The organism is Ramlibacter sp. G4-7, assembly GCF_057784995.1.
In genome coordinates this window covers 1-108,732 of record NZ_JBYNTT010000014.1, presented here as the reverse complement: position 1 = coordinate 108,732, position 108,732 = coordinate 1, and the positions used below count along the sequence as shown (strand labels likewise).

At 68.9% G+C, this 108,732-nt stretch carries 121 protein-coding genes and 2 tRNA genes (1 of these 123 only partly in view); 46 read left to right on the top strand and 77 right to left on the bottom strand.

All coding sequences use genetic code 11. From position 1 onward, the window contains the following. Window positions 1–703, top strand: partial view of a FecR family protein gene (locus AC3EGR_RS19210; protein WP_488548119.1) — the 3' portion only. 1,262 nt of this gene lie to the left of the window's left edge; the window shows 703 of its 1,965 coding nt (coding positions 1,263–1,965); the start codon falls outside the window, past its left edge; it ends in the stop codon at window positions 701–703. Here AC3EGR_RS19210 and AC3EGR_RS19205 read toward each other — a convergent pair. Further along, entirely contained in the window at window positions 696–956 is a 261-nt protein-coding gene (locus AC3EGR_RS19205; RefSeq protein ID WP_488548118.1) for a hypothetical protein, read from the bottom strand. The two genes, AC3EGR_RS19210 and AC3EGR_RS19205, sit on opposite strands and share 8 nt — an antisense overlap. A 175-nt stretch (window positions 957–1,131) precedes the next feature. Between AC3EGR_RS19205 and AC3EGR_RS19200 the strand changes: the two genes are divergently transcribed. After that, complete coding sequence (locus tag AC3EGR_RS19200; protein WP_488548117.1) at window positions 1,132–2,625, top strand: AMP nucleosidase; 1,494 nt, start codon at window positions 1,132–1,134, stop codon at window positions 2,623–2,625. 25 nt (window positions 2,626–2,650) lie between these two features. Here the strand turns inward: AC3EGR_RS19200 and AC3EGR_RS19195 are convergent, their stop codons facing one another. Both AC3EGR_RS19195 and asd read right to left on the bottom strand, forming a co-directional pair. Then, window positions 2,651–3,019, bottom strand: a complete 369-nt coding sequence (locus AC3EGR_RS19195; RefSeq protein WP_488548116.1) for a hypothetical protein — start codon at window positions 3,017–3,019, stop codon at window positions 2,651–2,653. Between the two features lie 96 nt (window positions 3,020–3,115). Further along, window positions 3,116–3,979, bottom strand: coding sequence for an archaetidylserine decarboxylase (gene asd / locus AC3EGR_RS19190; protein WP_488548115.1), 864 nt, complete (start codon window positions 3,977–3,979; stop codon window positions 3,116–3,118). 89 nt (window positions 3,980–4,068) lie between these two features. Here asd and AC3EGR_RS19185 point away from each other — a divergent pair, with 89 nt between their 5' ends. The 6 genes from AC3EGR_RS19185 to AC3EGR_RS19160 all read left to right on the top strand — a co-directional run bounded on the left by AC3EGR_RS19185 (window position 4,069) and on the right by AC3EGR_RS19160 (window position 8,707). Beyond that, entirely contained in the window at window positions 4,069–4,995 is a 927-nt protein-coding gene (locus AC3EGR_RS19185; RefSeq protein ID WP_488548114.1) for an ATP-binding cassette domain-containing protein, read from the top strand. After that, window positions 4,996–5,799: an ABC transporter permease gene (locus tag AC3EGR_RS19180; protein ID WP_488548113.1), complete on the top strand. Its 804-nt coding sequence runs from the start codon at window positions 4,996–4,998 to the stop codon at window positions 5,797–5,799. A 46-nt stretch (window positions 5,800–5,845) separates the two neighbouring features. Beyond that, window positions 5,846–6,655: a crotonase/enoyl-CoA hydratase family protein gene (locus AC3EGR_RS19175; protein WP_488548112.1), complete on the top strand. Its 810-nt coding sequence runs from the start codon at window positions 5,846–5,848 to the stop codon at window positions 6,653–6,655. 118 nt (window positions 6,656–6,773) lie between these two features. Then, a complete protein-coding gene (locus tag AC3EGR_RS19170) occupies window positions 6,774–7,223 on the top strand; it encodes a MarR family winged helix-turn-helix transcriptional regulator (RefSeq protein ID WP_488548111.1) in 450 nt (149 codons plus the stop codon). Between the two features lie 34 nt (window positions 7,224–7,257). Then, a complete protein-coding gene (locus AC3EGR_RS19165) occupies window positions 7,258–7,677 on the top strand; it encodes an organic hydroperoxide resistance protein (RefSeq protein ID WP_488548110.1) in 420 nt (139 codons plus the stop codon). Window positions 7,678–7,699: 22 nt separating this feature from the next. Further along, window positions 7,700–8,707: a serine/threonine protein kinase gene (locus AC3EGR_RS19160; protein WP_488548109.1), complete on the top strand. Its 1,008-nt coding sequence runs from the start codon at window positions 7,700–7,702 to the stop codon at window positions 8,705–8,707. 46 nt (window positions 8,708–8,753) lie between these two features. Here the strand turns inward: AC3EGR_RS19160 and AC3EGR_RS19155 are convergent, their stop codons facing one another. Next, on the bottom strand, window positions 8,754–9,629 hold the full coding sequence (locus tag AC3EGR_RS19155; protein WP_488548108.1) for a fumarylacetoacetate hydrolase family protein: 876 nt from the start codon (window positions 9,627–9,629) through the stop codon (window positions 8,754–8,756). A gap of 73 nt (window positions 9,630–9,702) precedes the next feature. Between AC3EGR_RS19155 and AC3EGR_RS19150 the strand changes: the two genes are divergently transcribed. From AC3EGR_RS19150 to AC3EGR_RS19140, 3 genes are read left to right on the top strand one after another with little or no spacing between them, the layout of a single operon-like run. Continuing rightward, window positions 9,703–10,665, top strand: coding sequence for a tripartite tricarboxylate transporter substrate binding protein (locus tag AC3EGR_RS19150; protein ID WP_488548107.1), 963 nt, complete (start codon window positions 9,703–9,705; stop codon window positions 10,663–10,665). A 14-nt stretch (window positions 10,666–10,679) separates the two neighbouring features. Further along, on the top strand, window positions 10,680–11,660 hold the full coding sequence (locus AC3EGR_RS19145; protein WP_488548106.1) for a tripartite tricarboxylate transporter substrate binding protein: 981 nt from the start codon (window positions 10,680–10,682) through the stop codon (window positions 11,658–11,660). Window position 11,661: 1 nt separating this feature from the next. Next, on the top strand, window positions 11,662–12,357 hold the full coding sequence (locus AC3EGR_RS19140; RefSeq protein ID WP_488548105.1) for a molybdate ABC transporter substrate-binding protein: 696 nt from the start codon (window positions 11,662–11,664) through the stop codon (window positions 12,355–12,357). Window positions 12,358–12,399: 42 nt separating this feature from the next. On the opposite strand, the gene htpG is transcribed toward AC3EGR_RS19140, so the two are convergent. Then, entirely contained in the window at window positions 12,400–14,310 is a 1,911-nt protein-coding gene (htpG, locus tag AC3EGR_RS19135; RefSeq protein ID WP_488548104.1) for a molecular chaperone HtpG, read from the bottom strand. Between the two features lie 154 nt (window positions 14,311–14,464). Here htpG and AC3EGR_RS19130 point away from each other — a divergent pair, with 154 nt between their 5' ends. Then, the gene (locus AC3EGR_RS19130) at window positions 14,465–14,668 is read left to right on the top strand and encodes a hypothetical protein (protein WP_488548103.1); all 204 of its coding nucleotides are present in this window, start codon (window positions 14,465–14,467) and stop codon (window positions 14,666–14,668) included. 76 nt (window positions 14,669–14,744) lie between these two features. On the opposite strand, the gene AC3EGR_RS19125 is transcribed toward AC3EGR_RS19130, so the two are convergent. The 3 genes from AC3EGR_RS19125 to AC3EGR_RS19115 all read right to left on the bottom strand — a co-directional run bounded on the left by AC3EGR_RS19125 (window position 14,745) and on the right by AC3EGR_RS19115 (window position 17,203). Beyond that, on the bottom strand, window positions 14,745–15,044 hold the full coding sequence (locus AC3EGR_RS19125) for a DUF4148 domain-containing protein (RefSeq protein ID WP_488548102.1): 300 nt from the start codon (window positions 15,042–15,044) through the stop codon (window positions 14,745–14,747). 123 nt (window positions 15,045–15,167) lie between these two features. Further along, a complete protein-coding gene (locus AC3EGR_RS19120; protein WP_488548101.1) occupies window positions 15,168–16,526 on the bottom strand; it encodes a sensor histidine kinase in 1,359 nt (452 codons plus the stop codon). Then, a complete protein-coding gene (locus AC3EGR_RS19115; RefSeq protein ID WP_488548100.1) occupies window positions 16,523–17,203 on the bottom strand; it encodes a response regulator in 681 nt (226 codons plus the stop codon). The genes AC3EGR_RS19120 and AC3EGR_RS19115 overlap by 4 nt, the downstream gene beginning before the upstream one ends. Before the next feature lie 273 nt (window positions 17,204–17,476). Here AC3EGR_RS19115 and AC3EGR_RS19110 point away from each other — a divergent pair, with 273 nt between their 5' ends. From AC3EGR_RS19110 to AC3EGR_RS19080, 7 genes are all read left to right on the top strand, one after another. Beyond that, complete coding sequence (locus AC3EGR_RS19110) at window positions 17,477–17,947, top strand: spore coat protein U domain-containing protein (protein WP_488548099.1); 471 nt, start codon at window positions 17,477–17,479, stop codon at window positions 17,945–17,947. A 7-nt stretch (window positions 17,948–17,954) separates the two neighbouring features. After that, window positions 17,955–18,680: a fimbrial biogenesis chaperone gene (locus AC3EGR_RS19105; protein WP_488548098.1), complete on the top strand. Its 726-nt coding sequence runs from the start codon at window positions 17,955–17,957 to the stop codon at window positions 18,678–18,680. A 120-nt stretch (window positions 18,681–18,800) separates the two neighbouring features. Beyond that, window positions 18,801–19,244, top strand: coding sequence for a spore coat protein U domain-containing protein (locus AC3EGR_RS19100; RefSeq protein ID WP_488548097.1), 444 nt, complete (start codon window positions 18,801–18,803; stop codon window positions 19,242–19,244). Window positions 19,245–19,258: 14 nt separating this feature from the next. Next, the gene (locus AC3EGR_RS19095; protein WP_488548096.1) at window positions 19,259–19,624 is read left to right on the top strand and encodes a hypothetical protein; all 366 of its coding nucleotides are present in this window, start codon (window positions 19,259–19,261) and stop codon (window positions 19,622–19,624) included. A 34-nt stretch (window positions 19,625–19,658) separates the two neighbouring features. Next, window positions 19,659–20,369 carry a fimbrial biogenesis chaperone gene (locus tag AC3EGR_RS19090; RefSeq protein WP_488548095.1) on the top strand — a complete coding sequence of 237 codons (711 nt, stop codon included), beginning with the start codon at window positions 19,659–19,661 and terminating at the stop codon, window positions 20,367–20,369. 7 nt (window positions 20,370–20,376) lie between these two features. After that, on the top strand, window positions 20,377–22,731 hold the full coding sequence (locus AC3EGR_RS19085; protein WP_488548094.1) for a fimbria/pilus outer membrane usher protein: 2,355 nt from the start codon (window positions 20,377–20,379) through the stop codon (window positions 22,729–22,731). Further along, window positions 22,728–23,588: a spore coat protein U domain-containing protein gene (locus AC3EGR_RS19080; RefSeq protein ID WP_488548093.1), complete on the top strand. Its 861-nt coding sequence runs from the start codon at window positions 22,728–22,730 to the stop codon at window positions 23,586–23,588. The genes AC3EGR_RS19085 and AC3EGR_RS19080 overlap by 4 nt, the downstream gene beginning before the upstream one ends. 138 nt (window positions 23,589–23,726) lie before the next feature. Here AC3EGR_RS19080 and AC3EGR_RS19075 read toward each other — a convergent pair whose 3' ends face one another. The 26 genes from AC3EGR_RS19075 to AC3EGR_RS18950 form a co-directional block, all read right to left on the bottom strand. Beyond that, on the bottom strand, window positions 23,727–24,101 hold the full coding sequence (locus AC3EGR_RS19075) for a DUF805 domain-containing protein (RefSeq protein WP_488548092.1): 375 nt from the start codon (window positions 24,099–24,101) through the stop codon (window positions 23,727–23,729). Between the two features lie 72 nt (window positions 24,102–24,173). After that, window positions 24,174–24,932 (bottom strand): sigma-70 family RNA polymerase sigma factor, encoded by a 759-nt coding sequence (locus tag AC3EGR_RS19070; RefSeq protein ID WP_488548091.1) that lies wholly within the window; start codon window positions 24,930–24,932, stop codon window positions 24,174–24,176. Between the two features lie 4 nt (window positions 24,933–24,936). Continuing rightward, window positions 24,937–25,677, bottom strand: a complete 741-nt coding sequence (gene fliP, locus AC3EGR_RS19065; RefSeq protein ID WP_488548090.1) for a flagellar type III secretion system pore protein FliP — start codon at window positions 25,675–25,677, stop codon at window positions 24,937–24,939. Continuing rightward, complete coding sequence (locus AC3EGR_RS19060; RefSeq protein ID WP_488548089.1) at window positions 25,674–26,108, bottom strand: flagellar biosynthetic protein FliO; 435 nt, start codon at window positions 26,106–26,108, stop codon at window positions 25,674–25,676. Before AC3EGR_RS19060 ends, fliP begins: the two co-directional genes overlap by 4 nt. Before the next feature lies 1 nt (window position 26,109). Continuing rightward, on the bottom strand, window positions 26,110–26,466 hold the full coding sequence (locus AC3EGR_RS19055) for a FliM/FliN family flagellar motor switch protein (protein WP_488548088.1): 357 nt from the start codon (window positions 26,464–26,466) through the stop codon (window positions 26,110–26,112). Next, window positions 26,463–27,266 (bottom strand): FliM/FliN family flagellar motor C-terminal domain-containing protein, encoded by an 804-nt coding sequence (locus tag AC3EGR_RS19050; RefSeq protein ID WP_488548087.1) that lies wholly within the window; start codon window positions 27,264–27,266, stop codon window positions 26,463–26,465. The genes AC3EGR_RS19055 and AC3EGR_RS19050 overlap by 4 nt, the downstream gene beginning before the upstream one ends. Next, window positions 27,263–28,441: a flagellar hook protein FlgE gene (locus tag AC3EGR_RS19045; protein ID WP_488548086.1), complete on the bottom strand. Its 1,179-nt coding sequence runs from the start codon at window positions 28,439–28,441 to the stop codon at window positions 27,263–27,265. Before AC3EGR_RS19045 ends, AC3EGR_RS19050 begins: the two co-directional genes overlap by 4 nt. Before the next feature lie 15 nt (window positions 28,442–28,456). After that, window positions 28,457–28,858, bottom strand: coding sequence for a flagellar hook assembly protein FlgD (locus AC3EGR_RS19040; protein WP_488548085.1), 402 nt, complete (start codon window positions 28,856–28,858; stop codon window positions 28,457–28,459). After that, window positions 28,855–29,493, bottom strand: a complete 639-nt coding sequence (locus AC3EGR_RS19035) for a hypothetical protein (protein WP_488548084.1) — start codon at window positions 29,491–29,493, stop codon at window positions 28,855–28,857. Before AC3EGR_RS19035 ends, AC3EGR_RS19040 begins: the two co-directional genes overlap by 4 nt. Next, a complete protein-coding gene (locus AC3EGR_RS19030; RefSeq protein WP_488548083.1) occupies window positions 29,490–29,993 on the bottom strand; it encodes a hypothetical protein in 504 nt (167 codons plus the stop codon). Before AC3EGR_RS19030 ends, AC3EGR_RS19035 begins: the two co-directional genes overlap by 4 nt. Beyond that, a complete protein-coding gene (locus AC3EGR_RS19025; RefSeq protein ID WP_488548136.1) occupies window positions 29,990–31,309 on the bottom strand; it encodes a FliI/YscN family ATPase in 1,320 nt (439 codons plus the stop codon). Before AC3EGR_RS19025 ends, AC3EGR_RS19030 begins: the two co-directional genes overlap by 4 nt. A 5-nt stretch (window positions 31,310–31,314) precedes the next feature. After that, window positions 31,315–32,001 carry a FliH/SctL family protein gene (locus tag AC3EGR_RS19020; protein WP_488548082.1) on the bottom strand — a complete coding sequence of 229 codons (687 nt, stop codon included), beginning with the start codon at window positions 31,999–32,001 and terminating at the stop codon, window positions 31,315–31,317. Further along, window positions 31,998–32,543, bottom strand: coding sequence for a hypothetical protein (locus AC3EGR_RS19015; RefSeq protein ID WP_488548081.1), 546 nt, complete (start codon window positions 32,541–32,543; stop codon window positions 31,998–32,000). Before AC3EGR_RS19015 ends, AC3EGR_RS19020 begins: the two co-directional genes overlap by 4 nt. Next, window positions 32,540–33,967, bottom strand: coding sequence for a flagellar basal-body MS-ring/collar protein FliF (gene fliF, locus AC3EGR_RS19010; protein WP_488548080.1), 1,428 nt, complete (start codon window positions 33,965–33,967; stop codon window positions 32,540–32,542). Before fliF ends, AC3EGR_RS19015 begins: the two co-directional genes overlap by 4 nt. A gap of 15 nt (window positions 33,968–33,982) precedes the next feature. Further along, complete coding sequence (fliE, locus tag AC3EGR_RS19005; RefSeq protein ID WP_488548079.1) at window positions 33,983–34,285, bottom strand: flagellar hook-basal body complex protein FliE; 303 nt, start codon at window positions 34,283–34,285, stop codon at window positions 33,983–33,985. After that, window positions 34,282–34,710, bottom strand: coding sequence for a flagellar basal body rod protein FlgC (gene flgC / locus AC3EGR_RS19000; protein WP_488548078.1), 429 nt, complete (start codon window positions 34,708–34,710; stop codon window positions 34,282–34,284). The genes fliE and flgC overlap by 4 nt, the downstream gene beginning before the upstream one ends. Before the next feature lie 2 nt (window positions 34,711–34,712). Further along, window positions 34,713–35,087 carry a flagellar basal body rod protein FlgB gene (locus tag AC3EGR_RS18995; RefSeq protein ID WP_488548077.1) on the bottom strand — a complete coding sequence of 125 codons (375 nt, stop codon included), beginning with the start codon at window positions 35,085–35,087 and terminating at the stop codon, window positions 34,713–34,715. A gap of 10 nt (window positions 35,088–35,097) precedes the next feature. Further along, window positions 35,098–36,213 (bottom strand): flagellar basal body P-ring protein FlgI, encoded by a 1,116-nt coding sequence (gene flgI / locus AC3EGR_RS18990; protein WP_488548076.1) that lies wholly within the window; start codon window positions 36,211–36,213, stop codon window positions 35,098–35,100. A gap of 1 nt (window position 36,214) precedes the next feature. Next, window positions 36,215–36,781: a flagellar basal body L-ring protein FlgH gene (locus tag AC3EGR_RS18985; protein ID WP_488548075.1), complete on the bottom strand. Its 567-nt coding sequence runs from the start codon at window positions 36,779–36,781 to the stop codon at window positions 36,215–36,217. Next, complete coding sequence (locus tag AC3EGR_RS18980; protein WP_488548074.1) at window positions 36,778–37,626, bottom strand: hypothetical protein; 849 nt, start codon at window positions 37,624–37,626, stop codon at window positions 36,778–36,780. The genes AC3EGR_RS18985 and AC3EGR_RS18980 overlap by 4 nt, the downstream gene beginning before the upstream one ends. A 2-nt stretch (window positions 37,627–37,628) precedes the next feature. Next, window positions 37,629–38,417: a flagellar basal-body rod protein FlgG gene (flgG, locus tag AC3EGR_RS18975; RefSeq protein WP_488548073.1), complete on the bottom strand. Its 789-nt coding sequence runs from the start codon at window positions 38,415–38,417 to the stop codon at window positions 37,629–37,631. A 33-nt stretch (window positions 38,418–38,450) separates the two neighbouring features. Continuing rightward, window positions 38,451–39,173: a flagellar hook-basal body protein gene (locus AC3EGR_RS18970; protein ID WP_488548072.1), complete on the bottom strand. Its 723-nt coding sequence runs from the start codon at window positions 39,171–39,173 to the stop codon at window positions 38,451–38,453. A 9-nt stretch (window positions 39,174–39,182) separates the two neighbouring features. After that, complete coding sequence (locus tag AC3EGR_RS18965; protein ID WP_488548071.1) at window positions 39,183–41,225, bottom strand: flagellar biosynthesis protein FlhA; 2,043 nt, start codon at window positions 41,223–41,225, stop codon at window positions 39,183–39,185. Then, window positions 41,222–42,301: an EscU/YscU/HrcU family type III secretion system export apparatus switch protein gene (locus tag AC3EGR_RS18960; RefSeq protein ID WP_488548070.1), complete on the bottom strand. Its 1,080-nt coding sequence runs from the start codon at window positions 42,299–42,301 to the stop codon at window positions 41,222–41,224. The genes AC3EGR_RS18965 and AC3EGR_RS18960 overlap by 4 nt, the downstream gene beginning before the upstream one ends. Beyond that, window positions 42,301–43,092, bottom strand: a complete 792-nt coding sequence (locus AC3EGR_RS18955; RefSeq protein WP_488548069.1) for a flagellar biosynthetic protein FliR — start codon at window positions 43,090–43,092, stop codon at window positions 42,301–42,303. Before AC3EGR_RS18955 ends, AC3EGR_RS18960 begins: the two co-directional genes overlap by 1 nt. 8 nt (window positions 43,093–43,100) lie before the next feature. Further along, window positions 43,101–43,367, bottom strand: a complete 267-nt coding sequence (locus AC3EGR_RS18950) for a flagellar biosynthetic protein FliQ (RefSeq protein ID WP_488548068.1) — start codon at window positions 43,365–43,367, stop codon at window positions 43,101–43,103. Between the two features lie 213 nt (window positions 43,368–43,580). Here AC3EGR_RS18950 and AC3EGR_RS18945 point away from each other — a divergent pair, with 213 nt between their 5' ends. From AC3EGR_RS18945 to AC3EGR_RS18910, 8 genes are all read left to right on the top strand, one after another. Beyond that, on the top strand, window positions 43,581–44,048 hold the full coding sequence (locus AC3EGR_RS18945) for a hypothetical protein (protein WP_488548067.1): 468 nt from the start codon (window positions 43,581–43,583) through the stop codon (window positions 44,046–44,048). 170 nt (window positions 44,049–44,218) lie between these two features. Then, the gene (locus AC3EGR_RS18940; protein WP_488548066.1) at window positions 44,219–45,097 is read left to right on the top strand and encodes a hypothetical protein; all 879 of its coding nucleotides are present in this window, start codon (window positions 44,219–44,221) and stop codon (window positions 45,095–45,097) included. Window positions 45,098–45,192: 95 nt separating this feature from the next. After that, entirely contained in the window at window positions 45,193–45,762 is a 570-nt protein-coding gene (locus AC3EGR_RS18935) for a glycine zipper 2TM domain-containing protein (RefSeq protein WP_488548065.1), read from the top strand. Between the two features lie 24 nt (window positions 45,763–45,786). Next, window positions 45,787–46,026 (top strand): PepSY domain-containing protein, encoded by a 240-nt coding sequence (locus AC3EGR_RS18930; RefSeq protein WP_488548064.1) that lies wholly within the window; start codon window positions 45,787–45,789, stop codon window positions 46,024–46,026. A 1-nt stretch (window position 46,027) separates the two neighbouring features. Beyond that, on the top strand, window positions 46,028–46,699 hold the full coding sequence (locus tag AC3EGR_RS18925; protein WP_488548063.1) for a response regulator transcription factor: 672 nt from the start codon (window positions 46,028–46,030) through the stop codon (window positions 46,697–46,699). After that, a complete protein-coding gene (locus tag AC3EGR_RS18920; RefSeq protein ID WP_488548062.1) occupies window positions 46,696–48,030 on the top strand; it encodes an ATP-binding protein in 1,335 nt (444 codons plus the stop codon). The genes AC3EGR_RS18925 and AC3EGR_RS18920 overlap by 4 nt, the downstream gene beginning before the upstream one ends. Before the next feature lie 119 nt (window positions 48,031–48,149). Beyond that, complete coding sequence (locus AC3EGR_RS18915; protein ID WP_488548061.1) at window positions 48,150–48,461, top strand: hypothetical protein; 312 nt, start codon at window positions 48,150–48,152, stop codon at window positions 48,459–48,461. A 255-nt stretch (window positions 48,462–48,716) separates the two neighbouring features. Continuing rightward, the gene (locus AC3EGR_RS18910) at window positions 48,717–49,034 is read left to right on the top strand and encodes a hypothetical protein (RefSeq protein WP_488548060.1); all 318 of its coding nucleotides are present in this window, start codon (window positions 48,717–48,719) and stop codon (window positions 49,032–49,034) included. A gap of 51 nt (window positions 49,035–49,085) precedes the next feature. Here the strand turns inward: AC3EGR_RS18910 and AC3EGR_RS18905 are convergent, their stop codons facing one another. Next, entirely contained in the window at window positions 49,086–49,691 is a 606-nt protein-coding gene (locus AC3EGR_RS18905; protein WP_488548059.1) for a DUF6151 family protein, read from the bottom strand. Between the two features lie 53 nt (window positions 49,692–49,744). On the opposite strand from AC3EGR_RS18905, the gene AC3EGR_RS18900 reads away from it, so the two are divergent. After that, entirely contained in the window at window positions 49,745–50,230 is a 486-nt protein-coding gene (locus tag AC3EGR_RS18900; protein WP_488548058.1) for a HugZ family pyridoxamine 5'-phosphate oxidase, read from the top strand. Here AC3EGR_RS18900 and AC3EGR_RS18895 read toward each other — a convergent pair. The 11 genes from AC3EGR_RS18895 to AC3EGR_RS18845 form a co-directional block, all read right to left on the bottom strand. Further along, window positions 50,202–50,915, bottom strand: a complete 714-nt coding sequence (locus AC3EGR_RS18895; RefSeq protein ID WP_488548057.1) for an anti-sigma factor — start codon at window positions 50,913–50,915, stop codon at window positions 50,202–50,204. The genes AC3EGR_RS18900 and AC3EGR_RS18895 overlap by 29 nt on opposite strands. 11 nt (window positions 50,916–50,926) lie before the next feature. Continuing rightward, window positions 50,927–51,517 (bottom strand): RNA polymerase sigma factor, encoded by a 591-nt coding sequence (locus AC3EGR_RS18890; protein ID WP_488548056.1) that lies wholly within the window; start codon window positions 51,515–51,517, stop codon window positions 50,927–50,929. A gap of 73 nt (window positions 51,518–51,590) precedes the next feature. Further along, window positions 51,591–51,848, bottom strand: coding sequence for a DUF5985 family protein (locus tag AC3EGR_RS18885; protein WP_488548055.1), 258 nt, complete (start codon window positions 51,846–51,848; stop codon window positions 51,591–51,593). Continuing rightward, window positions 51,849–52,109, bottom strand: coding sequence for a DUF5985 family protein (locus AC3EGR_RS18880; RefSeq protein ID WP_488548054.1), 261 nt, complete (start codon window positions 52,107–52,109; stop codon window positions 51,849–51,851). Beyond that, the gene (locus AC3EGR_RS18875; protein ID WP_488548053.1) at window positions 52,109–52,495 is read right to left on the bottom strand and encodes a hypothetical protein; all 387 of its coding nucleotides are present in this window, start codon (window positions 52,493–52,495) and stop codon (window positions 52,109–52,111) included. The genes AC3EGR_RS18880 and AC3EGR_RS18875 overlap by 1 nt, the downstream gene beginning before the upstream one ends. 95 nt (window positions 52,496–52,590) lie before the next feature. Next, window positions 52,591–53,277 (bottom strand): hypothetical protein, encoded by a 687-nt coding sequence (locus AC3EGR_RS18870; protein ID WP_488548052.1) that lies wholly within the window; start codon window positions 53,275–53,277, stop codon window positions 52,591–52,593. 12 nt (window positions 53,278–53,289) lie between these two features. After that, window positions 53,290–54,828: a glucose-6-phosphate isomerase gene (gene pgi, locus AC3EGR_RS18865; RefSeq protein WP_488548051.1), complete on the bottom strand. Its 1,539-nt coding sequence runs from the start codon at window positions 54,826–54,828 to the stop codon at window positions 53,290–53,292. Then, window positions 54,825–55,769, bottom strand: a complete 945-nt coding sequence (gene tal, locus AC3EGR_RS18860; RefSeq protein WP_488548050.1) for a transaldolase — start codon at window positions 55,767–55,769, stop codon at window positions 54,825–54,827. Before tal ends, pgi begins: the two co-directional genes overlap by 4 nt. Before the next feature lie 35 nt (window positions 55,770–55,804). Further along, window positions 55,805–56,866, bottom strand: a complete 1,062-nt coding sequence (locus AC3EGR_RS18855; RefSeq protein WP_488548049.1) for an ABC transporter ATP-binding protein — start codon at window positions 56,864–56,866, stop codon at window positions 55,805–55,807. Between the two features lies 1 nt (window position 56,867). Continuing rightward, window positions 56,868–59,078 carry an ABC transporter permease gene (locus AC3EGR_RS18850; RefSeq protein WP_488548048.1) on the bottom strand — a complete coding sequence of 737 codons (2,211 nt, stop codon included), beginning with the start codon at window positions 59,076–59,078 and terminating at the stop codon, window positions 56,868–56,870. A gap of 6 nt (window positions 59,079–59,084) precedes the next feature. Then, complete coding sequence (locus tag AC3EGR_RS18845; protein ID WP_488548047.1) at window positions 59,085–60,098, bottom strand: ABC transporter substrate-binding protein; 1,014 nt, start codon at window positions 60,096–60,098, stop codon at window positions 59,085–59,087. A gap of 175 nt (window positions 60,099–60,273) precedes the next feature. Between AC3EGR_RS18845 and zwf the strand changes: the two genes are divergently transcribed. Continuing rightward, window positions 60,274–61,728: a glucose-6-phosphate dehydrogenase gene (gene zwf / locus AC3EGR_RS18840; RefSeq protein ID WP_488548135.1), complete on the top strand. Its 1,455-nt coding sequence runs from the start codon at window positions 60,274–60,276 to the stop codon at window positions 61,726–61,728. Window positions 61,729–61,736: 8 nt separating this feature from the next. Further along, a complete protein-coding gene (locus tag AC3EGR_RS18835; RefSeq protein WP_488548046.1) occupies window positions 61,737–62,585 on the top strand; it encodes a MurR/RpiR family transcriptional regulator in 849 nt (282 codons plus the stop codon). A gap of 52 nt (window positions 62,586–62,637) precedes the next feature. On the opposite strand, the gene AC3EGR_RS18830 is transcribed toward AC3EGR_RS18835, so the two are convergent. The 8 genes from AC3EGR_RS18830 to AC3EGR_RS18795 form a co-directional block, all read right to left on the bottom strand. Further along, window positions 62,638–63,741 carry an ABC transporter ATP-binding protein gene (locus AC3EGR_RS18830; protein WP_488548045.1) on the bottom strand — a complete coding sequence of 368 codons (1,104 nt, stop codon included), beginning with the start codon at window positions 63,739–63,741 and terminating at the stop codon, window positions 62,638–62,640. Further along, complete coding sequence (locus AC3EGR_RS18825) at window positions 63,738–64,799, bottom strand: ABC transporter ATP-binding protein (protein WP_488548044.1); 1,062 nt, start codon at window positions 64,797–64,799, stop codon at window positions 63,738–63,740. The genes AC3EGR_RS18830 and AC3EGR_RS18825 overlap by 4 nt, the downstream gene beginning before the upstream one ends. Next, complete coding sequence (locus AC3EGR_RS18820; protein ID WP_488548043.1) at window positions 64,796–65,728, bottom strand: ABC transporter permease; 933 nt, start codon at window positions 65,726–65,728, stop codon at window positions 64,796–64,798. Before AC3EGR_RS18820 ends, AC3EGR_RS18825 begins: the two co-directional genes overlap by 4 nt. A 44-nt stretch (window positions 65,729–65,772) precedes the next feature. Beyond that, entirely contained in the window at window positions 65,773–67,350 is a 1,578-nt protein-coding gene (locus AC3EGR_RS18815) for an ABC transporter substrate-binding protein (protein WP_488548042.1), read from the bottom strand. 44 nt (window positions 67,351–67,394) lie between these two features. Next, window positions 67,395–68,618, bottom strand: coding sequence for a M20 aminoacylase family protein (locus AC3EGR_RS18810; RefSeq protein WP_488548041.1), 1,224 nt, complete (start codon window positions 68,616–68,618; stop codon window positions 67,395–67,397). Further along, a complete protein-coding gene (locus AC3EGR_RS18805; protein ID WP_488548040.1) occupies window positions 68,618–69,598 on the bottom strand; it encodes an ABC transporter permease in 981 nt (326 codons plus the stop codon). The genes AC3EGR_RS18810 and AC3EGR_RS18805 overlap by 1 nt, the downstream gene beginning before the upstream one ends. Before the next feature lie 105 nt (window positions 69,599–69,703). Further along, a complete protein-coding gene (locus AC3EGR_RS18800; RefSeq protein WP_488548039.1) occupies window positions 69,704–70,465 on the bottom strand; it encodes a DUF3047 domain-containing protein in 762 nt (253 codons plus the stop codon). Window positions 70,466–70,554: 89 nt separating this feature from the next. Continuing rightward, window positions 70,555–71,643: a porin gene (locus AC3EGR_RS18795; RefSeq protein ID WP_488548038.1), complete on the bottom strand. Its 1,089-nt coding sequence runs from the start codon at window positions 71,641–71,643 to the stop codon at window positions 70,555–70,557. A 321-nt stretch (window positions 71,644–71,964) separates the two neighbouring features. On the opposite strand from AC3EGR_RS18795, the gene coq7 reads away from it, so the two are divergent. After that, complete coding sequence (gene coq7 / locus AC3EGR_RS18790) at window positions 71,965–72,582, top strand: 2-polyprenyl-3-methyl-6-methoxy-1,4-benzoquinone monooxygenase (RefSeq protein WP_488548037.1); 618 nt, start codon at window positions 71,965–71,967, stop codon at window positions 72,580–72,582. Window positions 72,583–72,585: 3 nt separating this feature from the next. Here the strand turns inward: coq7 and AC3EGR_RS18785 are convergent, their stop codons facing one another. Then, on the bottom strand, window positions 72,586–73,050 hold the full coding sequence (locus AC3EGR_RS18785) for an OsmC family protein (RefSeq protein WP_488548036.1): 465 nt from the start codon (window positions 73,048–73,050) through the stop codon (window positions 72,586–72,588). A 266-nt stretch (window positions 73,051–73,316) separates the two neighbouring features. On the opposite strand from AC3EGR_RS18785, the gene ilvA reads away from it, so the two are divergent. Both ilvA and AC3EGR_RS18775 read left to right on the top strand, forming a co-directional pair. Next, complete coding sequence (gene ilvA / locus AC3EGR_RS18780; protein WP_488548035.1) at window positions 73,317–74,876, top strand: threonine ammonia-lyase, biosynthetic; 1,560 nt, start codon at window positions 73,317–73,319, stop codon at window positions 74,874–74,876. A gap of 5 nt (window positions 74,877–74,881) precedes the next feature. Further along, window positions 74,882–75,607 carry an adenosylcobinamide-GDP ribazoletransferase gene (locus AC3EGR_RS18775; RefSeq protein ID WP_488548034.1) on the top strand — a complete coding sequence of 242 codons (726 nt, stop codon included), beginning with the start codon at window positions 74,882–74,884 and terminating at the stop codon, window positions 75,605–75,607. Here AC3EGR_RS18775 and AC3EGR_RS18770 read toward each other — a convergent pair. Continuing rightward, window positions 75,580–76,080, bottom strand: coding sequence for a type II secretion system protein N (locus AC3EGR_RS18770; RefSeq protein WP_488548033.1), 501 nt, complete (start codon window positions 76,078–76,080; stop codon window positions 75,580–75,582). The two genes, AC3EGR_RS18775 and AC3EGR_RS18770, sit on opposite strands and share 28 nt — an antisense overlap. 21 nt (window positions 76,081–76,101) lie before the next feature. On the opposite strand from AC3EGR_RS18770, the gene gspG reads away from it, so the two are divergent. The 10 genes from gspG to gspE all read left to right on the top strand — a co-directional run bounded on the left by gspG (window position 76,102) and on the right by gspE (window position 85,102). Further along, complete coding sequence (gene gspG / locus AC3EGR_RS18765; protein ID WP_488548032.1) at window positions 76,102–76,539, top strand: type II secretion system major pseudopilin GspG; 438 nt, start codon at window positions 76,102–76,104, stop codon at window positions 76,537–76,539. Next, window positions 76,514–76,984: a prepilin-type N-terminal cleavage/methylation domain-containing protein gene (locus tag AC3EGR_RS18760; protein ID WP_488548031.1), complete on the top strand. Its 471-nt coding sequence runs from the start codon at window positions 76,514–76,516 to the stop codon at window positions 76,982–76,984. Before gspG ends, AC3EGR_RS18760 begins: the two co-directional genes overlap by 26 nt. Next, window positions 76,981–77,349 carry a type II secretion system minor pseudopilin GspI gene (gene gspI, locus AC3EGR_RS18755; protein ID WP_488548030.1) on the top strand — a complete coding sequence of 123 codons (369 nt, stop codon included), beginning with the start codon at window positions 76,981–76,983 and terminating at the stop codon, window positions 77,347–77,349. The genes AC3EGR_RS18760 and gspI overlap by 4 nt, the downstream gene beginning before the upstream one ends. A gap of 1 nt (window position 77,350) precedes the next feature. Next, window positions 77,351–78,013, top strand: a complete 663-nt coding sequence (locus AC3EGR_RS18750; protein ID WP_488548029.1) for a PulJ/GspJ family protein — start codon at window positions 77,351–77,353, stop codon at window positions 78,011–78,013. After that, complete coding sequence (gspK, locus tag AC3EGR_RS18745) at window positions 78,010–78,975, top strand: type II secretion system minor pseudopilin GspK (protein ID WP_488548028.1); 966 nt, start codon at window positions 78,010–78,012, stop codon at window positions 78,973–78,975. The genes AC3EGR_RS18750 and gspK overlap by 4 nt, the downstream gene beginning before the upstream one ends. 73 nt (window positions 78,976–79,048) lie before the next feature. Further along, window positions 79,049–80,257, top strand: coding sequence for a type II secretion system protein GspL (gene gspL, locus AC3EGR_RS18740; protein ID WP_488548027.1), 1,209 nt, complete (start codon window positions 79,049–79,051; stop codon window positions 80,255–80,257). Continuing rightward, complete coding sequence (locus AC3EGR_RS18735; protein ID WP_488548026.1) at window positions 80,254–80,733, top strand: type II secretion system protein M; 480 nt, start codon at window positions 80,254–80,256, stop codon at window positions 80,731–80,733. The genes gspL and AC3EGR_RS18735 overlap by 4 nt, the downstream gene beginning before the upstream one ends. Beyond that, window positions 80,730–81,530, top strand: a complete 801-nt coding sequence (gspN, locus tag AC3EGR_RS18730) for a type II secretion system protein N (RefSeq protein ID WP_488548134.1) — start codon at window positions 80,730–80,732, stop codon at window positions 81,528–81,530. Before AC3EGR_RS18735 ends, gspN begins: the two co-directional genes overlap by 4 nt. 19 nt (window positions 81,531–81,549) lie before the next feature. After that, window positions 81,550–83,694 carry a type II secretion system secretin GspD gene (gene gspD / locus AC3EGR_RS18725; protein ID WP_488548025.1) on the top strand — a complete coding sequence of 715 codons (2,145 nt, stop codon included), beginning with the start codon at window positions 81,550–81,552 and terminating at the stop codon, window positions 83,692–83,694. Between the two features lie 4 nt (window positions 83,695–83,698). Next, window positions 83,699–85,102 carry a type II secretion system ATPase GspE gene (gspE, locus tag AC3EGR_RS18720; protein ID WP_488548024.1) on the top strand — a complete coding sequence of 468 codons (1,404 nt, stop codon included), beginning with the start codon at window positions 83,699–83,701 and terminating at the stop codon, window positions 85,100–85,102. A 32-nt stretch (window positions 85,103–85,134) separates the two neighbouring features. On the opposite strand, the gene AC3EGR_RS18715 is transcribed toward gspE, so the two are convergent. Next, the gene (locus AC3EGR_RS18715) at window positions 85,135–85,377 is read right to left on the bottom strand and encodes a hypothetical protein (protein ID WP_488548023.1); all 243 of its coding nucleotides are present in this window, start codon (window positions 85,375–85,377) and stop codon (window positions 85,135–85,137) included. Between the two features lie 10 nt (window positions 85,378–85,387). Then, complete coding sequence (locus AC3EGR_RS18710) at window positions 85,388–85,576, bottom strand: hypothetical protein (RefSeq protein ID WP_488548022.1); 189 nt, start codon at window positions 85,574–85,576, stop codon at window positions 85,388–85,390. Window positions 85,577–85,816: 240 nt separating this feature from the next. Between AC3EGR_RS18710 and AC3EGR_RS18705 the strand changes: the two genes are divergently transcribed. Further along, window positions 85,817–86,758 carry an MlaD family protein gene (locus tag AC3EGR_RS18705; protein ID WP_488548021.1) on the top strand — a complete coding sequence of 314 codons (942 nt, stop codon included), beginning with the start codon at window positions 85,817–85,819 and terminating at the stop codon, window positions 86,756–86,758. Beyond that, a complete protein-coding gene (locus AC3EGR_RS18700) occupies window positions 86,755–87,348 on the top strand; it encodes an ABC-type transport auxiliary lipoprotein family protein (RefSeq protein ID WP_488548020.1) in 594 nt (197 codons plus the stop codon). The genes AC3EGR_RS18705 and AC3EGR_RS18700 overlap by 4 nt, the downstream gene beginning before the upstream one ends. Here AC3EGR_RS18700 and AC3EGR_RS18695 read toward each other — a convergent pair. Then, window positions 87,345–87,902 carry a cytochrome b gene (locus AC3EGR_RS18695; RefSeq protein WP_488548019.1) on the bottom strand — a complete coding sequence of 186 codons (558 nt, stop codon included), beginning with the start codon at window positions 87,900–87,902 and terminating at the stop codon, window positions 87,345–87,347. The genes AC3EGR_RS18700 and AC3EGR_RS18695 overlap by 4 nt on opposite strands. Before the next feature lie 31 nt (window positions 87,903–87,933). Here AC3EGR_RS18695 and AC3EGR_RS18690 point away from each other — a divergent pair, with 31 nt between their 5' ends. Next, entirely contained in the window at window positions 87,934–88,506 is a 573-nt protein-coding gene (locus AC3EGR_RS18690) for a PA2779 family protein (protein ID WP_488548018.1), read from the top strand. A 185-nt stretch (window positions 88,507–88,691) separates the two neighbouring features. On the opposite strand, the gene AC3EGR_RS18685 is transcribed toward AC3EGR_RS18690, so the two are convergent. From AC3EGR_RS18685 to AC3EGR_RS18600, 18 genes are all read right to left on the bottom strand, one after another. Continuing rightward, window positions 88,692–88,767 (bottom strand) — tRNA-Phe (locus tag AC3EGR_RS18685). 92 nt (window positions 88,768–88,859) lie between these two features. Next, entirely contained in the window at window positions 88,860–89,576 is a 717-nt protein-coding gene (locus tag AC3EGR_RS18680; RefSeq protein ID WP_488548017.1) for a response regulator, read from the bottom strand. 41 nt (window positions 89,577–89,617) lie between these two features. After that, complete coding sequence (locus AC3EGR_RS18675; RefSeq protein WP_488548016.1) at window positions 89,618–91,933, bottom strand: sensor histidine kinase; 2,316 nt, start codon at window positions 91,931–91,933, stop codon at window positions 89,618–89,620. Further along, a complete protein-coding gene (locus AC3EGR_RS18670) occupies window positions 91,882–92,496 on the bottom strand; it encodes a DUF4390 domain-containing protein (RefSeq protein WP_488548015.1) in 615 nt (204 codons plus the stop codon). The genes AC3EGR_RS18675 and AC3EGR_RS18670 overlap by 52 nt, the downstream gene beginning before the upstream one ends. Further along, a complete protein-coding gene (rsmB, locus tag AC3EGR_RS18665; protein WP_488548014.1) occupies window positions 92,471–93,796 on the bottom strand; it encodes a 16S rRNA (cytosine(967)-C(5))-methyltransferase RsmB in 1,326 nt (441 codons plus the stop codon). The genes AC3EGR_RS18670 and rsmB overlap by 26 nt, the downstream gene beginning before the upstream one ends. 90 nt (window positions 93,797–93,886) lie before the next feature. Then, on the bottom strand, window positions 93,887–95,161 hold the full coding sequence (locus tag AC3EGR_RS18660) for an FCSD flavin-binding domain-containing protein (RefSeq protein WP_488548013.1): 1,275 nt from the start codon (window positions 95,159–95,161) through the stop codon (window positions 93,887–93,889). A gap of 7 nt (window positions 95,162–95,168) precedes the next feature. Further along, window positions 95,169–95,474: a c-type cytochrome gene (locus tag AC3EGR_RS18655; protein ID WP_488548012.1), complete on the bottom strand. Its 306-nt coding sequence runs from the start codon at window positions 95,472–95,474 to the stop codon at window positions 95,169–95,171. Between the two features lie 70 nt (window positions 95,475–95,544). Next, the gene (locus tag AC3EGR_RS18650) at window positions 95,545–96,108 is read right to left on the bottom strand and encodes a LemA family protein (protein ID WP_488548011.1); all 564 of its coding nucleotides are present in this window, start codon (window positions 96,106–96,108) and stop codon (window positions 95,545–95,547) included. A 79-nt stretch (window positions 96,109–96,187) separates the two neighbouring features. Then, window positions 96,188–100,414, bottom strand: a complete 4,227-nt coding sequence (rpoC, locus tag AC3EGR_RS18645) for a DNA-directed RNA polymerase subunit beta' (protein ID WP_488548010.1) — start codon at window positions 100,412–100,414, stop codon at window positions 96,188–96,190. Window positions 100,415–100,432: 18 nt separating this feature from the next. Continuing rightward, a complete protein-coding gene (gene rpoB / locus AC3EGR_RS18640) occupies window positions 100,433–104,545 on the bottom strand; it encodes a DNA-directed RNA polymerase subunit beta (RefSeq protein WP_488548009.1) in 4,113 nt (1,370 codons plus the stop codon). A 278-nt stretch (window positions 104,546–104,823) separates the two neighbouring features. Beyond that, window positions 104,824–105,204: a 50S ribosomal protein L7/L12 gene (rplL, locus tag AC3EGR_RS18635; RefSeq protein WP_488548008.1), complete on the bottom strand. Its 381-nt coding sequence runs from the start codon at window positions 105,202–105,204 to the stop codon at window positions 104,824–104,826. A gap of 48 nt (window positions 105,205–105,252) precedes the next feature. After that, window positions 105,253–105,759 (bottom strand): 50S ribosomal protein L10, encoded by a 507-nt coding sequence (gene rplJ, locus AC3EGR_RS18630; RefSeq protein ID WP_488548007.1) that lies wholly within the window; start codon window positions 105,757–105,759, stop codon window positions 105,253–105,255. A 270-nt stretch (window positions 105,760–106,029) separates the two neighbouring features. Then, entirely contained in the window at window positions 106,030–106,743 is a 714-nt protein-coding gene (rplA, locus tag AC3EGR_RS18625; protein ID WP_488548006.1) for a 50S ribosomal protein L1, read from the bottom strand. Window positions 106,744–106,746: 3 nt separating this feature from the next. Then, the gene (gene rplK, locus AC3EGR_RS18620) at window positions 106,747–107,178 is read right to left on the bottom strand and encodes a 50S ribosomal protein L11 (RefSeq protein WP_488548005.1); all 432 of its coding nucleotides are present in this window, start codon (window positions 107,176–107,178) and stop codon (window positions 106,747–106,749) included. Window positions 107,179–107,312: 134 nt separating this feature from the next. Beyond that, window positions 107,313–107,918, bottom strand: a complete 606-nt coding sequence (gene nusG / locus AC3EGR_RS18615) for a transcription termination/antitermination protein NusG (protein ID WP_488548004.1) — start codon at window positions 107,916–107,918, stop codon at window positions 107,313–107,315. Beyond that, window positions 107,918–108,301, bottom strand: a complete 384-nt coding sequence (secE, locus tag AC3EGR_RS18610) for a preprotein translocase subunit SecE (RefSeq protein WP_488548003.1) — start codon at window positions 108,299–108,301, stop codon at window positions 107,918–107,920. The genes nusG and secE overlap by 1 nt, the downstream gene beginning before the upstream one ends. A gap of 94 nt (window positions 108,302–108,395) precedes the next feature. Beyond that, window positions 108,396–108,471 (bottom strand) — tRNA-Trp (locus AC3EGR_RS18605). A 67-nt stretch (window positions 108,472–108,538) separates the two neighbouring features. Next, a partial coding sequence (locus tag AC3EGR_RS18600; protein WP_488546762.1) for an EF-Tu C-terminal domain-related protein occupies window positions 108,539–108,732 on the bottom strand: 194 nt, incomplete at its 5' end.

The following is a 108,732-nucleotide window of genomic DNA, read 5'->3' as shown; positions in this document are numbered from 1 at the left end:
CGAGAAGCGCATTGCCGCCGCTGAAGCCAAGCGGGTGGAAAGCGAGAAGCGCGCCGCAGCGGCCGCCGAAGCCAGGCGCGCCGAGACCGAGCGGCTGGCTGCGGCCGCGGCCGAAGCGAAGCGCGCCGAGGCGAGGCGCATCGAGAACGACAAGCGCGTGGCCGCGGCCTCCGACGGCAAGCGCGGCGAGGAGCGGCGCCGCGCCCAGGCCAGGCGGGCGGAGGAAGAGCGCCACGCGGCCGCCCAGGCGAAGAAGGAACAGGAAGCCAGGCGCGTCGCCGCGGCCAGGCACGCCGAGGAAGAACGGCGGGCAGCCGCGAAGAGGGCCGAAGAGGAAAAGCGGCTGGCGGCCGCTCGCAAGGCCGAGGCGCAGAAGATCGCTGAAGCACGCAAGCAGCAGCTCGCCCGCCTGCAGGAACAGGCCCGTCGCGAGGAGCAGAGCGTGCAGGCGCGCCGTGAACAGGCGGCACGCCGCGCGGAAGACGATCGCCGGGAAGACCAAGCCCGCCGCGAAGACCAGGCACGCCGTGATGAAGCTGCGCACCGCGAGGAGGACTTGCGTCGCCAGCGCGCGCTGGTGGAGCAGGCGCGCCGCGAGCAGGAAAAGAAGGACCAGGAAGTCTGGCTGCGCCAGCAGCAGTACTACCAGCCGCAGCCCGTGCGGCCGGCACCCATGGGCGTGCCGGCGCGAAGGGTCAGTTGACGCCGCGGCGCGTGTAGGTGCGGGTCACCGGCGCCGCCTTCTCTTCTTCCGGCGGCAGGTAGATCGTGGTGCGGTCGATCTTGGCGTCGAAGGCCGCGATCTCGGCGGTCGCGCAGCGGATCACGGCGCGATCGAGGGGATGACACGTACGCTGGCTCAGTTTGGTCAGGGACTCGGAACGGTCGATGTAGTCACGGACCTGGGCGGGATCGACCATCAGGGCGAACGGATTGGCGGCCAACGCTGTCGTCATTTTCTTGCACTCCTTGCTTGATTTGCGCCTTGTCAGCGACGCTGTTCTGGCTGACGCAGACTGTCGGTCCTGCAGCCAAAAGGCTGGGTCAGAGGACTGCGTTTGACCCTGTAGGACACGTTCGCACCGCCAGCCGGGTTGGTGGACGGTGAGAGGGGAGTTGCACAATAGGCACATGCCCTTCATGCCGCCTTTCATTTCGCCGACCTTCCACCACGACGCGGAAAGCGCACTGGACCAGGTGCGCGCGATCTACGCGCAGCAGATCAACCACCTGCGCGAGGCGATGCAGCGCTTCATCGCCGGCGAGCAGATGCCGGGGCGCGTGCGGGCCTGCTACCCCTATGTGCGCATCCATACGGACAGCGTGGTGCCGCAGGCGGCGCTGGAGAACTCGGGCGTGTCGTACGGCTTCGTCGCCAGTGCCGGGCGCTACGAAACGACGCTGACGCGCCCCGACCTGTACGCCCCCTACTACCTGCAGCAGTTCCGGCTCCTTCTGCAGAACCATGGCGTGCCGCTCGAGGTGGGCACGAGCCACGAGCCGATGCCCATCCACTTCTCCTTCGCCGAGCACGACCACATCGAAGGAACGATGCCGCCGCAGCGCCGCATGCAGATGCGCGACATGTTCGACCTGCCGGATCTCGGCACGATGGACGACGGCATCGCCAATGGCGGCATGCGCTTCGAGGGAGGGCAGGCGCTGCCGCTGTCCCTGTTCACCGCTTCACGCGTGGACTACTCGCTGCACCGCCTGCGCCACTACACGGGCACCGTGCCCGAGTGGTTCCAGAACTTCGTGCTGTTCACCAACTACCAGTTCTACATCGACGAGTTCGTCAAGCTGGGCCACGAGGAGATGAACCGTCCCGACAGCGAATACATCGCTTTCGTCGAGCCCGGCAACGTGGTGACGCGCCGGGTCGGCCTGCCGCGCGAGGCGATGGACAGCCTCGGCGCCCCGCCGCCGCGGCTGCCGCAGATGCCCGCCTACCACCTGATCCGGCCGGGTCACAGCGGCATCACCATGGTGAACATCGGCGTGGGCCCGTCCAACGCGAAGAACATCACGGACCACGTGGCGGTGCTGCGCCCGCATGCCTGGCTGATGCTCGGGCACTGCGCGGGGCTGCGCAACAGCCAGCAACTGGGCGACTACGTGCTGGCGCACGGCTACGTGCGCGAGGACCACGTGCTCGACGAGGAACTGCCGCTGTGGATCCCCATTCCGGCGCTGGCCGAGATCCAGGTGGCGCTGGAGCAGGCGGTGGCCGACGTCACGCAATGCCAGGGCGCGGACCTCAAGCGCATCATGCGCACGGGCACCGTGGCGAGCACCGACAACCGCAACTGGGAACTGCTGCCCGGCAACGAGCCGCAAAGACGCTTCTCGCAAAGCCGGGCCGTGGCGCTCGACATGGAAAGCGCCACCATCGCTGCCAACGGCTTCCGCTTCCGGGTGCCCTACGGCACGCTGCTGTGCGTGAGTGACAAGCCCCTGCACGGGGAAATCAAGCTGCCCGGCATGGCCAACCAGTTCTACCGCGAGCGCGTGGACCAGCACCTGCGCATCGGCATGCGCGCGATCGAGATCCTGCGCTCGGAAGGCCCGACCCGGCTGCACAGCCGCAAGCTGCGCAGCTTCGACGAGGTGGCCTTCCAGTGAAGCGCTTGCGTCGGCCGGGCGGCTGCTAGGGCTGAACGCGCGTAGGCTCCCAGGCGCTGCCCGAGCCCTCCCGCTCGTCCGCGCCGTTGCGCCGGCGCGAGCGGCGGCGGCTGCGGAAGGGCATCGCGCGCCCGAGCAGGACCAGCACGGCGATGCCCGCGCTCATGCCGATGGCCACCGCATAGCCGGCCGCGACGAAGTACTCGTCGAAGACGTGGCTGAGGAGGTACAGGGTGGACAGCGCCGACACCGGCATCGCGAGCGCCGCGATCCCGAAAGCGAGGAAGTCGCCCAGGACCACCTTCTGGCCGCAGCGCACGCAGGCGGAGATGTCCTGCAGGTACAGCTTGCGGACGTCGAGCATGCGGTGGCAGTGGGGGCAGCGGTAGTCCATGGGCACGGATTCGGAAGGGATTGCCTACCCTAGCGCGACCGTGTCCGCCGCGCAATCACCCGGCATCGGGGCGAGCGGAAGGCCGAGCAAAAATGCTCAGAGCGCCGCTTCCGTTTCGATCAGCGTCGCCATCGCTTCGCCCAGGCGCACCGGCCGGGTCGGCGCCCAGTCGGGCGTGAAAGTGAGCACGTTCTGCGGAAACAGCAGGATGACCGTGGACCCGAGCAGGAAGCGGCCCATCTCGGCGCCCTTGGCCAGCACGATGTCTTCGTTGTCGTAGCGCCACTCGCGCGGCTCGCGCGTGCGCGGCGGGTTGATGACGCCCTGCCACACCGTGGCCATGCTGCCCACGATGGTGGCCCCCACCAGCACCATCACCATGGGCCCGTGCGCGCAGGCGAACTCGCACACCACGCGCTCGTTGCGCGCGAACAGGCTGGGCACGTGGCGCGCCGTCAGCGGGTTCACCGAGAACAGGTCGCCGGGGATGTAGATCATGCGCTTGAGGCGCCCCTCGCACGGCATGTGGATGCGGTGGTAGTCGCGCGGGGCCAGGTACAGCGTCGCGAAGTGCCCGTGGTCGAAGCGGTGGGCCAGCGACTGGTCGCCGCCCACCAGCGCACGCGTGGAGTAACTGTGGCCCTTGGCCTGGAACAGCTGGTCGTGTTCGATCGGGCCGTACTGGCTGATCGCCGCATCCACCGGGCACACGAAAGGCGCCGCCGCGATAGGCCGCGCGCCTTCGCGCAGCGGCCGGGTGAAGAAGTCGTTGAAGCTGGCGTAGCTCTCGATGCGCGGGTCCGCGGCCTCCGCCATGTCCACCTTGTAGTGCGCCACGAACTTGCGGATGACCCAGGTGGTCAACGCGCCCAGGCGCGCGCCGGCGAGCTTGCCCGCGAACACGGTGAGCAGCTTCTTCGGCAGGAGGTACTGCTGCGTGATGGGCAAGGGTGGGAACAAGCGGGGTCCTCGGCGGCAAAGGGAAAATTCTAAGCGGCTGCCGCGTCGCGCAGCGCGCATGGACGGGGTGCGACAGAATAGCGCCCGCCATGACCGAGCTGCTCCTCGAAGCCCGCGACCTCACCAAGCGCTACGGCGACACTGTCGTGGTGGACGGCCTTTCGTTCGCAATCGCGGCCGGCGAATGCCTCGGCGTGATCGGCCCCAACGGCGCCGGCAAGACCACCACGATCCGCATGTGCCTCGGCCTGACCGAGCCGGACAGCGGCGAGATCCGGGCACTGGGCGGCGCCATGCCGCGGGACGCGCTCGCGATCAAGGCGCAGCTGGGCGTGGTCAGCCAGTTCGATTCGCTGGACCCGGACTTCAGCTGTGCCGAGAACCTGCTGGTCTATGGCCGCTACTTCGGGATGCGCGAACAGGCGATTCGCGAGCGCATTCCGCAACTGCTGGAATTCGCATCGCTGACGAACAAGGCGACCGCGAAGCCGGTCGAACTCTCGGGCGGGATGCGCCGGCGGCTGTCGCTCGCGCGGGCGCTGGTCAACGACCCTCGCCTGCTGATGCTGGACGAGCCGACCACCGGGCTGGACCCGCAGGCGCGCCACCTCATGTGGGAACGGCTGCAGGTGCTGCTGCAGCAGGGCAAGTCCATCCTGCTCACCACGCACTTCATGGACGAGGCCGAGCGCCTGTGCAACCGCCTGCTGGTGCTGGACCACGGCCGCAAGATCGCCGAGGGACGGCCACGCGACCTGATCGCCGAACACCTGGAGTCGGACGTGGTGGAGGCCTATGGCAATGGCGCCCTTTCGCTCGCCGCGTCGCCGCTGCGCACGCTGGCAGGCCGCACCGAGGTCAGCGGCGAGACCGTCTTCTTCTACACGCAGGACGCGCGGCCGCTGCTGGACGCGCTCGGGCGCGAGCACCCGCGGCTGCGTACGCTGCACCGGCCTTCCAACCTGGAAGACCTGTTCCTCAAGCTGACCGGCCGCCAGATCCGGGAAGGAGCCTGAATGAGCGAGCATCTCTCGACCTGGCGCGCGCCGTCGCTGTCCCTGCGCTGGTGGCCCGTGTTCCGCCGCAACCTGCTGGTGTGGCGCAAGCTGGCGCTGCCCAGCCTCATCGGCAACATCGCCGAGCCCCTGATCTGGCTGGTGGCCTTCGGCTACGGCATGGGCGCGCTGGTGGGCAGCGTGCGGCTGCACGGCGCCGACGTGCCCTACATCCTGTTCCTGGCGAGCGGTTCGATCTGCATGAGCGCGATGAACGCCGCGAGCTTCGAAGCGCTCTATTCCGCCTTCTCCCGCATGCACGTGCAGAAGACCTGGGACGGCATCATGAACGCGCCCGTGAGCCTGGACGACATCGTGATGGCGGAGATCCTCTGGGCCGCGTACAAGTCGATCTTCACGGTGACCGCGATCCTGCTCGTGATGCTGGCCCTGGGGATCTCCCACAGCCCCAAGCTTCTGGTGGCCTGGGTCGTGCTGGCGGGCGCCGGCATCACCTTCTCCTGCATCGCACTGATTTTCAACGCGCTGGCCAAGGGCTACGATTTCTTCACCTACTACTTCACCCTGTTCCTGACGCCCATGATGTTCCTTTCCGGCGTGTTCTTCCCGCGCGACCAGCTGCCGGGTTTGGTGCGCGCCGTGTCGGAATGGCTGCCGCTCACCAACGCCGTGGAGCTGGTGCGGCCCATGTTCATGGACCGCTGGCCCGACAACGCCTGGCAGCACCTGCTGGCCCTGGCCGTGTATGCCGTGGCCGCCGCGTGGGCGGCGCTGGCGCTGACCCGGCGCCGCTTCGCTGCCTGAGCAGGAGGGCTGGTTTCCCGGCAGGGTGGCTGCTCTAATGCGCCCCATGGACACCGCACTTCCCCCTGCCGAAGGCACCATCACGACCGAACGTCGCGGCCCGCTGCTGCTGGTCGGGATCAACCGTCCCGCCAAGCGCAACGGCTTCACGCCGCGCATGTTCCGCGAACTCGCCGAGGCGTACACCTTGCTGGACGACGATCCGGCGTTGCGGGTGGGCGTGCTGTTCGGGCACGGCGACCACTTCACTGCCGGCCTGGACCTGCCCACCATCGCGCCGGCCATGCAGAAGGGCGAAAAGCTGTGGCCGCACGGGGCCGTGGAACCGCTGGACCTGGGCTCGCCCGGCTACCGGCGGCGCAGCAAGCCGATGGTCGTGGCCGTGCAAGGCATCACCTTCACGCTGGGCATCGAGCTGATGCTGGCCGCCGACATCGTGGTCGCGGCGCAGGACTGCCGCTTCTCGCAGCTGGAGGTCAAGCGCGGGATCATGGCCACCGGCGGCGCCACCTTGCGCATGGCCGAACGCGCGGGTCTCGGCAACGCCCTGCTGCACCTGCTGACCGGCGACGAGTTCGGCGCGGAGGAGGCCTTGCGGCTGAACTTCGTGCAGAAGGTGGTGCCGCGCGGCAGCGAACTGCCCGAAGCGATCCGCATCGCCGAGGCGATTGCCGCACAGGCGCCGCTCGCCGTGATCGCCACCCGGCGCAATGCGCTCAAGGCGGTCGAGCGCGGCCCCCTGGAAGCCATGGCCGAATTCGTCGCCGTGCAACAGCATCTGGCGCGCAGCGAGGACGCGGCGGAAGGCGTGCGCTCGTTCGTGGAGAAGCGGCCGGCGCGCTTCAGCGGGCGCTAGCGGCACCCAGGGAGAGGCCGGACCGGAGCGTCGCACGGGTTCGTGCGACGCGCGCTTGCGCGAACGGATGCGTGCAGTTGAGTTGCGTGCAATTCAATTTTGAACTACACTTCCGCCCATGTCTGCGCGCAGCCTCTCCGCCGACGAAGCCCTGCTGCTGGACAACCAGGTGTGCTTCGCACTGTATTCCGCGTCGCTGGCGATGACCAAGCTGTACAAGCCGCTGCTCGACGAGCTGGGCCTGACCTATCCGCAGTATCTCGTCATGCTGGTGCTGTGGGAAGGCGACGGGCTCATGGTCTCGGAGCTCGGCGAGCGGCTGAGCCTGGACTCGGGCACGCTCACGCCGTTGCTCAAGCGCCTGGAAAGCGCCGGCCTGGTCAGCCGCATGCGCGCCGTCCAGGACGAGCGCCGCGTGCACATCCATCTCACGGCCGCCGGGCGCCGGCTGAAGCAGCGCGCGGCCAAGGTCCCCGGCTGCGTGCTGTCCGCCAGCCGCTGCTCGCTGCCCGAGCTGCTGCAGCTCACCCAACAGATCCGGACGCTGCGCGAGCGGCTGACGGCCTGATCCCTCCCCTCCCCCACCCCAAGGAAAGCAAACAATGGCTACCGCTCTCGACAAAGTCCTCTACACCGCCAAGACGCACGCCATCGGCGGCCGCGAAGGCACCGGCCGCTCCGACGACGGCCGCATCGAGGTCAAGCTGTCCTCGCCCGGCGGCCCCGGCCAGGGCACCAACCCCGAGCAGCTGTTCGGCGTGGGCTACTCGGCCTGCTTCCTCGGCGCGATGAAGGCGGTGGCACCCAAGGTCGGCGTGCAGGTCCCCGCGGACACGGCGATCGACGCGCAAGTCGACCTTGGCCCCACGTCGCAGGGCTACGGCATCGCCGTGCGCCTGGACATCACCGTGCCCGGCCTGGAGCGCGCAAAGGCGGAGCAGCTGGTAGCCGAGGCGCACAAGGTCTGCCCGTACTCGAACGCGACCCGCAACAACATCGACGTCAAGATCACGGTGAAGTGAACGCCTGCGGCGACAATGCCGCATGGCTCTGGATTCCCGTCACCCGTACGAGACCCTCACACCCGACGTGGCGCTGGACGCGCTGGCGTCCGTGGGCCTCTACGGTGACGGGCGCCTGCTAGCCCTGAGCTCCTACGAGAACCGCGTCTACCAGATCCACCTGGAGGACGCGTTCGAGGGCAACGCCATCGTGGTGGCCAAGTTCTATCGGCCGGGCCGCTGGAGCGAGGCGCACATCCTGGAGGAGCACGCCTTCGCGCAGGAGCTGCAGGCCGCCGAAGTGCCTGCCGTCGCGCCGCTCGCCCCTGCGGGCAGCACCCTGCACCAGCACGCCGGGTTCGCCTTCAGCGTCTCGCCGCGCCGCGGCGGCCGCGCGCCCGAGCTCGATGACGGCGAAGTGCTGGAGTGGATCGGCCGCTACCTCGCCCGGCTGCACACGGTCGGCGCGAAGTCACCGTTCTCCGTGCGGCCGGCGATCGACGTGGCGAGCTTCGGCGAGGAGCCGCGCGACTGGCTGCTCGCGCACGATGGCATCCCGCTGGACGTGCAGGGCGACTGGCAGCGCGCCTGCGAACTGGCGCTGGCGCAGATTCGCACCGCCTTCGCCGCGGCCCAGGCGGACGGGGTGCGCACCTTGCGCCTGCACGGCGACTGCCATCCCGGCAACATCCTCTGGACGCCCGACGCGGGCCCGCACTTCGTCGACCTGGACGATGCGCGCACCGGCCCCGCGGTGCAGGACCTGTGGATGCTGCTGTCGGGAGAGCGCGTGCAGCGGCAGCGGCAACTGGGCGCGCTGCTCGATGGCTACGAGCAGATGCGCGACTTCGACCGCAACGAGCTGGCCCTCATCGAGCCGCTGCGCACCTTGCGCCTGATCCACTACAGCGCCTGGCTGGCCCGCCGCTGGGACGACCCGGCCTTCCCGCGCGCCTTCCCCTGGTTCGGCACCAGCGATTACTGGCGCGGGCAGGTGCAGATGCTGGAAGAGCAGATGGAGGCGATGGAGGAGCCGGCGCTGGTGGCGTGAGGGCGAGCGGTGGCGACCGGCTCCGCCATTCGCCGCTCCCCCGGCATCACCGCAACGTGTTCTGGATCACCCCGATCCCGCCGATCTCGATCTTCACCACGTCGCCGCGCACCAGGTACTTCGGCGGCTTGAAGCCGATGCCCACGCCGGCCGGCGTGCCGGTGGCGATCAGGTCGCCGGGGAACAGGGTGATGCCCGCCGAGATGCACTCGATCAGCGTCGGGATGTCGAAGATGAAGTCCTTCGTGTTGGCGTTCTGCCGCAGTTCGCCGTTGACCCAGCACTTCACGTCCGTGTTCTGGCCGTCCATTTCGTCCGCGGACACGAGCCACGGGCCCATGGGGCAGAAGGTGTCGAAGGACTTGCCCAGCAGCCACTGCGAGTGGCGGCCCTGCCAGTCGCGCGCGGTCACGTCGTTGACGATCGTGTAGCCCCAGACGTGCTTCATGGCATCGGCTTTCTTGATGCCCTTGCCGCCTTGCCCGATCACGACCGTGAGTTCCGCTTCGTAGTCGATCGCGGTCGAGACTTCGCCGGGGAACAGGATGTTGTCGGTGGGCCCGACGACCGACTCCGGCACCTTGGAAAAGATGATCGGCGCCGAGGGGATGTCGCCACCCGACTTGGCGCTGGAGTCGAAGCCGCTGCCGGCGAACTCCTTCGCGTGTGCGTGGTAGTTCTTGCCGACGCAGAAGATGTTGCGGCGCGGACGCGGCACCGGCGCCGTGAGCTGCACCTGCTGCAACGCGATCGGCTGGCCCGTGGCCGGCAGCGCGCGGCCCGCGACCTGCGCCTCGATCAGCGGCAGGGCACCCAGCGCTGCTTCCTGGGCGCTCAGCTGGAACGGCTCGATCTGCTGGCCGTTCGCGGAGACACGGCCGACCCCGGGTTGGCCCTGAAAAACGTAAGCTGCAATTCTCATGGTGGAAACTCTCTTGCGCGGCCGTTATGCCGCTCTTAGCATGCTAACAAAACAACCCTCTGGAGTTACGCGTATGTTGCGCCGAATTTTGATCGCCGCGGGCCTCGCAGCCGCGGCCGGCCTCGCTGGGGCGCAGGCTTTTCCGACCAAGCCGATCACCATGATCGTTCCCTTCCCCCCGGGCGGCCTGGCCGACGTGGTGGGCCGTCCCGTGGCCGAAGCGATGGCCCGCGACCTGGGCCAGCCGGTGGTCATCGAGAACAAGGGCGGCGCGGGCGGCGGCATCGGCATGGCTCAGGCAGCCAAGGCCGCTCCCGACGGCTACACCATCCTGATGGCGCTGTCCTCGTACAGCGTGCTGCCCGAGGCCGACACCGTGCTCGGCCGCCAGCAGATGTATTCCTATGCCTCGCTGCGCCCCATCGCGCGCATCACGGCTGACCCGACCGTCCTGGCCGTGCGTGCCGACGCCCCCTGGAAGACCGTCAAGGACTTCGTCGAGGACGCGCGCAAGCGCCCCGGCGCGATCAACTTCGGCTCCTCCGGCAACTACGGGACCATGCACGTGCCGATGGAGATCCTCAAGCAGGTCGCCAACGTTCGCATGACCCACATCCCTTACACCGGCGCCGCGCCGGCCGTCGTGGCGCTGCTCGGCGGCCAGGTGGATGCAATCTCCACCGGCCCCGCCACCGTGCTGCAGCACGTGAAGGCCGGCAAGATCCGCGTGCTCGGCCACTGGGGCACTGCAAAGCTGGAAACCATGCCGGACGTGCCTTCGCTCAAGCAGTCGGGCTACGACGCCGAGTACGCGCAATGGTCCGGCCTGTTCGTGCCGGCCGGCACGCCAGAGCCCGTGGTGCAGCGCCTGCGCGCCGCCGCGCGCGCCGCGGCCAACGACCCGAAGGTCAAGGAAATCATCCTCAACGCCGGCAGCCCCGTGATGTACCAGGACACGCCGGACTTCGAGAAGTACGTGCACAACGACGTTCGGCGCATGGCCGACGTGGTCAAGAAAATCGGCAAGGTCGAATAAGCAAGGAGCTCGCCATGAAGCGCCACCAGTTCCTGCGCTGGCTTGCCGCCGGCGCCTGTGCCGCGGGCCTGCTGCAGCCATTGACGTCCGCCGCCCAGAACTGGCCCACCCGGCCGATCCGCATCGTGGTGCCCTTCGCCACGGGCGGCTCCGCCGACGTGTACGCGCGCTTCCTGGCGCAGCGCTTGCCCGACCTGCTGGGCCAGCCCGTCGTCGTCGAGAACCGCCCGGGCGCCGGCGCGGTGATCGGCACCGACCTGGTCGCCAAGGCGCCCGCCGACGGCTACACCCTGCTGCTGATGTCCAACACCCACACGGTGAACGAGACGCTGGTGGCCAACAAGCCGTACAACCTCACGCGCGACTTCGTCGCCGTCGCGCCGATCAACTCCTCGGACCTGCTGCTGGTCGCGCATCCCCACGTGGCCGCGAACAACGTGCGCGAGCTGATGAAGCTGGCGAAGGAGCGGCCGGGCAAGCTCAACTACGCCTCGTCCGGCACCGGCACGCCGTACCACATGGCCGGCGAACTGTTCAAGGCGATGTCGGGCACCTACCTCGTCCACATCCCGTACAAGGGCAGTTCGGGCGCCCGCACGGACCTCATCGGCGGCCAGGTGGACCTGATGTTCGACGCGGTCACGACCATGGTCGAACAGGTGAAGGCGGGCAAGGTCAAGGCGATCGCCACCACCGGCAAGCAGCGTTCCGCGGTGCTGCCGGACGTGCCGACGGTCAACGAGTCCGGCGTGCCGAACTACGAGGCGACCATCTGGCTGGGCGTGCTCGCGCCCAAGGGCACGCCGCAACCGGTGGTGAACCGGCTGAACGAGGCGATCAGCAAGATCGTCGCGACGCCGGAAGTGCAGAAGAACTGGGCGACCCAGGGCGCGACGGCCCTGGTCATGAACCCGCAGGACTTCGACAAGTACCTGCACGAGGACATCGCCAAGTGGAACAAGGTGATCAAGTCCGCCAACATCAAGGCCGATTGAAATGCCACGCACCCTCCGCATCCTGAGCGGCGGCGCCGCCAACGGGCTGGTCAGCCGGCTGCAACCCGCGTTCGAGAAGGCGCACGACTGCAAGATCGAAGGCAGCTTCGGCGCCGTCGGGGCGATGAAGGACAAGCTGCTGGCCGGCACGCCTTGCGACCTGCTGATCCTGTCGCTGGCGCTGATCGAGGACCTCGTCGCCCAGTCGCGCGCCGACGCGGCGACGGTGCGGGCCGTCGGCGAGGTGAAGACCGGCGTGGCGCTGAAGGAGAAGCACGCGCCGGTGGCGGTGAACAGCCCCGAAAAGCTGCAGGCGCTGCTGCAGGCCGCGCCGGTGATCTACTTCCCCGACCCGGCCAAGGCCACCGCGGGCATCCACTTCCTGAAGGTGCTGCAGGCCATGGGGCTGGACAAGGATCCGGCGAAACTGAAGACCTATCCGAACGGTGCCACCGCCATGGCAGCCCTGGCGCAGTCGACGGAAGCCGAGGCGGTGGGATGCACGCAGGTGACCGAGATTCTCATCACGCCGGGGGTGCGGCTGAATGGCTTGCTGCCCGAGCCCTACGAGCTGACCACGACGTACACGGCCGCCGTCGCCGCGGGCGCCCAGGAGCCGGAGCTGGCCAAGGCGCTGATCGCGGCGCTGACGGCGGCGGAAGCGGCGGAGACGCGCAAGAGGTGTGGGTTCGAGTGAAGGGGTGAGCGCCCGCGAATCTCACCCAGGAACCCCCACCCCTCACACCAACAGCGCGTTCACCCTCTTCACATACGCCGCCGGATCCTCCGGCATGCCGCCTTCGGCCAGCAGCGCCTGGTCGAACAGGATGTGGGCCAGGTCGTGGAAGTTCGGCGAGCCCTCCAGCTTCTTCACCAGCGGGTGCGAGGCATTCACTTCCAGCACCGGCTTCACGTCCGGTGCCTTCTGCCCCGCCTGCTTGAGCAGGCGCGCCAGTTGCAGGCTCATGCCGCCCTCGGTGACCACCAGGCAGGCCGGTGAATCCACCAGGCGCGTGGTGACGCGCACGTCCTGCGCCTTGTCCTTGAGCGCCTCCTTCAGCTGCGCCAGCACGGGCTTGAAGGATTCGGCGGCCTCCTCGGCGGCCTTCTTCTCGCCCTCGTCCTGCAGCTTGCCCAGGTCCACCTGGCCCTTGGCGACGGACTGCAGCGGCGTGCCCTCGAACTCGGTGAGGAAGGACAGCGCCCACTCGTCCACGCGGTCCGTCATGTAGAGCACCTCGATGCCCTTCTTGCGGAAGATCTCCAGCTGCGGGCTGTGCGCCGCGGCCGCCTGCGTGTCGGCGGTCACGTAGTAGATGGCGTCCTGGCCTTCCTTCATGCGTGCCTTGTAGTCGGCCAGGGACACGCTCGCGGTGTCGCTCTGCGTCGAGGCGAAGCGCAGCAGCTTGGCGATGCGCTCCCGGTTGCCCGCGTCCTCGCCCAGGCCCTCCTTGAGCAGTGCGCCAAACTCGCCATAGAAGGTGGCGAACTTGCCCTTGTCCTCCTCGGCGGCGGCCTCGTCCTTCTCGGCCTTGGCGAGGTCCTCGATCATGGACAGCACGCGGCGCGTGTTGCCCTCGCGGATCGCCTTCACGTCGCGGCTTTCCTGCAGCAGCTCGCGGCTGACGTTCAGCGGCAGGTCGGCCGAGTCGATCACGCCTTTGACGAAGCGCAGGTAGGCCGGCAGCAGCGCCTCGGCCTCGTCCATGATGAAGACGCGCTTGACGTACAGCTTCACGCCCGCGGCCTTGTCGCGGTTCCACAGGTCGAACGGGGCGTGGGCGGGGATGTACAGCAGCTGCGTGTACTCGGTGCTGCCTTCCACGCGGTTGTGCGTCCAGGCGAGGGGGTCCTCGTAGTCGTGGCTGGTGCTCTTGTAGAACTCCTTGTACTGCTCCGGCGTGATGTCCTTCCTGGCCCGGCTCCACAGCGCGGTCGCCTGGTTGACGGTCTCCCACTCCTGGGTGAGCACGTGCTCGCCCGGCTTGCCGTCCTCGCCTTCCTTCCATTCCTCCTTGCGCATGAGGATGGGCAGCTGGATGTGGTCGGAGTACTTGCCGATGATGGACTTGAGTTTCCAGGTGGAGAGGTAGTCCAACGCGTCCTCGCGCAGGTGCAGGGTGACGCTGGTGCCGCGCTGCTCCTTGGTGATCGTCTCGACTTCGAAGTCACCGGCGCCGGCGCTCACCCAGCGCACGCCCTCCTCGGGCCTGGCACCGGCGCGGCGCGACTCCACGGTGATCTTGTCCGCGACGATGAACCCCGAATAGAAGCCCACGCCGAACTGGCCGATGAGCTGCGCATCCGACTTCTGGTCGCCCGACAGCCGCGACATGAACTCGCGCGTGCCGCTCTTGGCGATGGTGCCCAGGTTGTCGATGGCTTCCTGCTGCGACAGGCCGATGCCGTTGTCCGCGATGGTCAGCGTGCGCGCGTCCTTGTCGAAGCTCACGCGCACCTCGAGGGTGGGCGCGTCCTCGTACAGCTCGGGATGGTGCAGCGCCTCGAAGCGCAGCTTGTCGCACGCGTCGGAGGCGTTGGAGATCAGTTCCCGCAGGAAGATCTCCTTGTTCGAATAGAGCGAGTGCGTGACGAGGTGCAGCAGCTGCGCGACCTCGGCCTGGAAGGAGAGGGTCTGTTTCTGGGTCATGGTGTTGTGCGGATGCCGCGCACGAGCTGGGGGCAACCCGTGAAGAATTCAAGGCGGCTGATGCTACTGCACCCTCCCCGTGAAGTATTCGACGTTTCGTGCCGGCTCGCAGGGAAAGGCGTGCGTGAAGACGTGCAACACGTGGTTACAGTGCATGGGTATGAGGATCGAGCTGCCTTCTTCTTCCTGGGCCGACACGGCGCCACGCGCCGAGGACGACGCCCACACGATGACCATCGCTGGCCACTCGGCCAGCGACTGGGCGCCGTTGCAGCTGCTGCCGGAAGCCGACGATGCGCAGGCCGTGCGCACCCAGGTCGCCACGCCCGAGCCGGTGGTCCTCACGCTCACCCTCTGAGCGCGCGCACTCGGCAAAGGAAAAAGGGCTGCGGATGCAGCCCTTTTCGTTTTCCGCGCGGAAGGCGGACGCGGCCTCAGAAGCTCGCTTCGCCGGACGGAATCTTGCCCAGGCGCAGGGCCTGCACCGCGTCGGCGCGGACATCCTGCGCCTTCACTTGCGACGCCGGAGCGACCAGCACGCGCGAACCGGCCGGCTCCTGGCTGCGGGCGGCGGGCACGCGCTGCGCTTCGGCCATCACTTCGGCGCGGGTGCGGTTGCCCTCGAACTTGATCGCGAACTGAGACGCATCGGCTTCGTCGGCGCGGGCGACGCCGGAAGCGGCGGCAGCGATGGCGACGGCGAGGGTGGCGAAGAAACGGAACTTGGCATTCATGGCAGTGACCTTTCAGTGGTTCGGAGACTGGTGTTCATCGGCTGCTGCGGCTCTCCTTGTTTCCCCCGCTGCAACCGTGATCTCACTGTAGGTGCCTGCCTTTAGGCGAGCCTTAGCCCTTTCTTAGGTGACGGTGAGCGTCTCCACGCGCGCGATCAAGCCGCTGCGGTCCTCGCGGTTGCGCAGCGTGAGCAGGAGGCCGGCGCGCTGGGCGGCGGCCTGCGCGATCGCCAGGCCCAGGCCGCTGCCATTGGTGCCATTGCCCGGCACGCGGAAGAACCGGTCGAACACGCGCGGCAGCATGTCCTGCGGAATGCCCGGACCCGTGTCCACCACTTCCACGCAGACGCGGCCCTGCTGCTGCTCCACGCGCACGTCCACGACGCCGCCTTCGGGCGTGTAGCGCAGCGCGTTCTCGATCAGGTTGTCCAGCAGGCTGCGGATGTCGCCCGCCGTGCAGGTGAGCGGGATCGGCGTGTTGCTCTGCTCGGGGCCGGCCAGCCCCAGGTCGATCCTGCGCTGGTCCGCCAGGCCGATCAGCGTGTTCATGCTTTCGCGCAGTTGCGCGCGCAGGTCGACGATGGCGGGACCGTCGGCGCCGGCGCTTTCCTGTTTCGACAGGCGCAGGAGCTGGTCCACCAGGCGCTGCGCTCGCCGCACGCCCGCTTCCAGGTGGGCGAAGCGCGCTTCGGCCGCCGGGCAGTTCATGTCGTTGCGCATGTTCTCCACCTGCAGGCCGATGGCCGCGATGGGCGTGCGCAGTTCGTGCGCCGCGTCCTGCACGAAGCGCCGCTGCGTGGCGAAGGCATCGCGCAGCCGCCGCAGCAGGCTGTTGAAGGAGGACACCAGCGGTGCGATCTCCTGCGGCACGTTGGCCACCGACAGCTCCGCGATGTTGTGCTCGTCCTGCTGCGCCGCCTGCCGGCCGATGTCCTGCAGGGCCCGCGACATGGCGCGCGCCACACCCCACAGCACCAGCATCGCCAGCGGCAACATCAGCAGAAAAGGCGCGATCGCCGCGCCGGCGCGTTCGGCCGCGAGCTTGCCGCGGAAGTTCACGCTCTGCAGCACCTGCACGCTGTGGCCGCCGGCCTTCACGGGCGGCAGCGTGTACACGCGCCAGCTGCGCTCGTCGCTGGACACGTCGTGGAAGCCCTTGCCTTCCAGCAGGGGCACGTGCAGCTCGGGATAGGACGTCACCTGCAGCGCGCCATCCGGCGCCCAGGTCTGCACGACGTAAGCACCCCACTTGTGCACGCGCTCGCCCGTCATGCGGGCGGGCTGCGGCATCTCGTTGGTGGTCAGGGCCTCGGCCAGCTGCTGCATCTGGTCGTCGAGGAACATGTCGACCATCTTGCAGTACGACCAGTACGACACGGCCGCCGACCCGGCGCCCACCACCAGGAACAGGGGCAGCAGCCACAACATCAAGGCCCGGCGCAGCGAACACATCGGGCCGGTGGGGAAGACGTGCCACTTCATGCCGCTGCTCCCGTGCCGCCGCCGGCCACCCGCCAGCCCAGGCCGCGCACGTTGCGGATGGTGTCGGGACCGAGCTTGCGGCGCATGCCGTGGATCAGGACGTCCACGGCGTTGCTGGTCACCTCCTCGCCCCAGCCGTAGATGCGGTTCTCCAGCTGTTCGCGCGAGAGGATGGCGCCGGGGCGCTCGAGCAGCGCATGGAGCAGCGCGAACTCGCGCGCGGACAGCTGCGAACGCTCGCCGCCTTGCACCAGGACCTCGCGCGTGGTGATGTCCAGCTGCACGGCGGGCGTGCCGATGACCGAGTGCGCGCTGCCGTCGCGGCGACGGATGACGGCGCGCATGCGCGCGAGCAGCTCGCGCATTTCATAGGGTTTGAGCAGGTAATCGTCGGCGCCGAGATCGAGGCCGCTCACGCGGTCGTCGACCCCGTCGCGCGCGGTGAGCACGAGCACCGGCGTCGTGTTGCCGCGGCTGCGCGCGTGGCGCAGCACCTCGACGCCGTCGCGCTTGGGCAGGCCCAGGTCCAGCAGCACGCAGGCGTAGTCACCGTCATTCCAGGCACTCTGGGCGAGCAGGCCGTCCTTGACCCAGTCCACCGACCAGCCCTGGCCTTGCAGCGCTTCGCGCAGGCTGTGGCCGATCATCTCGTCGTCTTCGACCAGCAGGACTCTCACGGCACGGGCTCCTCGGTTGGGGGGATGCGCAAGCGTACACAGCGACTCTTAGGCGTGCATGAGACAGGTCGGGGGGCTTTCTTGGGCCGGCCTGACACGGCCTTTCAGCCAAGCTGACGGACGCCCCCCGTTCATCCCTGGAGGGACGCCGGAAAGCAACAAAGTGCAACCGCGGGGCGTTTCCCGTTGTTATCTTCCGGTCCAGCACATCAGGGCAAGCACTTATCCCCCTTGGGGGAATTGCCTAACCCGACAACCGCGATGGGGGACGAAATGAAACGCAACCTGCTGCTGGTCCTGGCCGGCCTGCTGGGCCTGGTCGGCTCCGCGGGGGCCGTCACGGCCACCAACAACTTCAACGTGTCGATCACGCTCAATTCCGCGTGCCAGGTCGTCACCGTCCCCACGATCGCGTTCACCTATACGTCGTTCCAGGCAGCGGCGGCGACGAGCAGCAGCAGCTTCAACGTGCAGTGCACGAACACGAAGTCGATCACGTCGATCCTGCTGGACAACGGCGCCGGCGGCCTGGCCGCGGGCCTGACCCAATCGTACACCGACAGCGCGACGGGGCTGACCTACAACCTCACGCTCGCCGGCGTCCCCAACACGGGTTCGGGCGCCGCCCAGACCGTCAACATCTCCGGCTCCATGGCCGCCGGCCAGTCGGGCCAGTGCAGCGCGGCGAGCTGCACGAACGCGGCGTCGACCAACGCGACGCGCACCATCACCATCACGTACTGAGGCGCACGTGAAGGCACGGACAGCATCGCGCAACTGGCTCCGCCGCCTCGGGCTGGCAGCCTGCGTGCTGCTGCCGCTGGCCGCGGCGGCCGGCTCCTATTCGGTCGTGCCCGTGCGCGTGCAGTTCGGCCCCAGGGACCGCGCCGTAGCGGTCACCCTGACCAATCTCGGCGACACACCCATCGCGATCACGGCGGAGCTCTACAAGTGGGAGCAGAAGCCGGACGGCTCCGACCACCTCACGCCCACCGACGACCTGGTGCTGGCCCCGGGGCTGGTGCGGCTGCCGCCGAAGGGACAGCAGGTGGTGCGCCTCGCGCTGCTGCGCCCGGCGGACCCGCAGGCCCAGCTGACCTACCGGATGTTCGTCCGCGAACAGCCCGGCGCAACGCCGGCCGCTGTCGGCGTGACGATCCCGGTGTCCGTCGCCATGAGCCTGCCCGTTTTCATCACGCCGCCGGCTGCACGCTGGGACGTGGAATGCAAGGCGTTGCCGCAGGCGGATGCGACGGAAGTTCGCTGCGCCAACGGCGGCACGGCGACCGCCTTGGTGCGCAGCGCCGTCGTCGAAGCGGGAGGAAAGGTGGTCGCGAAGTTCGCCGGAGGCGCCTACCTGCTGCCCGGCGCCTCGCGTCCGATCGCTTTCGAGCCGGCGCTACCCCGCGGCAGCCTGCCGGGCAAGTTGACTGTGGTGTTCGATGACGACCAGACAGCGGAGTACGAGCTCCGTTGATCGCAGGGGTCGGTATTAGTGTGATCTACCTAACGCTGTCTACGTTGTAAACAATAAACGATCCGTCTACAGTTGTTTCACGTTGTTACTTTCACTGATTACTTCGGAAGGATGGGGACCATGAAGAAAGTTCTGATGATTTGCGGCGTGATCGCCGCTGCGTTCGGGATGACAGCGGCTCAAGCCGCCGGCAGCGCGACCTCGCAGTTCGACGTTACGGCGACTCTGGCGGCGACCTGTCAAGCCACGAATTCAGCCACGCAGACGATCAACTTCGGGGCCGTGTCGGCCTTCGGTGCCGCGCCGGCCAACAAGACGGCGAATATCACCTTCAAGTGCACCCTGGGGCTGACCCCCTCGGCCAGCCTCGATTCCGGAACGGGCACCGTCCGCGGCCTCACCTACAACCTGACGGTCCCGACCAATACCACGGCGGCGGCTGGCGGCACGGCTGCCACGGGCGAGGTCTACACCTTCACCGTGACGGGCAGCATGCCGGGCAACGAGGCGGGTGACTTGAGCGACCCCGCAACGAAGACCCACACCCTGACCATCTCCTTCTGATCCACGGCTTCGGCATGTCCCTTGTTACTCTGGCTCGGCATGCAACCGCTGCGGCCCTGATCCTCCTGGCCCTGGGCCCCGAGGTGAAGGACGCAGCGGCGGGCACTGCCTTCGCCACGTTCCAGGTGACCGCCCAACTCGTGAATGGAAGCAGCGGCTGCCGCGGCGCGGGCGATCCCGTAGCGCTTACGTGTGGATCTCCTGTCGCTCCCTCTGTCCTGCAGCCCCGCCCCGACCTGCGCGGTACGACGCTCCTCGACGGCTGGATCACCTACGGCGAACGGGCCGAGGCCTACGACAGTGTGTATGCCGCAAGCCTCACCTCCCGTGTGATTCGCTACGAGCAGTGGGAATACATCGAGACGATGGTGAGTTGGTAAGTTAAGCTCGATCGACCAACTCAGCCGTACACCGATGAAACGTCTCGCTGCCGCCGCCCTCGTGTCGCTGGCGATGGGGGCTTCCGCAGGGGAGTTTTCCGTCTCGCCCGTGCGCATTTTCATGCAAGCCAACGAGCGGGCCATCGCCGTCACCGTCGTGAACGAGGGGACGGAGGAGCTGGTCATGCAGTCGGAGATCTTCTCCTGGCAGCAGAAGCCAGGCGGCGAAGACGCGCTGACGCCGACCGAGGACCTCGTGCTGTCGCCGCCGATCGTGAAGCTCGCCCCCAAAGCCCGCCAGGTGCTGCGCCTCGCGCGCGTCGGCGCACCCCCGGCCGGCCAGGAAAAGAGCTATCGCATGATCGTTCGGGAAGTGCCCGAAGCGCGCCAGAGCGGCCGCGAAGCCAAGGTGCAGATGGCCCTGGCGTTCTCGCTGCCGATCTTCATCACGCCCCCAGGCGCCAAGCGCGACATGCAGTGCGACGTGCAGCGCACCTCGCCGCAGGCCGTGAAGGTCAACTGCGCCAACAAGGGCAGGTCCTACGCCCAGATCCGCGGCGTCACCCTGCTGTCGGCAAGTGGCGCCACGCTGGCCACGCGCGACTTCGTGGGCTACCTGCTGCCGGACGTGCAGCGCACGATCGACCTGCAGTCGAGCAGCGCGATCCCTGCCGGACGCGTGAAGGTCCAGGTCGGCTACGACGACGCGTCGACGCAGTCCTTCGACGGCACCCTAGCCGAGTAGAGCGCGGATGGCCAGACGAGTCACGATGGCCGTCCTCCTGTCGCTCAGCATCACTACCTGGGGGCAGACGCGCCCCGACGTCCCCGCTGCGCCCGGCAGCGCCGACCGGCTGTTCCCGCTCGATGCCACGGTCAACGGCCAGAGCGTGGGCACGTGGCCTTTCATCGAGCGGGGCGGAGTGCTGTATGCCTCCTCCGAGGCGCTGGAGGAGTGGCGCGTGCGCGTTCAGCCCGGCGCCCCCTGGATCACCGTGCGCGGCATGAAGTACTGGCCGCTCACGGCAGTAGCCGGCTACGCCGCGAAGCCGAACTACCCCAACCAGTCGATCGAGCTGAATTTCTCGCCGGACGCCTTCACCGACACGCGCATCACGCAGCAACAGGCCGACCGGCCGAAGCTCAGCCCCGTCCTGCCCAGCGCCTTCTTCAATTACGAGGTGAACTACGCGGTGACCCGGTCCTCGGGCTTCCACAGCCGCGACCTGGGAGTGCTCGCGGAAGCGGGCGCCTCCAACAACTGGGGCGTGCTGACCACCAGCGGCGTGGGCCGCAACCTGGTGAACGGCACGACCGAGACCGAGCGGGCGAAGTGGACACGCCTGGAGACCACCTTCACCCACGACTTCGCCGAGGACAACCGCACGCTGCGCATCGGCGACACGAGCACGCGCGTGGGCCTCTGGGGCCGCAACGTGTATTACGCGGGCGTCCAGTACGGCACCAACTACTCGCTCACCCCCGGCTACCTCACCAACCCCGTGCCCGTGGTGCGTGGCGTGTCGAGCGCGCCCTCGACCGTGGAGTTGTACGTGAACGGCGCGCTGCGCCAGGTGTCCGAAGTCCCCGCCGGCCCGTTCGCCATCGACAACCCCGCCATCCTCACGGGCGGTGGCGAAGCGCGCGTGGTGGTGCGGGACATCCTTGGCCGGGAGGTGGTGGTGACGCAGCCCTTCTTCACCAGCACCAGCTTACTGGCCAAGGGGCTCACGGACTGGGGCGTCGACACCGGCACGCTGCGCCACGGGCTGGGAACGGAAAGCTCGCACTACGGCACGGGTTTCGCCGCGGGAACCTGGCGCTACGGCGTGAGCGACACGCTCACGACCGAGGCGCGCGCCGAAGCCACGACCCGCATGCACGCAGCGGGCCTGGGCCTGGTCGCCGTGCTGCCTGGAACCGTCCTGGGTCGGGCCGCGCTGGCCGTGAGCAACCAGGACCGGGTCGGCACAGGCCACCAGTGGACGGCGGGCCTCGAGCGGCACTGGCTCAACACCTCGGTATTCATGCAGGCGCAGGGCGCCACGTCTTCGTTCCGCTCGCTCGGGCTGGACGACGGCCTGCTCGCCACCCGCCGGCAATGGGTCGTGAACCTCACGCACACCACGCCCGACTGGGGCAATTTCGGCGTCGCGGTCGCCGGCCTGCAACCGTGGAACACGCAGTCGTCGACGACGGCTTCGATGAGCTACTCGGTGCGCGTCGCCAGCAACAGCACGGTGAGCGTCAACGTCGGCCGCGTCTTCGGCGCCGGCGCGGGCACCACGGCGGGCGTCATGCTGCAGATTCCCCTCGAGCGCAGCCGGCAGGTCACGGCGACTGCGCAGCACCATGGCGGCAAATGGGACGCCTATGCCACGGCCTCGCAGACGGCCGGCCTCGACTCGGATTTCGGCTGGCGCGTGCTCGGAGGCTGGCTGTCCGACACGCCCCACGGCGAGGCTGGCGTGTCCTACCGCGGCCGCTACGGCAACGTGTATGGTGAAGTGAGCGGGTCTCCAGGGCAGTCTGCCCTGCGCACGGGTGCCACCGGCGGCCTGGTGCTTGCCGACGGCCACCTGTTCGCGACGCGCCGGGTGGAGCAAAGCTTCGCCGTCGTGGAGCTCAAGGACATCGACGGCGTCGGCGTCGGCCTGGGCAGCACGATGCTGACCAAGACCGACGACGACGGGCTGGCGCTGGTGCCGAACCTCGGCGCCTACACCCCCAACCAGATCCGCCTGAATCCGCAGGACCTGCCGATCAGCACGGACATCGACACCATCGAGCAGATCGTGGTCCCACGGCTGCGCAGCGCCGTGAAGATCGGCTTTCCGATCCGCTCCGGCCGCGCCGCCCTGGTGCGCGTGGTGTTCGACGACGGCGAGCCTGCGCCCCCCGGCGCCACCATCCGCGTCAACGGCCAGGCGGAGGAATTCCTGGTGGCGCGCCGCGGCGAGGCGTACGTCTCGGGCCTGCAGACCCGCAGCGACCTCGAACTGGAATGGAACGGCCAGCGCTGCGCGTTCCCCCTCGTCCTGCCACCGGCCAAGCGGGACGACATCGCCCGCGTGGGCGCGGTGGAATGCAAAGGTGTGAAGCGATGAAGACGATCCTGCGCCTGCTGATGGCGATCGCGCTGGTGCTCGCCGCCACGGGTGCCCGCGCCGCGATCACCTGCACCTCGCTGACCTCGGCCGGCTTCACCACGGCTTACCCGGCGAACTCGACGCAAAGCCTGCAACTGCAGTTCACGATCACCTGCAACCGCGGAAGCACGTCGGACCCGACCGCCGTGAACTACGCCGTGAAGGCGGACAACGGGCGCACCCCGCAAGGCAACGCCAACCGTGCCACCATCACGCTGGGCGGAAACACGTCGTACATCTACTACGACGTCTACACCCCCAGCTGCAACACCACGCAGTGGAAGAACAACGTTGCCATCGCGGGCACCGTGAGCTGGGCGCCCAACCAGACCGGCAATGAAACGGACACGGAGAGCTTCTGGGGCTGCATCGTCAACCCGCAGAACCCCAGCGCCGCAGGCACCTACACGGACTCGATCGGCATCACGGCCACGTACAACCCCGGCAACGGCAACACCACGGTGAGCGGCACGATCCCGGTGACGATCTATGCGCCGGCCAACTGCGTGATCAATCCCGCACCGGGCAACGTGAGCATCGTGTACCCTGCCTTTTCCGCAGTGGCCCTGAGCAGCACCACGAGCTTCGGCGCGACCTGCACCTCGCCCATGCCTTACAGCCTGGCGGTGTCGCCGGCGACGGGCACGCTCGCGGGCGTGAACTACAACGTGACGCTGGGCACGGCAAGCGCCACGGGCACCGGCACGCTGCAGACGCACAGCATCACCGTGACCGCGCCAGCGGCCCAGGGCGGCACCTGCGCGGGAGCGACCTGCACCCAGACGCAGACCCACACGCTGACCGTCACCTACTGACCGTCACCTACCGACCGACCGGAGCCGCCTGCACCCGCGCACCCAGCGCGAGCCCGCGGGCGGCACCTTCGAACCCAGCGCCGGGGGCTGCGGAAGTGAAAAAGGGGCCAAGGCCCCTTTTGTGCAACGACAGCGCGCTCAGACCGCACCTGGCGGCACCGCCGCCGGATCCTCGAGCAGCGCCGGGCCTTCGCCGTACTGGTTGGGGCCGACGCTGGGTTGCGCCAGCAGGTAGACCAGGAAGATCCAGCCGACCAGGGGAATCAGCCAGATCAGCTGGAACCAGCCGCTCTTGCCGATGTCGTGCAGGCGGCGCGTGCCGACGGCCAGGGACGGAATGAGCAGCGCCAGGCTGACCAGCATGCCGATCAGGTCCAGGTGCAGCATGCTGAAGACCACCTGCACCAGCACGCTGGCCAGGGCGAACCACCAGAACTCCGAACGGCCGGCACGGCCGTTGAAGTCGGCGTACTTGTCGCGCACGCAACGCAGAACCGCTTGCTTGAAATCCATGGCGAGACCCTCCTTGTTATGGGCGCTCGCCATGATACGGAGCGGGTCCGGGAAAGCAACCCGCCAAAAGGCTCAGAAGGCCGCGTCCCAGTCCCCGTCATCGCGCACGGCCGCGCGCAGGTGCAGCAGGGCCTGCCGATGGATCTGCGAGATGCGCCCCTTGGTCAGGCCCAGCGTCTGCGCCACCTCGTCGAAGGGAATGCCTTGCAGGTAGTGACTGCGAATGACCGATTTCTGTTGCGGCGCCAGTCCGTCCACAGCGTGAAGCAGCCGAGCCCTCAGTTGGGTGAGAGCCACACTCCGGTAGAAGGGCTGCTCGTGCGCGCTGTCCGCCGTTTCCACCATGCCGGTGCCTTCGAGCATCCAGCACAGTGCCAGGCCGATCCCCACTTCGGACACGAAGCTCAACAAGTGGTCCGGGTCCTGGCGCACCGGGGCACCCTCCCCTTCGCGTGCCATCGACTTGACGTCGTGAAGGCGCTCATTGCGCAAGCGCTGCCGCGCGGCGATCTGCTGGTGCTTCTCCGTCAGGCGCTCCAGCCCGTTGAGGATCGCGCCTTGCATGCGCCGTGCGGCGAAGGTGCGGAATTGCACGCCCCGCGCCGGGTCGAAGCGCTCGAGCGCTTCGAGCATGCCGATGGAGGCGTATTGCAGGAAATCCCCGAACTCGATGTCGTCGCTGAAGCGCCGGCCATAGAAATATGCTGCCACGACGCGGGCGTAGGGGAGATGCATCCTCAGCAAAGCCGCGCGCGCCGCTTCGTCCCCGTGCTCCCGCAAGCGCCGCCACAGGACAGCCTCCGTTTCGGCATCGCGGACGGCGAGGTCCATGGCGTCAATGGAAGGAACCCACGAGCGCTTTCAATACCAGCACCCAGCCATCGACCAGCACGAAAACGAGAACCTTGAGCGGCAGCGCGATAGTCGCCGGGGGCATCAGCATCATGCCGAGGCTCATGAGAACGGACGACACGACAAGGTCGATCAACAAAAAGGGAAGGAACAGCAAAATTCCGATCTGGAACGCAGCCCGCAATTCGGACAGCATGAAGGCGGGGATCAGTTGCACATTGCTGACCTCCTCGATGGCCTGGGGAACCTTCGCCTTCGACAACTCGATCATGAGCGCGAGGTCCTGTTCGCGCGTTTGCCGCACCATGAAGGAGCGCAATGGCTCCATGCCTTTGCCATAGGCCGCTTCCATGCCGATGCTGCCGTTCATGAAAGGCTGGAAGGCCTGATCGTTCAGGGGCTGCAGGACCGGAGCCATCGTGAACAGGGTGAAGAACAGGGCCAGACCGATCAACACCGGATTGGGCGGTGTTTCGGGCATGCCAATAGCCTGGCGCAGCATTGACAAAACAATCACGATACGGAGGAAGGAAGTAACGCACACGAGCAGCGCGGGCAGGATCGCGAGCACCGTCAGGCCGAGAACGATGCGCAGCGCTTGCGCCGTATCGTTGGGCGCCAGCTCGATGGCCTTTGCACCGACGTTCTGGGCGGCCAGGGAGCTGCCGGCCGCACACGACAGCGCGAGGCCGGCCGCCAGCAGGAGCACACAGCGCACCCTCATGTCCGCTGCTCCTCGAAGGCATTGGGCATCGGCCGGCGCGCGAGCAACTGCGCTTGCTGCGCGGTGCAGCACACCAGCAGTTCCTCGCCATTCCATCGCACGACGTGAACGCTGGCCTGCGCGGTCAGCGCCTGGCTGGACACGCGAACCACATGCGGGTCTTCGGCGCTGCGCGCACGCGCAACCTTGCCTTGCTGTCTCCTGCGCCACAAGGTCCAGGCGCCGCCGGCACCGACCAGAGTAAGAAGTGCTAGTGACGGCCATCCTCCGGGGGGTGAGGGGGGCGCAGCTTCGTCGCGCCGCAAGGGCAGGCTGGCAGGCAAGGGCGCTGCCTTTGCGATTCCCGCCTCCAAGTCCTTCTGCGATGCGGACGCAGCACTGCTCGCCAGAAGCAGCACACCGAGCACGGCGCGATGAATGCGACGCTTCATGTCAGAGCTTCAGCGGCACCGGAAGCTCGGTGATACGCACCGCAAAGCTGCCGTCGACGGCGACCAGTTCGCCGCGGGCCACGACGCGTCCTTCCAGAAGCAGGTCGACGGGCTGCTCGACACCCTGGTCCAGCACCAGCACCTCGTTCTCGCGCGCCGACAGCAGTTCGCCCAGGCTCATCTCGGACGCACCCACACGTACCTGCAGCGTGACGCGTACCGCGTGCAAGGGATGAGGATCGCGCATCACCACGGACCCGCGCTCGGCTTCTGCGGCCGTCTCCTGCAATTCGACGGGCCGGGCGCGCAAGCCCGCGGTGGGGCCTTGCTGCAGGAAGGACTCGATCATCTGGCTCATTGCTGTTCCCCCACTGGCCTTTGCTGGCCGCGCACGGCGAGCTCGATGGCGCGTCGACCCCGGCTGCGTGCGAGCCAACCGTCGAACAGCGCGCCTGCGGCGGCATGGCAGACGCGCGCCGGCGCGCCGACGGGATGCCGCAGCCTGAGTACGTCCCCCAGCCGGAGGCCGGCCAGCTCGCCGAGGGGAAGATCGCAGCCGTCCAACTCGACCTGTACGCGCAGGCTGCGGGCCGACATCGCCTCGGTGAGGGCAACCAGCGGACGGCGCGCAGTTTCCGCAGCAGGACGGCCCCGCAAGGCGAGCACAACCCCAGCCTCGAGCAGGAACAGGCAGCCTGCGGGAAGCTCCGCGATCACCGCACCGCCCCAGGGCAACCAGACGCCGTCGGCAGGTCCGCTGCCGTGCGCAATGGGCGCCAACCGGAGCGCGTCGGCGACGCGCGATCGCCGGTCTTCAGCGCAATGCGCAGCAAGGGCCTGGACCACGGGCGGGATCGCCTGGCTTGCGTCCGTCCACGACGCGTCGAGGCGATCGTGCGCCGGCTCGAGCATCCAGGCGGCGCCCGCATCGCCCGCGGCGAAGAGCTTCCACGCAGCATCGCGCTGCGCGTGGCCCGAAGCCGGGCCGCACCAGGCCGGGCCAACGCCTTCCGTGCGCACATCCCAGTCCCTCGCCCACCCTGCCACCGTAGTGGCCAGCAATTCGGCCACGCGCTGGAAGTCTGCGTTGCGCCAAGCGCGCAACGGAGTCGCTGCAGCCGCCAACGGCCACGGCGTGGGTCGCATCACCGCGCTCATTTGTGCTTCATCCCGAACAGTTCCTGCAACATGTCGTTGGCCGTGGAAATCACTTGCGAGGCGGCCTGGTAGCCGCGTTGCATGACGACGAGCTCCGTGAATTCGCGCGAGAGGTCCACGTTCGACATTTCCAGCATCCCTGCGCGCACGGAGCCGAATCCCGCTTCGCCCGCGACCCCCTTCAGCCAGGCAACCCCATTCGCCTCCCTGAACTCGCTGCCTCCGATCTCTTCGACAGCGTCCAGCGTCGTGAAACGACCCAGGGCGAGGCGAGATCCTTTGGCCGTCTGGCCGTTCGCATAGGTGGCGACCAGCGCGCCGGTCGCATCGAAGCTCACCTTCGCCAGGTTGCCCGGCGCATATCCGTCCTGCGAACTCATGGCGAGCGTGGACAGGCTGCCTGCCGCGAACGAGGTGACGTCGCTGCCCAGCTCGACGACCAATGCCTGTGCGGGCCGGCCGGCCGGCGCATAACTGAAATGCAGCGTGCGGCTGGCGGCATCGGGATAGCCGTCGGCGAAGACGATCTCCGCCGAGCCGAAGCTCGTCGTTCCTTCGAGCAGTTCCGCGTTCCAGCTGGCGGGCTTGGTCGCATCCATGCTGGTCAGCTTCAGGGACAGGATGTGCTCCTGCCCCAGTCCGTCGTACACCTTGAGCCCGCCCAAGCTGAACTCGGGAGCGGTGCTGGACACGTTGCCGGCGAGGTGCAAGGAGGCGGTCGGCTTGCCGGCCGAGACACGGAGTCCGTCGAGCTTGATCTCCCCCGTCGCGCCGGCGCCGTCCACACCCAGCACGCGACTGCCCTCGGCGCGGCTCACCAACACCCCATCGGCGTCAAACTGGAAGGACCCGGCGCGGGTGTAGCGCACTTGCCCCTGCGCGTCGCGCAGCATGAACAGCCCCTCCCCCTCGAGGGCGAAGTCGAAGTCGCCTCCGGTTTGCCGCATTTCGCCCTGGGAGAAATTCAGCCGCGTCCCGGTGGTCCCCAGGCCGTGTCCGAGGTGCGTAGCGTCTCCGCCTCCACCTGGCGTGTTCGCGTAGAACAGGTCGGAGAAGCCGAGGGTGGCGCTCTTGAAGCCAGGCGTGTTCATGTTCGCCGTGTTGTTCGCAATCACGCGCAAGCCCTGCTGGTGGCCCAGCAGCCCGGTGACGCCGACGTGGATGGAATCGAGCATGGCTTGCTCCTGTGTTCAGCGGACGGAGAGGACCTGGCCGAGGGCCACGTCGTTGACGACCGTTCCACCGGACAGCGAAACGGTCAGGAGCGGTGCGTCGCCCTGCAAGGAGAGCGCGGTGACGGTGCCGATGCTGCGCCCCGTGGCCGTGGTGAATTCGATGTTGCGTCCGATGAGGCCCACGGATTGCAGCGCCGCCTGGTTTTCGATCAGTTGCTGCAGGCGGTCATTGAGCTGCTGCGACTGCTCGAGCGCCGTGAACTGTGCGACCTGCGCCATGAATTCCTGGTTGTCCATGGGCTTCAGCGGATCCTGGTAAGTGAGTTGCGTCGTCAGTACGCGGACAAAATCCTGCAAGCCCAGGGACGAAGCCGCAGTGGACGAAACGGCGCTGAGGTCTGCGGTGGACAGGTTCATGGGTTCTCCGGGGAAGTGTCGACACGGTCGTAAACGCTGCGCCCGTTGCACGTCAGCCGGGCAAGAGGCAAGCCGCCAGGAGCCAGCTGGCGCAGGGCGGCACACAGCGACTTCTTGCCCTTCGCGTTGAAGGTGGCAGGGACACCGAGCCACACCGCGGCGCCGTCGGCGTGCTGTTCGACATGCACGTGAAGTGACGGACGTCCGGGAGCCGCGCGCACGGCCGGATCGCGGCGGGACCCGCACTGCTCGATCCGCGGAACCGGGGGATCCTGGGGTTCGGCGTGGGATGTGGCTGCGGCGCAGATGAGCCGCGCGGCGCCCACCGACCCAAGGCCGTCGTCGCCAGGGCAGGGCGTGGCCGGAATGCCCCCTTTGGCACCAATCCTCGCCGCAGGGCTGGCTGGATGCGACTGCACCGCCAGAGGCGCGTCGGACGCGCGATGAGGGAATTCATTGGAGGCCGGATTGCGCCCGGGCCGTTCTCCCTGCCAGCCGAACGCCCCTGTTCCGGCGCCCTGCGCCTGGTCCAGCGCCTTGCACCAATCCCCAGGCGCGGGCCCAGCCGTGTGTCCCCATCGCGTGAACGGCGAGGTCGTCGCCAGCGGGAGGATGTGCTCAGGCAGCGCGTTCATGGCCCTCCTTCCGCGCGGCGCTGGCGGGGCGAGCCCGACCCGTGCGCTGCCAGCCAGGCGAGGTCCGCGTTCTTCGCGTCGCGCCGGACCTGCTCCTGGACATAGGCGGCCAACGCCGATTCGCGCAGCCTGCACACCGCATCCAGACGCTGCTGCGCTTCCGTACAGGAACGTTGGGCCTGCCGGAGATCCGCTTTCACGCGGCTGGCGTACTGTTCGCGTGCCATCTGAAGAGAAAGCGTCCGGTGCAAATGGTGGACGCCCTGGCTGCGCGCGGCCGTATCGATGCGGCCGCCTTCCCGCGGGGCAAGATCGCGCAGTGCCTGCTGGCGTGCTGCATGAAGCGATTCCAGTTCGCGCGCGCATGCCTGCTGGTTGCGATGGAGGGCGGCGACCTGCGCGCGCGCACGATCGAGCTGGTGCCGCCGCAGGCGCTCCGCCACCGCGAAAGGCCATGCGAACCCGCGCAGGTCCACCGAGAGCGGGGCTTCACGCTTCATGCGGCCTTCCTTGCGCGCAGCGCGTCGCCTAATTGCTTCAAGGCGTCGGTCCGGGTGCAACCGCCGACGTCCTGGCGCAGCCAGGCGAACAGCGCCCCTTCCACCGCGAGGGCGGCATCGAGCGCCGGATTCGAGCCTTGCGCATACGCGCCGAGTTCCACCAGTTGTCGCCCACGTTCGAGGGCAGCCAGGTGCCGGACCGCTTCCGCGGCGAGCAGCCGCTCGGCCTCGCCGGCGAGATCCCTCATGACACGGCTCGCGCTTTGCAGGATGTCGACCGCCGGATAGTGGCCCTGCTGTGCAAGCGTCCGCGAGAGCACGATGTGCCCGTCCAGGATGGAGCGCATGGCATCGGCGACGGGTTCGTTGAAGTCGTCGCCTTCGACGAGAACCGCCAGCAGCGCAGTGATGGATCCGCCCGAAGGCGCGGTGCCGCAGCGCTCGCACAGGCGAGGCAGTTCGGCGAACACCGATGGCGTATACCCGCGCGCCGTCGCCGGCTCACCCGCAGCCAGGCCCACTTCCCTGCGTGCCATCGCAAGGCGCGTCACGGAATCCATCGTCAGCAGGACGCTACGGCCCTGGTCGCGGAACCACTCGGCGATCGCGACGGCGGCATGCGCCGCACGGATCCGGGCCGGGGCAGGCTGGTCCGCCGTCGCGGCAATGACGACGGAACGACGAAGGCCGCCGGCCCCCAGCTGCTCCTCGACGAACTCCCGGACTTCGCGTCCGCGCTCGCCGATGAGGGCAACCACGTTCACGTCCACCCGGGCATGCCGGATGACCATTCCCAGCAGGCTGCTCTTGCCGACGCCGCTGCCGGCGAAAATGCCGACGCGCTGTCCTTCTCCTAGCGTCAGCAAGCCGTCGAGTGCTCGCACGCCGGTTTCCAGTACGCGCCGGATCCGCGGCCGCTGCATGACGTTGAGCGAACGCCCGGCCAGCGGCCAGCGCGTGCGACAGGCCAGCGGCGGCCCACCGTCCAGCGGCGCACCGAAGGCATCGATGATCCGGCCCAGCAACTCCGGCCCGGCGCCGATGTCTCGCTCGGTCTCCAGGGCCACCACCTGCGACCCGGCGCCGATGCCCAGCAGCGCACCGAATGGCATCAGGACCACGCGCTCCGGCTCCAGGCCGACGACTTCGGCAAGCACCGGGACGCCGCGGCTGCCGCACGTCGGCATCACGCGGCACAACGCACCGACTGCCACTTGCGGCCCTTCCGCCTCGATGGCCAGACCCTGCACCCGTCGCACCCAGCCGATGCGGCGTGTCAGCGCACCCGCGGCGAGCTGGGCCCGATAAGCGTCCATGGTGCTCACTGGCGCGGCTCCACTGCCGCCTTAGCACGCGCGGCGAGCAAGGCGTCCTTGCAGGCGGCCAGCGTGGTTTCCAGGCGCGCATCGATGCCGCCGCCTGGCTGCCGGACGATGCATCCCCCCAATGCGACCTGCGGGTCGGGCACGTAACGCATCCGGGCATCCACCTGAGCGGAGCGCAACAACTCCGCATCCTGCGGGTGGACGTGGATCGCGACACTGGGGTCATCCGCCAGCCGCGCGGTCTCGGCCCGGACCATGGCGCGCACCACATCTGGCTGCAGGGCGGTGGCTGCGACGAGGCGGCACACGGTCTCGAAACACACGGCGACAATGTCATCCTCCGCCGCTGCGAGACAGTCTTCCATGGCGGTCGCGAGCGATGTCGAAAGGTCGGAGAGGTGCTCGTGCTGTTTGCGCAGCGGCGCGAGCGCATCCCCCACCGCCCTCTCGGTTGCGGCGACTGCCTCCCTTGTCGCATGCTCCAGTCCCTGTCGGCAACCCTCCTCGTAGCCCGCCCGTTGCGCCTCGCGCCGAAGCGCTTCCACGACGGCCGGCTCGAGTTGCGGTGCGGGCTCGGGCTTCGGCCCCTGGATGTCAGCGACCAAGCGCCGTGGGCGCCCCACGGGGAGCGGCACGCGCTCGACCTCCATTCCGCGCAGGATGTCGCCCGCCGTCGCGCTCACACCCGTCCCCTCCAGCGCAGGAACCCAGACCGAACGACCCGCCTGCGGGCTGGCAACACCGGTGCCGCATCCGCCGCGACCGCCTCGCACCGCGCCCTGAGCGCCTGCAGGATCGCTGCCTGCAGCACGGGCGACGGCGGCTGGGTGGCCGAGTGTTCGCGCAGCTTCGTGCGCCGGTCTGCGTCCATCGCAGCGAGCAGATCCGGGGCCCAGCGCCATTGCCGGATCGCGAGAAGCGAACGGGTCAGGCCGATGGGTTCGCCGGCCAGCACGCTCGCAAGCGTGGCGACCTCCGCGGTTCCGAGTGCTTCGGGCCAGGGCACTACGGGTGGCTCGGCGCGGCCTTCCGGTTGCAGTTGCTGCAGCAAGTCCGGGTCCGGCGGCACGCCGAGGGCCTGCAGTTCCTCCAGCAAGGGGAGAAGCATCACGCGCTGGGGCGTGGACAAGCCCTGGAGAAGCCACTGCCGGTCCGTCGCCGGCAAGGCATGCAGCGTCAGCGCGGCCGAGCGCAGCGGGTCCGTCGCAGCATCGATCGGATTCATTCCAGTCCTCCTGCACGGCGTTCCACCACGACGGTCGCGGGTTCGGCCGCCTGCAGCCAGTGCTGCACTCGTTCCAGGGTCGCACGGCGCTGGTCGTCCGACAGCGCCGCTCGCGGCGCCAAACGCGCAGCACGCTTCGTGAGCAGCCACGCCAGCGCGAGGAGCGCGAGAGCCGCACCGGCCACCCATGTCCAGTCCACTTCCGTCCTTGGTGTCACCTGGGTCTTCGACACGGCAGCCACCGGCAGCACCGGCGCTGCGGCTTCCGCCGGCGGGGCGCGCAGGCTGTGGACGAGCACCACGTCGCCCCGCTCCGGCAGCACGCCCACCGCGGCACCGAGCACGCGCCCGAGATGCTCCTGCGCCTCGGGCGCGAGCATGTCGCGCACGACGGCCACGACCTGGACCCGCCGGATTGCGCCCGGCTGGCTCACCACCTGCTCCACGCGCCGACCCGCCTGGTACTCGACGTCGCGTTGCATGCTGCTGCCACGCAGTGCGCGGGTGTCGGCGCCGCGCGGGTCCGCGGCGCCGTTGTCGCGCGTCGATTCGCGTTCGCGCACCAGCACGCCCGTGGCGGAAGTGCCTTTGCCCTCGCTCGCCGGGAGGACGTCCTCCGTCGTCACGCGCACTTGGTCCATGTTCAGGCTGACGTCCACGCTCGCCAGGGCCTGTCCCGGACCCAGCGCCTGGTCCAGCACGGCCGCCGCCTTGCGTGCAAGATAGGTCTCGGTCTCACGTTTGAGGTCCAGGCGCGCATTGCCGCCAGCTGTCTCGGCATCCATGTCTGCTGGCCTGCTGAGCGGAACACCCCGGATGTCCACGATCGTGACTTCGTGCGCAGCGAGGCCGGGCACCGCAGCCGCGACCAGCCGCTGGATCCCGAGCACCTGCTCCACACGCAATGCGTGTCCTCCCCGCACCGCCAGCGTGACGGCGGCCTTGGCGCGCGCAGCACTTTGCTTGAACAGACCTTGTTCGGGCAGCACGAGGTGGACCCGCGCGTCACGGATCTCCGCGAACGACAGGATGGTGCGTGTCAGCTCGCCCTGCAGCGCCCGCTGGAAATTCACCTTCTGCGCGAATTCGGTCATGCCGAAGTCCGTGCTGTTGAACAGCTCCAGGCCGACGGTTCCGTGCAGGGGAAGTTCACGGCCCATCAACTTGAGGCGCACCGCATGCACCTGCGAACGATCCACCAGCAGGGTGGCGCCGCCGTCCGCCACCTCGTATGGAACCTTCAGCTTCTCCAGTTCGGCGCCGAAGGCGGCGGCATCCTGCGGCCGCAGGTCCGTGAAGAGCACGGCAGGCTCAGTCCGCAACAGCCACCAGCCGGAGCCGACGAGCAACCCCAGGACCACCGCGATCGCGCCGGCCAGGAAGGCGCGCGCACGCAAGGGCATCGCGATCCACCAGGTTTGCATGGTGCTCCTCCGGCCCTAGACCTGCATGCGCATGACGTCCTGGTAGGCTTCCAGGACGCGGCTGCGCACTTGCAGCATCAACTGCAGCGAGATGCGGCTTTCCTCGAGCCGCACCATGACCTGGTGCAGGCTGGCCGTGTCGCCGACGGCCAGCCCCTGCAAGTCAGCCTGGCTCGCCAGCAGCCCCTCGTTGACTTCCTGCAAGCCGCGCGCCACTTGCTGGAGGAACCCGGGACCCGCGGGCGGCGCACCGCCCGCCGACGCCTGGACCCCGACCTCGTCGTGCAGCCCCAGGGCTTCGATCGCCTGCACGTTCATGGCGTCCTCCCGATCTCCAGCGTCTTGAGGACCAGCGCCCGGGCCGTGTTCATGGCAGCCACGTTGGCCTCGTAGGCACGCGCCGCTCCCAGCAGGGTCACCATCTCGGCGGCAGGATCCACGCCCGGATAGGCGACGAAGCCGCGCTCGTCCGCGAGGGGGTGCCCGGGGTCTTGCACCATCCGCGCCCTGGCCGCGCTCGCCTCCACGTTGGCGACGGGCAAAGCCGCCGCTTCCATACCCCCGTCGACGAGGCTCGCGAACGGTCCGCTCGCGGTGGCCAGCACACGCAAAGGCTGGAAGCCCGGGGCGGCCGGCATCGCGACGGTGTTCGCGTTCGCCAGGTTCAGCGATGCGACCTCCACGCGGGTGCGCTCGACCTGCATCCCCGCCGCACTGATGGCAAACGCCTGCTGGTAGTCCATCGCTATTTCCTCCCGTCCGCCGCGGCGAGCGACAGCAGCGAAAGGTGCCTGGCCAGGCCTTGGACGAGGGCCTGGAACTGCACGGCGTTGCGTGCGAGTTCGGTCATTTCCACGTCCACCTGCACCCGACCCTCGCGACTTTCCGGCGCGGTCGTCGCCAGTTCGCGTAGCGACGCAAGTCCCCGGGCGTCCAGGAAAGCGCCCTCGCCGAGCCGCGTGCGGGCATCCTCCAGTTGCGAATCGAACGCGAGACGCAGGGGCTGGTAGCCCTCGGTGCCCGCATGCGCGATGTTCGAGGCCGCGGTGGCGTGGCGACGCATGGCCGCGTCCAATGCCGCGGACAACGCGGCGGTGGTGACCGGTTCGATCAATGGCATGGCCTCCTCCTCACTGGACCACCAGCTCCGCGTGCAAGGCGCCGGCCGCCTTGATCGCGCGCAGAATGGAAATGATGTCGCGCGTGCTGGTGCGCATGCGCGCGAGCGACTGCACCAAATCCGACACGGTCCCGGCGCCCGCGAGGTAGCCGACCCCCGTGGGTTCCTCGACGTCGACCTGCGAGTTGCGCACGACGGCCGTCGAGACGCCGGGCCCGGCGTATCCCAGGTAGGCCGGCTGCGACACCGTGTTCTGGGTGGCGATGGAGATCTTCAGGTCACCGTGCGAGATGGCCACCCGCGCGATGCGCACGTCCCCGCCGGCCACCACCGTCCCCGTGCGCTCGTTGATCACGACGCGGGGCCTGTGATCCGGCTCGACCGCGACGTTTTCCACGCGAGCCAGGAAGGCGACCAAATCCTGCCGCAGGGCGGGCGGGACGTCGATTTCTATTCCCGACGCGTCCCGTGCGCGTGCGATGCCCGTCCCCAGTTGCCCGTTGATGGCCGCCACCACGCGCGCCGCCGTCGTGTAGTCCGCCTCGTGCAGCACGAAGGTGACCTGCTCGCGGAGGACGGGCTGGGGCGCAGCCATGCCGACCTCGACCGTCGCGCCGTTGGGAATCGAGCCGGAGGTCGGGTGGTTCTTCTGGACGACATTGCCGTTGGCGTCGTACCGGTGTCCGCCGATGGACAGCGTGCCCTGGGCGAGCGCGAACACCTTGCCGTTCGGCGCTCGCAGCGCGGTGAGCAACAGCGTGCCCCCGAGCAGGCTGCGTGCGTCGCCGCCCGAGCTCACGGTCACGTCGAGCGTGTCGCCCTCGCGCGCCGTCGCGGGCAGCGCCGCGCTCACCAGCACCACCGCGACGTTGCGGCTGTTGACCTGCTCCGGCGCGACGCCAAGGTTGAATTGGGAAAGGACATTGGATACCGCCTGCCGGGTCGCCCGGTTGCCGGGCGAATCGCCGGTACCGGCCAGGCCCGTGACGATGCCTGTTCCCACCAGGACGTTCTCGCGCCAGCCTTGCACCTTGCCCAGTTCCTTGACGCGCATGGGCGCTTCCTTGCCCAGTGCGGGCGCCATGCACGTCACGAAGAGGACCAGAATGGCGGCGAGCTTGCGCATGTCAGAACCCCACCACGTCGAGCAGCTTGCGCCACCAGCCGCGCCGGTTACGCTCCGTCAGGTCCCCTTCCCCCACGTAGGTGATGCGCGCCTGCGCGATCCGCGTGGACTGCACCACGTTGCCATCGCTGACGTCGAGAGGTCGGACGATGCCTTCGACCGTGACGCGCTGCAGTTCCTCGTTCACGGTGACGGACTGGGTGCCGGCCACGCGCAGCTGGCCGCCCGCCAGCACCTCCTGGACGGTGACGGTCAGCGTGGTCAGGAGCCGGTTGGTGCGTTGGGTGCGACCGCCGCCGTCGAAATCCCCTGCCACGGCCACGTTCGCCTGCGCGACCTTGTTGCTGCCATGCGCCAGTTCGGCCGCCACGTGGTTGGTCCGCCGCGTCCCGGTGTCGGCACTGCTCGATGCGCTGGAGTTCTCGAACACCTGCACGGTCAGCGCATCGCCGACCCGGAAGGCCTTGTTGTCGGCCGTGAAGCCGCGCCACGCGTCTTCCTGGAAGAGGCTCTGCGCATGGACGGAGTGCGCAGCCACCAGCAGCAGTGCGAGCAGCCGTGGGCTCATGGCGCCAGCTCCAGGCGGCCCGCGCCGAGGACACGTGCGAACAGGGGCCCTGCGCCAGGTTGGGCGCGCACGCGGATCCGCTCGCCCGGCCGGCCGTCCTGGAGAACCTCCACACGGCTTTCCAGCGTGATGGCGCCTTCGGTGGAACGCAGCAACGCCCACTCTCCGCGCGCAACCGCGACCGGCGAGTGCTGGTCTGCGCGGCCCGGTATCGCACGCAGCAGCTGCTGCAGCGGCGCTTCGGGGGCCACACCTTCCGGCGGGGCGTGGACCTCGGACGCAAGCTGAAGCCTGACCGGAACCGAACGCACGAACGTGCGCTCCGCCCACACGTCCACCCACACCACGGCCTGGCGGGGCCAGCTGTCGCGATCGAGGTCGCGCACCTCCAGGCGCAGCTTGCCTTCGGGCACGTCCAGGTCGCGCGGAAGGCTGCGCGGCACGACGGCGGTCGCATCCCATGCACCCAGGCGAGTCCGAACGGCCTGCGCCGCCGCGTTCGCGATTTCCTCGCCTTTGAGCTGTCGCGAGGACTGCAGCACGCGCACCTCCTGCGGGCCCGACCACGCCAGCGCGTCGGGTGCAATGCCGGCCTGGCGCCGGACCCATTGCGCGAGGTCTGCCCGGTGCAGCATGGCAGACTCGCCCGGCCGGGGCGCGCGACCTACGGGCAGGTTGGCCAGCGTGCGCATGGTGGCGAGCTCGTTCGAATGAAGCCGGGCCACGTCGCCGAGCAGCACGGTCCCCGAGGCGACGCTGGCCTGCGGCAACAACTCGATGCTCGCCCGAGGATCGGCAGCCATTGCGGGCAAGGCGAGCGAGAGAAGCAAGGCGGCGGCGCGCATGATCACCTGCGCAGCCCGTTGATCATCCCGAGCATCTCGTCCGAGGCCTGCACCACCTTCACGCTGGCCTCGTAGGCGCGCTGGGCGACCATCAGGTCGACCATCTCCTCGACGAGTTTCACGTTCGAGCCTTCGAGGAACCCCTGCGCCAGGGTGCCTGCGCCCTCCTCGCCAGCGCGCGCCGTGATCGGTTCCCCCGAGGCATCGGTGGCGCGGTACACGTTGCCGCCCTGCGGCAACAGACCCTGGGCGTTGGCGAAGCGCACCAGCTCCAGCTGGCCGATGTCCGCGAGCGTGGACTGGCCCGGCAGGCGCGCCTGCACGTGCCCGATAGCGGAGACCACAATTGCTTCGGCGTTGTCCGGGATGGACAGGGACGGTTTGAGCGGAACACCCGCCTGTGTTGCCAGCAGGCCGTCTGCATTCACCTTCAGCGTGCCGCCGCGCGCGTATGCACGCGAGCCGTCCGGCATGGCCAGCTCGAGGAAGCCGTCACCCAGGATGGCCACGTCCATCGGCGACTCGGTCTTCTTCAGGTCCCCGCCGGCGAACACCTTGCCCGGAGAGAGCGCCTGAACGCCCACGCCGATTGCGGCATTCGCGAAGGCGCCGTTTTCCGTGCCGACCGTTGGCTGGCCAGCAAGCACGCTGCTGACCACCAGGTCGGAAAAGGCCACGCGCGTCTTCTTGAACCCGGCCGTGTTCACGTTGGCGAGGTTGTTCGCGATGGCATCCACGTGGGCCTGCTGGGCGTGCATTCCCGTGGCTCCGATGTAGAGCGCGTCAAACATGGTTCCTCCCTGGCGCTGCCTGTGCGAGCGGGATCACGGCGTTTCCCCGAGCTTGCGGATGCTCACTCCCAGCATCTCGTCGTAGCCGATCGCGACTTTCTGCAGCGTTTCCATGTGGCGGACGGTCTCGACCAGCCGCACCATTTCCTGTAGCTGGTTCACGTTCGCGTTCTCGAGGAAACCTTGCTGGACCTGCACGGTGCCTTCGGGAACAAGCGTTGGGGTCCCGCGGGACTGCACAAGGCCGCCGCCGAGGGCTTCGAGCTGCGCGCCGGGCTCGAATTGCACGAGCTTCAACTGCGCCATGGCCGTGGGTTCGCGGGCACCACCCGGCGCGTTGAACACGCGTCCCGCGGCGTCCACCACGGCGGATCCGGAGGGCAGCAGGACCTCGCCGCCCAGCCCCATCACCGCGTGCCCTTGCTGCGTCACCAGGCGGCCCGCCGCATCCAGGCGGAAACTGCCATTGCGCGTATAGGCCGCGCCCTGCGGCGTGCGGACCTCGAACCAGCCCGGACCGGCGAGCGCGAAATCGAGACCTTGCCCCGTGGACCTGAGCGTGCCCGGAAGCGGATCCGTGTGGACGGCGGGCTGCGCCGCGCCTGTCGCTTCCACCCGCTGTCCGAAGGGCACGGTGGTGACCACACCCCGCTTGTACCCAGGGGTCTGGACGTTCGCGATGTTCATCGCCACGCGGTCCATGCGCGCCATGTCGCCTTGCATGCTCGCGAGGACGGCGGAAAGGATGGGGTCCATCGGTGTGCCTCAGGCCGTGACCGTCCCGTAGGACTTCAGTTCGATGGCCTGCGGGATCTCCGCCATCGACAGAACGCGCAGGTGGGGAAGCCCGCGCTCCGAAAGCGTGCGCAAGTGACGGCGGAGTTCCGGTGCGCACAGCAGCACCGGCAGCAGGTTGCTCTTCATCATGCGATCGGCCTGCTGCATCAGGTGCAACAGGAACTTCTCGACGAGCTTGGGTTCGAGGCCGAGGCTTGCCACTCCGGCGTCGCGTGCGACCGGCTGCAGCCCTTGCAGGAACCGGCTCTCGACGGCGGGATCGATCGTGAGCACGTGCAGCGACGCGCCCGGCGCCGTGAGGCTCTGGCAGATCGCATGCCCCAGGCGCTGCCGCACCGACTCGGTCAGCTGCCCCGTGTCCTTGCTTGCGCGGCCCGCGTCGGCCAGGGTTTCGAGGATGGCGTGCAGGTGCCGGATCGAGACCTTCTCCCGCAGGAGGTTCTGCAACACCTTCTGGACGTCGCCCACCGACAGCACCACGGGCACCAGTTCCTCCACCAGCGTCGGCTGCTCCTGCCGCACGCGGGCGAGCAGCTTGTCGGTTTCCGCACGCGTAAGCAGCGTGGCGGATTCCCTGCGCAGCACCTCGGTCAGGTGCGTCATGAACACGGTCGCGGCGTCGACCAGCGTGTAGCGTGCCGCCGTTGCCTGTTCGCGCAAACCCGCATCGATCCAGAGGGCCGGCAAGCCGTAGCTCGGGTCGCGCGTCGGCTCCCCCGGCACACTGCGCTGGTCGCCGGAGGGATGGATGGCCAGCAACTGCCCCTGGCGAACGTCACCGCGCGCCGCCATCGCGCCGTCGACGTGGATTTCGTACGCATCCGGCGCAAGCCGCCCGGCGCTGCGGAAGCGCACAGGGGGCAGCACGAAGCCGTATTCCTGCGCGTGCTGGCGGCGCAGCGCTGCGATGCGGTCGTCGAACAGCAGGCCTGCGTCGTCCTTCCCCGCGGCCCATCCGCTGCCCATGAACACTTCCACGGGCGCGACAGGCTCGAGCGGCTGCGCTTCTTGTGGGATGGCGGTCACGACCGGTGCCAGAGCTGCATTCGCCGCGCGCCTGACGCGATGCGCGAGCCAGGCCGTCAGTGCTGCCGCCAGCATCAAGGTCGCCGCAGGGGCGGCAGGAATGCCGGGAAGGCAAACCAGGCCGGCCAGCGCGAGGGCCACCAGAACGAGCGTCTTGGGGAAGGACGTGACCTGACGCAGCGCCTGCTGGCTCAGGTTGCCGTCCGAAGCCGAGCGGGTGACAAGAATTCCCGTCCCCACGGCAATCACGAGGGCGGGCACTTGCGTGACGATGCCATCGCCTATCGTCAACAGCGTGTACGTCTGCAGCGCCTGCGACCAGGGCATGTGCTGCTGCACGACGCCAATGACCAACCCGCCCACGATGTTGATCAGCAAGATAAGGATGCCGGCCACCGCATCCCCTTTGACGAATTTCGAGGCGCCGTCCATGGCGCCATAGAAGCTGGCCTGCTGCTCCAGCGCCTTGCGCCGGCGCTGGGCCTCCACCTGATCGATGAAACCCATGTTCAGGTCGGCGTCTATGCTCATTTGCTGGCCCGGCATGCTGTCCAGCGTGAAGCGCGCCGCGACTTCCGAGACGCGTTGAGCGCCGCTCGTGACCACCACGAACTGAACGACGACCAGGACGACGAAAACCACCAGCCCGACGACGATGTTCCCTGCCACTACATAGGAGCCGATGGCGGCGATCACGCGGCCGGCGTCGCCTTCGGCCAGGATCAGGCGGGTCGCCGCGACGTTCAGGGAGAGCCGGAACAGCGTCGCGACCAGCAGGAGCGAAGGGAAGGTCGAGAAATCCGTCGGCCGCGTCGAGAAGAAGGTCAGGAGCAGCAGCAGGAAGGCGAAGCTGAAGTTCGCCAGGATCAGGAAATCCAGCAGCGGCCGCGCGATCGGCACGAACAGAACCAGCAGGACCCCGAGCACCAGGAGGACCAGTGCCACATCGGTGTGGCGACCCAGCAGGTCTTTCCATGCCCTCATGCCGTAGCCTCCTGCATGGCGCGCTGGCGGCGCATGGCGAGGACCCAGACGATGATGCGCGCCACGTCCGCATGGAATTCGGCGGGCAGGTAGGCGTCCAGCGGCGCCTCCCGGAACAGCCGTCGCGTCAGGGGCGGGTTCTGCACGACGACGATGCGGTGGCGCGCGGCGATGTGGCGCATCGCAGCCGCGAAGTGGCCGGCGCCTTTGGCCACGACGCGGGGCGCATCCATTTCGCCGTGCCTGTATTCGAGGGCGACAGCGAAGTGCGTGGGGTTCGTGAGCACGAGGTCTGCATGGCGGGTATTGCGAAGCGAGCGTGCACGCTGGAGCATTTCCCGCCGCAACTCCCGCAGGCGCGCGCGGATGCGGGGGTCGCCTTCGCGATGCTTGTGTTCGTCCTTCCACTCGCGCCGGCTCATGCGCATGCGCCGCTGGAATTCGCGCCGCGTGAACAGCATGTCGACGATCGCGATCAGCGCCAGGGCTGCGGCCATCCACCAGCCCAGGCTGACGAAGTCGGACCAGGCTACCTGCAGGAAGGCGGCCGGTGCGAGCGCGGCGAGGACGTGGAACTGCGGGAAGAGCGCCGTCAAGGCGGCCGCCCCCGCGCAACACAGGACCAGCAGCTTGGCGCACGCGCGCGCTGCCTCGAACAGGGCGCGCACGGAGAAGACGCGCTGCAGGCCAGCGGCGGGGTTCAGGCGCTGGAAATCGAACTGCAGCGGGTGCAGGGAAAACACCGCGCCGGTCTGCGCCACCGCCGCCGTCCACGCTGCCACCGGCAGCGCGAGGAAGAAGGGGAACAGGATGGCCCCCGCCCCTTCCAGCAAGAGGGTGGCCACGGGGCCGATGCCCCCCGCGGGCGTCGCCGCCAACTGCACGAGACTGGAGCGGAACAGGCGCATCAGCGCCTGCAGTGCGCCGGCGCCCTGCCAGGCGAGGACAGCGATCGCGGCCACGAACACCGCGCAGGCAGTGGCGTCGGCACTGCGCGGCGTCTGGCCGCGGTCCCGCGCCTTCTGCAGCTTGAAGGGCGTTGCCTCCTCGCTGCGGTCCATGTCCTGGTCGGCCATCAGCGGGGCCCTCCGGCAGCAAACCACGCCGACCACGCCTGGTAGATGCCCGCGTAGAGCCGCCGCGCCGGCGCGGCAAATTCCGCAGCCCACGCCGAGAGCGCGAACAGGCCGACGAAGATCTTGACCGGCAGGCCCAGCACGAACATGTTCATCTGCTGCAGATTGCGCGAGATCACGCCCAGCACGAACTCCACCAGCAGCAGCCCCACCACCACGGGCGAGGCCAGCGCGAATCCCAGCGTGAACAGCGCAGCGCCCTGGCGCAGCAGTGGGTCCGCCGCGGCCGCGCCGTTCGCAGGGCCGCCGAGCGGAAAACGTTCCACGCTGAAGGCGATCCCCCGCAGCAGCGCATGGTGGCCATCGACGAGGAAGAAGAAGACCGTCGCGAGCAAGCCCAGCAAGGCGGACACGATGGGCAGGCGCGCGCTCGTCAGTGGGTCCACCACCTGCGCCATCCCGAAGCCCACCTGGACGTCCACCAGCCGTCCGGCCAGGGAGAAGCCGGCGAACGCGAGCAGCACTCCGAGTCCCAGCGTGGCGCCAATCGCCGCTTCACCGACCAGGGCGCTGCAAAGAGCGCCTGGGGAGTCGATGGACACGCTCGTTCCACCCGCGAACGGCAGCGCGAACACGCAGGCGAGCGCGACGACGAGCAGCAAGCGCACGGTCGCGGGCATGGCCACGGCGTACAACAAGGGCGTGAGCAACAGCAGCGCAGCGATGCGCGTCGACAGCAGCAGCACCGCTGCGACCCAGGGCATGCCCAGCGCTGAAACGAGGGACTGCATGGGGCGTCTCACAGCAGGGACGGAATGCGGGACCACAGCCCCACGGCAAAGGTGCACAAGGTGCGCAGCATCCAGGGACCGCAGGCGACCATCGCGACGCCCGCGGCGAGCAATTTGGGAACGAAGGAGAGCGACGCCTCCTGCACCTGCGTCAGCACCTGCAGGACGGAAACGGCCAGGCCCACGGCCATCGTGATCGCCAGCACGGGCAGGCAGACGAGGAAGCCGGTCCAGAACAGGTCGGCGGTGAGCTTCAGGGCGAGGTCGCTGTGCACGTGGAACTCCGGTGACGGTCGCGCCACTGTGCCCGCCGCACCCGCCGTTGTTTAGTGCGGAAATCACAGCGAGTTCGTCGGTTCGGACGTCCTCCGAACGACGGACCTCGCGCTGGCTCTGCGCCACGCGCCGGGAATCTGCATTCCATTCAGAGACCGTTCACGCAGGCCCGCGCAGACTCACTTCCATCGTCAACCAACCCAGAGGTGAACATGCAATCCACTCTTCGCACCAAGCTCGCTGCCGCCGCCATGCTGCTGTTGCCCGTGGGCGCCCTGGTCGCCGCGCAACCCGCCGCCGCGCAGGACCGCGACTGGCACGGTGACCGCCATTCGCAGCGCTTCGACCGCCGCGCGCCGGAGATCTTCTCGGTGACCCCCGAGCAGGGCGACCGCGTCAGCGACCGTGGCCTCACGCGCATCGCCGCGCGCTTCAGCGACGACCGCAGCGGCGTCGACCTGCGCACGGTGACCCTGCGCGTGGACGGCCGCGACGTGACGCGCCACGCCCGCATCGACGGCGACGACCTGCGCTACGCGGACAACCTGCGCCCGGGCCGCCACGTGGCCGAAGTGCTGGTGCGCGACCGCGCGGGCAACCTGGCGCGCCGCTCCTGGGCCTTCAACGTGGTCGACCGCGACTTCGGCCGCTACGGCTACGGGTACGGCCGCAACAACTGAGGCGCCTTCCGGCGGGGCTGCGGCCCCGCCCGGCGTCGCGCGGGTGCGTTGTGCGTTGCGGCTGGCAGAAAGTCAGCGTGCGCTCCCACAAGCCCAGCGGTCGGCATTCAGGCTCCGTTCACGGCCGTTTGCCTAAGCTGTACCCAGTTCCACATCAAAGGGAGGTTTTCATGCAATCACGTCTCAGCCCCCGCGGCGCCGCCGCGGCCATCCTTCTCGCATCGATGGGCGCAGCTTTCGTACCGCTGTCCGCTTCCGCGCACGTCGCCTGGACGCCCCACCACCATTCGCCGCAGGAGCTGATCGAGCGCTTCGAGCTGATCGGCAAGCCGCAACACGGTGAAGTGCTGACCTTCCGCCTCACAGGCCTGCAGGGCGGCTACGCGAGCCTGCACGTGCCCGGCATCCATCCGCCGGAGGTGGCGATGAAGGAAGTGAAGCCGGGCGTGTACGAGGTGGAGTACGTCATCCCGCCGATCCACGACCCCCGCCTCGTGCTGGCCGCCACCGCCAAGGTGCGCACGCAGAACGAGGAAGCGATGGCACGCCTGGGCGGCTCCGGCACGCTGTTCCCCGGTGCCGCCGTCCTGGCCACCGCGCCGGTCGTCGTGCCGCAAGGCCCCCGCAACCTGCCGCCGCCGCCCCCGCCGGCTCCCGTGCGCGAGGTGCGTGACAGCCGCGGCCCGGAGATCGCCGGCCTGTTCCCGGCCAACGGCGAGCGCGTTTCCGAACGTGGCCGCACCCGCATCTCTGCCCAGTACCGCGACGACCGCGCCGGCGTGGACCCGGGCTCCGTGCGCCTGCGGGTGGACGGGCGTGACGTCACCCGCGACAGCCGCCTCGACGCCGACGGCATCGAATACCGCGACGACCTGCAGGCCGGCCGCCACACGGCGGAACTCACCGTGAGCGATCGCGCCGGCAACCTCACGCGCCAGACCTGGACCTTCGACGTGGTGAACTCGCGCCCAGGCAACGGCTGGGGCGACCGCAACCACGAACACGACGGCCGCGGCGACGACCGCCGCGACGACGGCCGCCGTTGGTAAAAGCGCACTGCTGAACGGACCCTCACATCCGTTCAGCATGCGTTCACACGAGCGCGCCTAAGCTCACCAATACAACGAACCACGGAGGTCCCGCAATGAAACGCATCGCCCTTTTCGCCCTGGCCGCCACCGGCGCCCTCGCCGCCCAGGCCCAGGCTGTCGTCTCGCCCGTGCCGGCGCAGGCGCCCAGCTTCGTCGACCGCGCTCGTGTCCAGGACGTGCAGCCCCAGTACGAGACCGTGCAGGTGCCGCGCCAGGAGTGCGCCACCCAGTACGTCCAGGACGCCCCGCAGGTCGTCGGCGGCGAGCGCGGCTACGGCGGCGCCGTCATCGGCGGCGTGGCCGGCGGCATCCTGGGCAACCAGGTCGGCAAGGGCCACGGCCGGGAGGCGGCCACCGCCGCCGGCGCCGTGATCGGCGCCATCACCGGCGACCGCCTGCAGAACAGCAACACCGCCCCGCAGCAGGTCGTGCAGGCGCCCCCGCGCGAGGTGCGCAGCTGCCACACCGTGGTCGACATGCAGCAGCGCGCCAGCGGCTACCGCGTGACCTACGAGTACCGCGGCAACCAGTACGTCACCTTCATGCGCGAGCAGCCGGGCCAGAGCCTGCCGGTGCGCGTGTCCGTCACCCCGCTGGAAGAGCGGGAGTACCATCGCCGTTGATTTCGTCCTGACCCTCCGCAAGCCGTGAAGCCTGTCCGTGCCCTCCTCTGCGCCGTCCTGCTGGCCGCCTCCGGGCTGCCCGCCTGGGCGAGCGTCAGCCGCGACGAAGCCGCCCAGGTGGCGCAGCGCGAGACCGGCGGGCGCGTGCTCTCCGTGGAGCGCGTGGACGCGGGCGGCCGTGCGATGTGGCGGGTGAAGGTCCTCACCCCGCGCGGCGAGGTGCGCGTGGTCATGGTGGACGCGGGCTCGGGGCCGTCGCGCTGAGATGCGCCTGCTGATCGTCGAGGACGACGCGGCCCTGCGCCTGCCGCTGGCGCGCCAGCTGGAAGCAGAGGGCTACCGAGTCGACCAGGCGAAGGACGGCGAGGAAGGCCTCTTCCTGGCGCAGGAATATCCGTTCGACCTGGTCATCGTCGACCTCGGCCTGCCCAAGATCAACGGCCTGACCATCGTGCAGCGCCTGCGCGCCGCGGGCAGCACCATGCCCTTGCTGATCCTCACGGCGCGCAGCAGCTGGCAGGACAAGGTCAGCGGCCTGGAAGCCGGTGCCGACGACTACCTGACCAAGCCCTTCGAATACCCGGAACTGGCCGCGCGCGTGAAGGCGCTGCTGCGCCGCTCCCTCCATGCGGCCAGCGACGTGCTCGCGCTGGGACCCGTGGCCATCGATTTCTCGGCGCAGGCCGTCACGCTCGATGGCGCTGCGCTGGAGCTCACGGCCTACGAGTACCGGCTGCTCGAATACCTGGTGCGCCAGCGCGCCCGCGTGGTGACCAAGTCCGAGCTGTCCGACTATCTCTACCCGCACGGCGAAGACCGCGACAGCAACGTGCTGGAGGTGCTGATCGGGCGGCTGCGCCGCAAGCTCGATCCCGAAGGCAAGCTCGCACCGATCGAGACGGTGCGTGGCCGGGGTTACCGCTTCACGCTGGGATGACGCCCGGCTACTCGATCCGGGCCCGCCTCCTCCTCGGCGCCGCACTGGTGCTGGTCGCCTTCATGGCCGGTGCCGGCTTCGCCGTGCAACGCGCCCACGCCGACAGCGTGCGGGCCGTGCATTTCAGCCGGCTGCAGGGCACCGTCTACCTGCTGCTCGCCCGCGCCGAACTCGATGAATCCGGCGCATTGGCGATGCCCGTCGGCTTCGCGGAGCCGCGGCTGTCGCTGCCCCAGTCGGGCCTGTACGCCAGCATCTGGAACGTGCAGCGCCAGGAGCAGTGGCGCTCGCCTTCGAGCGTCGGGGTCAACCCGCCGTTTCGCATCCGCGACGTCAGGACCGGCCAATGGCGCAGCGAGGTGCTGCCCGGAGGTGCGCACGGCTACCTGGCCATGAGCTATGGCGTCAACTGGGCGACCGGCAGCAGCCAGGCGCCGCTGGTGTTGTCGGTCGTAGAGGACCGCACGGAGTTCGACCGCGAGATCGCCATCTTCGCGCGCACGCTGTGGTTGTGGCTGGGCGGCGCCGGCCTGCTGCTCCTGCTGGCGCAGATCCTGCTGCTGCGGTGGGGACTCAAGCCCCTGGCGCACGTTGCCGCGGAGATCCGCCGCATCGAAGGGGGCGAACAGCACGAGGTCGAAGGCCGTTACCCGACCGAGATCGCGCCGCTCACCGACAACCTGAACACGCTGCTGCGGCAGGAGCGTGTGCGCCAGGGCCGCTACAAGGAAGCCCTCAGCTTCCTCGCGCACAGCCTGAAGACCCCGCTGGCGGTGCTGCGCAATGCACTGAACGAGCCGCAGCAGCTGCCCCTCACAGTGCGCGAACAGGTCGCGCGCATGGACGACATCGTGCAGCACCAGCTCGGGCGCGCCGGGGCCGGCGGAGCGACCCGCTTCGCGCCGCCCGTGCTGCTCGCGCCGGTGCTGGACCGCGTGCGCGACGCGCTGGCCAAGGTCTACGCCGAAAAGAAGCTCGCCCTCGCAACCGACTGCGCGCCGGACCTCACTTGGCGCATCGACGAAGGCGACCTGTTCGAGGTGATCGGCAACGTGATGGACAACGCGGCCAAGTGGGCGCGTTCGCGCGTCGCCGCGCGCGCGTGGCGGGAGGACGGCAAGCTGTGGATCCGCGTGGAGGACGACGGCCCCGGCTTCGGCGACACGCAGTCGGTGCTGCAGATCCACGTGCGCGGCGACGAGCGCGTGCCCGGGCACGGCGTCGGCCTGGCGGTGGTCAACGACCTGGTGGCCAGCCACCACGGCGAACTGCGGCTGGGGCGGGGATCGCTGGGCGGCGCCAGGGTGGAGATCGTGCTGCCGGCACCCTGACGCTGCCGCGCAACGTCTCCCTTGACGCCACGGATGGGCTGGCCAGAATGCGGGGCAGGGAGCAAGAAACCGGCGCGCCTGCGCAGCGCGCGCCGGAGCACCGGCTCTGGAGTCCCCTGATGTTCAAGTGGTTCAAGCGCCAGGTTCGGCCGGAAGTGGACAGCACGCCCAAGCGTGCCGCGCCGCCTCGGCACAAGCGCGCCACCAGCTCCTCCCTGCCCGACCCCACGGTGCCTGACAAACTGCCCGAAGTGCTTGGCGAAGGCAACACGCAGGCCGACTGGAGCATGTGGGAAGACTCCATGACCGCACTCGACAGCCAGATGCAGGGCCTGCCGCCCGACTCGCGCATCCACGTGCGCGACACCCGTCCGAGCAAGCTGGACGACCTGGACCCTTTCGCCAGCGTGAGCAAGAAGCGCCGCCCCTGAGCGACGCAGCCTCCTGCGCCTGAGCGAAAAGGCGCGATGGGCCTGAAGCCTCTTGAAGTGCAGGTTGCATTTGCTTTCTTGCTTCACGGCATCTCTTGCATATCTTTCCGGTGCTTCCCAGGTGCCAGCGGCGCACAAGGTTTCTCCCTTGACGCTGCGACGGGGCCGTCCAGAATGGCCCGCGGAGAAGGAGCCGGTGCAAGACACCGTCATCGCGTGCCGGCCGGTTTGTTCCGGTCGAAAGGGATTCAGCCGATGTTCAATTGGTTCAAGCGTCACGATCCGACGCCGACAGCGGCCCGCCACCGGGAGCCGCCCGCTTCCGCGCCCGCCGAGGACCCGCTCACGGTCCCCGAAGAGCCGGGGCGTTACTACGGACCGTTGCCGGTGGTCGTGTGCGAAGGCAATTCGCAGGACGACTGGAGCATGTGGGAAGACTCGATGTCGGAATTGGAAACAAAGCTGAAGGAGCTCATGCCCGTCCCGCCGCGCTTCCCGCGTCGTGAAAGCAGCAACGGCGCGCGCGAGGACATCGACGCCGCACCCCGGGCCGGGGGCAAACGCAACGCCTGAGCGCAGGCCGCCAGGCGCGCCAAGCTCTCCTGCCGGGCAGTCAAGCGCCCTTCACGGCGGATCCTCCGCCCGCCGCCGCGCAGCCTGAAGCGCCGGCCGATCCACCACCTTCACCGCCGCCACCGGCGCGCCTTCGTGATCGAAGAAGGGCGTGCGGCGATACGCTCCCGCCAGCCGCGCCGACGCGAGCCGCAGCGCCATGCGCAGGAAGCGCGCCACGCCCGCGGCGCGTGACGAGGCCGGCGGCGTGCCGTGGGCGCTCTTCGTGTTCACGCGCAGTTGCACCCGCGGAAAGGCTTGCTCCAGCGGCCGCGGCCGGTGCAGGCAGGTGTGCACCATGCCCACGTAAGGCAGCCGCCAGTCGCGCGGGGTGTTCGCGATGGGCGTGTCGCAGCAGCGCGCGTACCAGCGCAGCAGGCCGCGCGGCGACAGCGACAGGCAGGCCAGCTGCTCCCGCCCGCCATGGATGCGCACATCCGGGGACCGCGCGATGACGACCTCGGTGCCGCCGTTGGCGTCCAGCACCTGTGCGCCCTGCCCGAGCAGGTGCGCATACGCCTGGCAGTCGCGGCAGTAGCACGCGGCACGCAAGCTGCGCTCCGTGTGGAGGATCTCGCCGTGGACCGTGCCGCAGCGGCACTGGAAGGGATGGGCCATGTCGGGATTGTCAGGGTGCGGCCGCCGCGATGGACCTGCGGTATGGTGCAAGGATGGATGCAAGACAAGCCCAGGCCTTGCGCGCGCTGCTGTTCCGCCAGGAGGTCGCCGCGCTGGGCACCTTGCACAAGGGCGAGCCCTTCGTCTCGATGGTGCCGTATGCGTTGCTGCCGGATGGCGCGCTGGTCGTGCACGTGAGCCGGCTCGCAAGCCACACCCGTGACATGGAAGAGCACCCCGGCGTCAGCGCGATGGTGATGGCCGAGCGCGCCGCGGACGAGCCGCCGCAGGCGCTCGCGCGCCTGACGCTGCAAGGCCAGGCGCAGACGCTCGCGCCGGATTCGCCCGGCTACGAAGCTGCGCGCGACGCCTATCTCGCGCGCTTTCCGGCCAGCGAGCCCATGTTCGGCTTCGCCGACTTCTCGCTGTTGCGCATCACTCCACGCTCGGCGCGCTTCGTCGGTGGCTTCGCGCAGGCCGGGTCGCTCACCGGCGCGCAGTACACCGAGCTCATGTCGTCGGCATCCACGGCCCCTTGAAGAGCACCGGCCCGGTCGGCCCGCTGCCGGCGGGGGCGCCGCCCTTGGGTTCCAGGCTGACGGCGAGCGCGGGCATCTCGCGCAACTGCCCTTCCACCGCCGTGAGCGTGATCGACGCGCCGCCCGGCAGCACGCCCAGCGACTGCGGGCCGCCCGAGGCCGGCAGCGCCCACAGTTGCAGCGAGCGGTCGGCGGCCTCCTGGTAGTTGCCCATGCGCTTGAGCGTCAGCGTGCCGTGGCGCGCGTCGAAGGTGACCAGCATGGCCGGCGCGGAGCGCTCGTCCTGCAGCATGGCGACGTAGCGGATCTCCGGCGTGGCGCTCATCTGCGTGAGCTGCGTCCCCAGGTAACCGGCGAGCATGAAGGCCACGAGGGCCGCGAAGGCCCCCGACAGGGCGGCGCCGCGCCAGAAGCCGGCGCGCGGCGCTGCGCGGGGCGCCGCAGGCTGCGCTTCGTTGCGCAGCGCGATCGCGATGCGGCGCCAGACGTTGGGGCTGGGCTGTTCTTCCGGCTGCAGTTCGGTCATGGCGGCGAGTCGTTCCTGCCAGACGATGGCATGGGCGCGCAGGGTCGGGCTCTGGCGCGCCAGCGCTTCGAAGCGGCGGCGGGCGCGGCCGCGCAAGGTGCCCAGCGCGTACGCCGCGGCGAGCCGGTCGGCGATTTCGGGGGATCGCATCAGGTCCATGCCGGTCCTCCTCAGGCGTAACGCGACATGCAGCCGCGCAGTTGCTCCAGGCCGCGGCGGATCCAGGTCTTGACGGTGCCCAGGGGCAGCTTGAGTTGCTCGGCGAGCTCGCCGTGGCTCAGGTCGCGCAGGTAGGCCAGGCTTACCACCTCGCGCTGCCTGGCTTCGAGCTTGCGCAGGCACTCGTGCAGCGCCCGGGCCGCCTCGCTCGCCTGCCGCGTGTCCATGGGGTTGGCGCCGTCGCCCGGCAGCGTCTCGGCCAGCGCGTCGTCCAGCTCCAGGGCCGCGTCGGCGCGTTCGCTGGTGCGCCGCCGCAGGAAGTCCAGCGCCCGGCTGCGCACCAGGATGCCCAGCCAGGCCAGTGGCGGGCTCAGGCTGCTGCGGTAGGTGCCGGCCACGCGCCACACCTGCAGGTAAGCCTCCTGCAGCACGTCCTCGGCCCATTCGCGATTGCCCACCACGCGCACGGCAAGCCCATACATCTTGGAGCAGGTGAGGTCGTAAAAAGCCTGGAAGGCCTGCTCGCGGCCGGCCAGCGGCAGCGTGGCCGATGCGATGCTTTCCAGCAGCTCGATCAGGCGCGGGTCGTTCGGGGAGTCCATGCCCGAAGCTACGCGACAATCCGGCGGTTGGATTCAATTCCCCGCCGGGCGGCGGGTTGCCCATCTGCAGCGGCTAGCGTCCGCCGCGGTTCTTCTGCCAGATGGCGGCGAGGATCAGCCCGTAGGCGACCAGGCGCACGGCGTAGAACAGCGGCTCGTGCTCGCTGGCATGCTCCACCAGCACCAACGCCACCCGGTTCAGCGCTTCCAGCCAGAAGGAGCCGGCGAAGAACAGGAAGAAGCGGTCGCGGGTCTGGTGCCAGAAGCGGAAGAAGAACAGGCCGGCGAAGGCCGAGCCGGCCGCGATCGCTCCGCTGAGCAGCTGCTCCATCTACTCTTCCTCCCACACGAGCCCGAACAGCAGCAGCGCCACGGCCGCCAGTGCGGCCGCCAGGCGCCCCAGGCCCAGGTCGACCTCCACCGGGAACACGACCTTGTCCAGGACCAGCAGCACGTTGTTCACGGTCAGCAGCAGGAAGCAGGCGGCGCTCCAGAACAGCAGGCGCGCGCCCGTGGCGCGATAGCTGCGCCACAGCAGCAGCAGGCAGGTCAGGCTGGTGAGCGCGCACAGGGAATAGATCAGGGACGCCATCAATCACCCTCCTTCTTCCAGCGGAACGCGTCCGCGAACTTCTGCGCCCGCTTGTCCAGCCGCGAGTGGATCAGGTCGGTGACGCCCACCAGGTCGTGCGAGTACGTCTCGGCCAGCGCGTCGATCAGCCCCTGCAGTTCGCCGTGCCCCGGCGCATAGCAGAAGCTGCCGTCGTCGAGAGGACGCGTGACGCCCGCCTGCTGCATCGCCTGCAGCAAGTCGAGCGCCTGCCCTTCGCCGGTGTAGAGACGGGCCGCCAGCCGATGCGAATCCCAGGGCCGCGCGGGTTCGGCGCGCAGCAACAGCAAGGCCTCCAGATACGGCACGGAGGGAATGCTGGTCAGGATGAAGCGGCGGACCTCGTCAGGGATCCTGGTGTTGCTCATGCCTCGTGCGCAGCCTCGACCCCCGCCGAGCGCGCGCAATCCATGCGTACAAATGCAGGCGGCACTATAACCGCCCGCGAAGCCCGAGCGGCCGCTTACTGCTGCAGGCGGAGCCCGGCACGGTCGCGCTCGAGCACCGCGGGATCCACCGCCAGCATGCGCACGCCGTCCGATGGCGCCTGCCCGGGATCGCGCACCGCCACGTCGCGGATGCCGAAGCGCGCCATGTCCTGCGGCGAGAGCGCGTAGAACTCCGGCTCGGCATACGGCGCGATCTTGCCGAACCAGCACACGAAGCCGTCGACGCCGATGCGGCCGAAGAAGGCCTCTTCGCGGCGCGCCAGGGTGCGGGCCTGCGCCATCAGTTCCTCGTTCCAGCTCTCCTCGCCGCGCTGTGCCCGGTACAGCACGTGCGCCATGTTGCCGTGCCAGCCGACGGCGGCGGGCCCGGACAACAGCTTGCGCCGCCCCGCCGGGAACACGTAATTGGCGCAGGAGGACAGGCAGGTGCCGTCCACCTCGACGTCGAGGCCGCGGTCGTGCACCGCCTCCGCCATGTCGAGTGCGGCGTCGACGAGGCCGCCTTGCGAGCGGATCACCAGGCGCAGCACCGCCGGGTCTTCGCTGAGCCGCAGGAACTCGCGCGCGGCCTCGCGATCGATGCGGCCGCGAAAGACCACCGCGTCCCCCTCGCGCAGGACCGTCGTTGCCGGCGCGGTCTGCGCGCGCGCCTGCCCGAATGCGGCGACCAGGCACAGCGCTGCCGCGCGCAAGGCCGCCACGCGTGCGCCCACTCAGGCCCCGCGCAGGCGCTGCACCAGTCCGGCCGTGGACGGGTCCAGGCCCTGGACTTCGCCCGAAGCCAGCCGCTTGGCGATGTCCGTGGCCAGCACCTTGCCCAGCTCCACGCCCCACTGGTCGAAACTGTCGATGCCCCAGATCGCGCCGCTGGTGAACACGCGGTGCTCGTGCAGCGCGACCAGCGAACCCAGCGAAGCGGGCGTGAGCGCGTCCAGCAGGAAGAAGGTGCTGGGCCGGTTGCCGGGGAAGTTGCGGTGCCCGCCCGCGTCCGCCTTGCCCTGCATCAGCGCCTGCGCCTGCGCCAGCGCATTGGCCAGCAGCAGCTCGTGGTGGCCGGCCAGCGCATGCGCGGGCTGGCGCACGGCGATGAACTCCACCGGCACGCGGTCCGTGCCCTGGTGCAGCATCTGGAAGTAGGCGTGCTGGCCGTTGGTGCCCGGCTCGCCCCAGAGAACAGGCGAGGTGGCGAAGGGCAGCGGCTGGCCTTGCGCATCCACGCTCTTGCCGTTGCTCTCCATTTCCAGCTGCTGCAGGTACGCAGGCAGCCGGCGCAAGGCGCTGTGGTAGGGCGCGATGCCGCGGCTGGCGAAACCGTGGAAGTCGCGGTACCACACGTCGAGCAGGCCCAGCCGCGCGGGCAGGTTGCGCGCCAGCGGCTCGGTGCGGAAGTGCGTGTCCATCGCATGGGCGCCGGCCAGCAGGTCACGGAAACCTTGCGCGCCGACGGCGATGGCCACCGGCAGGCCGATGGCGGACCACAGCGAATAGCGGCCGCCCACCCAGTCCCAGAAGCCGAAGGTGGTGGTGATGCCGAACTCGCGCGCGGCCTCCACGTTGGTGGTGAGCGCGGCGAAATGGCGCGCGACGTCCCGGCCACCCTGCCGCTCGAACCACGCACGCGCCGAGCGCGCGTTGGTCATCGTCTCCAGCGTGGTGAAGGTTTTCGAAGCAACCAGGAACAGCGTGGCCTCCGGGCGCACCCGCTTGAGCACCGCGTCGAGCTCGTGGCCGTCGATGTTGGACACGAAGTGGAAGCGCTTGCCCGGGATGCCGAAGCTCTCCAGGGCGGCGACCACCATCTGCGGCCCGAGGTCGGAGCCGCCGATGCCGATGTTGACGACGTCGGTGATGGCGCCGTCCGAGCGCACGCGCTCCGCATAGCCGAGCATCGCGTCCAGCGTTTCGTGCACCGCGACCGAATCGGGATCGCGCGCATCGCGCGGCGCGCGCAGCAGCCAGTGCTTGACCGCGCGGTTTTCGGTGTTGTTGATGCGTTCGCCGGCGAACATCGCGTCGCGCCAGGCCTCCAGGCCGGTCTCGCGCGCCAGGTCCAGCAGCAGGTCCTCGGTCAGCGGGTCCAGCAGGTTTTTCGAGAGGTCCGCGAAGATGTGCGGCGCCTGCTGGCTGAAACCCGCCACGCGGCCCGGGTCGTGCTGGAAGGCTTCGCGCAGGTCGAACGCTTCTCCCGCTTCACGGAAGCGCTCGTGCAGCTTGCGCCAGGCCTTCGTCTCGTCGCAGCGGGGGCGGTTCATGACTGCATCAGCTTTTCGAGCTTGACAGCATCGCCAGCGAATGCGCGGATGCCCTCGCCCAGTTTCTCGCTGGCCATGGCGTCCTCGTTGAGCGCCCAGCGGAACTGCCGCTCGTCATACTGCACGCGCTGGATGTCCGCGGCCTTCGCCTGCGCCGGGTCCAGCGCGCGCTGCAGGGGTGCGTCGGAGTTCTTCAGTTCGGCCATCAGTTCCGGGCTGATCGTCAACAGGTCGCACCCCGCCAGCGCACGGATCTGGCCGATGTTGCGGAAGCTGGCGCCCATCACTTCGGTCGCGATGCCGAAGTGCTTGTAATACAGATAGATCTGCCGCACGGACTTGACGCCCGGATCGTTGCTCCCGGCGCTGGCCGCCTCGTCCCACGCCGCGCCCGCGCTCTTCTTGTACCAGTCGTAGATGCGGCCAACGAAGGGCGAGATCAGTTGCACGCCCGCTTCGGCGCAGGCCACGGCCTGGCAGAAGGAGAACAGCAGGGTGAGGTTGGTGCTGATGCCGCGCTGCTGCAGCTTCTTCGCCGCCTGGATGCCTTCCCAGGTGGACGCCACCTTGATCAGCACGCGGTCCACCGGCACGCCCTCGGCCTGGTACAGCTCGATCAGGCGCTCGCCGCGGCTGAAGGTCGCTTCGGTGTCGAAGCTCAGGCGCGCGTCCACCTCGGTCGACACGCGCCCCGGCACCAGCTTCAGGATTTCCGTGCCGAAGCGCACGATGAGGCGGTCCATCACCTCGTCCAGGGGCTTGCCGCGAAACTTCTGCACGGTCTCCTGCAGCAGGTGCGCGTACTCGGGCTTCTGCACGGCCTTCAGGATCAGCGACGGGTTGGTGGTCGCGTCCTGCGGGTGGTAATGGGCGAGCTGCCGGAAGTCGCCCGTGTCGGCGACGACCGTGGTGTACTGCTTGAGGGCGTCCAGTTGGTTCATGCCGGGATTATCCGTCCCGCACCCGGCACCCGGGCTCAGGCAGCGGGGCCGGCCCGCACGACGGACACGCCGTGCGACGCGAGCTGCAGGCTCACGTCGCTGCCAAGGCCGAGCACGCGCGCCAGGTCCGAAGAAATGACGAAGACCGGGCCGATCTCGGTGTCGAAGGTGTACTCGTAGTTGCTGCCCAGGTAGGCCCTTTTCACCAGGCGCGCCGGCAGGCCGTCGCCGGGCGGGCCCACCTGCCACGCTTCCGGCCGCACCGCCACCTTGACCGCGCCCGCCCGCACGGCATGCCGCGGCGCGATGCGCAAGGGCCCGAGCTGCACGTGGCCGGCCTCGTCGGCGCGCGCCTGGAACAACATGGCCTCGCCCATGAAGGCGGCGACGAACTCGCTCGCCGGGGTTTCATACAGTTCCTGCGGCGCGCCCTGCTGCGCGATGCCGCCGCGGTCCATCACGAGGATGCGGTCGCTCACCGCGAGCGCTTCGCTCTGGTCGTGGGTGACGTAGGCGACGGTGAGCTGCAGCCGCTGCTGCAGCGCGCGGATTTCCTCGCGCATCTCGCGGCGCAGGCGTGCGTCCAGGTTCGACAGTGGCTCGTCGAAGAGGAGCACCGACGGCTCCAGCACCAGCGCCCGGGCGAGCGCCACCCGCTGCTGCTGCCCGCCGGAAAGCTCGCTGGGCAGGCGGCGGTCGAAGCCGACCAGACCCACGTTGCGCAAGGCGTCGGTGGCGCGCTGGCGGGCCTGATCGCGCGGCACGCCCGACATGCGCAGGCCGTAGCCCACATTCTCCAGCACGTCCATGTGCGGGAAGAGCGCGTAGCTCTGGAACATCATGCTCACGTTGCGATCGGCCGGACCCAGGAGCGTGACGTCGTGGCCGTCGATCAGAACCTGGCCGCTGCTCGGCGTCTCGAGCCCCGCGATCATGCGCAAGGTCGTCGTCTTGCCGCAGCCGGAGGGGCCCAGGATGGTCGTCAGCGTGCCGCGCGGCACCTCGAAGCTGACCTCGCGCACCGCGAGGGGCGCCGAAGGATCGTCGCCATAGCGCTTGGACACGTTGCGAAAGGCGATGCCTGGCGTGGCGTTCACTTCATGCTCCCCTGGCGACCGGCAAGACCGGCGCTGCGACACGGCGGCCCAGGCGCCGCTCGCCGACGATCCACTGGATGGCGGCGGTGGCGAGGCTCATGAGCGCGATCAGCACCGTGCAGTAGGCCAGTGCGACGCCGTAGTCGCCGTTGCCGACGCGGCCGATGATGTAGGTGGTGGCCAGCTCGTTCTCCGCCGTGACCAGGAAGATGACGGCCGACACGGTGGTGATCGCGCGCACGAAGCTGTAGACCAGCGCCGCCACGATGGCCGGCTTGAGCAGGGGCAGCACCACGTGGCGCAGCGTCGCGAACGTGGAGGCGCGCAGCATCATCGAAGCCTCGTCCAGCGACTTGTCCAGCTGCTGGAAGGCCGCCGTCCCCGCGCGCACGCCCACCGGCAGGTTGCGGAACAGGAAGCACAGCACGATCACCGCACCGGTGCCGGTCAGCTCGATGGGGGGCACGTTGAAGGCGAGGATGTAGCTCACGCCCAGCACGGTGCCGGGGATGGCGAAGGCGAGCAGCGCCGAGAACTCGAACAGTCCCTGGCCGCGAAAGCGCGTGCGCGCCAGCAGCCAGGCGATCAGCAGTCCGAGCGTCGCCGTCAGCGGCGCAGAGATCGCCGCCAGCTTGAGCGTGGTGAAAAACGAGCTCCACGCCGTGCCGGCCCATACCGCGCCGAACGTGCCCCACTCGAAGGCGAACGCGGTGCGGAAGTGCGCGAGCGTCGGCGTGTAGTCACGCCCCCAGGTCTGCACGAAACCGCCGGCGAAGGCGAACAGGTAGACCAGCAGCGTGAAGGCCATCCAGGGCAGCGCGATCCCGTTGACCAGCCGGCGCACGCCGCGCGGCAAGGGCATGGGCACGCCCGCATCGCCCTTGCCGCCCACCGTGGTGTAGCTGCGCCGCCCGAGCACCAGGCGCTGCAGGGCGAAGACGGCCAGGGCGAACAGCGTGAGCAGCCACGCCAGCGAGGCGGCGCGTCCCGGGTCGAACTGGGCGCCGACGATCGCGAAGAAGATTTCCGTGGACAGCACGGAGAACTGGCCGCCGACCACGATCGGGTTGCCGAAGTCCGCCATGCTCTCGATGAATCCGACCAGGAAGGCATTCGCGAGGCCCGGACGCAGCAGCGGCAGCGTCACCGTGCGGAAGGTGCCCGCCGCATCCGCCCGCAAGGTCTGTGCGGCTTCCTCCAGGCTGGGCGCGATGCCCTGCACGACGCCGCGCAGGATCATGAACGCAATCGGCGTGAACGCGAAGGTCTGGGCGATCCAGACGCCGATCCAGCCGTAGAACCAGCGCGTGGGCGTGACGCCGAACGCCCATTCGAGCAACTGGTTCGCCAGCCCCGCGCGCCCGAACAGCAGGATGAGTCCGAGCCCCACCACGAAGGGCGGCGTGATGATGGGGAGCATGGCGACGATGCCGAGCGGGCGCGCGAAGCGCCGTTCGCCGCGCTCGGCCGCCAGCGCCATCAGCGTTCCCAGGACGGTGGTGCTGGTGCCGGTGAGCACCGCCAGGAACAAGGTGTTCCAGGCGACGCCGCAGCGCGTGCCGCCGGCGAGGCAGCCGAGCCCGAAGTTGCGCTCGTTGGCCGTGCGCGCGACGAACGAGGAAGGGGCGAACTGCCCGTTCTCGGCGAAGAAGGCATCCGCCAGTGCCCGGAGCACCGGATAGACGATGAACAAGGCCAGCAGCGCCGCCGACACGCACACGGCGGCGGCCACGAACAGGTCGCCGCGAAAGAGACCCCGGCGCGCGAGGCCGAAGCTGCCCAGCACCAACAAGGCCGTCAGCACCAGCGCCGCGCCCCATCCCATGCCCGGCTGGCGGAAGACGAAGCCGGCGGCAAGCACCAGGGCTCCGGCACCGAGCCCGCCGGCCACCAGGAGCGTGCCTTGCGCCCGCCCCGGCAGCAACGCGGAAGCCGCCGCGCAGCACGCCAGACCGGCAGCGGCCAGCCACACCCACGGGTGCCCATGCCAGGCCGCCTGCAGCAGTCCATTCGCCGTCGCAGGCCCCTCCCATGCGTGCGCGAAGGCGAGCAAGCCATTCGCGTCCGGCAAGGCGTACCAGGGCCAGAGCAGGAAGCCGAGGGCCCCGAACAGCGCCCACGCGCGCAGCGGCGCATTGGGGCCGCCGCGCCGGCGCCGCGCCGCGGGTGCGAGCAGGCCGGCGGCCTCGGGAACGATCGCGGAAGAAGACACGCCGTCTCAGCGCGGCAGCGCGTTCACTTCCTTTTCCCAGCGCGCGATGAGGCGGCGCCGCTCGGCGCTTGCCCCGTACTTGGCGTAGTCGTAGTTGATCAGGCGCACCTTGGCCGGATCGGCCATGCGGGGATCGCGGGGCACCCTGGTGTTGCTCGGGAGCTGGAACTGCTTGGCCGCCAGGCCGAACTGCTGCGCGCCCGGCGTCAGCGCCCATTCGTAGAACTTCTTCGCGGCCTCGGCGTTCGGCCCGTTCTTCACGATGCTCATGGAGCCGATCTCCGCGCCGGTGCCTTCGGCCGGGAAGGCCGAGCCGACCGGAAAGCCGCCCACCGCTTCGGTGGTGACGTCGTGCACGAAACTGATGGAGACGGCCGTCTCGCCGCGCGCGGCCGCCTTGATCGGCGCCGTGCCCGAGCGCGTGTACGCGCCTATGTTCCGGTGCAGGGCCTTCATGTAGTCGAAGGCCTTTTCCTCGCCCATCAGCTGGACGAGCGTCGCGATCATCGTGTACGCCGTGCCGCTGGACGCAGGGTTCGCCATCTGCACCTCGCCCTTGTACTCGGGCTTCAGCAGGTCCGACCAGCTGTGGGGCTCCGCCATCTTCTTCTTGGCGAGCAGCTCCTTGTTGAAGCCGAAGCCGAGCGGGCCGAGGTAGACGCCCACCGTGCGGTAGCCGGAGTCCACCGCCTGCTTCTGCGCCCAGGCGTGGAGTTGCGGCAGCTGCGGCGACTTGTATTCCAGCGTGAGGCCCTGTTCGGCGGCCTGCAGGTGCGGGTCGCCCGTGCCGCCGAACCAGATGTCCGTCTTGGGATTGGCCTTCTCGGCGTTGAGTTGCGCCAGCGCTTCGCCGGAGCCCTTCGCCGTCATGTTGACCTTGGTGCCCGTGGTGCGGGCATACACGGTCGACATCATGTTGCACCACTCGGCCTGCACCGAGCAGATGATGTTCACCTGCCCCTGCGCGCAGGCGCTGCCTGCGACCACGGCCAGGGCGATGCCGGCCAGCTTGTTCTTCATTCTCGTCTCCTGAGTAACCGAATTACCGGCGCAGCTTAAGCGCCGTCCGCGTCCGCCGAGGAGGGGGAAAGTACCAGCCGCCGGGCACCGGGGGCCGGTAACGCCGCGACGCGGTGGTGCCCATTTCCATGAAACTAAGTTACAGTGGGGCATCCATCCCGTGCCCGACAAGAACATGAGTTTCGATCTCGTCCTCTTCGGAGGAACCGGCGACCTGGCGTGGCGCAAGCTCATGCCCGCGCTGTTCCAGGCCTTCCGCCACGGCACCTTGCCCGAGGGCGGCCGCATCATCGGCGTCGCCCGCGACGACCTCGGCGACACGCAGTACCGCGAGCTGATCCGCTCCCGCTTCGACGATGTCGACCTCGCCAAGCGGCCCTCGCCGGAGGAGTTCGACCGCTTCGCGGGCCTGCTGCACTTCCTGCGGCTGGACCTCTCGCAGCCCGCCGACTACCAGCGCCTGGCCGACATGCTGCGCGAGCGCCAGGCCGAAACGGTGGTGATGTACCTGGCAACGGCGCCGGACCTGTTCACCACCGTGTGCCGGCAGATCGCCGCGGCGGGGCTGAACGGGCCGAACACGCGGCTGGTGCTGGAAAAGCCGCTGGGCCACGACCTCGCGTCCAACCGCGAGATCAACGAGGTCGTGCGCAGCGTGCTCAACGAGCGGCAGATCTTCCGCATCGACCACTACCTGGGCAAGCCGGCGGTGCAGAACCTGTTCGCCATGCGCTTCGGCAACGCGCTGTTCGAGCCGGTGTGGCGGCGCGAGCACATCTCCAACATCCAGATCACGATCGCCGAGGACATGGGCGTGGAAAAGCGCGGCGCCTTCTACGACAAGACGGGTGCGCTGCGCGACATGGTGCAGAACCACGCGCTGCAACTGCTGTGCGCCCTGGCCATGGAACCGCCGATCAACGCGCACGCAGACGCCATCCGCGACGAGAAGCTCAAGGTGCTGCGGTCGCTGCGCCCCTGGACGGCCGAGGCGCTGGACCAGCACGTCGTGCGCGGGCAGTACGCGGCCGGCACCCTGGGCGGCCAGCCCGTGCCCGGTTACCGCGAGGAACCGGGCGTGTCGCCGGAGAGCCGCACGGAGACCTTCGTCGCCCTGCGCACGGAGATCGCCAACTGGCGCTGGGCCGGCGTGCCCTTCTACATCCGCACCGGCAAGCGCCTGGCCGCGCGCGAGGCCCACATCGTGGTGAATTTCCGCCCGACCCCGCACGCCATCTTCCAGACGCCACCCGGCACCTGGAACCGGCTGGTGATCAACCTGCAGCCGCGCGACGGCCTCCAGCTGCACCTGCTGGCCCTGGGCCAGGAGAACCGGCGCAACGGCCCGGCGCTCACGCCCGTGCACCTGGACCTGGACTTCGACAAGCGCTTCGGCTCCGAACGCGTGGGCGCCTACGAGCGACTGCTGCTCGACGTGATCGCCGGCCGCCTGAACCTGTTCGTGCGCAGCGACGAGCAGGAGGCGGCCTGGCGCTGGGTCGAACCCATCATGGAACACTGGGCGAACGACGAGCGCGGTCCCCGGCCGTACACGCCGGGCACCTGGGGCCCGAGCCCGTCCAGCGCCATGATCGCGCGCGACGGCTTCTGCTGGTCCGAGGAGTGCTGAGGCCCGCCATGCTGGATCGCATCAAGGCCTCCCTGCCCTCGCTGGCGCCCGCCGAACAGCGCGTGGCCAGGCTCGTCCTCGGCGACCCGCGCTCCTTCGCCACGCTGCCCGTGAGCGAGCTGGCCGAGCGCGCCCACGTGAGCAAGCCCACGGTGGTGCGCTTTTGCCGCAGCGTGGGCTACGACGGCCTGTCGGACTTCAAGCTCAAGCTCGCGGGCAGCGTGAGCGAGGGCGTGCCCTTCATCCACCGCAGCGTGGATGCCGACGACAAGACCGGGGACGTGCTGGTCAAGGTGATCGACAACGCGGTCGCGGCCTTCCTGAAGTACCGCAACGACGCATCCACCTTCGCGATCGAGAGGGCCGCCGAGGCGCTCGCCGCCACGTACAAGACGGGGCGGCGCATCGAGTTCTACGGCGCCGGCAATTCCGGCGTGGTGGCGCTGGACGCGCAGCACAAGTTCTTCCGCCTGGGCGTGAACACCAACTCGTACAGCGACGGCCACATGCAGGTGATGAGCGCCACGCTCCTCGGGCCCGGCGACTGCCTGGTGGTGATCTCCAACTCGGGCCGCACGCGCGACCTGATGGACGCCTGCGACATCGCCCGGCGCAATGGCGCGACCACCATCTGCATCACGGCGACGGGTTCCCCGCTGGCGTCGGCGGGCCATATCCACCTGTCGGCCGACCATCCCGAGGGCTACGACCGCTACAGCCCCATGGTGTCGCGGCTGCTGCACCTGATGATCATCGACGTGCTGGCGACCACAGTGGCCCTGCGCATCGGTGGCGGGCGGCTGCAGCCGCTGCTGCGGGAGATGAAGAACAACCTGCGCACGAAGCGGTACGCGTGAGCCGTTGCAAGGTGGCGGCGCGCGACAGCGGACCCCACCCACGGCTGGCCCCCTAGATCCGCCCCTCTTCCACCGCGTGGCACGCCACGCGCGCCCCCCGCATCTCCAGCAACACCGGCCGTTCCACGCGGCAACGGTCGTTGGCATGCGGGCAGCGCGGGTTGAACGCGCAGCCGCTCGGCGGGTTCAGCGGGTTGGGCACCTCGCCTTGCACCGGCGTGCGCGCGCGGCCCGTGTCGTGCATCTTCGGGATCGCATCGAGCAGCATGCGCGTGTAAGGGTGCTGCGGCTGCCCGAACAGCTGGTGCTTGCCGGCCAGTTCGACCAGGCGCCCGAGGTACATGACCCCGACCTCGTCGCTCACGTGCCGCACCACCGCCAGGTTGTGCGAGATGAAGAGGTAGGTCAGGCCCAGCCGGCGCTGCAGGTCCTTCATGATGTTCAGCACCTGCGCCTGCACGCTGACGTCGAGGGCCGAGGTGGGCTCGTCGCAGACCAGGAACTCGGGGTTCGTCGCGATCGCCCGGGCGATCGAGATGCGCTGGCGCTGCCCGCCGGAGAACTGGTGCGGGAACTTGGCCATGTCCTGCGCGCCCAGGCCCACGGACTGCAGCAGTTCGCCGACCCGCACGCGGCGCTGCGATGCGTCGGCGATGAGGCCGTGTTCCTTCAGCGGCTCGGCCACGATGTCTTCCACGCGCCAGCGCGGGTTCAGGCTGGCGTACGGATCCTGGAAGATCATCTGGATGCGGCGGCGCAGCTTGCGGCCTTCCGGGGTGAGGAAGGCGGCATGCGCGTCCTGTCCGTCGAAGGTGAAGCCGCCGCGGGTCGGCGCGTGCAGGCCCACCAGCAGGCGCGCGACCGTGCTCTTGCCGCAGCCCGATTCGCCCACCAGGGCCAGTGTCCGGCCCCGCGCGATGTCGAAGCTGACGCCGTCCACCGCGCGCAGGAGCTGGCGCGGCTTGCGTTCGAGCACGCGATTGAGCCAGGGTGCGGAGACGTCGAAGGTCTTGGCGAGGTCGCGCGCCTGCACCAAGGGTGCGGGAACCTCCCCCACCCCGGCCCTCGCCCCCGGCGGGACAGGAAGAGAAGCCACGGCTCCTTCGCCGGCCGGCTGGAGAGGGTTGGGCTGCGTGCCGTCGACCACGGTGTTCATGCCGGCAGCTCCGCGTTCGCGTCGTGCAGCCAGCATGCCGCGCGCGTCGCGCCCGCATGCAGCAGGTCGGGCCGCTCGCGGCTGCAGCGCGCGAAGGCGCGCGGGCAGCGCGGGTGGTAGGCGCAACCCGGGGGGATGGCGTTCAGGCGCGGCATGGCGCCGTCGATCTGGTTCAGGCGCTCGCGCTCGCTTGCCATGTCGGGGATGGCGGCCATGAGCCCGAGCGTGTACGGGTGGGCGGGCTGGTTGATCACTTCGTGCACCGGCCCGATCTCCGCGATGCGGCCCGCATACATCACCGCCACGCGATCGCATGTCTCGGCGATCACGCCCATGTCGTGCGTGATCAGCATGACGGCGGCGCCACGGTCACGGCACAGTCGCTTGAGCAACTGGATGATCTGCGCCTGGATGGACACGTCCAGCGCCGTCGTCGGCTCGTCCGCGACGATCAGCTTCGGTTCGGCGGCGAGCGCCAGGGCGATCACCACGCGCTGGCGCATGCCGCCGGAAAATTGATGCGGGAAGTGGTCGATGCGCTCCGAGGCGGCCGAAATGCCGGTGTCCTCCAGCAGCGCGATGGCGCGGCGGCGGGCCTCGCCAGAGTCGACCGGCAGGTGTGCCTGGATCGTCTCCACCAGCTGCCGCCCTATCGTGTAGAGCGGGTTGAGCGAGGTGAGCGGATCCTGGAAGATCGCGCCGATCTTGCGACCCCGGATGTGGCGCATGCGGGCCGGCGGCAGGTTGTCGATGCGCTCGCCCTCGAGCATCACCTGGCCGGAGGCGATGCGCCCCGGCGGCTCGAGCAGGCCGATGATCGCGGCGCCCGTGAGCGACTTGCCCGCCCCCGACTCGCCGACGACGCCGAGGATCTCGCCCGGCGCGATCGCGAAGGAGATGCGGTCCAGCGCGCGCAGCGTGCCGCGGCGCGTGGGGAATTCGACCACGAGGTCCTGGACCTGGAGCAGGGGGCCGGCGCCGGGCCGCCCCAAGCCGGCCAGCGCCCCCTCTGGGGGCAGCGCGGCGCCATCGGCGTCGTGCGTGGGGGTCGTCATCATCGGAGTTTGGGGTTCAGGGCGTCGCGCAGCCAGTCGCCCAGCAGGTTCACCGACAGCACGATGAGGATCAGCATGATGGCGGGAAACACGGTGATCCACCATTCGCCGGAAAACAGGTAGTTGTTCCCGACCTGGATCAGCGTGCCCAGCGAAGGCGAGGTGGGCGGCACGCCGACGCCGAGGAAGGACAGCGTGGCTTCGGTGATGATGGCCGTGGCGATCTGCACGGTGGCCAGCACCAGCACCGGCCCGGTCACGTTGGGCAGAACGTGGTGCAGCATGATGCGCCAGGGCGCCACGCCCGTGACGCGTGCGGCCTGCACGTACTCCTTGTTGCGTTCGACCAGCGTCGAACCGCGCACCGTGCGCGCGTACTGCACCCACCCGGTCAGGGTGATCGCCAGGATCAGCACGCCGAAGGCGACGCTGGTCTGGGCGTTGGGGAACAGCGCGCGGCCGACGCCGGCGATCAGCAGCGCGACCAGGATGGCCGGGAAACTGAGCATCACGTCGCACAGGCGCATCAGGAAGCCGTCGATCCAGCCCCCGCGGAAGCCCGCCAGCAGGCCGAGGCTCACCCCGATCAGCATCGACAGCAGCACGGACACGAGCCCCACCACCAGCGAGATGCGCGCGCCGTACATCAGGGCGGACAGGATGTCGCGCCCCTGGTCGTCGGTGCCCAGGTAGTAGTGGCGCGCGCCATCCTGCGGGTTCGGCAGGGCGTGCGCCTCGAACGAGGGCTTCAGCCGCGCGTGGCTCAATTCCAGCGTGGTGAGGTCGAACGGGTTGTGCGGTGCCACCAGCTCCGCGAAGACGGCGCCGAAGACGCAGGCGAAGGCGATGACGGCCGCGACCATGGCCAGCGGCGAGGTGCGGAAGCTGTAGCCGATGTCGCCGTCGAACCAGCGGGAGAGGACGAGTTTCATGCGAAGGAGCGCCGCGGGAATACATCCCGCGGCGTGCTTTCAGCTCAATGCGACTTGATGCTGATCCACTTGAAGGGCATGAAGTTGTCGGCGAGCTGCACCATGTCCACCTTCTTGCTCACGCCCCAGGCCAGCGTCTGCTGGTGCAGCGGCAGGTGGCCGATGTCGGCCGTGTGGATGTCGAAGGCTTCCTTGATCATCGCGTTGCGCTTGGCCTTGTCCGTTTCCGACTGGATGGAGCGCGTCAGCTGGTCGAGCTTCTGGTTGCAGTAGCTGCCCAGGTTGAACTGGCCCGTGCCCTTGTCGTCGGGGCAGGCCATCAAGGCATTGAGCGCGTTGTGCGAGTCGTAGGTGGTCGGCGTCCATCCCAGCAGGTAGAAGCTCGTGTCGCGCCGCAGGATCTTCGGGAAGTAGGTGCCCTTGGTCTCGGCCGCCAGGTTGATCTTCACGCCGATGCGCGAGAGGTTGGCGGCGACCGTCTGGCATACGCGCGCGTCGTTGACGTAGCGGTCGTTGGGGCAGTTCAGCGTGACCTCGAAGCCGTTCGGGTAGCCGGCCTCGGCCAGCAGCTTCTTGGCGCCCTCGGGGTCGTAGGGCAGCCGCTTGTTCTGGCTGGCATCGAAGCCATTGATGCCGGGGCCGACCATCAGCGCGGTCGGCTTGGAGGCGCCGCGCATCACCGTCTTCTGGATGCCGTCGACGTCGATGGCCTGGTAGAAGGCCTGGCGCACGCGCTTGTCCTTGAAGGGGTTCTTGCCCTTTACGCTGGAATACAGCAGCTCGTCGCGCTTCTGGTCCATGCCCATGAAGATGGTGCGCAGCTCGGGGCCCACCAGCACCTTGGCGTTGGGGGAGGCGTTGATGCGCTCGATGTCCTGCACCGGCACCGGCTCCATCACGTCGACCTCGCCGGACAGCAGCGCCGCGACGCGGGTGGCGTCGTTGGCGATCGGGGTGTAGATCACCTCCTGGACGTTGCCGTCGATCTTGCCCCAGTAGCTGCCGTTGCGCACGAAGGTGGTCCGCACGTTGGGCTGGCGCTCGCGCAGGCGGAACGGGCCCGTGCCATTGGCGCGGAAGGAGGCGGCGTTCTCGATGCCCTTGCGGCGGTCCACCGGGCGGGTGGCCTGGTTCGCTTCGCACCACTTCTTGCTCATCATGAAAGTGGTGGAGAGCTGGTCCGCCAGGATGGGGAAGGGCGCCTTGGTCTCGATGTCGACGGCGTAGTCGTTGACCTTGCGCACTTCCTTGATATCGTTGACGTTGCTCTTGAGGTCGGAGCCTTCGCCCGCGACGCGGGCCAGCGAGAAGATCACGTCGTCCGCCGTGAAGGGGGTGCCGTCGTGGAACTGCACGCCCTTGCGCAGTTCGAAGCGCCAGACCGTGGGGGACACCTGCTTCCACGAGGTCGCAAGCGTCGGCGCCAGCGACAGGTCCTTGTTGCGGCCCACCAGCGGCTCGTACACGTTGTTCGTCACCGACAACTGGAGCGACTCGTTGAGCGAATGCGGGTCCATCGACAGGGCGTCGCCCTGGTTGGCGATGCGCACCGTCTGCGCCTGCGCTGCCAGGGAGGCGGCTGCCAGGACGGCAGCCGCGATCAGTCGGGTCTTCATCTGCATGTTGCGAGCTCCTTGTTGGAAGTGATGCCCAGGGTGGGAACGGATCAGCCCCGCGCCGGCGGCAGGGATTGTTCGACGAGGCTCGCGTGCAGGGCCGAGCCGAGCGGCAGGATCTCGTCGTTGAAGTCGTAGCGGGTCATGTGCAGCATGCAGCTGCCTTCGCCGCCCTGGCCGATGCGCAGGTAGGCTCCCGGCTTGACCTGCAGCATGAAGGAGAAGTCCTCGGCGCCCATGCTGGGCTCCATGTCGCGCACCACGTTCTCGGGGCCGACCAGCGACTCCGCGACGTTGCCGGCGAACTCGGTCTCGCGCGGCGTGTTGATGGTGGCCGGATAGATGCGCTCGTAGTGGACCGTGGCCGTCGCACCGAAACCGAGCGCCACCGCGCTGCAAAGCTCGTGCAGGCGCTTCTCCATCATGTCCTGCACGTCGGGGCTGAAGGTGCGCACGGTGCCCACCAGCGTCGCCTTCCCCGGAATGACGCTCATGGCATGCAGGTCGCCTGCCTGCATCGCGCACAGGCTGATGACCGCGCCGTCGACGGCCTTCACGTTGCGCGAGACGATGCTCTGCACCGCGGTGATGATGTGCCCGGCCACCAGCACCGGGTCGACGGCCAGGTACGGGTGCGCACCGTGGCCGCCCTTGCCGGTGATCTCGATCGTCACCCGGTCGGCCGAGGCCATCATCGCGTGGTGCCGGATGCCGAAGCTGCCCGGCTTGAGGCCGGGCCAGTTGTGCATGGCGTAGACCGACTCGACCGGGAAGCGCTGGAACAGGCCGTCCTCAATCATCGCCTTGGCACCCGCGAAACCTTCCTCGCCGGGCTGGAAGATCAGCACTGCCGTGCCGTCGAAGTTGCGCGTCTCCGCCAGGTAGCGCGCCGCGCCCACCAGCATCGCGACGTGGCCGTCATGGCCGCAGCCATGCATCATGCCGTTGGTGGTCGACTTCCAGGGGAAGTCGTTGTTCTCGGTCATGGTGAGCGCGTCCATGTCGGCCCGCAGGCCGATCATGCGCCGGGACGTTCCCGCGCGGCCGCGGATCACGCCGACGACGCCCGTCTTGCCGATGCCCGCGTGCACCTCGTCCACACCGCACAGGCGCAGGGCCTCCTGCACCCGCCCGGCGGTGTAGACCTCTTCGAAGCCCAGCTCCGGGTGCGCGTGCAGGTCGCGCCGGAAGGCGGTGAGCTCGGGGTGGAACTGCGCAATGTGCGCGAAGGGCCGCGCATGCGCGAGCCGCGGATTGGCGGCGGGTGCCAGCATCAATGTCCTCCCGCCGTGCCCACGCGCATGCGCGGGTCGACGGCGAAGTAAAGCAGGTCGACGACCAGGTTGATCACCACGAAGATCAACGCGATCAGGCAGAGGTAGGCGGCCATCACCGGGATGTCGGCGAAGGTCACGGCCTGGATGAACAGCAGCCCCATGCCGGGCCACTGGAACACGGTCTCGGTGATGATGGCGAAGGCGATCAGCATGCCGAGCTGCAGCCCGGTGATGGTCATGACCGGCACCAGCGTGTTCTTCAGCGCGTGGCCGAAGTGGATCGCGCGGTCCGGCAGGCCCCGGGCACGCGCGAACTTGATGTAGTCGGTGCGCAGCACTTCCATCATCTCCGAGCGCACCAGCCGCATGATCAGCGTCAGCTGGAAGACCGCGAGCGTCACCGCCGGCAGCACCACGTGGTGCCAGCCGTCGCGCGTGAGCAGGCCCGAGCTCCACCAGCCGACCTGGACGGTGGCGCCCCGCCCGAAACTGGGGAACCAGCCGAGCGTGACGGAGAACAGCAGGATCAGCAGGATGCCGATCAGGAAGGTGGGCAGCGACACGCCGAGCAGCGAGAGCGTCATGAACAGCTGGCTGGTGAAGCTGCCGCGGCGCAGCGCCGCGAAGACGCCCATGGGCACGCCCAGCAGCAGCGCGAGCACGGCAGCGACCAGGGCCAGCTCGAAAGTGGCGGGCAGGCGCTCCGCAATGAGGCGTGACACCTTGGCGCCCTGCCGCAGGCTGAGCCCGAACTCCCCTTGCACCGCGTTGAGCAGGAAGTGCCAGAACTGGACGAAGAAAGGCTGGTCCAGGCCGAGGGCGGAGCGCAGCTCGCGGATCTGCTGCGGGCTCGCGTCCTGCCCGAGCAGGAACACGACCGGATCGCCCACGTACTGGAACAGCAGGAAGGCGATGAACGCGACCACCACCATGACCACCACGGCCTGGAGCAAGCGGCGCACGATGAAGGCAAACATTCGGTGGGAAGCGCGGAGGATGGCGGGCGGAGCTCAGGACACTATCAGAGCAATCTGCGTGCCGCGACCGGGGTTTCCTTGACGCGGCGTGATGCCTTGCCGGCTTCAGCGCGCCGCGAGCGGCAGGAAGCGGATCGGCCCGTACCAGGCGTTGGTCCGGGACCGCGTGTTGTCGCTGTCCGTCATGATCGCGATGGCGACCAGCGCGCCGGGCTTCTCGCCGAACACCCGCTCGTAGTCGGCGCGGATGTCGCGTTCGTAGTCGAGCCACTGGTCGAGCCGTGCGGCGCCCGACTCCACCACCAGCTTGCGGATGCGGTCCGTGCGAGGACTCGTGATCACGGTGCCGGGCGCGCGCTTGTTGCACCACACGTACATCAAGGTCGCGTACGGCAGGGGCTCGCCCGTGAGTGCGAGCGCCAGCTCCGACAGGGCGGCATCCCGGGCGGAGAACTTCGAGCGATCCCCCTCGAAGGCGAGCACCACGCGCACGGGCGCGTCGTCGCTCTCGCGGGTCGCGAGATCGGCCTGCTCGATGAGGGCCGGCACCTTCCAGGAGAAGCGCACACGCCCGAGGTCGGCGCTGTCCACGCGCAGGACCTGGCGCAGCATGCTGGCGGAGCTTTCGGACTGCACCGAAACCGTGTCGCGCCCGTCGTTGCGCGCGTAGGCGAAGCGGGTCGGCACCTTGCCCGGGAAGCGCTGGTGGGTCCAGGACCTGGCGTGGGCGCCCGGATGCAGGCCCGATTGGTCGGCCCAGGGCGAGGAGGAAATTTCGGTCGTGGCCGGCGGCGTGCTGCCGCAAGCCGCCAGCGTGGCCACGGCCAGGACCGGCAGCAGGCGACGAAAGATGGGCAGCGAAGTCATCGCGCTGGATTGGACACGAAAAAAAGCCGCCCGAAGGCGGCTTTTCAAGTTTCTTGTTTTCTGCACCGGCCTTGCGGCCGGTTCGAAAATCAGAAGCTGTGGCGGATGCCCAGGTCGAAGCCCGTGCCGCTCGCGTTCGGCAGGCCGGCCACTGCGTTCTGCAGGGACGAACCGATCGAGATCGCGGAGCCGTCCTTGTTGCTCACGTGGGCGTACGTGGCGTACAGCGCGGTGCGCTTGGACAGGTTGTGGACATAACCCAGGGCCCACTGGCTGGAGCTGGGATCGACACCGGCGGTGTCCAGCTTGGAACGGCCGTAGGACAGGCGGATCTCGCCGGCGCCGACGGGCACCAGGCCACCGATCAACCAGGTCTTCAGAGTGTTGTCCGAACCGCCGCCAGAGTAGCGCGCGTCGTCATACACACCCAGCAGCTTGGCCATGCCGAAGTCCCACTGGCCACCGAGGTTCCAGTTACGGACGTCGGGGGAAGCGAAGGTCTCGGCGCCTTCCGTGCGGCCGTAGGCGGCAGCGACGTTGAAGGGGCCCGAAGCGAAGCCCAGGCGGCCACCGATGTAGCGGCCCTGGTTGGCCACGGCGGCCAGGTTGGAGCTCTCGTCGAAGGCGTAGCTCAGCTGGCCGTAGAAGCCGCCGAGGTTCGCGGGCAGGAAGTACTGCACCATGTTGTTGGAACGCACGTACAGCGGATCCACGATGCCGCCCAGCGTGGCAGCAGTGCCGCCAGCCAGCTTGACCTTGTGGCCGATGTTGGAGCCGACGCCGTTCGTGCCGAACGGATCGAACACGGTCATGTTCCAGAAGGTCGGGACGTAGTCACGGCCCAGGCGCAGTTCACCCCAGCCGCCGGCCAGGCTGACCGTCGAGCGACGACGGAAGTCGTAGCCGGTGGCTTGCGAGCCGCCGAAGCCGGCGTCGTTCGCCAGGGCGCCTTCCAGCCAGAAGGAAGCGGACAGGCCGCCACCCAGGTCTTCCGTGCCACGGAAGCCGAGACGCGAGCTGTTGTAGCCCGAGTTGGCCAGGAAGGTGTTCTTCTCGCCGCCGGAAGTGCGCTGATACGAGATGTTCGCGTCAACGATACCGAACAGGGTGACCGACGACTGGGCGGAGGCCGCGCCAGCGGCTGCCATCACGGCCAGCGCAATCAGGGACTTTTTCATGCAAGTTTCTCCAAGGTTAAACATAGGGCTCCGGTGCGCATGGGTCTTCGAATGCAGGCACGCTCGCGTTCCCACCGGATCCCCGGGCCAACCTCCTTTTGGGAAGTTGTTGCTATTCCACCAGAGCGCCTCCCTGCGAGCAAAACATTTAGGCCGTAAAGAAGCGTTTCGTGGCTGACCAACAACAAGGGGCCCATGGCTGAGTGGAACGAGCGCAACAAGGCCCGTGGCAATTTCGCATCGCAAAACCGGCGCCGTTCACGCGCCGCCACAAACCGCTCGTCCCCCGCCCCATGGCTCCCCGCTCCTAAACTCGCGAGCATGGATCGTCTTCTCGGCGCCTTCGACCAGGCGCTTCGCACCCTCTTCGCCAAGCCGCGCGGCACGCGGCCCTGCCCCGTCGTGCCCGCCGACGCCACGCATCTCGGCGTGCAGGAACGCAGCCATGCCGCTGCCCTCATGCGCGTCAACCACGTGGGGGAGATCTGCGCGCAGGCGCTTTACACCGCCCAGGCGCTTGCCACCCGTGACGATGCGCTGCGCGCGACGCTGGAACAGGCCGCGCGCGAGGAGACGGACCACCTCGCCTGGACGCAGGCCAGGCTGGACGATCTCGGCGGGCGTCCCTCGCTGCTCAATCCGCTCTGGTACGCGGGCGCCTTCACGATGGGTCTGGTCGCCGGCCGTCTCGGCGACCCGGTCAGCCTGGGCTTCATCGTGGAAACCGAGCGGCAGGTGGAGGCGCACCTGCAGGGCCACCTCGATCGGCTGCCGGCCGCCGACCACGCGTCACGCGCAATCGTGGCCCAGATGAAAGCCGACGAAGCCGCGCACGCGGACGCCGCGCAGCGCGCGGGCGCCGTGGAGATGCCGGCGCCGGTCAAGATGGCGATGCGCGCGGCGGCCAAGGTGATGACCACCACCGCGCACTACATCTAGGCCTCAAGCGGCGGGCGTGTCGTCCTCCACCAGGTCGAAGCTGGTGGTCATCTCCGCGGTCTTGGCGAGCATGGCACTCGCGGAGCAGTACTTCTCGTGGCTCATGGCGATCGCGCGCTCGACGGCCACCGGTGGCAGCTTGCGCCCCCGGACGGTGAAGTGCATGTGGATCTTGGTGAAGACCTTCGGGTCCGTCGTCGCGCGCTCGGCGCTCAACTTGACCGAACACCCCCGCACGTCGTGGCGGCCACGCTTGAGGATCAGCACCACGTCATAGGCGGTGCAGCCGCCCGTTCCCGCCAGCACGGTCTCCATCGGCCGGGGCGCGAGGTTGCGGCCGCCGTTCTCGGGCCGCACCTCGTCCGGCGCGCCGTCCATCACCAGCACGTGACCGCTGCCGGTCTCGGCCAGGAAACCCATTCCCGAGCGTGCGCCGGTCGTGCCGGTCCACGTCACTGTGCATTCCATGTGTCCTCCCTCTTCGCAGGCGCGCGGCAACCCGGTCCGCGACTGCGGCATGGCTGCAACGCACCCCTTGTGCATTGCAGCAAAATGCCCGTTATACTGGCCCCACAGCATAGCGATCGCGCTAAGCCCCGCCGGCCGCAAGGCCGGCCCGCACAAGTTGTCTCCTCCACCCTCCTTTGGTGGATTTAGCCTCCGGATCGCAAGATCCGGGGGCTTTTTTCTTGCTTCCGGCCGCGGCCAGCCCGGCCTTCTATGATTCGCGCGTCATGAAGAAACACCTGCAGCCGGAGGATTACCTCAAGAAGATCCTCACGGCGCGCGTCTACGACGTCGCGGTCGAGACGCCTCTGGAGCCGGCGCGCAACCTCAGTCGCCGCTTGCACAACAAGGTCCTGCTCAAGCGGGAGGACCAGCAGCCTGTCTTCAGCTTCAAGCTGCGCGGGGCCTACAACAAGATGGCGCACCTGAGCGCCGAACAGCTGCAGCGCGGCGTGATCTGCGCCAGCGCCGGCAACCACGCGCAAGGCGTGGCCCTGGCGGCCCACCGCATGGGCGCGCGCGCGGTCATCGTCATGCCGGTCACCACCCCGCAGGTGAAGGTCGAGGCGGTCAAGGCGCTCGGCGGCGAAGTCGTGATGTTCGGCGACAGCTATTCGGACGCGGCGGAGCACGCCAGCGCCTTGTGCGAGCGCGATCAGCTCACCTTCGTGCACCCCTTCGACGACCCGGACGTGATCGCCGGCCAGGGCACCGTCGGCATGGAGATCCTGCGCCAGCACCAGGGGCCGCTCGACGCGGTGTTCGTGGCCATCGGCGGCGGCGGCCTGATCTCCGGGGTGGCGGCGTACATCAAGTCGGTGCGGCCCGAGATCAAGGTGATCGGGGTGCAGATGAGCGATTCGGACGCGATGGCGCGTTCGGTGGAAGCGAAGAAGCGCGTCACGCTGGGCGACGTCGGCCTCTTTTCGGACGGCACGGCGGTCAAGCTGGTGGGCGAGGAGACGTTCCGCCTGACGCGCGAGCTCGTCGACGGGTTCATGCTGGTCGACACGGACGCGGTCTGCGCGGCGATCAAGGACGTCTTCGTCGACACCCGCAGCATCGTGGAACCCGCGGGCGCGCTCGCGGTCGCCGCGATCAAGCAGTACGCGGCCGAACACAAGACGCGCGGCGAAACCTACGCGGCCATCCTGTGCGGCGCCAACATGAACTTCGACCGGCTGCGGTTCGTCGCGGAGCGGGCCGAGGTCGGCGAGGAGCGCGAGGCGCTGTTCGCCATCACCCTGCCGGAGGAGCGCGGCGCGTTCCGCCGCCTGATCGAGCTGATCGGCACCCTGCCCGGCGGGCCGCGCAACGTCACCGAGTTCAACTACCGCATCAGCGACGCGAACCAGGCGCACGTCTTCGTGGGCCTGACCACGCACGGCAAGGGCGAGTCTGTGCGCATCGCTTCCAGCTTCACGCGCCAGGGCTTCCAGGCGCTGGACCTCACGCACGACGAACTGGCCAAGGAACACATCCGGCACATGGTGGGCGGCCCGTCGCCCCTGGCGCAGGACGAGCGCCTGATGCGCTTCGTCTTCCCCGAGCGGCCCGGAGCCCTGCTCAAGTTCCTGTCGAACATGCGTCCGAGCTGGAACATCTCCCTGTTCCACTACCGCAACCAGGGCGCGGACTACGGCCGCACGCTGGTGGGCCTGCAGGTGCCGGGCGACGACAGCCAGGCCTTCCAGACCTTCCTCGACACGCTGGGCTATCCCTACGTCGAGGAGACCGCCAATCCCGTGTACCAGCTGTTCCTGCGCACCGGCGGGAAAGCCGCCTGACGCCCATGCCCGTGCTGCGTGAACACCTGAACCTCCTCGCCCTCGCGCTGCACCGCGCCACCGTCCTGCGCGTGGGCAGCGTGCCGCCGGCGGACGAGGAATCGCTGCGCGCGAGCGACGCCCACCTGCCGGGCGCCGGCTGGGTCGTGGGCCTCGCGGCCTGCCTGGCGTTCGCGCTCGTGGGTCTGGCCCTGCGGGGCAGCCCCTGGGGCGCCGCAGTCGCCGCAGTCGCCGCCATGGCCGCCACCGCGGCCCTCACCAGTGCGCGCGGCGAAACCGGCGTGTTCCAGACGGCCGAGCGGCTGCAGGAGCTGGCCGCGCCCGGAACGTCCGGCGTCGGCGCGCTGGCGCTGTGGCTGGTGCTGGCGGCCAAGCTGGCCACCTTGGCGACCCTGGCTTCCCGGTCCGAATCCGCGGTGATGGCTGCCCTGTTCGCCGCGCCCGTGGTGTCGCGGCTGGCGCCCCTGCTGCTGGCGCGCTCGCTGCAGGGGGACGTGCCGGCGCGCGCCATCCAGGTCGGCGCGGCCTGGTGTGCCGCGCCCCTGCTCCTGTTGTTCGCGGGCGCCGGCGCGGTCGCCCTGGTGCTGTCGGTGGTGGCCGCCACGCTGGCCTGCTATGGCATGTGGCGCCTGGCGCGCCGGCAGGCGGATCCTCGCAACCGCGACGCGCTGGCCGCCTCGCAACTGGCGTGCGAAGTTGCCTTCTACCTCGGGGCGGCGATCGGGCTCTGAGCCGACATCGGGCTCTGAACCGCCATCGGGGGCGGCGGGGGCAGTTCCAGGGTCAGCAGCGGCTGGCCGGCGGCGGAGGCCAGCACCGCCTGGCGGCCCCGGACGGACTGCAGCACGATGCCCTCCTCGATCGGGGCCCCCACGCGGTAGGGCCGCGCCGGCTTGCCGTCGACGGCGATCACGGCCGCACCGCCCCCGGACTCGGCGCCGGCGGCCACGCCCAGCAACTGGAAGCGGCTCGCAAGGGTGGGCGCGGCAGCGGTCAGCGCGGCCGCCGCCGGCTCGCTACCCAGCAGCCGCGCCAGCGCGGACGGGTCCACCGCTGCCACCGCGCGCAGCGGCGGCGGCGGGACGGCCAGGGGCCGCGCCTGCCCGCCCAGCTTCAGCCCCCAGAACACCGCGCTGGCCGCGGCCAGCGTCCAGAGCGCCAAAGTCGCGCCACGCACGGTCCACGCAGGGGTCGGGGTCCACATGCGGCGATTATCATTGAACCGATGCTCCCTCCTGTCCTCTCCCGCCGCCGGCGATCGCGCGGCTTCACCCTGATCGAACTGATGGTGGTGCTGGTCATCATCGGCGTGCTCGCCGCGCTGATCGTGCCCAACGTGCTGGACCGCGCCGACGACGCGCGCGCCACCGCCGCGCGCACCGACGTCAACAACCTGATGCAGGCGCTCAAGCTGTACCGGCTCGACAACCAGCGCTACCCCACCGCGGAACAAGGGTTGCAGGCGCTGGTGACCAAGCCCGCCGCCGCCCCCGTGCCGCCGAACTGGAAGCCCTACCTCGAGAAGCTGCCCAACGACCCCTGGGGCCGGCCCTACCAGTACCTCAATCCGGGCGTGAAGGGCGAGATCGACGTCATGTCGTTCGGCGCCGACGGCCAGTCCGGGGGCGAGGGCAAGAATGCCGACGTCGGCTCCTGGCAGTAGCACGCGCCTGCCTGTCACGCCGCGGCGCCGCGCCGGCTTCACCCTGCTTGAACTGCTGGTGGTGGTGGCGATCATCGCCATCGCCTCGGCGGGCGTCGCCTTCGCGCTGCGCGATTCGGGTGCCGTGTCGCTCGAGCGCGAGGCCCAGCGCCTGGGCGCGCTGCTCGAATCCGCCCGCGCCCGCTCGCGGCTCACCGGCCAGCCGGTGCGCTGGGTGGCCGACCCGGAAGGCTTCCACTTCGAAGGCCTGCCGCGCGACACCCTGCCCGAGCGCTGGCTCGAGGCCGACACCAGGGTGGTCGGGCGCGGCGTGCTGGTGCTCGGCCCCGAGCCGGTGATCGGCCCGCAATCCGTGCTGCTCACGAGCGTCGGCCACCCGGACCGCAGGCTGCGTGTCGCGACCGACGGCCTGCGGCCCTTTGCCACCGTGCAGGAGCAGCCATGACAAGCGCGCTGCAGCGCGCGCGCGGCTTCACGCTGGTCGAGGTGCTGGTGGCGCTGGGCATCGTCTCGATCGCGCTGGTGGCGGGCCTGCAAGCCAGTGCCGCGCTCACCAACAACGCACAGCGCCAGTCCGACGTGCTGCTGGCGCACCTGTGCGCCGAGAACGAGCTGGTGCGCCTGAAGCTGGCCAAGCAGCTGCCGTCGGTGGGCCTGAGCGAACAGGCCTGCCAGCAGGCGGGCCAGGACTTCCTCGTGCGGCTGACGGTCTCGACCACGCCCAACCCGAACTTCCGCCGTGTCGACGCGCAGGTCTTCGCCCAGGCCGCGCCGGTGCTGCGCCTGTCCACCGTGATGGGCCGCTACTGACATGCCGCGCGCCCGGGGCTTCACCCTCGTCGAACTGCTGGTGGCGCTGTTCGCGCTGGCCCTGCTCGCCATCCTCAGCTGGCGCGGCCTGGACGGCATGATGCGCGCCCGCGAGGTGACGGAGGCGCGCGCCGACCAGGTGCTGGCCTTGCAGACCGGCCTGGCCCAGTGGGGCGCCGACCTCGACGCCATCACATCCTTCGCGCCCACGCCCGCCATCGAATGGAACGGCCGGGTGCTGCGCCTGACGCGCCAGAGCAGCCAGGCGCCCGCCGACGGCGTGCGCGTGGTGGGCTGGACGCGCCGCGAGGGCCAGTGGCGCCGCTGGCAGTCCCCGCCCGTGTTCAACCGCGGGGACCTCGACGCGGCGTGGCTGCAGGCCGACCTCTGGTCGCAGAACCCCAGCGACGCGGCGCGCGCGCAGGAAGTCGTCATCGCCCCCCTGGTGGAGTGGCAGCTCTTCTACTTCCGCGACAACGCCTGGACCCATCCGCAGTCGGCGGCCACCAGCACCACGACGACCAGCACGCCGACGGGTGCGGCCGCCACTACCACGACCTCGCCCTTGCCGGACGGCGTCCGCCTGGTGCTGCAGCTGCCCGAGGGCCGCGCCCTCAGCGGGCAACTGCAGCGCGACTGGATGCGGCCCACGCTCACGCCATGAGATCCACCCGACAACGAGGCGCGGCCCTGCTGGCCGCCATGCTGACCGTGACGATGGTCGCCACCTTCGCGGCGGCGGCCCTGTGGCAGCAGTGGCGCAGCGTCGAAGTGGAGGCGGCGGACCGCACCCGGGTGCAAGCCAGCTGGATCCTCACCGGCGCGCTGGACTGGGCCCGCCTGATCCTGCGCGAAGACTTCAACGCCGACCAGTCCGACTACCTGTCCGAGCCCTGGGCGGTGCCGCTGAAGGAAGCCCGCATGTCCACCTTCCTCGCCGCGGACCAGGGCAACAACATGGACGCGTCCGCGAGCGACGCGGACAACGTGTTCCTCTCCGGCGAGATCACCGACCTGCAGGCCAAGCTGAACCTGGGGTGCCTGGTGGAGGCAGGGACGGTGCAGACCAAGTGGATGGAAAGCTTCGAGCGCCTCTTCGACGTGCTGGGACTGCCGCAGGCGCAGCTCGCGAGCATCGTGGAAAACATGCGCTTCGCGGGGGACATGAGCCCCGAGAACCGCAACGGCACGCGCGCGCCGCTGCAGATCCAGCGGCTGGAGCAGCTCGCCTGGCTGGGCGTGCCCGAGGAAGTCATCGCCGCGCTGGACCCTTACGTCACCGTCCTGCCCAGCGCCGCGACCAAGGTGAACCTGAACACCGCTTCGGCCGAAGCGATCTACGCGGTGGGCCGCAAGCTGAGCCTGGCCGACGCCCGGCGCATGGTCGGCGAGCGCGAGCGGCAGCATTTCCGCGCGGTGGCGGACGCCTCGGCCAACGCCCCGACGGCGAGTTTCGACCTGACTTCCGCCTCGGTGGACACGCAGTGGTTCGAGGTGCGCGGCCGCCTGCGCATGGACCAGGTCGTGATCGAGGAGCGCTCCATGGTGCAGCGCGTGGGGCGCACGGTGCGCGTGATGCAGCGCGAACGCGGCTCCTTCCAGTCAGCGGTGCAGCCGCCCCGTTGACGGGACGACGGTCCGAAAGTCGCCGGCAGGCGACCTTGGAAACTTTCATAACTCCTACAATGCGCCGCAGTTCATGAGCTCGCTCATCGTTTACCTGCCACCCGGCCCGCCCACGGCCGCCATGGAGTGGGCCTACGCGCTCACCGCGGACGGCCACGCCCTGGCCGACCAGGGCCGCGCGCCCGCCGCCCTGCTGCCCATGCCGCGGGGTGCGGGCGCCGAAGTCGTCGCGGTCGTGCCCGTGCAGGCCCTCGCCTGGCACCGGGTCGAGTTGCCCAAGGGCGTCGCGCCCGGCAGCCCGCGCCTGCGCGCCGCGCTCGAAGGCGTGCTGGAAGAGCAGTTGCTCGACGACACGGACACCTTGCACCTGTCCCTGCAGCCGGGCACGCGCGGCGGCGACACGGCCTGGGTGGCCGTGTGCGAGCGCGCGTGGCTGCGCGACGCGTTGCAGGCGCTGGAAGCCGGCGGCAGGACGGTCACGCGCATCGTCCCGGAGTTCGCGCCCGAAGGCAGCCTGTCGCTGACCGCGCTCGGCGAGGTGGACCGGCCCACGGTGGTGGCCAGCAGCGAGCAAGGCGTGCTCGCCTTGCCGCTCACCGCGGCGGCCCTCCCGCTGCTGCCCGCCGAGGCGGAGAGTGCGCCGCGCCTGGCCGAACCGGGCGTGGCCGCGCTCGCCGAGCAGCTGGTGCCCCACCCCTGGACGCTGCAGCAGGCGCCGCAGCGCTGGCTGCAATCCGCGCGCAGCCGCTGGGACCTGGCCCAGTTCGAATTCGCCAGCTCCTCGCGCGCCCGCGCCATGAAGAAGTTCGCCACCGGCTGGAGCGAGATCCTGCGCAGCCCCGCATGGCGTCCCGCGCGCTGGGCCGCCGCGCTGTTCGTCGCCGTGCACCTGGTCGGCCTGAACGCGTGGGCTTGGAAGGAGAACGCGGACCTGGAAAGCAAGCGCGAAGCCGTGCGCGGCATCCTGCGCGAGACCTTCCCCAACGTGCGCGTCGTCGTCGACGCGCCGGTGCAGATGGAACGCGAGGTGACGGCCCTGCGCCAGCAGACCGGCACCGCCTCCGCCCGGGACCTGGACGCCATGCTCGCCGCGCTGGCCGCGGCCCTGCCCCCGGGCCGGACGCCCGCGGCGCTGGAGTACGCCAACGGGCAGCTGCGCGCCTCGGGCCTGGCCTTGTCGGCCGAGGAAGTGCGGACGGTGGCCGCGCAGTTGCGCCCCCTGGGTTACGCCACGACCAGCGAAGGTTCCGCCCTGGTCGTCGCCGCGGAGGACGTGCGATGAACCGGCAGGCCCTGCTCGCCCGCTGGAACACGCTGGCCCCGCGCGAGCGCGCCCTGGTCGGCGGCGCCGCTGGCGTCATCGCCCTGGCCCTGCTCTGGTGGATCCTGCTCGGTCCGGCCATCGCCACCTTGCGCGGCGCGGACGAACAGCACCGCGCGCTCGACGCACAACTCGCACACATGCAGCGATTGCAGCAGCAGGCCAATGCCATGCAGTCCATGCCGCGCCAGAACCCCGACGAGGCCATGCGCCTGCTGGAGGCGGCCATCCGGCAGCAGCTGGGGGTGAGCGCCCGCTACAGCATCGCGGGCGACCGGGTCACGGTCAACCTCACCAACACCCCGGCCGCCGCGCTGGCGCAATGGCTGTCGCAGGTGCGGGCCAACGCCCGTGCGATCCCCGGGGAGGCGAAGCTCACACGCAACGCCTCCGGCGGCTGGGACGGCAGCCTGGTGCTGACGCTGCCTGCGCGCTGAGTCCCGTGGCGCGCGTCCCCCGTCCCGTTCGCAACGTTCCCTGGCCCTGGGCCGCCGCGGGGGCGGCGCTCGGCATCGTGTATGCCTTCATCGCGTTTGCGCCGGCCCGCTGGCTGGCTGCCGTCGTTGCCGACGCGAGCGGCGGGCAGGTGCAGCTGGCGGAAGCGCGCGGCACGGTGTGGGACGGCTCCGCCCGGCTGGTGCTCACGGGCGGCCACGGCAGCACCGAGGCCGCTGCGTTGCCCGGACGCGTCGCTTGGCGGCTGCAGCCTTTGTGGAACGGCGCGGTCGCGCAGTTGCGGGCGGAGTGCTGCACGCCGCGCCCGCTGGACCTGCGGGCGCGATGGCACGCGTCCGGCTGGCAGCTGCTGGTCGGCGACGGCGTTTCCGAGTGGCCCGCGACCCTGCTGGCCGGCCTGGGCACCCCCTGGAATACCTTGCAACTGGATGGTGAAGTTCGCCTCGCCACGCGGGGCCTTTCAGTAGAATGGGTCGAAGGCCGGCCGCGCGTGGATGGGCGGGCCGAGCTGGAGGCGTTGCGCATGGCGTCGCGCCTGTCTACCCTGAGGCCCATGGGCAGCTACCGCATCACCTTGCAAGGCGGCACGCAGGCGACCCTGCGGCTCGCCACACTCGAAGGCAGCCTGCAGCTGTCCGGCACCGGCCAGTGGGTCGGGCGGCGCCTGCATTTCCGCGGCGAAGCCAGTGCGGTCCCGGGGCGCGAAGCCGCCCTGGCCAACCTCCTGAACATCATCGGACGCCGCACCGGCGAGCGGTCCATCATCTCCATCGGCTGAAGCGCCCGGGACACCCAGAATGAATTACCGTTCCACCGCCGCTTCGCTGGCCCTCGCCGTGCTCCTGGGCGCCGCGCCGGCCGCGCAGGCGCAGCGTTCCACCGAACCGATCACGCTCAATTTCCAGAACGCCGAGATCGAGGCCGTGGCCCGGACCATGGCGGCAATCACCGGCCGCAGCATCGTGGTCGATCCGCGCGTGAAGGGCACGATCACGCTGTCGACCGACCGGCCGGTGCCGCCGGCGCAAGCCTTCAACCAGTTCGTCGCGACGCTGCGCCTCTCGGGCTTCGCGGTGGTGGATGCGGGCGGCCTGCTGAAGGTCGTGCCGGAAGCGGAGGCCAAGCTGCAAAGCGGCACCGTGACGGTGGACGGCTCCACCAGCGGCAGCCAGATCGTCACCCAGATCTTCCGCCTGAACCATGAGAACGCGGCGAACCTGGTGCCCATCCTGCGGCCCCTGATCAGCCCGAACAACACCATCAACGTGAACCCGGGGAACAACTCCCTGGTGATCACGGACTACGCCGACAACCTGCAGCGCCTGGCCCGCATCATCGGGGCGCTGGACGTGTCCAACGCCACCGACGTCGACGTGATCAACGTGCAGCATGCGCTCGCGGTCGACATCGCACCTATCGTGCAGCGCCTGGTGGACTCCTCGTCCACGGGCGTCGGCGCCGCGCCCGCAGCACAGGGCCAGGCCGACACGGCCTTCCGCACCGCCGTGATCGCGGAGCCGCGCAGCAACTCGCTGATCGTGCGCGCCCCCAACGTTGCGCGGCTGAACCTCGTGCGCTCCGTCGTCGCGCGACTGGACGTCGCGGCCGCCGGTGGCTCGGCGGGCAACATCCACGTGGTCTACCTGCGCAATGCGGAAGCCACCAAGCTGGCCGTGGTGCTGCGCGCCGCGCTCGCCAGCATGAGCCCCACCGGCACGGGGGCGGCCACGAGCGCGGTCGGCACGACGCCGGCCACTTCGCCCGTGGTCGCCAGCGGCCTCAGCGGCGCCGGCACCACCGGCACCAGCGCGGCGAACGCGCCCATCACGCCCTCGGCCCAGCCTTCCACCGGCGGACAGATCCAGGCCGACCCCGCCACCAACTCGCTGATCATCACGGCGCCCGAACCGCAGTACCGCCAGTTGCGCGCGGTGATCGACCAGCTCGATGGCCGCCGCGCACAGGTGCTGGTGGAAAGCCTGCTGGTCGAGGTGAACGCCGACAAGGCCGCCGAGTTCGGCATCCAGTGGCAAACCATCATCGGCAACGTGAACAACAGCCTGCTGGGCATCATCGGCAGCAACTTCACGATAGGCGGCACCAACATCATCGACCTCGCGACGCGCGCCACCAGCACGACCGCGCCCGTCACGCCCGCGCCCGGCATCAACATCGGCGCGGTGCGCAACATCGACGGCCGCTTCGTGCTCAGCGCCCTGGCGCGCTTCTTCCAGAGCTCGGGCGACGGCAACGTGCTGTCCACGCCCTCACTCCTGACGCTGGACAACGAGGAAGCCAAGATCGTCATCGGCCAGAACGTGCCCTTCATCACCGGCCAGTTCACCAACACCGGCACCTCCAACAGCTCCGTCAACCCGTTCCAGACGATCGAGCGCAAGGACGTCGGCATCACGCTGCGCGTGAAGCCGCAGATCAACGACAACGGGACGGTCCGCCTGACCATCTACCAGGAAGCGTCGAGCGTGCGTCCCGGCACCGAGAACGCGCTGAACGGGCCGACGACCAACAAGCGCCAGATCGAGTCGAACGTGCTGGTGGAGGACGGCTCCATCGTGGTGCTGGGCGGCCTGCTGCAGGACCAGTACTCCGGCAACGAGCAGAAGGTTCCCGGTCTGGGCGACGTGCCAGGCCTGGGCAACCTGTTCCGCACCGAGACCCGCTCGCGCAGCAAGAGCAACCTGATGGTGTTCCTGCGGCCGGTGATCGTGCGCGATGCGAACGACACGGACGCGCTGTCGATCGACCGCTACAACCTGATGCGGGCCAAGCAGCAGAACGTGCAGCCGGTGCCCAGCGTGCTGCTCAACGGGGTGGAAGGCGCGCCGATCTCGCCCGAGGTGGCCAAGCCGGCACCGCCCAGCCCGAACCTGAACTCGCCCTTCATCCCCGCCCCGGCCACCACCGCGCCCAGCGTGCGCTGACGCCATGCGCTACCCCCTGCCCTACGCCTTCGCGCGCAGCCAGCAGCTGCTGCTGGAGGACGACGGCGAGCAGCTGGTGCTGTGGCACGCGGGCTCGCCGGCGCCGGCGTGGAGCGAGGTCATGCGCAAGTACGGGGTGCGCAGCCTGCAGCAGCTGGAGGCGCCGGCGCTGGCGCAGCGCATCAGCGCCGCGTACGCGCAGGGCGAGTCCAGCGCGGCCACGGTGGTCAGCGAAGTGCAGAACGACGCGGACCTGTCGCGCATCATGCAGGAGCTGCCCGCGGTGGAGGACCTGCTGGAGGCGAGCGACGACGCGCCCATCATCCGGATGCTCAACGCGCTGCTCACGCAGGCGGCACGCGACGGCGCCAGCGACATCCACATCGAACCCTACGAGCGCCATTCCAGCGTGCGCTTCCGCGTCGACGGCGCGCTGCGGGAAGTGGTGCAGCCGAACCGCGCGCTGCATGCCGCGCTGATCTCGCGCCTGAAGATCATGGCGGAACTGGACATCGCGGAGAAGCGCCTGCCGCAGGACGGCCGCATTTCGCTGCGCATCGGCACCCGCGCGGTCGACGTGCGCGTGTCCACGCTGCCCAGCGCCCACGGCGAGCGCGCCGTGCTGCGTCTCCTGGACAAGAGCGAGAGCCGCATCAGCCTGGAGTCCGTGGGCATGACCGGCGAGACGCTGCGGCGCTTCCTCGGCCTGATCGAACAGCCGCACGGCATCATCCTCGTGACGGGTCCCACCGGTTCCGGCAAGACGACGACGCTCTACGCCGGGCTGTCGCGCCTGGACTCGTCCACCAGCAACATCATGACGGTGGAGGACCCGATCGAGTACGAGCTGCCCGGGATCGGCCAGACGCAGGTCAACCCCAAGATCGACCTCGACTTCGCCAAGGCCCTGCGCGCCATCCTGCGCCAGGACCCGGACGTGATCATGATCGGCGAGATCCGGGACTTCGAGACTGCGCAGATCGCGATTCAGGCCTCGCTGACCGGCCACCTCGTGCTCGCCACGCTGCACACCAACGACGCGGCCAGCGCCGTCACGCGCCTGACCGACATGGGCGTGGAACCCTTCCTCCTCAGCTCCTCGCTGCTCGGCGTGCTGGCGCAGCGGCTCGTGCGCAAGCTGTGCGTGCACTGCAAGGTGGAAGGGGAGGGCGTGGCGCGCGGCTGCGAGCACTGTGGCTACACCGGCTACCAGGGCCGTACCGGGATCTTCGAGCTGATGCTGGCCAACGACCAGGTGCGCGCACTGATCCACCAGCGCGCGGCCGAGTCCGAGATCCGCCAGACGGCACTGGCCAGCGGCATGCGGCTCATGCGCGACGACGGCGAGCGCCTGGTGCGCGAAGGCATCACGTCGCGCGAGGAAGTGTTGCGGGTCACGCGCGACTGAGCCCGGCCGCTGTGCCGAGAAGCGCCTAGACCTTAGACCTCCGCCTGCTCGGGCTCTTCCGCGCGCTCCGGCTCGTGCAGCGGTTCCGGCTCCCGCACGGGCGCCTGCGGCCCGCGCTCGTCCTCGATCGGCGGCACCTTGGGTTGCGAAGGCTGCGGTTGCTGCTGTTGCTGGCCCCCGCGCATGCGCGTGCGCGACTGCGGTTGCTGCTGTTGCTGCGCCTGCAGCAGGGTGCCCGCGGCGAGCGGGCGGAACTTGGCCTTGAACATCACCATGGCGATCCCCTCAATCCGGCTGTTGCACGAAATCCGTGTGGCCACCGACGCCCGGCTGCCTGTTCTCCTCCGCGCCTTGCTGGTTGGGCACCAGCTCACGTTGGTCGTCTTCGGCGCTCGGCTTGGGCTGGGGGATGGTGGCGCGCTCGGGCGCCGGATGGGCCATCCCGCGGTCGATGGGGGTGCGGTCTTCAGGCATGGGAAGCTCCTTCCCTTGCATGATGGTGGCGGGCGGCATCCGCGTCCTTAGGCCCGGGGCGCAGCACGCCCTAGTCCGCGCTCGCGGCTGGCTGTCGGTAGCTGACTACAACTCGGCCGGACGGCGTCACGCAGCCCAGGGGCCTGCGCTCGAGCACCCGCTGGAACAGCTGAGACTTGGCGGCGTCGATGGGGGCGTGTAGGCTGACCGGGCGCATGAGCCTGCGCAAAGGAGCGCACGATGAACGCAAGTGCGGAGGCGAAGGCGAGATGGTTGTTCGCGGCCCTGCTCGTGCTGGGCGGTGCGGCCGTCGCGGCCTGGCTGCTGCTCGGTTCGCTGCGGCACGCGATCTACGAAGTTCGAACGCGCGATGCGGTCTCGGGCCTCATCGCGGGTGCGCCGGTCGAATTCCACGGCGTCGAAGTCGGCAAGGTGCGCGCCGTGCGGCTGCTCGATGCGCGCAACGTCCAGGTGCTGGTGGAAGTCGATCGCGACGTGCCCGTCACGTCCTCGACCGTGGCCACCATCATCGGGCGCGGCGTGGCCACGCGCGGCTTCACCGGCTACATGTATGTGAGCCTGGAGGAAGGCGAGACCGCCGGCGGCCCGCTCGCGGTCGCGCCCGGGCAGGCGCATCCCCGGCTGGCGAGCGCCCCGTCCCGGGTGGTCAGCCTGGACACGTCCATCGCGGAGCTCAACACCAACGTGCGGGCGGTCACCGGATTGCTGCAGTCCGCGCTGGATCCGCAGACCGTGGAGGCGCTGAAGCAGTCGCTCGCCGGCCTGGAGAAGGTGACGCACACGCTGGCGCGGAACAACGACCGCCTGGAGCGCATCCTGGCCAGCGCCGAGCGCGCCAGCGCCAGCCTGGACGCACGCGTGCTGCCGCGGGCCGAGCACACGCTGGCCCGCATGGAGGCGCTGGCCACCACCGTCGACGGCCGCATCGTGCCCATCCTGACGAACACGCAGCAGGCCAGCGAGCGCCTGCAGCCGCTGCTGCAGGCCAGCTCGGACGCCGTCGTGGTGCTGCAGACGCAGCTGCTGCCGGAGGCGCAGCGCACGCTGGTGCGCATGGACCAGCTCTCGGCAACCCTCAACGACACGGCCGGCCGCATCCAGCGCAATCCCTCGCTGCTGGTCCGGGGGCCGGCACCCCTGCCGGGCGGTCCCGGCGAATGAGGCGCACGGCGTCCTTGCTGATCGCTGCGGCACTCGCCGGGTGCGCCTTCGCGCCGGCTGCGGACCCGCCCGTGACCGTCGCGGTGCTGGACCAGTTGCCGGCGGATGTTCCTCGCCGTTCGCCTTCCCCCACGACGCTCGTCGTGTTTCCGCCGGAAGCACGGCCTGCCATCGACACCTTGCAGATGGCGTACACGGTGCAGCCGCACGCCCTGGCCTACTTTGCGCGCCATCGCTGGGCGGAGCGTCCGCCGCAGATGCTGCAGCCGCTGCTGCTGCGCACGATGGAGGCCAGCGGCGCCTTTGCCGCCGTCGTCGGCCCGCCGCTGGCGGGCGGCAACACGCTGTCTTTGCGCACGGAGATCACCCAGCTGGTCCAGGACTTCACCAGCGAGCCACCCGTCTTGCTGTTCTCGCTGCGCCTGCGCCTGAGCGACGACCGCGCGCAGCGGGTGCTGGGCACGCGGGAGCTGGTGTTGCGCGAGCCCCTGCAGCAGAAGTCGCCCGAGGCCGGCGTGCTGGCGGCCAATGCAGCACTCGCCCGGGCACTGCGCGAGACGGCGCAGTTCGTCCTCGAAAAGACCCCTTAGGCGCGCGGCAGCATGCTGCGCAGCGTCGCGTCGCGCGCGACGAAGTGGTGGTGCAGCGCCGCGCCGGCGTGCAGGACCAGCAGCGCGGCGAGTGCCCAGGCCAGCCAGCGGTGCACGGCGATGCTCAGTTGGAAAAGCGACTCGTCCAGCCCCGTGATCTCCGGCAGCTCGAACCAGTCGAAGACCGGGACGGGATAGCCCCCGGCGGACGACATGATCCAGCCGGTGAGCGGCAGGGCGAACAGGAGCGCGTAGAAAAGGAGGTGCACCAGCCGCGCGGCCACCCGCTGCGCCTGCGGAACGCTCGCGGGCAGCAGCGGCGGCGGCGTCCACAGGCGCCAGGCCAGCCGCGGCACGACGAGGGCCAGGGCGCCCATGCCGATTGCCTTGTGCACGAGGATCAGCGTGATCTTCCTGGTGTCGTAGCCGGCGTCCGGCAGGGCGACCATGTACCAGCCCAGGGCGAGCAGCCCCAGGACCAGCGCAGCCATCGCCCAGTGCAGCGCGATGGCCACCAGGTCATAGCGCCGCTCTGTTTTTGCCCAGGCGTTCATCGCACCCTCCGCTGCCACCCACTGGCGTGTCATGTTCTCCGCGAGTTCGCGCTGTGGCAAGTCGGCCCCGGCCGCGCGCAGGCAAGGCCTTCTGCGCGACCTTCGAGCAGGTGTGGCGCGAGGCGATGCGCGAGTGAGCCCTCGGCTGCGCGTGCAGCAAGTCGAGCGGATTGTTACGCGCCGCGCCGCGGCCGCTGGCGGCGGCGCGTGGCTAGGATGCGGGTCTCACTCTGGGGGCTCCGGCATGAAAGCAGCAGGCCTTCCCGCAGTCCGTGCAGGGACCCTCGTCCTTGCAGCGTGCATCGGCGCGCAGCCCCTCGCGCGCGCCGGGATGATCGGCGCCGAAGCCGCGGCAGTCGCTGCCAGCGGCGATGCCGACCGGACCAGGGTCCAGGAGCTCGTCGACCGCGCCGCGGTCACCGAACGCCTGCAGGCACTGGGCGTCAGCGAGCAGGCGGCGCGCGAGCGGATCGCTGCGCTGACCGACGCGGAAGCCCATGCCCTGGCCGAGCGCATGGATGCCCTGCCCGCCGGCGGCGCACTCAGCCAGCAGGACTGGATCCTGATCCTGCTCCTGGTGATCCTGCTGATCGTCGCGCTCTAGAAAGCTCCCGGCAGCCGTCACGGGCTCGCGCTTGCACCGCAGGGGGTGGACCGGGGATCCGCAACGCAGGCGCGGCCCTGCCGCCGTGGTCACTGCGGCGCGCCGCTGTCGGGAAACGAAAAAGGGGCTCGCAAGGAGCCCCTTTTCAGGTGCGAAGTCCATGTGGATCAAGGACTCCATTGTCTTGGTGGCCTGGGGCGGAATCGAACCACCGACACGCGGATTTTCAATCCGCTGCTCTACCAACTGAGCTACCGGGCCGTGAGAGAGGAGAGATTATAGCAGCGGGGAAAGGGCCTCCTCCGAGACGAGCCCCCACCCCGGCCCTCCCCCAGAGGGGAGGGAGGAAGAGACTAGGCCGCGGAGCGATCGCGCTTGCCGCGCGAGAGGTCCACGCCCAGTTGCTTGAGCTTGCGATACAGGTGCGTGCGCTCCAGGCCGGTCTTCTCCGCCACGCGCGTCATCGAGCCGCCTTCCTTGGCGAGATGGAACTCGAAGTAGCACTTCTCGAACTCGTCGCGCGCGTCGCGCAGGGGCTTGTCCAGCTCGAACAGCTGGCGTGCCTGCGGGCCCATCTCCACCACCGGCGGGATGGTCTGGCCGCCGGTCATGGCGGCTTCGACGGTGAGCTCCTGCACCGGCATCGGCACGACCCCGGCCATGCCCGGCTTGCGCAGGGGCACGGCGGCGAGCGTGGCCGCCCCGGAGTTGCGCGCGAGGCCTGCTTCCACCGCCTTGAGCAGCTTCTGCATGGTGATCGGCTTTTCCAGGAAGGAGTGCGCGCCGATCTTGGTCGCCTCGACGGCGGTCTCGATCGTGGCGTGCCCGCTCATCATGATCACCGGCATGGTGAGCATGCCCGTCGTGGACCACTCCTTCAGCAGCGTGACGCCGTCCGTGTCCGGCATCCAGATGTCGAGAAGCACCAGGTCGGGCCGCATGCGCTGCCGCGCTGCCCGGGCCTGTGCCGCGTTTTCCGCGAGTTCGACGGTGTGTCCCTCGTCGTTGAGGATTTCGGACAGCAAGTCCCGGATCCCGAGCTCGTCGTCCACCACCAGTATGTTTGCCATTGCCCTCTCTGCCCCGGACCCGCGTGTGTTGGGTCCTGTTGTTAACTCGCAACTCCAAATGATAACGACACTTGGGCCCCCTGGATGACACCCTCCGCCATCCGATTCTTCAGATCGATCCGCGCGCCATGCTCATCCGCGATTTTTTTCACGACGGCCAGGCCAAGCCCGGTCCCTTTGGTCTTCGTCGTGACGTACGGCTCGAACGCACGTTTGAGGATGTGCGCCGGAAATCCCGTCCCGTTGTCCTGCACCACGAGCCGCACGCGGCGCGAGGCCTCGCTCCATTGCGTGCGTATCAGCACGTCCGGATTCGGGCGGCCTTCGGTGGCGTCCTGCGCGTTCTGCAGCAGGTTGTGGATCACCTGCCGCAGCTGCTGCGCGTCGCCCAGGATCCGCGGACAGGCCGGGTCCAGTTCGACCCGCACCGGCACCTGCGACGGTCCGCGGGCCTCGTCGCCCTCGCGCGCGTAAAGGTGCAGCACGTCGTGGATCAAGCCATTGAGGTCCACCGGCTTGAGCTCGGCGGCTGGCAGGCGCGCGTAGTCGCGGAACTCGTTGACCAGCCGCTTCATGGAGTCGACCTGGTCGACGATCGTGTGCACGGACTTGGTCAGCAGCGCCCGGTCCGGGTCCGCCAGCTTGGCCGCGAGCTTCATCTCCAGGCGTTCCGCCGAGAGCTGGATGGGGGTCAACGGGTTCTTGATCTCGTGCGCGAGCCGCCGCGCCACTTCGCCCCAGGCCTGCGCGCGCTGGGCCGAGACGATCTCGGAAATGTCGTCCAGCACCAGCAGGCGTGAGCCGCCCGGCATCGAGGCGCCGCGCGCCACGAGCGTGACGATGTTGGCCGGGGACTCCGGCCCGCGCGAGGTGTTCAGCTCGAAGGGCTCCTGCCAGTGGTCGACGATCTGCGTCTCCGTCATGAACTCCTCGAAGCGCTGCTGCACGGCCTGGCCGAAGGCTTCGATCCCGGGCACCTGGCTGAGGGGCACGCCCTGGTAGTCGTCCAGCACGATGCGCAGGATGCTGGAGGCGCCCGGGTTGGACGCCTGGATGTGCCCCTCGGGGTCCAGCACGATCACGCCGGCGGTCAGGTTGTCCAGGATGGTCTGCAGGTTGGCGCGCGCCGCGCTCACCTGCTCCATGCTCATCTCCACGGCGGCGCGCGCGTCGGAGAGCTGCTGCGTCATCTCCGCGAAGGAGCGCGTGAGGCCGCCGAGTTCGTCCTTGCCCTGCAGGGCCGGCTTGGGCGACAGGTCGCCCGCGGCCACCTCGCTGACCCCCGCGGCCAGCAGCAAGAGCGGCCGGGCGAGCTGGTTGCCCAGGATGATGGCCAGCAGCACCGCGCCGAACACGGCCAGGAACAGGCTCAGGGTCAGCGTGCCGATGTACATGCGCCGCAAGCCCTCGCGCCCGAGCGCCCGCTCCTGGTACTCGCGGTTCGCCTCCTGCACGGCGATGGCATTGGCCACCAGCGTGGGCGGGATCGTGACGGTGGACTGCAGGAAGCGCGCTTCGGCCAGCAAACCCAGGCTGGGTTGCGGCACCGGCACGATGGCCTTGATCCGGGCCCCGTTGGCGTTGGCCACCGCCGGGTCCTCCAGCCCTTCCACCACGGTGAAGGACCGCTGCATGCGCACGCTGCGCAGCTGCTGCGGCGTCGGCCGCTCGGGATTGATCTGGAACCGCGACTGCCCCGCGCTGGCGATCATCTGGCCGCTGGCATTCCACAGCACCACGTCGATGGCACCCAGCTGCTCGCGGATGCGCTCCAGGGTCAGGCCCGCCGTGGCGTCCCCCGTCTCGGACAGCTGCCCGGCGGCGCCGCGCGTCTTGCCGGCGAGGTCGCCCGACAGCGTGTCCAGCGTGACGCGGCCCAGGTTCAGGCCGGCGTCCAGCGCACCCTCCACCTTCACGTCGAACCAGCTCTCGATGGACCGCGAGACGAACTGGTAGGACACGACGTAGATCAGCACCCCGGGCAGCAGCCCCACCAGCGCGAAGATCGCCGCCAGCTTCACCAGCAGGCGGCTGCCGAACTTGCCGCGCCGCAGCCGCGAAGCGAGCCGGACGAACACCCAGAGGATGACCGCCAGCAGCATCGCGGCGACCACCATGTTCAGCACGAACAGGCGGCCGTAGTTGCGCTCGTAGAAGTCGCGGTTGTTCGTCGCCTGCGTGAGCAGGAACATCAGCACGATCGCGATGCCCAGCGCCACGGCGACGCCGACCACGATGGCCCAGCGCAAGGCCTTGGAGCTTTCGATCAGCTTGCGCTGGGGACCTTCGGGCGGGCGCGGCACGGCTAGCGGTGTTCGATGACGAGGCGCTGGTTGCGCACCGCCAGGATGATCCATTCCGACTGGCCAACGGCGCCGATCTGGAAGGGGCGCGGCAGCTGCGACACGTCCAGGCGGAAGCGGAAGTCGATGTTGTGGGTGGCTTCGGGGTCCACGTCCGCGGCGTCGGCAATGCGCCAGCGCGACACGCGCTGGATGGCGGCCAGCGCCTCCTCGCGGCTGTCGAACATCTGGCCGAGGATCAGGCCCGAGTTGCCGATCGGCTGGGCCGACACCTGCAGGCGCCAGCGCCGCGTCAGCGGCTGGTAGGCCAGGCGCATGTGGCGGCTGGCGAAGGCCACGCGCTTGTCATACCAGTACCAGCGGTCGCGGTAGATGGTCGCTTCCGCCACGAAGTACATGGGGATGCCCTTGGCCAGCGCGTCCTCGACGGCCTGCGGCAGGTCGAACTGCACGGTGGCGCTGAGCAGCACCCCGTCGTCGGTACGCTCCACGTGCAGCTGGGTGACCTCGGCGGGGTTGACCTGGGCCCAGCCGACCGGTCCGGCGAAGCACCAGAGCAGGCAGGCGAACAGCCACGACCACCCCCGCCGCTCAATCATCCTGGCGGGCCGGTGCATCCAGTGCACTCTTTTCCAGCACCGCATAGAAGAAACCGTCGTGGTCACTTGGTGAATTGTCCGGGAGGGGTGGCCCCTCCCCGGCATGGCGGGGCCATAAATGGCCGGGCGCGGGCCGTGAACGGGCCGTGGTGTTGTGTGCAAGAAACGCCCGGATGCGATCCTGCCCCTCCGCGCGGAACACCGAGCAGGTGCAATAGACCAGGCGACCCCCAGGTTTCAACAAGGGCCAGAGCGCAGTGAGCAACCGCTCCTGCTGCTCCGCGAGCTGCGTGACATCCTTCTCGCGCCGCAGCCAGCGCACGTCCGGGTGGCGGCGGACGATGCCGGAGGCGGTACAGGGCGCGTCCAGCAGGATCGCGTCGAAGGGCTGTCCATCCCACCAGTAGCCCGGCTCGCCGGCATCGGCGGTGCGCACCTCGGCGTGCAGGCCCAGGCGCTGCAGGTTCTGGTGGATGCGCTCGCAGCGCACCGGGTCCACGTCCAGCGCGAGCACCTGGGCATCGGGCGCGAGTTCGCAGACATGGGCCGTCTTGCCGCCCGGGGCGGCGCAGGCGTCCAGCACCCGCGCCCTGGGCGGCAGCCCGGGCACCAGGAGCTCGGCCGCCAGCTGCGCACCGGCGTCCTGCACGGACCACAGCCCTTCGGCGAAGCCCGGGATCGCCTGCACGGCATGCGGGCGGTCCAGGATCAGGCCGTGCGCCCCCACGGGTTCGGAGCCGATGTGCGCCGCCGCGAGCAGGTCGCGCAGCGGCTCGCGCGAGATGCGGTGCGTGTTCACCCGCAGCGTCATGGGCGCCGGCCGGTTGTTCGCCTCCAGGATGGCCTCCCAGCCCCGCGGCCAGTCCTTCTGCAGGGCGGCGATCCACCAGCGCGGATGGTTCCAGTGCGCCACCGGCTCTTCCTCGACCTCGGCGACGAGCTGTTCGCGTTCGCGCAGGAAGCGGCGCAGGCAGGCGTTCACGAAGCCCTGCTGCGCCCGGGTCTGCGGCGAGCGCTTGGCCGCCTCCACTGCCTGGTCCACCAGGGTGAAGGGAGCGTAAGGCGCATCCTCCTCGCGCCAGGCCAGTGCCAGCGCCGTGCACAGCAAGGCGTCGACCGCGGGGGGCGGCCCGCGCTTGGCCAGGCGCCGGCGCAGCGCCTCGGCGCGACCGAGCTGGCGCAGCACCTGGAAGGACAGCGCCTGCGCTGCCGGACGCAGTTCCGCCGGCACCGCCGCGATCGCGGGGGTGGCCGACTCGCCCCGCCGCACCGCCGCCAGCACGGACGCTGCAGCCTGCAGCTGCTGCCACAAGGGCACGGAAGGGGATGACAGGGATGACCTCGCTGCGCTCGATGGGGGAAGGACCGCAGCGATTCTGTCATCCCCCCGTTTCGCCATGCGAAGCGCTCAGCCGAGCATGTCGGCCCAGGTGTTCCGTGCCCAGCTCCAGGCGTGCACCCCTTCGGGGGCGTTGGGCGCCGCACTCAGGCCGCCGGACCCGGGCACGGTCTTGAATGTCTTCTCGGCAGCGACGTACTCGTGCACGCTGGCGACGTGGATGACGTTGCGGTCGTCGACGTAGCTGTAGCAGGTGTTGGTCACGAGCGGGGAGGCGTTGACCGGCCAGCCGGCCAGCCGCGCCACGATCGCGGCGGCTGCCACCTTGGCATGGTTGTTGGCCATGTGGCCGCTCTTGGGCATGCCCGGCGCGGCCTGCACCGCGTCGCCGATCACGTACACGTCGCGCGCGGCGCTGGACTCGAAGGTCTGGTAGTCGACGCCGCACCAGCGCCGGTCCGCCATGTTCGCCAGTCCGGCCTGCTGCGCGATGGTGCCGGCCCGCATGGGTGGAAGCACGTTCAGCACCGCGGCCTTCACGTCGTCCTGCACCTCCATCCTGATCACGCCGGCGCCCGCGTCGACGGCGAGCACCTTGTGCTGCGGCCGGTATTCGACGATGCCCGGGTACTGCTCGGCCCACACCTTGCGGAACAGCGCGCCCTTGGAGACCACGTCCGGGTTCGCGTCGAGCACCAGCACCTTGCTGCGCGGCTTGGCGCTCCTGAAATACCAGGCCACCTGGCAGGCGCGCTCGTAAGGCCCCGGGGGACAGCGGTAAGGCTGCTCGGGGATGGTGATGGCGTACACGCCGCCGTCCGGCATGGCCTCGAGCTGGCGGCGCAGCGCCACGGTCTCCGCCCCCGCCTTCCACGCCTGCAGCACCCGGCCGGAAGCGTTCGCCGCGCGCAGGCCTTCGATCGCATCGAACTGCAGGTCGACGCCCGGCGACACGACCAGCATGTCGTAGGCGATCGCCGCGCCCCCGGCGAGCACGAGGCTCTTGCGCTGCGTGTCGACCGATTGCACGAGGTCGCGCACGACGCGCACGCCATGCCGGCTTTGCAGCGCCGTGTAAGGCGTGGTGATGTCGGCCATCGTGCGGCTGCCGCCGATCACGAGGTTGGAGATGGGGCAGGACACGAAGGCTGCGTTCGGCTCCACGAGCACCACGTCGACCTTGTAATCCGACAGCATCCGCACGTACCTGGCGGCGGTGGCACCGCCGTAGCCGCCGCCAATGACGACGACCCGGGCCTTGGCGGGAATGGCCGTGCTCGCGCAGGCGCCCAGGCCCAGGAGCGGCAACGCCGCGGAGGACTGGAGGAAGGAACGACGCTTCATGCGGCCCTCACCTGGCCTGCGCGGCGAAATACGCGGCGAGCTGCTGCAGCTGCGCGTCGCTGTAGCCCTTGGTGACCTGGTGCATCACCGTCGCGGGGCGGCTGCCGTCGCGAAAAGCCCGCAACTGCTGCAGCAGGTGATCGCCCGCTTGCCCCGCGAGGGCCGGCACCGACGAGCCCTGCACCGCGCGGCCGTCGGTGCCATGGCAGTTGGCGCAGGTGGCCGCGAGGCTGCGCAGCCGCAGGGCGTCGGGAGATTGGGCATTGGCTGCCAGGGGCAGCAGCACGGCGAGCAGGAACACTGGCGCTGTCATCGAAGCCTCCTCTTCGCCGCCCACTCTACGACGACAGATGCGGCGCGGCAAAGAACTTCGCGCGCCGGCCTCAGGCCCGGGTGCGCAGGCCGCGCGCCGGATGGAAGCCGAACAGCCAGGCGAGCAGCGCCGCCGGGAACTGCGCGATGGCATCGTTGTAGTTACTGACCGCCTGGTTGAACTGCTCGGTGGCGGCGTGCGCCATCCGCTCGAGCTGCTGGCGCTCGCCGCTGAAGTTCTCCGGCAGCCGCGGGCCGGCGAGGTCATGGGCGTCGTCGCGTTCCGCGCGGTCCCAGGCCATGCCCAGCACCTCCTGCGCCGCGCCCAGCGCCGCGATGCGCTCGGCGTCGAGCGGCCTGGCCTTGGCGGAAGCGAGCGTCGCCGACAGCTGCGCCGCCGCGCCCTGCAGCCCGCCCCAGAACGCGCTGCCGCCGGCGAACTGCGACTGCGGCTGGTCTTCCTCTGGCGGCACGCACTCGTGCACCAGCTTCACCTGCCGGGACAGTTCGGCCTCCAGGGAGGCGAAGGCAAGGTTCGCGTCGGCGCGCAGGCGCACCAGGCGGTTGTAGGCACCCACCGCCCAGAACAGCACGAGGGCCGCGAGGACCCAGGGAAGGAAGGACGACGTCTGCATGCACCTCCGCGGACGGCCGGAAAAAAAACGGGCGCCACCCCGCACAGGGATGGCGCCCGCAGTTTAGGTGCAAAGCCGCTTATTCGGCGGCCGTGGTGCCTTCGTTCGTCTCGGAGGCGGTGCCTTCCGTCACGGCGGCCAGTTCGGCGGCTTCGTTCTCGGCGATGGCGCGGCGCTCGGCCTCGTCCATCTGGTCCTTCGCCTTGCGCGCCACGTGGTACGCCATGCCGGTGCCCGCGGGAATCAGGCGGCCGACGATGACGTTTTCCTTCAGGCCACGCAGCTCGTCGCGCTTGCCCATGATCGCCGCCTCGGTCAGCACCCGCGTCGTTTCCTGGAAGGAAGCGGCGGAGATGAACGAGTCCGTCGACAGCGAAGCCTTCGTGATGCCGAGCAGCAGGTTGCTGAAGGTGGCGGGAATCTTGTTCTCGCTACGCAGCCTGTCGTTCGTATCCAGCAGCTCCGAGCGCTCGACCTGCTCGCCGGCGATGTAGTCCGACTCGCCGACGTTCTCGATGATCACGCGACGCAGCATCTGGCGCACGATCACCTCGATGTGCTTGTCGTTGATCTTCACGCCCTGCAGGCGGTAGACGTCCTGCACTTCATCGACGATGTAGCGCGCCAGTTCCTCGGAGCCCAGCAGGCGCAGGATGTCCTGCGGATCGGCCGGGCCGTCGACCACGGATTCGCCCTTGTTCACCACCTGGCCTTCGTGCACCAGGATGTTCTTTTCCTTCGGGACGAGCTCTTCGTGCACGCCGCCTTCGGGGTCGGTGATCTGCAGGCGGATCTTGCCCTTGGTCTCCTTGCCGAACGAGACCGTGCCGGTCATCTCGGCCAGCACGCCCTTGTCCTTGGGCGAGCGGGCTTCGAACAGCTCCGCCACCCGCGGCAGGCCGCCGGTGATGTCGCGCGTCTTCTGCCCTTCGACCGGGATGCGGGCCAGCACTTCGCCGGGACCCACGTCCTGGCCGTCGCGCACCTGCACCAGCGAGCCGACCTGGAAAGCGATCGTCACGGAGTGGTCCGTGCCGGGGATCTTCACCTCGTTGCCGGCCGGGTCGACCAGCTTGACCTGCGGACGCACCACCTTGGCGGAGCCACGGCGCTTGGGGTCGATCACCACCAGCGTGGACAGGCCCGTGACCTCGTCCACCTGCTTGGCCACCGTCAGGCCCTCTTCCACGTTCTCGAACTTCACCTTGCCGGCGAATTCCGTGATGATGGGTCGGGTCAGCGGGTCCCAGTTGGCCAGGATCGTGCCGGCCTTGATCGTCTGGTCGGCCTTCACCGCCAGGATCGCGCCGTACGGCACCTTGTGGCGTTCGCGCTCGCGGCCATGCTCGTCGTGGATGACGATCTCGCCCGAACGCGAGATGACGACCAGCTCGCCCTTGCTGTTGGTCACGTAGCGCATCGTGGTGTTGAAGCCCACGACACCCGCCGACTTCGCGTCCACGCTGGAGGCCACGGCCGCACGCGATGCCGCGCCACCGATGTGGAACGTGCGCATGGTCAGCTGCGTGCCGGGTTCGCCGATGGACTGCGCGGCGATCACGCCGACCGCCTCACCGACGTTCACCAGCCCGCCGCGGCCCAGGTCGCGGCCGTAGCACTTGGCGCACAGGCCGAAGCGGGTGGCGCAGTTCAGCGCCGTGCGGACCTTGACTTCGTCGACGCCGGCTGCTTCCAGCTCGTCGATCAGGTCTTCGTCCAGCATCGTCGCGGCGCTCACCATCACCGCACGCGTTTCCGGGTGCAGCACGTCTTCGGCAGCCACGCGGCCCAGGATCCGGTCGCGCAGCGACTCGATCACTTCACCGCCTTCGACGATGGCGCGCATCAGCGAGCCGTCGGCGGTGCCGCAGTCCACTTCCGTCACGACCAGGTCCTGCGTCACGTCGACCAGGCGGCGCGTCAGGTAGCCGGAGTTCGCGGTCTTCAGCGCCGTGTCCGCGAGGCCCTTGCGGGCGCCGTGGGTGGAGATGAAGTACTGCAGCACGTTCAGGCCTTCGCGGAAGTTGGCCGTGATGGGCGTCTCGATGATCGAGCCGTCCGGCTTGGCCATCAGGCCGCGCATGCCCGCCAGCTGGCGGATCTGGGCGGCGGAACCGCGGGCACCCGAGTCGGCCATCATGTAGATGGAGTTGAACGACTCCTGCTCCACTTCCTTGCCATGGCGGTCGATGACCTTCTCCTTGGCAAGCTGGGCCATCATGACCTTGGACACCTCGTCGCCGGCCTTGCCCCAGATGTCGACCACCTTGTTGTAGCGCTCGCCGGCGGTGACGAGACCCGAGACGTACTGCTGCTCGATCTCCTTCACTTCCTTCTCGGAGCGCTCGATGATCGCCTTCTTCTCCGGCGGCACCAGCATGTCGTCCACCGCGATGGAGATGCCGGCCTTGGTCGCCAGGCGGAAGCCGTTCTGCAGCAGCTTGTCGGCGAAGACCACCGTTTCCTTCAGGCCGCACTTGCGGAAGGAGATGTTGATCAGCTTGCTGATCTCCTTCTTCTTCAGCGCCTTGTTCAGCACGCTGAAGGGCAGGCCCTTGGGCAGGATCTCCGACAGCAGCGCGCGGCCGGCGGTGGTGTCGAACAGCTTGGTCGACGGCACGAACTCGCCGGTGTCCTTGTCCTTCTCCCACTCGGTCAGGCGCACGGCGATCTTGGCGGTCAGTTCCACCGCACCCGTGTCCAGGGCGCGCAGCACTTCCGCGACGTCGGTGAAGGTCATGCCTTCGCCCCTGCCGTTGGTGCGCTCGCGCGTCGTGTAGTACAGGCCCAGCACCACGTCCTGCGAGGGAACGATGGAGGGCTCGCCGTTGGCCGGGAACAGCACGTTGTTGGAGGCCAGCATCAGCGTGCGGGCTTCCATCTGCGCTTCCACCGACAGCGGCACGTGCACGGCCATCTGGTCACCGTCGAAGTCGGCATTGAACGCCGCGCAGACGAGCGGGTGCAGCTGGATCGCCTTGCCTTCGATCAGGATCGGCTCGAAGGCCTGGATGCCCAGGCGGTGCAGCGTCGGGGCCCGGTTCAGCATGACCGGGTGCTCCTTGATGACCTCTTCGAGGATGTCCCACACGACGGGCGTGCCGGCTTCGACTTCCTTCTTCGCCGCCTTGATGGTGGTGGCGATGCCCATGGCTTCCAGGCGCGAGAAGATGAAGGGCTTGAACAGCTCCAGCGCCATCAGCTTCGGCAGGCCGCACTGGTGCAGCTTCAGGGTCGGGCCCACGGTGATGACCGAACGGCCCGAGTAGTCGACGCGCTTGCCCAGCAGGTTCTGGCGGAAGCGGCCGCTCTTGCCCTTGATCATGTCGGCCAGCGACTTGAGCGCGCGCTTGTTGGCGCCGGTCATCGCCTTGCCGCGACGGCCGTTGTCCAGCAGGGAGTCGACGGCTTCCTGCAGCATGCGCTTCTCGTTGCGCGCGATGATTTCCGGAGCCTTCAGCTCCAGCAGGCGCTTCAGCCGCGAGTTGCGGTTGATGACGCGGCGGTACAGGTCGTTCAGGTCGGAGGTCGCGAAGCGGCCGCCATCCAGCGGCACCAGCGGACGCAGGTCCGGCGGCAGCACCGGCAGCACGTCCATGACCATCCAGTTGGGCTTCATGCCCGACTTCTTGAAGGCCTCGAGGACCTTCAGGCGCTTGGCGTTCTTCTTGACCTTGACTTCGGAGCCGGTCAGGTCGCCGCGCAGCTTCTCGATCTCGATGTCGAGGTCGATGCCTTCGAGCAGGTCCTTGATGCCTTCGGCGCCCATCTTGGCGATGAACTCGTCACCGTATTCCTTGCGCTTCGCATCGAAGTCGTCCTCGGACATGATGCCGAACTTCTTCAGCGGGGTCATGCCCGGGTCGGTGATGACGTACGCCTCGAAGTACAGCACGCGCTCGATGTCGCGCAGCGTCATGTCCAGGACCAGGCCCAGGCGCGACGGCAGCGACTTGAGGAACCAGATGTGCGCGCATGGCGCGGCCAGGTCGATGTGGCCCATGCGCTCGCGGCGCACCTTGGTCTGCGTGACTTCGACGCCGCACTTCTCGCAGATCACGCCGCGGTGCTTCAGGCGCTTGTACTTGCCGCACAGGCACTCGTAGTCCTTGATCGGGCCGAAGATCTTGGCGCAGAACAGGCCATCGCGCTCCGGCTTGAAGGTGCGGTAGTTGATCGTCTCCGGCTTCTTGACCTCACCGAAGGACCAGGAACGGATCTTCTCGGGCGAGGCGATGCCGATGCGGATGGCATCGAAATGCTCGTCCGGCGTGAACTGCTTGAACAGGTCGAGTAGCGATTTCATTAACTCTGTCCTTCCTGATTAGCTGCGCTCGAGTTCGATGTCGATACCCAGCGAGCGAATTTCCTTGACCAGCACGTTGAACGACTCCGGCATGCCGGCATCGATCGCGTGTTCGCCCTTGACGATGGACTCGTACACCTTGGTGCGGCCCTGCACGTCGTCGGACTTCACGGTCAGCATTTCCTGCAGCGTGTAGGAAGCGCCGTAGGCTTCCAGCGCCCACACTTCCATCTCGCCGAAACGCTGGCCGCCGAACTGCGCCTTGCCGCCCAGCGGCTGCTGCGTGACCAGGCTGTAAGGACCCGTGGAACGGGCGTGCATCTTGTCGTCCACCAGGTGGTGCAGCTTGAGCACGTGCATGTAGCCCACGGTCACCGGCCGCTCGAACTGGTCGCCCGAGCGGCCGTCGAACAGGTACGCCTGGGTGCGCGTGGCCGTGAGGCCCTTCACCTTGGCGATCTCTTCCGGATAGGCCATCTGCAGCATGCCGCGGATCTCGTTCTCGGACGCGCCGTCGAACACCGGCGTCGCGAAGGGCACGCCCTTGGCGAGCTGGCCGGCCATCTCCACCACTTCCGAGTCGGACAGCTCGTCGAGCGCTTCCTTGCGGCCGGACTTGTTGTACAGCTGGTCCAGGAAACCGCGCACTTCGGCCACGGCCGCTTCCTTCTGCAGCATGTCGCCCAGGCGCTGGCCGATGCCCTTGCCCGCCCAGCCCAGGTGCACTTCCAACACCTGGCCCACGTTCATGCGCGAAGGCACGCCCAGCGGGTTCAGCACGATGTCGCACGGCGTGCCGTCGGCCATGTAAGGCATGTCCTCGACCGGAACGATCTTGGACACGACACCCTTGTTGCCGTGGCGGCCGGCCATCTTGTCGCCGGGTTGCAGGCGGCGCTTGACGGCCAGGTAGACCTTGACCATCTTGAGCACGCCCGCCGGCAGCTCGTCGCCCTGCGTGAGCTTCTTGCGCTTCTCTTCGAACGCGAGGTCGAAGCTGTGGCGCGTCTGCTCCAGGGAGTTCTTGATCGACTCGAGCTGCGAGGCGACTTCGTCTTCCGCCGGGCGGATGTCGAACCAGTGGTACTTCTCGACGGAGTCGAGGTAGGCCTTGTCGATCTTCACGCCCTTGGCCAGCTTCTGCGGGCCGCCGTTGGCCTCGCGGCCGTTCAGCAGCTTGGCGATCCGGTCGAACGCGTCGGCCTCCACGATGCGCAGCTGGTCGTTCAGGTCCAGGCGGAAGCGCTTGAGCTCGTCGTCGATGATCTGCTGGGCCCGCTTGTCGCGCTGGATGCCTTCACGAGTGAAGACCTGCACGTCGATCACGGTGCCTTGCGAGCCCTGGTCCACGCGCAGCGACGTGTCCTTCACGTCCGAAGCCTTCTCGCCGAAGATCGCGCGCAGCAGCTTCTCTTCCGGCGTCAGCGTGGTCTCGCCCTTGGGCGTGACCTTGCCCACCAGCACGTCGCCCGGCTGCACTTCCGCGCCCACGTAGATGATGCCGGACTCGTCCAGGCGGTTGAGCTGCTGCTCGGACAGGTTCGGGATGTCGCGGGTGATTTCTTCCGGGCCCAGCTTGGTGTCGCGGGCCATCACCACCAGTTCCTCGATGTGGATCGAGGTGTAGCGGTCGTCGGCCACCACGCGCTCGCTGATCAGGATCGAGTCCTCGAAGTTGTAGCCGTTCCAGGGCATGAACGCCACCAGCATGTTCTGGCCGAGGGCCAGTTCGCCGAGGTCGGTCGATGCGCCGTCCGCCACCACGTCACCCTTGGCGATCTTGTCGCCGCGCTGGACGATGGGACGCTGGTGGATGTTGGTGTTCTGGTTGGAACGCTGGTACTTGATCAGGTTGTAGATGTCGACGCCGACTTCACCGGCCTGGGCTTCGGCATCGTTCACGCGCACCACGATGCGGGTGGCATCGACGTAGTCGACGACACCGCCGCGGGTGGCGGTCACCACGGTGCCGGAGTCGACCGCGGAGACGCGCTCGATGCCGGTGCCGACGAAGGCCTTCTCCGGACGCAGCACCGGCACGGCCTGGCGCTGCATGTTGGCGCCCATCAGCGCGCGGTTCGCGTCGTCGTGCTCCAGGAAGGGCACGAGCGAAGCGGCCACCGACACGATCTGCGCCGGCGACACGTCCATGTACTGGATGCGGTCGGCGCCGACCAGGATCGATTCACCCTTTTCGCGGGCCGACACCAGGTCGCCCGTGAGGCGGCCTTCGGCGTCCAGCGTGGCGTTGGCCTGGGCGATGACGTACTTGCCTTCCTCGATGGCCGACAGGTAGTCGATCTCCATCGTGACCTTGCCTTCGTGCACGCGGCGGTACGGCGTCTCGATGAAGCCGTACTCGTTCAGGCGGGCGTACAGGGCCAGCGAGTTGATCAGGCCGATGTTCGGGCCTTCCGGCGTCTCGATCGGGCACACGCGGCCGTAGTGCGTGACGTGCACGTCGCGCACTTCGAAGCCGGCGCGCTCGCGCGTCAGGCCACCCGGGCCCAGTGCGGAGACGCGGCGCTTGTGCGTGATCTCCGACAGCGGGTTGGTCTGGTCCATGAACTGCGACAGCTGCGACGCACCGAAGAACTCCTTGAGGGCCGCGGAAATCGGCTTGGAGTTGATCAGGTCGTGCGGCATCAGCGGCTCTTGCTCCGCCTGGCCCAGACGCTCCTTCACGGCCTTCTCGATACGGGCCAGGCCGGTGCGGTACTGGTTCTCGGCCAGTTCGCCGACGCAACGCACGCGGCGGTTGCCCAGGTGGTCGATGTCGTCGACTTCACCGCGGCCGTTGCGCAGGTCCACCAGGATCTTGACCACGGCGAGGATGTCGTCGTTGGTCAGGACCATGGGGCCGGTGCTCTCGTCGCGGCCGACCTTGGCGTTGAACTTCATGCGGCCCACGCGCGACAGGTCGTAGGTGTCCGGGTTGTAGAACAGGCGCTGGAACAGGGCCTGCACCGCGTCCTCGGTCGGCGGCTCGCCGGGGCGCATCATGCGGTAGATCGCGACGCGGGCGGCGAACTCGTCCACCGTCTCGTCGATGCGCAGGGTGGTCGACATGTACGGGCCCTGGTCGAGCTCGTTCGTGTAGATCGCCTGGATGTCCTGGATGCCGGCGGCGCGCAGCTTCTTCAGCAGCGCTTCGGTCAGTTCGTCGTTGGCCTTGGCAATGATCTCGCCCGTGTCCGGGTCGATGATGTTGCGCGCGACGACGCGGCCGACCAGGAAGTCTTCCGGCACGCTGATGTGCGTGGTGCCGGTCTGCTCCAGCTCGCGCGTGTGGCGCGCGGTGACGCGCTTGTCCTTGGGCACCACGACCTTGCCGGACTTGTCGGTGATGTCGAAGCGGGCCACTTCACCACGCAGGCGCTCGGCGACGAACTCCAGCTGGGCGCCGCTGTCCATCAGGCGGAAGTTGTCGTTGACGAAGAAGTTCGCCAGGATGGTTTCCGGCGTCAGGCCGATCGCCTTCAGCAGGATCGTGACCGGCATCTTGCGGCGGCGGTCGACGCGGAAGTACAGCACGTCCTTCGGGTCGAACTCGAAGTCCAGCCAGGAGCCGCGGTAAGGGATGATCCGGGCCGAGAACAGCAGCTTGCCCGAGCTGTGCGTCTTGCCCTTGTCGTGTTCGAAGAACACGCCAGGCGAGCGGTGCAGCTGGGAGACGATCACGCGCTCGGTGCCGTTGATGATGAACGAGCCCTTGTCGGTCATCAGGGGCACTTCGCCCATGTAGACCTCCTGCTCCTTCACTTCCTTGACCACCTTGCTCTGCGGCGTGGAGGACTCGCGGTCATAGATGATCAGCTGCACCTTCGCGCGCACGGCGGAGGCGTAGGTCAGGCCGCGGGTCTGGCACTCGCGCACGTCGAAGGCGGGCTTGGCCAGGTTGTATTCGATGAACTTCATCTCCACGAACCCGTTGTGCGAGACGATCGGGAACGCGGCGTCGAACGCGGCCTGCAGGCCCTCGATGGTCCGCTTCTGCGGCGCCATGTCGGCTTGGAGGAAGGCGGTGTACGCATCCTTCTGCATCTGCAGCAGGTACGGCACTTCGAGCACGCTGTCGCGCTTGCCGAAGCTCTTGCGGATGCGCTTGCGTTCGGTATAGGAATAGGCCATGAAATCTCCGGGCTAGGAATCACGTAGATTCGGCAACTGGCGGCTCCCGCATCCGGACCAGGATGGGGAACAGTCTTGGCGGGTTGGCCACTACCAACCTTGGCGGACGGCACCGCGTTGCACGGCGCCCGAACCAAGCAGTCTTCTGCAGTCGGATCAGAAAACACTCAAAAACATTCCCGGCGGGGGTCTGCTTTTGGCTGTTTTCGCGCTTCCTCAACAAGCAGCAAAGGCTGGAGGCCCTTTCGGGCGCTCCAGCCTCGGCGTCGAACGTCGAATTACTTGAGTTCGACCTTGGCGCCGGCGTCTTCCAGCTTCTTCTTCGCCGCTTCGGCGTCGGCCTTGTTCAGGCCTTCCTTGACGGGCTTCGGCGCGCCGTCGACCAGGTCCTTGGCTTCCTTGAGGCCCAGGCCCGTGATCTCGCGCACGGCCTTGATGACGCCGACCTTCTGCGCACCGGCTTCCATCAGCTGCACCGTGAACTCGGTCTTCTCTTCGGCGGCGGCAGCGGCGCCACCACCACCGCCAGCGGCGGCCGGGGCGGCCATCGCGGCGGCGGAAACGCCGAATTTCTCTTCAATGGCCTTGACCAGGTCATTGAGTTCCATGACGGACATGCTGTCCAGGGCCGTCAGAAAGTCGTCTTTGTTGAATGCCATTTTGAATGTTCCTGAATAAGTTGGTGATCCGTAGGGTCGCTGCGGCGCTCAAGCGGCGGCAGCGGCGCCTTCTTCCTTCTTTTTCGCCAGAGCGCCCAGCACCACCGCGGTGCGGGAGATGGGCGACATCAGCAGGCCGCAAAGCTGCGCCAGCAGAACTTCCTTCGAGGGGATGTTCGCCAGCTGCTTCACGCCGGCGACGTCCAGGGTCTTGCCCGCGAACGCACCACCGCGAATGACCAGCTTGTCGTTGGTCTTCGCGAAGTCGGCCACCACCTTGGCGGCGGCGACGGCGTCCACGGAGAAGCCGTAGATCAGCGGGCCGGTCATCTGGTCACCGACGGACTCGAACGACGTGCCCTGCACGGCGCGGCGGGCCAGGGTGTTCTTCAGAACACTCAGGTCCACGCCAGCGCCGCGCGCGGCCACGCGCAGCTTGGTCATGTCGGCGACCGTGATGCCGCGGTATTCCGCCATCACCAGCGTTTGAGCTTTGGCGGCGAGAGCGGCGACTTCTTCGACGACCGCTTGCTTCTCACTGCGATTCAGACTCAAGGTCTACTCCTTAAAAAGCGCTTCCGGCCATTGCCTTCGGCGCGCCCTTCCTGCAGCGACCAACTGTCTTCAGAAATCTCTCGATTCGTCTGTCAGCGGGATCGCCATCTGCGTTGGCTTGTCGATTAAGAGGCTCGCGCCTCGCCAACGGTCTTGGATGGCCCGCCGGGTTCGTTCGCACGGGCCCGGCGACCCACCACACCGGCCGGTTTTCACCGGCCAATTCATTCGAGCTGCCCCGCCAGCGCGGTGGGGCGCCCCGTCGCGTTGCTAGCCCTGAGCGGCCGGCTGTGCGTTCAAGGTCTGGAGGTCCACGCGGACGCCCAGGCCCATCGTCGACGACACGGCGATCTTGCGCAGGTACACGCCCTTGCTGGTCGCCGGCTTGGCCTTGTTCAGCGCCTCGAGCAAGGCCGTCAGGTTGCCCTGCAGCTTGTCGGCGTCGAAGGAACGGCGGCCCAGCGTGGCGTGGATGATGCCGGCCTTGTCGGCTCGGAACTGCACCTGGCCCGCCTTGGCGTTCTTCACCGCGGTGGCGACGTCCGGCGTCACGGTGCCGACCTTCGGGTTCGGCATCAGGCCGCGCGGGCCCAGGATCTGGCCCAGCGTACCGACCACGCGCATCGCGTCGGGGGCGGCGATCACCACGTCGAACGGCATGTCGCCGGCCTTCACGCGGGCAGCCAGGTCGTCCATGCCGACCACGTCGGCGCCGGCGGCCTTGGCTTCCTCGGCCTTGGCGCCCTGGGCGAACACGGCCACGCGCTTGGTCTTGCCGGTGCCGTTGGGCATCACGACCGCGCCGCGAACGACCTGGTCGGACTTCTTCGGGTCGATGCCCAGCTGCACGGCCACGTCGATGGATTCATCGAACTTGGCGGTGGCCGCCTGCTTGACGATGCCCAGGGCGTCGGTCAGCGGATACAGCTTGGTGCTGTCGACCTTGCCCTCGAGGGCTTTCTGCTTCTTGGTGAGCTTTGCCATGATTTAGACGCCCTCCACCGTGATGCCCATGGAACGGGCGGAACCAGCCAGGGTCTTGATCGCGGCGTCGATGTTCGCGGCGTTCATGTCCTTGAGCTTGGTCTTGGCGATCTCTTCGAGCTGCGCGCGGGTGATCTTGCCGACCTTGTCCGTGTGCGGCTTGGCCGAACCCTTGTCCAGCTTGATGGCCTTCTTGATCAGGACGGTCGCGGGCGGCGTCTTGATGATGAAGGTGAAGCTCTTGTCCGCGAACGCGGTGATCACCACCGGCAGCGGCAGACCGGGCTCGACGCCCTGGGTCTGGGCGTTGAACGCCTTGCAGAACTCCATGATGTTCAGGCCGCGCTGACCCAGCGCGGGACCGATCGGCGGCGAGGGGTTCGCCTTGCCGGCCGGGACTTGCAGCTTCACGAAGCCGACAATCTTCTTGGCCATGTCCAGATTTCCTTGCGGGTGATAGCGCCTTGCGGCTCCCCGGGGTTAGCGGCTCGCTTTCCGACACTGGCTGCCGAGCCGGCAGGCAACCAGATCAAGGGACGCGGCACGCCAGGCGGCCGCGTTCCCCATGTTTACGTCTTCTCGACCTGCGAGAACTCGAGTTCGACGGGGGTGGCGCGACCGAAGATGGTCACCGAAACCCGCACCTTGCTCTTCTCGTAGTTGACTTCCTCGACGGTGCCGTTGAAGTCGGTGAACGGGCCGTCCTTGACGCGCACGTACTCGCCCACCGTGAATTCGACCTTGTGGCGCGGCTTCTCCACGCCCTCTTCCATCTGGCCCAGGATCTTGACGACCTCGTCGTCGCTGATCGGGGCCGGGCGGTTCTTGGCGCCGCCCACGAAACCGGTCACCTTGTTGGTGTGCTTCACCAGGTGCCAGGTGTCGTCGTTCATGACCATCTGCACCAGCACGTAGCCCGGATAGAACCGGCGCTCGGAGGTGCGCTTCTGGCCGTTCTTGATCTCGACCACTTCCTCGGTGGGCACCAGGATGTCGCCGAACATGTGCTGCATGCCGGCGCGGTTGATGCGCTCCTTGATGTTGCGCTCCACCGCCTTCTCCATGCCGGAGTAGGCGTGGACGACGTACCAGCGCAGGTCGGGGTTGGCCGCCTTGGCGGCAGCGCCCGGAATCTCCGGCTGGCCTTCGGCCGCGGCGTTTTCGATTTCGCTCATTACTTCTTCCAGCCCAGGATCACGTCGTAGAACACCCACTCGAGGGTCTTGTCGGTCAGCCAGAGGAACAGCGCCATGATCACCACGAAGCCGAACACGTACGCGGTCATCTGGATGGCCTCGCGCCGGGCGGGCCACACGACCTTCTTCACTTCCTTGACGGAGTCGCGGCCGAAGCTGATGAACTCCTTGCCCGGCTCCGCCGTGAGGAAGACGGCCACCGCGGCCACCAGGCCGACCAGCAGCACGCCCCACTGGGCGACCTGGCCCTGCTTGGCCAGGAGGTAGAAGCCGGCCAGCGCGGCGATCACCAGCGCAACGGCGGCGCCCACTTTCGCCTTGTCGGCGCCAGTGGAGACGGTTTCAACTTGGGTCGTGGCCATGGAGACGGGCTGCTTCCTGCTTCAATGATTCGTGTCCACTCGAGACACTAAAGCCCGTCGCTCGGACGGGCTTGGGTTTGGGAGTGCCACTCGGTGGCAGGGGCAGTAGGAATCGAACCTACAACCTTCGGTTTTGGAGACCGACGCTCTGCCAATTGAGCTATACCCCTCCGGAACCTGTTTCTGGGGAACCCGGCATTATCGCCGGTTCCCATTAACCATGTCGAGTCGCTGGACTCACTCCATGATCTTGGCGACGACGCCGGCGCCGACGGTCTTGCCGCCTTCGCGGATGGCGAAGCGCAGGCCCTCTTCCATGGCGATCGGGGCGATCAGCTTGACGGTGATCGTCACGTTGTCGCCGGGCATGACCATTTCCTTGTCCTTGGGCAGCTCGATCGCGCCGGTCACGTCCGTCGTGCGGAAGTAGA

Coding starts and splice junctions, on each gene's coding strand:
- AC3EGR_RS19205 (WP_488548118.1), bottom strand. CDS start 956: ATGACGACAGCGTTGGCCGCCAATCCGTTCGCCCTGATGGTCGATCCC.
- AC3EGR_RS19200 (WP_488548117.1), top strand. CDS start 1,132: ATGCCCTTCATGCCGCCTTTCATTTCGCCGACCTTCCACCACGACGCG.
- AC3EGR_RS19195 (WP_488548116.1), bottom strand. CDS start 3,019: ATGGACTACCGCTGCCCCCACTGCCACCGCATGCTCGACGTCCGCAAG.
- AC3EGR_RS19185 (WP_488548114.1), top strand. CDS start 4,069: ATGACCGAGCTGCTCCTCGAAGCCCGCGACCTCACCAAGCGCTACGGC.
- AC3EGR_RS19180 (WP_488548113.1), top strand. CDS start 4,996: ATGAGCGAGCATCTCTCGACCTGGCGCGCGCCGTCGCTGTCCCTGCGC.
- AC3EGR_RS19175 (WP_488548112.1), top strand. CDS start 5,846: ATGGACACCGCACTTCCCCCTGCCGAAGGCACCATCACGACCGAACGT.
- AC3EGR_RS19170 (WP_488548111.1), top strand. CDS start 6,774: ATGTCTGCGCGCAGCCTCTCCGCCGACGAAGCCCTGCTGCTGGACAAC.
- AC3EGR_RS19165 (WP_488548110.1), top strand. CDS start 7,258: ATGGCTACCGCTCTCGACAAAGTCCTCTACACCGCCAAGACGCACGCC.
- AC3EGR_RS19160 (WP_488548109.1), top strand. CDS start 7,700: ATGGCTCTGGATTCCCGTCACCCGTACGAGACCCTCACACCCGACGTG.
- AC3EGR_RS19155 (WP_488548108.1), bottom strand. CDS start 9,629: ATGAGAATTGCAGCTTACGTTTTTCAGGGCCAACCCGGGGTCGGCCGT.
- AC3EGR_RS19150 (WP_488548107.1), top strand. CDS start 9,703: ATGTTGCGCCGAATTTTGATCGCCGCGGGCCTCGCAGCCGCGGCCGGC.
- AC3EGR_RS19145 (WP_488548106.1), top strand. CDS start 10,680: ATGAAGCGCCACCAGTTCCTGCGCTGGCTTGCCGCCGGCGCCTGTGCC.
- AC3EGR_RS19140 (WP_488548105.1), top strand. CDS start 11,662: ATGCCACGCACCCTCCGCATCCTGAGCGGCGGCGCCGCCAACGGGCTG.
- htpG (WP_488548104.1), bottom strand. CDS start 14,310: ATGACCCAGAAACAGACCCTCTCCTTCCAGGCCGAGGTCGCGCAGCTG.
- AC3EGR_RS19130 (WP_488548103.1), top strand. CDS start 14,465: ATGGGTATGAGGATCGAGCTGCCTTCTTCTTCCTGGGCCGACACGGCG.
- AC3EGR_RS19125 (WP_488548102.1), bottom strand. CDS start 15,044: ATGAATGCCAAGTTCCGTTTCTTCGCCACCCTCGCCGTCGCCATCGCT.
- AC3EGR_RS19120 (WP_488548101.1), bottom strand. CDS start 16,526: ATGAAGTGGCACGTCTTCCCCACCGGCCCGATGTGTTCGCTGCGCCGG.
- AC3EGR_RS19110 (WP_488548099.1), top strand. CDS start 17,477: ATGAAACGCAACCTGCTGCTGGTCCTGGCCGGCCTGCTGGGCCTGGTC.
- AC3EGR_RS19100 (WP_488548097.1), top strand. CDS start 18,801: ATGAAGAAAGTTCTGATGATTTGCGGCGTGATCGCCGCTGCGTTCGGG.
- AC3EGR_RS19095 (WP_488548096.1), top strand. CDS start 19,259: ATGTCCCTTGTTACTCTGGCTCGGCATGCAACCGCTGCGGCCCTGATC.
- AC3EGR_RS19090 (WP_488548095.1), top strand. CDS start 19,659: ATGAAACGTCTCGCTGCCGCCGCCCTCGTGTCGCTGGCGATGGGGGCT.
- AC3EGR_RS19085 (WP_488548094.1), top strand. CDS start 20,377: ATGGCCAGACGAGTCACGATGGCCGTCCTCCTGTCGCTCAGCATCACT.
- AC3EGR_RS19080 (WP_488548093.1), top strand. CDS start 22,728: ATGAAGACGATCCTGCGCCTGCTGATGGCGATCGCGCTGGTGCTCGCC.
- AC3EGR_RS19075 (WP_488548092.1), bottom strand. CDS start 24,101: ATGGATTTCAAGCAAGCGGTTCTGCGTTGCGTGCGCGACAAGTACGCC.
- AC3EGR_RS19070 (WP_488548091.1), bottom strand. CDS start 24,932: ATGGACCTCGCCGTCCGCGATGCCGAAACGGAGGCTGTCCTGTGGCGG.
- fliP (WP_488548090.1), bottom strand. CDS start 25,677: ATGAGGGTGCGCTGTGTGCTCCTGCTGGCGGCCGGCCTCGCGCTGTCG.
- AC3EGR_RS19060 (WP_488548089.1), bottom strand. CDS start 26,108: ATGAAGCGTCGCATTCATCGCGCCGTGCTCGGTGTGCTGCTTCTGGCG.
- AC3EGR_RS19055 (WP_488548088.1), bottom strand. CDS start 26,466: ATGAGCCAGATGATCGAGTCCTTCCTGCAGCAAGGCCCCACCGCGGGC.
- AC3EGR_RS19050 (WP_488548087.1), bottom strand. CDS start 27,266: ATGAGCGCGGTGATGCGACCCACGCCGTGGCCGTTGGCGGCTGCAGCG.
- AC3EGR_RS19045 (WP_488548086.1), bottom strand. CDS start 28,441: ATGCTCGATTCCATCCACGTCGGCGTCACCGGGCTGCTGGGCCACCAG.
- AC3EGR_RS19040 (WP_488548085.1), bottom strand. CDS start 28,858: ATGAACCTGTCCACCGCAGACCTCAGCGCCGTTTCGTCCACTGCGGCT.
- AC3EGR_RS19035 (WP_488548084.1), bottom strand. CDS start 29,493: ATGAACGCGCTGCCTGAGCACATCCTCCCGCTGGCGACGACCTCGCCG.
- AC3EGR_RS19030 (WP_488548083.1), bottom strand. CDS start 29,993: ATGAAGCGTGAAGCCCCGCTCTCGGTGGACCTGCGCGGGTTCGCATGG.
- AC3EGR_RS19025 (WP_488548136.1), bottom strand. CDS start 31,309: ATGGACGCTTATCGGGCCCAGCTCGCCGCGGGTGCGCTGACACGCCGC.
- AC3EGR_RS19015 (WP_488548081.1), bottom strand. CDS start 32,543: ATGAATCCGATCGATGCTGCGACGGACCCGCTGCGCTCGGCCGCGCTG.
- fliF (WP_488548080.1), bottom strand. CDS start 33,967: ATGCAAACCTGGTGGATCGCGATGCCCTTGCGTGCGCGCGCCTTCCTG.
- fliE (WP_488548079.1), bottom strand. CDS start 34,285: ATGAACGTGCAGGCGATCGAAGCCCTGGGGCTGCACGACGAGGTCGGG.
- flgC (WP_488548078.1), bottom strand. CDS start 34,710: ATGGACTACCAGCAGGCGTTTGCCATCAGTGCGGCGGGGATGCAGGTC.
- AC3EGR_RS18995 (WP_488548077.1), bottom strand. CDS start 35,087: ATGCCATTGATCGAACCGGTCACCACCGCCGCGTTGTCCGCGGCATTG.
- flgI (WP_488548076.1), bottom strand. CDS start 36,213: ATGCGCAAGCTCGCCGCCATTCTGGTCCTCTTCGTGACGTGCATGGCG.
- AC3EGR_RS18985 (WP_488548075.1), bottom strand. CDS start 36,781: ATGAGCCCACGGCTGCTCGCACTGCTGCTGGTGGCTGCGCACTCCGTC.
- AC3EGR_RS18980 (WP_488548074.1), bottom strand. CDS start 37,626: ATGCGCGCCGCCGCCTTGCTTCTCTCGCTCGCCTTGCCCGCAATGGCT.
- flgG (WP_488548073.1), bottom strand. CDS start 38,417: ATGTTTGACGCGCTCTACATCGGAGCCACGGGAATGCACGCCCAGCAG.
- AC3EGR_RS18970 (WP_488548072.1), bottom strand. CDS start 39,173: ATGGACCCCATCCTTTCCGCCGTCCTCGCGAGCATGCAAGGCGACATG.
- AC3EGR_RS18965 (WP_488548071.1), bottom strand. CDS start 41,225: ATGAGGGCATGGAAAGACCTGCTGGGTCGCCACACCGATGTGGCACTG.
- AC3EGR_RS18960 (WP_488548070.1), bottom strand. CDS start 42,301: ATGGCCGACCAGGACATGGACCGCAGCGAGGAGGCAACGCCCTTCAAG.
- AC3EGR_RS18955 (WP_488548069.1), bottom strand. CDS start 43,092: ATGCAGTCCCTCGTTTCAGCGCTGGGCATGCCCTGGGTCGCAGCGGTG.
- AC3EGR_RS18945 (WP_488548067.1), top strand. CDS start 43,581: ATGCAATCCACTCTTCGCACCAAGCTCGCTGCCGCCGCCATGCTGCTG.
- AC3EGR_RS18940 (WP_488548066.1), top strand. CDS start 44,219: ATGCAATCACGTCTCAGCCCCCGCGGCGCCGCCGCGGCCATCCTTCTC.
- AC3EGR_RS18935 (WP_488548065.1), top strand. CDS start 45,193: ATGAAACGCATCGCCCTTTTCGCCCTGGCCGCCACCGGCGCCCTCGCC.
- AC3EGR_RS18925 (WP_488548063.1), top strand. CDS start 46,028: ATGCGCCTGCTGATCGTCGAGGACGACGCGGCCCTGCGCCTGCCGCTG.
- AC3EGR_RS18920 (WP_488548062.1), top strand. CDS start 46,696: ATGACGCCCGGCTACTCGATCCGGGCCCGCCTCCTCCTCGGCGCCGCA.
- AC3EGR_RS18915 (WP_488548061.1), top strand. CDS start 48,150: ATGTTCAAGTGGTTCAAGCGCCAGGTTCGGCCGGAAGTGGACAGCACG.
- AC3EGR_RS18910 (WP_488548060.1), top strand. CDS start 48,717: ATGTTCAATTGGTTCAAGCGTCACGATCCGACGCCGACAGCGGCCCGC.
- AC3EGR_RS18905 (WP_488548059.1), bottom strand. CDS start 49,691: ATGGCCCATCCCTTCCAGTGCCGCTGCGGCACGGTCCACGGCGAGATC.
- AC3EGR_RS18900 (WP_488548058.1), top strand. CDS start 49,745: ATGGATGCAAGACAAGCCCAGGCCTTGCGCGCGCTGCTGTTCCGCCAG.
- AC3EGR_RS18895 (WP_488548057.1), bottom strand. CDS start 50,915: ATGGACCTGATGCGATCCCCCGAAATCGCCGACCGGCTCGCCGCGGCG.
- AC3EGR_RS18890 (WP_488548056.1), bottom strand. CDS start 51,517: ATGGACTCCCCGAACGACCCGCGCCTGATCGAGCTGCTGGAAAGCATC.
- AC3EGR_RS18885 (WP_488548055.1), bottom strand. CDS start 51,848: ATGGAGCAGCTGCTCAGCGGAGCGATCGCGGCCGGCTCGGCCTTCGCC.
- AC3EGR_RS18880 (WP_488548054.1), bottom strand. CDS start 52,109: ATGGCGTCCCTGATCTATTCCCTGTGCGCGCTCACCAGCCTGACCTGC.
- AC3EGR_RS18875 (WP_488548053.1), bottom strand. CDS start 52,495: ATGAGCAACACCAGGATCCCTGACGAGGTCCGCCGCTTCATCCTGACC.
- pgi (WP_488548051.1), bottom strand. CDS start 54,828: ATGAACCGCCCCCGCTGCGACGAGACGAAGGCCTGGCGCAAGCTGCAC.
- tal (WP_488548050.1), bottom strand. CDS start 55,769: ATGAACCAACTGGACGCCCTCAAGCAGTACACCACGGTCGTCGCCGAC.
- AC3EGR_RS18845 (WP_488548047.1), bottom strand. CDS start 60,098: ATGAAGAACAAGCTGGCCGGCATCGCCCTGGCCGTGGTCGCAGGCAGC.
- zwf (WP_488548135.1), top strand. CDS start 60,274: ATGAGTTTCGATCTCGTCCTCTTCGGAGGAACCGGCGACCTGGCGTGG.
- AC3EGR_RS18835 (WP_488548046.1), top strand. CDS start 61,737: ATGCTGGATCGCATCAAGGCCTCCCTGCCCTCGCTGGCGCCCGCCGAA.
- AC3EGR_RS18830 (WP_488548045.1), bottom strand. CDS start 63,741: ATGAACACCGTGGTCGACGGCACGCAGCCCAACCCTCTCCAGCCGGCC.
- AC3EGR_RS18825 (WP_488548044.1), bottom strand. CDS start 64,799: ATGATGACGACCCCCACGCACGACGCCGATGGCGCCGCGCTGCCCCCA.
- AC3EGR_RS18820 (WP_488548043.1), bottom strand. CDS start 65,728: ATGAAACTCGTCCTCTCCCGCTGGTTCGACGGCGACATCGGCTACAGC.
- AC3EGR_RS18815 (WP_488548042.1), bottom strand. CDS start 67,350: ATGCAGATGAAGACCCGACTGATCGCGGCTGCCGTCCTGGCAGCCGCC.
- AC3EGR_RS18810 (WP_488548041.1), bottom strand. CDS start 68,618: ATGCTGGCACCCGCCGCCAATCCGCGGCTCGCGCATGCGCGGCCCTTC.
- AC3EGR_RS18805 (WP_488548040.1), bottom strand. CDS start 69,598: ATGTTTGCCTTCATCGTGCGCCGCTTGCTCCAGGCCGTGGTGGTCATG.
- AC3EGR_RS18800 (WP_488548039.1), bottom strand. CDS start 70,465: ATGACTTCGCTGCCCATCTTTCGTCGCCTGCTGCCGGTCCTGGCCGTG.
- AC3EGR_RS18795 (WP_488548038.1), bottom strand. CDS start 71,643: ATGAAAAAGTCCCTGATTGCGCTGGCCGTGATGGCAGCCGCTGGCGCG.
- coq7 (WP_488548037.1), top strand. CDS start 71,965: ATGGATCGTCTTCTCGGCGCCTTCGACCAGGCGCTTCGCACCCTCTTC.
- AC3EGR_RS18785 (WP_488548036.1), bottom strand. CDS start 73,050: ATGGAATGCACAGTGACGTGGACCGGCACGACCGGCGCACGCTCGGGA.
- ilvA (WP_488548035.1), top strand. CDS start 73,317: ATGAAGAAACACCTGCAGCCGGAGGATTACCTCAAGAAGATCCTCACG.
- AC3EGR_RS18775 (WP_488548034.1), top strand. CDS start 74,882: ATGCCCGTGCTGCGTGAACACCTGAACCTCCTCGCCCTCGCGCTGCAC.
- AC3EGR_RS18770 (WP_488548033.1), bottom strand. CDS start 76,080: ATGTGGACCCCGACCCCTGCGTGGACCGTGCGTGGCGCGACTTTGGCG.
- gspG (WP_488548032.1), top strand. CDS start 76,102: ATGCTCCCTCCTGTCCTCTCCCGCCGCCGGCGATCGCGCGGCTTCACC.
- AC3EGR_RS18760 (WP_488548031.1), top strand. CDS start 76,514: ATGCCGACGTCGGCTCCTGGCAGTAGCACGCGCCTGCCTGTCACGCCG.
- gspI (WP_488548030.1), top strand. CDS start 76,981: ATGACAAGCGCGCTGCAGCGCGCGCGCGGCTTCACGCTGGTCGAGGTG.
- AC3EGR_RS18750 (WP_488548029.1), top strand. CDS start 77,351: ATGCCGCGCGCCCGGGGCTTCACCCTCGTCGAACTGCTGGTGGCGCTG.
- gspK (WP_488548028.1), top strand. CDS start 78,010: ATGAGATCCACCCGACAACGAGGCGCGGCCCTGCTGGCCGCCATGCTG.
- gspL (WP_488548027.1), top strand. CDS start 79,049: ATGAGCTCGCTCATCGTTTACCTGCCACCCGGCCCGCCCACGGCCGCC.
- AC3EGR_RS18735 (WP_488548026.1), top strand. CDS start 80,254: ATGAACCGGCAGGCCCTGCTCGCCCGCTGGAACACGCTGGCCCCGCGC.
- gspD (WP_488548025.1), top strand. CDS start 81,550: ATGAATTACCGTTCCACCGCCGCTTCGCTGGCCCTCGCCGTGCTCCTG.
- gspE (WP_488548024.1), top strand. CDS start 83,699: ATGCGCTACCCCCTGCCCTACGCCTTCGCGCGCAGCCAGCAGCTGCTG.
- AC3EGR_RS18715 (WP_488548023.1), bottom strand. CDS start 85,377: ATGGTGATGTTCAAGGCCAAGTTCCGCCCGCTCGCCGCGGGCACCCTG.
- AC3EGR_RS18710 (WP_488548022.1), bottom strand. CDS start 85,576: ATGCCTGAAGACCGCACCCCCATCGACCGCGGGATGGCCCATCCGGCG.
- AC3EGR_RS18705 (WP_488548021.1), top strand. CDS start 85,817: ATGAACGCAAGTGCGGAGGCGAAGGCGAGATGGTTGTTCGCGGCCCTG.
- AC3EGR_RS18700 (WP_488548020.1), top strand. CDS start 86,755: ATGAGGCGCACGGCGTCCTTGCTGATCGCTGCGGCACTCGCCGGGTGC.
- AC3EGR_RS18695 (WP_488548019.1), bottom strand. CDS start 87,902: ATGAACGCCTGGGCAAAAACAGAGCGGCGCTATGACCTGGTGGCCATC.
- AC3EGR_RS18690 (WP_488548018.1), top strand. CDS start 87,934: ATGTTCTCCGCGAGTTCGCGCTGTGGCAAGTCGGCCCCGGCCGCGCGC.
- AC3EGR_RS18680 (WP_488548017.1), bottom strand. CDS start 89,576: ATGGCAAACATACTGGTGGTGGACGACGAGCTCGGGATCCGGGACTTG.
- AC3EGR_RS18675 (WP_488548016.1), bottom strand. CDS start 91,933: ATGGATCATCCTGGCGGTGCGCAACCAGCGCCTCGTCATCGAACACCG.
- AC3EGR_RS18670 (WP_488548015.1), bottom strand. CDS start 92,496: ATGCACCGGCCCGCCAGGATGATTGAGCGGCGGGGGTGGTCGTGGCTG.
- AC3EGR_RS18660 (WP_488548013.1), bottom strand. CDS start 95,161: ATGAAGCGTCGTTCCTTCCTCCAGTCCTCCGCGGCGTTGCCGCTCCTG.
- AC3EGR_RS18655 (WP_488548012.1), bottom strand. CDS start 95,474: ATGACAGCGCCAGTGTTCCTGCTCGCCGTGCTGCTGCCCCTGGCAGCC.
- AC3EGR_RS18650 (WP_488548011.1), bottom strand. CDS start 96,108: ATGCAGACGTCGTCCTTCCTTCCCTGGGTCCTCGCGGCCCTCGTGCTG.
- rpoC (WP_488548010.1), bottom strand. CDS start 100,414: ATGAAATCGCTACTCGACCTGTTCAAGCAGTTCACGCCGGACGAGCAT.
- rpoB (WP_488548009.1), bottom strand. CDS start 104,545: ATGGCCTATTCCTATACCGAACGCAAGCGCATCCGCAAGAGCTTCGGC.
- rplL (WP_488548008.1), bottom strand. CDS start 105,204: ATGGCATTCAACAAAGACGACTTTCTGACGGCCCTGGACAGCATGTCC.
- rplA (WP_488548006.1), bottom strand. CDS start 106,743: ATGGCAAAGCTCACCAAGAAGCAGAAAGCCCTCGAGGGCAAGGTCGAC.
- rplK (WP_488548005.1), bottom strand. CDS start 107,178: ATGGCCAAGAAGATTGTCGGCTTCGTGAAGCTGCAAGTCCCGGCCGGC.
- nusG (WP_488548004.1), bottom strand. CDS start 107,918: ATGAGCGAAATCGAAAACGCCGCGGCCGAAGGCCAGCCGGAGATTCCG.
- secE (WP_488548003.1), bottom strand. CDS start 108,301: ATGGCCACGACCCAAGTTGAAACCGTCTCCACTGGCGCCGACAAGGCG.